This window comes from Candidatus Woesebacteria bacterium, from assembly GCA_016700095.1.
Lineage (GTDB): Bacteria > Patescibacteriota > Microgenomatia > UBA8517 > UBA8517.
Genome location: CP065002.1, coordinates 1,094,851 through 1,210,193, shown reverse-complemented (window position 1 = coordinate 1,210,193; position 115,343 = coordinate 1,094,851). Strand labels below are relative to the sequence as shown.

Sequence of the window (115,343 nt, the reverse complement as noted above, 5' to 3'; positions counted from 1 at the left end):
CGGTTAACAATTTCACAATTTCGTTGCTAATTACATAACTTGCAGGTTGCCCTGAAGGTTTGACAATACCCTTTTCCAACTCATTGTCGTTTCTCGTGTATCGCACCCTTTCTACGACATTGTCAAAATCAATATCAGAATAGAAGATGATCTCGTTGTCGTCGGCTGTTGCGATCGGATACGATCCGGTTGCGCTTACCCTGGCTGTTCTAATTTCCCTTGTCATGGTGTTGAGATTTATGTTTGCCGTGTCGACGTTATAGTAGCTATCGATAGCCAACTGTTGGTTCTGAGCCAGAATATATTGAAGGCCAAGCACACCACCTCCTAAAATTAAGCTAATTCCCATAACCACCAATAGTTCAATCAATGTAATCCCGGCACTGTTTTTCGTTTTTATCATAATGGATTCAATATTGTTTTACTTGTTGTCTGACCAGTGACGTTAACGGTTGATATGGAGTCTAAAAATCCGGATGCGGTTGCGGCGAGATTATATGTCATCGCCGAAAGATTGGAGAAGAAAACCTGACCGAAATCGGGATCGTTTACTCCTCCGGTGAACTTGCTTTCGTTAAATCCAAGGCTGTTGGATAAAACTGCAGACACCGAAGCCGTCATATTGTTTCCGTCGCTAAATACAGCAAGCAAGCTGTTGGGAGTAGGGTTCGACAAAGCAATTTTTAGATCCACGGTTTCGTTTGCATGTAGTTGTATGGGGAGAAGAGGATTGCTACCTGAAACTACGGAGCTTGAAACAATAAACGAATAATTATCCCATTCCAAGTTGTCAATTGAAATGTTACCGTTTTCGTCTGTTGAGAAATTTTCAATAAACTTAAAGACGGGATAATCGTCTATATCTGTTCCGATTCTTCTTTCCCCTTGGAGGGTAAACGAAGTATTTGCTAGAGGAGAAAATCCGGATTCCCTGGAGTTGAAAGTTGCGATATTTAGTGAACTTAAAACATCGATGGCAAAACTTATTTCAGTTATTTCACCTTCTATAATGCTTTGGAGTGGCTTGTCCGGATTTGCAACTTCAGCGTTGGAATATGTTTTATCGGTGCTGTAATTTTCTTTGGTTGCAGTGATGGTGTAACACTCCAGACATTGCGGAGCACCCGGGAGAACAATTCTACCATTATCGTTTGTCTGTAGAGATAAATCGATTGCCGGTGTTAGTCCTCCTGCTTGTATTCGGACCTGAGCTTGTGGTACGGGATTTGCATTTGAATCAAACACGAGGATGGACAGCGTGCCTCCACCGTCGGTATTTTCAATTCCGCGAGGTGCGATGTCGGTTACCAAAACAACAGGCGCTTTTCTTGAAGGAGATAAACCTTCCCAGGACACATCAATTCGAGCTCGTTTGTAATCAATGGGCAAGATGTCTTCAGGAGCTTGGTCGTCGAATGGATCATCCACGTAAACAATACTGGTTTTTATCGTATATGCCAGACCATTCAAAACAACTGTTTCGTTTTGCGCAAGGCTTCCGGATGGAATTCCACCGAGCGTACCTATTTCTTCGTAAGGTAGATTTCGGATAATTTCTAAACGCTCTTGTCCCAAATGGCGAGCGGCGATGCGTGCTTTGTTGAATCCGACCAACCGATATGAAGTACTGGTCAGGGTAAAAATAGCCTGCCCCAAAATTATCATTACTGCAAGAGCAATCAATACGCCAATGAGTGATTGCCCACTATGTAGTTTTTTTGCATTCATGGGCAGGTGCTTATAAAAGTATGCCCTCTTTAGATATTAAAGTCTAGTATTTGTTCATACATGCTTCACCTTTTGGTTATCGCTGAGTGGGTGCGGTGGTGTGCGCTATACCGATTGATTTCGGATATGCCGTACCTTGCGGTTATTTAGCCTATTTGTCATAATCAATAATAGTTAATCCGATTTAAACGGAAACTCTGCCATGATAAATAAAAAATTTGTTTCGATCTATTTTTCTTCTAATGAAGTAAGGATAATTCAAACAACACCCAACAAAAAGAAAGTTAAACTTTCGGGAAGTTTTAATATGCCTGAAGGTATAATTTCCGATAGAAGTGTAAAAAACCCCGATGAATTAGCGGAGTTCCTCAGAGCGGTATGGGCAAAAAACAAAATCAAAGAAAAATCGGTTGGGATAGTAATACCCGAGTTTTCAACATTTACCAAAATGATTGATATACCAGACATTGAAAAGGAGGATATTGATGAGGCGGTAAGATGGCAATCGCAAGAATTTTTACCGTGGGAGGAAAATGAAACGATTTTAGATTGGAAAATTATTGATAAAAACAAAACTGGTTACGTTATATTGTTTGTAGCAGTCAGGAAAGATGTTTTGATGGGATATGTCGGTGCAGTTTCGGCTGCCGGTTTGTTCCCAATCGTAATTGAAACACCGTCACTTTCTCTTTTAAGGCTTTCTTCTTCGGGTGATGTGGGGAAGTTGGTATTTTATGGCGGTAAAAACTCGAGTATTTTTATTGTCGCAAGAGGAGAAAAAATTCTTGGCAGCTCAGTTGTTTACTCGAGCAGTGAGGCCGACTTGTATTCTACAGTTACGAGAATGGCAAGTCATTACGGAGATGTTCAAATACAATCGGTTGAAATTAACGGCCCAGGAGCGACCGCTTCGTTTGGCAAAAAACTAATGGAAACGTTTAATACAAAAGTTGCAATGCTTGGAACAAAAATAGATGGTTTAACAAACGAGGCACTTGGACAATATTTGATACCAATTTCTTTGCAATTCAAAGAACCTTCTCAACCTGCTGATCAGTACAGCATAAACCTGCTTCCAGAAAAGTGGGTTAAAAAATACGAAATGGAAAAACTAAAACTGCAAACATGGAGTTTGTCTTTGGTAGTTTCGTATGTCGTGTGGATCACTTTTTTTGCTGCCTTGTCAACTTATTTATTGTTTGGGCAAATGATTACCGACCTGAAAAATGCCGACACAACACTTCGAAAAACCGATCCTGCGAAAGTGCAATTAATTACCGATATCCAAGATATAAACTTACTCACAAGAAAAACGTTTACGATTAACGAAAGTACCGTATTGCCGCAAACACTGCTAAATGATATTTATGCAGTTCGACCTGAAGCTGTGACAATAAGGCATTACACAATTGACCTGGAAGCCGGTGAAATTAAGTTATATGGTATATCAAAGGAAAGACAATCGCTCATACTTTTCAAACAAGCCTTAGAGAGCAACAAAAATTTTTCAATTGTTGATATTCCAATAGCTTCTCTCGAGACTGACAGGGATTTGGATTACAGTATGGGCTTTAATTACTTACCGATTTCTACGAAAAAAGAATCCGCGGTAAAAACCAAAAAATAAAATGGACAACAAGAAAGAAATAAAAAACGACAGCAAAGAAAGTGATTTAATTGATAAAAGCAGTGATGGAAAATTAATAAAAGCTGTAGCGAATCCGGTGGTACCTGCCGGCAAGAATAAATTCCCACTTTTAAAAAATAAGACACAAGAAGGTGATACTGTCAGTAAGGTAAAGAAGAAAAATATTTGGGTTAAAGATATATTTTTGGGAATAATAAATCTGGCTTTTTTGTTCGGGCTGGTTTACCTTCTGGGACAGATTCCACAAAGAGCGGGTCAGATTAAATCTCTTAGAAGTCAGTCGGTACTTAATACCGAAGCGGATGACATGACAGTACTTAAATTCGATTATGAAAACAACATAGAATCAATCGAGAAAATCAAAAAAGCATACCCGACTGATGATGGACTAATTGCTTTTATGGGTGAAATAGAAAAATTAAAAACCGAAGGAAGTGTAGTGGGTTTTACTTTTGCAAGTGACATACCTGTTCCCGATAAAACAAAAAATTTCGGTTTTCCGATTATTATTATGTTGTCGGGATCCTGGGAAAGAATCAGCGCTGATATTATAAAAATACAAAACTTACCTTATGTTTTTCGACCAGTAACTTTTGACGCCGAAGAGATCCCTGAAGAAGGCAGAGTTGAGGTTAAGTATGGAGGGTTTTTATATGTTGACAAAAGCTTGGAGAAAAATTGATCGGTTTTATTTAATTTTGGCAATAGTACTTATGGTGCTTGCTGTACCCGTGATATACACGTCACTTGGAATACTGTCCGCCTTCACTACCGTATACGAAATTGACAATGAAGCTGACCGTGAAGCACGGTTAGATAAAACAAAGCTTGATCAAGCCGTTACTTCGATCTACCATAGAGATATACCCACTTTGCAAGTTAGGGAAACAGCGATTGCCGAGATAGTGGACGAAAATTAATTAATGTTAAATAAATCAACAAAGTATCCGCAAGCCAAAATAGAAGGAGTTTTATCATCACATGTTAATTCAAAGCACGTTTTGCTTCGCAATAGTAATCTCAACTTTCATTCTTCGGATAAATATAAAAAAGTGAACGGAGGTTTTAGTCTGATGGAAATCCTAATTGTAATTGCTCTTATTAGTGTCCTGTCGACGGTGATGATTATTGTTATAAATCCCCAACGCCAATTTGCGAAATCCCGTGACTTTGAAAGAGAATCTGATTTGATTGGTATTTTGTCATCCGTACAGCAGTATGCGGCAGAGCATAGTGGTGAACTTCCTGATACCGATAATGATCCGGAGACCAGTAGTTTTCCAACTGAAGCAACCTGTATCGGGACAGGTGTGGGCTGTTTTGATTTGGCTGGTGCTGGGGAGGCGGGAGAAGAAATTGTACCGGTTTACATGGTGTCTATGCCTTTTGATCCAAGAACCGGTGATGCCGAAGATACTGCCTATATGATTCATGTAGATGCCAATGGTCATTTGGTTGGATTGGCTGTCGGTGAAACAAAAGAGGAAATTTCGGTCTCGAAATAGATATACAAATAAATAGTCTTGCCTTCATTGTTAAATATTTTACAAACTAAATATTTTATTAAGTGTTGCGATTTAACTTTTTTTAAATAAACAAGTTTTGATAGCGCACGGAAAGACAAGACGCTCTCAATAAGAAATTTGTTGGTAATTCGTCGAACTTACTATTAATCAAAGAAATTACGCTATTGGGCACGATACGTTTTGTTGGGAATAAACTCTTCGGATTAGTGCGAGACAACTGTGGATTTTTTAGATCGCGGTTTTTATATTAATGGGTGGAAATTGGTTGCACTATGGTGTTAGAATGAACTACCTTTCTTGTAAAGGATTAACATAATTAATTTTTTAAGCTGAAATATTAAATGTATTTTGGCGCTTACTGAATTGTCTCTTTGGTTTGTGTACTTAGTTTAAGTTGCATCCTGTTTACAGGGTAATAACTAGCAAGCTATTTTTACTTATACTGTGTACACTATTTTCAGTAAGCGCCATGATCTAATCAGAAAGTGGGTGTTACTTATTTTCGTGACACCCACCTCTGTTTGGAAAATCCGTTTATCTTCCTTATTTATAATTATCACCACGTATAGCTTCTGTCAAAAAAATACATAAGTTTTATGTACTTCAGACATATTAATATTCTTGATTTAGATATAATCTGTACGTAAATACTTAATTGCAGCTCTTGTTTGGTTGGTCGAGTCTAAGGAATACTTGTATAACAATTATCATTACTATCCGGAAATAGTTGTCAAACAGCAAAAGGTTGAAGTGATTTGTATTTTAATGTATTTCTTGCGGCAGTTTTTATTTGCGGGTATTTTCCCAATTTCATAAGTTTTCTTAATCCTATTTCGCCAGCTTCTTTCTCCTTATGACCATCGGCGTGCAGAAACTGGGCGGCATGGTAAATGTAGATTTTAGGAGTATAGTGTGAGGATCTACTGGTTGTTAACACATGTCTAAATTTTTCCATTGATTCCGGATAATTAGTTCTAGACATGGAAAACAATAAACCGGAATAAGTTAGACCGTCCGATGTTGCATTTCGGAAAGCCACCTCGTTTTTTAAGGATTTTTCAATTAATTTCACTGCATCTTGATGGTTGCCTTGGTTAAATTTATTGAATGCATTGAGGGCAAGGCTTTCAACCATCCCGCGGTTATAGGAATTACATCTATGAATATCGAATGCATCGCTTAAAATCTTGCTACCGGCGGTTGTATTGGTAGATCTAAGGCTATTAAGTCTACCGATAGCGGACATTGCCCACCCTGATAGATATTGATTGTTGTTTTTCAACAAACAGCTACTTAGATTAGTTAAGATTTGATCAGTTTCTTTGTAATTCTCATATCTTAATTGAAGATAGCTGGAAAATACATACATTTTAGTTATTTCATATGGGTTTTTTGAGTAAGTTAAATTGTTCTGGGCTATTTGGTAATGATCAACTAGTACTTTACGTGGCGATTCAGTTATAGCTGCAATGCTACCGTAATAATAGTGAGCTAAACCGATTATTTCATTGGTTAGACTATTTCCCGACAATACAAGTTTCAGGATATTATTCGCTAACGGGAAATTTCGACGAACATATTCAATTTCAACTTCAAGTAGTAGAATCTTCTTGTAGTAATATTCATTAAAATCCTTATCGATGTACTTTGTTTTGATTAAATTAATTCCACACATTGCCTTTTCGTAATTATTTAGCTCAACGTTCGCTTTCGTATACCAGAATAAGTCGGAAAAATCGGTTTTCTCAATATCTTCGTCGACTCTGTGAATAATCTCTAGTAATTTTCCACCTCTCCATAAATCTCCAATACTTTCGCACGGTGAGGTGTTACTTATTCTATTAACATTAAATCTGATATTTTTCTGAACTCCCTTCTGAAGTAGGAGTCTGAGAAAAGCACTTTTACTGACGCAGAACTCTCGAGCTAAATCAATTATCATATTCTCGGTTTTCTTGTCTACCAGAAAATCAAAGGATACCCAGCTGTTATTTTTCTCACTTAACTTTGTAAGTTGAAGCTCAGTACAATCCAATATCCACTCTCTGATCAATTCGGATTTTGTAATTCCTCTATTTTTGGCAACTCGAGAAAATTTATCAGCAAGAGACTTGGGTAGTTTGAAGTTTACTCTGATCAATTCTTTTCCAGCCATGTCCTTGAGTTTAATATGAGTATTTTATTATTAAGTCGTTGGCTATGCAAAAATATACACAAAAGTAATGTAGTCCTATATTGTAAAAACGTAGGTACATCTGCTAGAATACATGTTAAGTGCTTTATCTGGGTTGGACTATTATGGGTATTATTTATAATTATCGTAAGCGCTATGTAAACATTTTTGGTGTACATAATATAAGTCGCATTAAAAACAGTCTTCATGAATCTAATCTTCTTAATAAATAAACAATGGGCAAATCCGTCACATTATTAGAAATTGTTGATTTTACGAAATTAAGCGAGTTTGACAATCACCAGTCGATAACTTGTTTTATGGATAACAAGACGGGATTGAAAGGGTTTGTTTCAATACATCGAAGCAATAAACATCATCCCGCTTTTGGAGCAACACGTATCTGGAATTATGCAACGGAATTGGATGCACTGAAAGATTCATTAAGATTAGCGAGAACGATGTCTTATAAATGTGCCTTGGCTGGTTTGAAGTATGGGGGAGCAAAGGGAGTATTAATCATGCCTAAAAGTATTAATAATAGACATGAATTTTTTAAAGTTTATGCAAAGAGAATAAATACTTTTTCAGGCAGTTTCATTACTGGGGCAGATGTTGGCTTGTCGAGAGAAGATGTTATAAACATGAAAAAGCATAGTAAATATTTTGTAGGAACTCAAACTGATCCTGTGAGATTTACGGCGTTAGGAATATTTTATGCAATTCAGGTTAGTCTTAGTGAGACGTTTGGAGATGAATCTTGTGAAGGAAGGAGTTTTGCAATACAAGGTGTGGGAAAAGTAGGATCAACTGCTTTGGAGTACATATATAACCAAGCGAGTGAAATATATATAGCCGATATTAATATTGGGGTGGTGAATGATGTGAAGAAAAAATATCCAAAGGTAAAAGTCGTATCTCCAAAAGTGATCCACTCTCAAGAAGTTGATGTATTTGTCCCATGCGCATTGAGTTCGTGTGTAAATAAGAGAAACATAGATGAGCTTAAGTGTAAAATTATAGCTGGCGGAGCCAACAATCAACTGGACGATGAGAAAACGGGGGAAAAATTATTTAAACGTGGTATATTGTATGCACCTGATTTTGTTGTCAATTCGGGTGGGCTAATAAGCGTTGCCGATGAATATGAACATGGAAATTATAGGATTAAGCGAGTCGAAAAAAGAGTGGAAAATATTAAAGACGTATTAAAAAAAGGTATTGAGGAATGTAAGAAAAAAAATATTTCTCCCTTGGCTCAATTGTTAATTAAAGCAAAGAGTATCACCGATGAGTATATGTAACAAATAGATACAAGTATTTTTTTTATCCATCGGAAATTACAAAAGATATAAAAGACTATAAAACTAAAGACGCGAGTCGTTGGGAAGAATTGTGTAAGGAAGAAGTAAGATGAAAAGAAGACATTTTCTTATTTTGTTTATTACTGTGTTTATTGATTATCTTTCGTTTGGAATTATATTCCCATTATTACCTTTTTATATAAAGAGTTACGATGTCTCCGCATTTACCGTTGGTGCTGTCATCGCATCTTTTTCTTTAATGCAGTTCTTATTCTCCCCACTTTGGGGTAAACTCTCTGACGTTGTTGGCAGGAAACCAATTATTTTAGCAAGCTTGTTGGGTACAAGTTTATCGTTTATCATGCTCTCTTTTGCATCTAGTATCTACGCAATATTGGTTTCTAGAATACTAGCAGGTTTATTTACTTCTGCCTCACTACCAACAACATACGCTTATGTGGCAGATAGTACAAAACAGAGGGAAAGAGTAGAAAAATTTGGCATGCTTGGTGCTGCATGGGGTTTGGGTTTTGTACTTGGACCAGCCCTTGGTGGACTATTGAGTACTATATCGCCGACTACCCCATTTTTAGTTGCTGGTTTTATAGCTTTAGTAAATTTTATATTTACAATTGTTTTTTTGCCTGAGTCGAAAACCAAAAGTAGAAAGTTAGAAATAAAGGAAGACGGAAGTTTGTTTAATGTGATTCAAATAGTGAAACATCTTAATTCCAAATTTGGGTTGCTGTTTATACAAATTTTTATAGTATCATTTGCTTTATCAAGCCTTGAAACAACCTTTCCCTTTTTTGTCAATTATAGACTAAACGTAAAGGAAGCTAATGTTGGTTACATATTTACATTTATTGGACTAAGTGTAGCTGTTACGCAGGGTTTTCTTGTAGGTAGAATAGTTAAAAAATATGGAGAAAGATCTACGATAATAATTGCTCAAACGCTTATGGTTATAGCATACTTGTTAATTGGTTTTTCTCCAAACATTCTTATACTCTTATTGATTTCGGCAATTCTCTCGGTGGGACTAGCGTTAAACGAACCCACCCTTGCATCACTTATTAGTAGAAGCAGTCGTGAGGGATATGGTGCTACTATGGGTGTGACTTGGAGTTTTGATTCTATTGCACGAGTCGGAGGTCCACTTTTGGGTGGTTTATTATATGCCAAATTTGACTATGCAATTCCATTTATTGTAAATTCGTTTCTAATTGGTTTATCCTTATTTTTATTTGGTTGTTATTTGAGATCCTATGAAAAATAAAGAGGAATTTTATAAAACATTTACTAAACGTAATATAGGAATATTGACATGGAGAGAGCAGTTAAAGATTAAAAACAAAAGAGTAGCAATTTTGGGTTGTGGTGGAGGAAGTGAAGTCGCTAGGCAACTTGTGGGATCAGGTTTCACAAATTATATTCTGGCAGATTATGACAATGTAGAATTACACAATCTCAATAGGCAATTTTTTTTTCAAGAGGATATCAGATCAAACAAAGCGGTTGCACTCGCTAAAAACATGAAAATGATAAATCCTAATTTGAACATTAGGGTAATCCCGCGTAAGGTTGAAATTAAAGATGTGGCGAGTATTGTAAATAAATCGGATATTATTATTGATGCAATGCCTCCCGAGGAATCATTGAAACAGGAACTGCAAATTAATAGAGTAATTAGATTATATGATGATAAATATCATATTTACTTTCTGGACATAGTTTGGGGAGCAAAAGCAATGGTCTTCTCAAACAAAAGCCAGACACTCGAATGTTTGATGGGGCTTGACGATGGCTGTTCACTGAATTGTGTTGATTCACTATCGTTAGAAGTTTTGACTAAACCTTATATGTATCGTGCGTCAAAAGAGATGAAACGCGTTGGTACTATGATGTATAAACGAGAGCTTAACTATTTTCCGCAAATGTCTATTACGATAAGCCTCGCAAGTTCCATGGTTTCTACTTTGTGTATTTATTTAAGTATAGGTAAAAATGTAAAAGTTGCCCCAGAAGTATATTCAGTTGATTTTTATAAACAGTTTACAGGAAACCAATGAAAAAGAATTTCATCACTTACGAATATTTTGAAAATTATAAAGCAGCTTTGTCTTTTATTCAAAAACAGGATGAGAAATACTGGAGTTTGGGGGCCATGAATAATGCTTTTAAAATATATAATTTTATGTTGAAGAAAGTTCGTGCTTACCCTAAATTCTTAAAAGATCAAAAAGTCAATCCAAATTCGATTAAACGCGCTAAAAACATATGTTTTGCACCGATTATGAATAAACAAAATTATTTCAACAAGTATCCTTTTGAAGACATGTTAGTCGGAAATATTGGAGAAATGAACAGTTTTTATATGAGCTCTGGATCAACTGGAGAACCACTAATTTGGCCAAGAGTCGAAACATCAGACCTGGCTTATGATTATTTTGTTGATTTTTATTACAACTTATATTGGCAAATTGCAGAAAAAAGTACTTTGTATATTTCTGCAATGGATTTGGGAATATGGGCATCTGGCAATTTACAGTTTCATGCTGCAAGTCATTGTGCCAAAAAATATAATTTTACGTTTGCCAACCCAGGGGCTGATTTCACATATATATATTATATTTTAAAGAAAATTGCCCATAAGTACGATCAGGTAATTATTGCTACTTATCCATCATTGGCGCGTAAATTGATTGATTATTTGACACTGAAAGGTGATATAAATTTGCGAAAACTAAATATACGTTTAATGCTAGGGGGAGAACCTCATACAGTAGAGTGGCGATACTATATTCAGGAGAAACTAGGATACGACAAGGAAAATCTAACGGTAGTACTTGACTACTATGGTACGAGTGATTCGGGGGGGCCAGGTGCAAGTACACCATTAACCACATTGATACAAAATTTGTGTAAAAAGGATCGAAATTTGTGTATCGATCTTTTTGGCCAGGTAGTTGTACCCTCACTCTTTCAAAAAAACCCTTTCTTATTTGTTGAATCATCTGATAAAAGAATTTTAGTCACATATCCAGGTAGAATGCCAATTTGCAGATATGACACTGGTGATACAGGTGGGGTATTAAACTATTCTGACGTAATGACAAAAATTGAATCAAGAGGCTACGTGCTCAATAATCTGCTAAAATCAGGTGCCAATTACCTTCCCACTTGGAAGTGGCCGTTTATATTTTTATCCGGCAGGAGTGACTTTTCTGTTAACATAGGGGGCTCATTGGTGTTTCCAAGCGATATAGAAGGTTTGTTTTTTGGATCGTTGGCAAAAGATATCAACAGTTTTAAACTGGCGGTAGAGCATAACATCAATCAACATCAAGAGTTGCGAATTTATCTAGAGCTCAAAGAGAATATATCCTACAACATTCTGAAAAAACAAGAAGAACAAATTAGATATACTAACTTGATCTTAGATCAACTACTAAAGAATAATCCAGATTATGAAGGGGCATACAATATGGATCGTAAACTGTGTAAGCCCAAAGTTGTGATATGTGAATTTCAGAAAAGTGTATTTAAAGGTGATTTGTTGCTCCATAAATCAAAATTCATCAAAAAAACATAGTCACCTTTTAATTCTCTGCCAAATATGTGATAGTTATATGTAATGGAGCTTGTAAATAATCTAGCTTTTAATACGGTTATTGCAGTTGTAATTTTTGGTGCATCGTCATACTTAGGCATCTTGGCTTATTCACAAGATAAGAAATCAAGTGCGAATAGAATATTTGCAAGGTTTTCAATTGCAACGGCATTCTGGATTTTATTAGCCTTCATACCTGATATTCCCAATTTTCGGAATTTCGCATTGTTGAGTGCAAAGCTTAACTATTTAACCTTACTTATTGTGAGCGTAACGCTTTTTGAGTTCCCCTTTTATTTCCCCAAGGAGAGAAAGCCAAAAAAAGCTTTAATTTATTTTATTTATTTAATAGCAGTTACGATTGGACTACTTGTGATTTTTACGAATAAAGTAATATTTGGGCTTGATTATTTCGGTTGGGGTGCTAGTTATATAGATGGTGATATGGCGGGGATCTTCTATATTTTCATGTTACTTGGACCAATATTTTCAATTACTAATTATGTATTTATGTGGCGTACACTTGATAAATTCGAGAAACGCAAACTTAGGTATTTTTTGTTTGGTCTTTTTTCCTTCCTTGCGGTCAACATAATATTGCAATCAATTGTAAAACCATTGTTTGTTCATACTGATGCATTATATAAGTTTGGTAACTATTCGGCAGTGTTCATGATAGGATTGACAAGTTATTCAATAATCAGATATAGACTATTTGATATTAGAATTGTTGCGGCGGAAGTATTTACATTTGTTATTTGGATTATTCTTTTTTCAAGGTTATTCTCTTCTCAAACAAGTGTTGATCTGTCGGTTAACGTTTTTGTTTTTGTATTAATTTCGATATTTGGGATGTTATTAATCAAAAGTTTGAAAACAGAATTAAGTCAGAAAGAAAAACTACTATTTCTCAATGAGAAATTAAAAAACCTCGATAAACAAAAAAATGAATTCATAAACATGGCGGCACATGAACTTCGTGCCCCAATTACCGCCATCAAGGGATACATTTCCATGATAATGGAGGGTGATGCCGGTGTGATTCCTGAAAAAGCAATTGGTTATTTGACTGATGTAAATTCGGTAAACGAAAGGCTTATTCGCTTGGTTAACAATATGCTGAATGTTTCACGGATTGAAGAGGGTAGACTTATTTATAACACCGAAGTGGTCAAGCTTTCCGATGTAGCACATAGTATTTATGTTTCCTTTAAGTTCGAAGCAGAAAGAAAGGGTCTCAAATTCTCGATAAATATTCCCGAACATATTGACGACAAAATAGAAGTTGACCCCGACCGTTTGAATGAAGTGATTGGGAATTTTGTTAGTAACTCCGTTAAATATACCGAAACAGGAGAAATATCCATTAATATTTCTCAGCCTACAAAAGACAGGATACACTTAGGCGTCAAGGATACGGGTCCTGGAATATCCAAAGAAGAACAAGACAAACTATTCCAGAAATTTTATCGCGTGGAAAGCACAGCGGGAAAAACAATCGGCACAGGCCTTGGGTTATATATTTCAAAATTACTGGTAGAAAAGTTTAACGGAAAAATTGGTCTTAAATCTGAACTTGGAAAAGGGAGTGAATTTTGGTTTGAGCTACCTGTTTCGGATAAACCGTTAACTACTGAGGTTGAACACGACAACAATGAAGCCCAAAATGAAGTTGAGCTAAAAACTTTGAGAGAAAAAGAAAAAGCCACAAAGCATAAATAACAATAAAATTTTCAAAGACAAAAAATTTAAGTATCCAATTGTTGCATAATCACAAGAAAACAAAGATAATGAAATTATGAGTGATTCAGATGAAAAAACAGTTGAGCCGATAAAGACCGATGAAGTTGAGGGTGTGCAAGATGGGTCGACTGCAAAGATGTCAAATTCTCCGAAAGTGTTAATTGTCGAAGACGATCCCCTGATCGTAAAAATGTATCAGGCGAAATTTACTCATGAAGGATTTCAAGTAATGGTAGCCGAGGATGGACTAACCGGTTTAAATATGGCTTTAAAAAACGACCCCTCCTTTATTGTTTTAGATATTATGATGCCACAACTTTCGGGAATAGATTTGTTGGAGAAACTAAGAACCGACACTAAGGGAAAAACTATACCGGTTATAATTCTTACCAATTTATCTGAAAAAGACGAAGAACAAAAAGCCATCCAGTTGGGAGCAAAAGAATACTTACTTAAGGCAAATCTAACACCGGGAGAAGTGGTATTGAAAGTCAAAAAACATCTGGGAATTGCTTAATGCTTCATTGCCTAACTTTTTTTACGTAAATTAGAAGAATTTTCTTTATCTCTTTTTGGAACGAAGAATTACAACTAATGCGACAACTGCGCCGATAAGAAGAATTATTACTCCTATTAAACTTGCCCTTCTCAAAGCCGTGCTTAATCGATTTCTCGTAGAGGGAACCTTTTCGTCTTCCGCTTGATTTTTATCTGGCGTTTTTGTGACGACCTCTTCCGTAATTTCTTGACCTTCGGGTGTAGGGGTTGGACTTGTGGGTTTATCCAAAAATGCCCGTGGTAGGGTTGTTCCCTGCATAACAACCGGACCTTGTGGCGCTTCACCTTTTAGAGCCGTCTCCGTTGTAATGAAAATACTGGTAAATGCTCTTTTTGAAGTAAATAATTTTTTACCGAAGTCAAGAGCTCCCAATTTAATAATCTTACCCCCATCGGTTGGGTTGGCCCATAATATGTACGAAAAAACCGTGGAATCAGATGGATATATTAGATCACGGCACGTCACAAGTAGTTTATAAGTCCGATCTTGCGCCAACTGTGACTCAACTACGCATCTATAGTCTTCACCATTTGTACTGCGTAATTCCGCTACACCTTCCGAGGCACTTATTTTTTTGACGACAACAAAACTTGAAACGACAATCAGGGCGACGAAAATAAGTATTTTGTAATAACTTCTCACAGATATATGTTCCCACAACAAAATTAACTTGTCAAAGTGTGTTTTGTCTAGCTATGCAAACACATGAAGTGACGTATTGATCGATAATTGTCTTGCATATATTAAGTAATTTTCTTTAACTAGGTATGTTTAGGGGAATATATTCAAACTGCCGAAAACATGTGTTATAAATAACAAACCTGAATTAAGATTGATTACTAACATTAAATTGGTAAACGTTTGGAGAATTAAAATTTACTAAATTTTCTAAATATAAAAGCGTAAGGATATGGTGTGTAGCGGGAGAAATTATAGTAAGTGGTATCAAGACAAGTATTACTTTATAGCTAATTGAACAAATTCTTAAGGTGGGGTAATATGACATTACATTTAGATTTTAATGACAGATACTGACGGCAGAGTTTATCTTGCAACGGTTTTATTAATCGAGGACGATTTGACCCTCTCCAGATTATATGAAGAAAAATTCACAATTGAGGCATTCAAAATCCTTGTTGCCCATGACGGTGAAACCGGTTTGAAACTTGCCCAGAACGAAGATATTAATTTGATTCTTCTTGATGTGGGTTTGCCCAGAGAATCTGGTCTAGATGTTTTGGAAAAACTTAGGGCGACAAAAAAAGGAAGAGATATTCCGGTTATTATTTTAACGAATATGGTAAGCCAAAATGACAGAAGGAAAGCCGAGCGTCTTGGAGCTATTGAATATCTGGTAAAAGCAATGCAAACCCCCGAAACAGTTGTAAACAAGGTGAGAGAGCATTTGTCTTCTAAATAAATGGATGTAAATTTTAACGCAAACGTTGTCACATTAATTAGACTGGCAGCTTATGTTGGGTTAATATTTTTTACGACTGTTTTTGTTAGTTTGAACTTCAAGACTTTTAAAATGTTATTCAAAGAAAGTACCAAGTCGTACTGGTGGTTGTTTCTGATAATTTCTGTGATTCCTTTGATGATTTTACTTAGTATTTTTTCATTGGTATTTGAACGTAAAAGTCCCATCAAAAGGATTGTGGCTTTCAAAGACGGAAAGGTGGTTTCTCGCATTGAAAAAATAAATTTTGAAAACATTGAAAAAATCTCTCCGTCAGAAGCCTTTGTTTTATATTTCAAAAACAAAAATAACAAGACTAGTGTTCAGGTGCACAGCACGACTCCTTCCGACACTGAAATTAATAAAAATATAATTGTTACCCCCCTTCCCACGACGCCAATTAATTTCGAGAGAAGTAAGTGACAAAGCAGTTCCCAAGACTTCTCCCTAAGTCGTCGCAAAAATTGTTGGTTCGTTGTATATTTAATTATGCTTGCTAAAGTTACCTCTGGTGCCGTTCTCGGTTTGGATGCTAAAAGAATTGAAGTAGAAGTCGATATTCCCCAAGAAGGTTTGCCCAGCTTCACTATTGTTGGTTTACCCGATAAGGCGGTGGAAGAAAGTAAAGAGCGTGTAAGATCAGCCATAAAAAACACCGGTGCTGATTTTCCCATGTCGCGGATAACGGTAAATTTAGCGCCTGCCGATTTACCCAAAAACGGACCGGCATACGATTTGCCGATTGCTCTAGGGATTCTGCTTGCTTCGGGACAAATAGCGCCAACTGTTAACGATTGTATGTTTATGGGGGAATTGTCTCTTGACGGAGGTTTAAGACACACAAACGGATTGTTGCCAATTGCCAATCTTGCAAGTCAAAGTAGGGATATTAAGAAAATATTTGTACCGAGCGTGAACGCAAAAGAGGCAAGTGTTGTAACCGGCATTGATGTTTATCCGGTTGAGAATCTCCTTGAATTAGTTCGATATTTTTCCGGAACAATTTCAATTATTCCAGTCGTAAAAACATCGTTTAGTAAATTACTCAAAACCGCTAGTGCGGAATTTGACTTTAGTGAAATTATTGGACAAGAACAAGCCAAAAGGGCAATGGAAATCGCTGCGGCGGGTGGACACAATATTTTTATGCGCGGATCTCCCGGATCGGGGAAAACCATGCTAGCGCGTGCATTGCCGGGGATACTACCTTTGTTAAACGAAGATGAAGCACTTTCGGTTACCAAGATATATTCCATAACCGGCAATTTACCATCCGGTCAATCGCTTATGATTTCAAGGCCGTTTCGTAGTCCACATCACACCACGAGTCGAATTGGTTTAATTGGCGGAGGGAGCAATCCAACTCCAGGCGAGGTTTCGCTGGCACATCGAGGTGTACTTTTTCTAGATGAATTTCCCGAATTTCCCAGAAACGTTCTCGAAAGTTTGCGCCAACCAATGGAGGATGGTGTAGTTACAATATCCAGAGCCAAAGCAACCGTCTCATACCCCGCGAAATTTTTGTTGGTTGCTGCCAGCAATCCTTGTCCTTAGGGATGTACATTGTTCAAGAATTTTAGAAGGTTATCGTTAATCTGTTACCGCTTAGTTTAAAAGTTATATCTTTATTTCCTATATCTTGAATTACATCTTTACCAGCAACTATTCTACCTGAATTGTCTATATTTTCCCCAGAGAAATTTTTATTACCAATAATGATTTTTATATCTTTATTACCTTTAATTAACCTATCGTTTGAGATAAACATATAGCCTCTTGCCTTTTCGCTATTAGTTAACTTTCGAATGTACCCACTCGTATATCGAGTTACACCTTGTCTTATTCCCATAAATTTATTATAGCGCATTTAGCAGAAAAACTGATATACTATAAAGCAATAATCATTAAAATTTATGAGCAAAACAAGCAAAACTATTAACGGAAAAAGCAATAAATTTACTTTTATAGACCTATTTGCTGGTATTGGTGGGTTCAGAATGGCATTGGAGGAACTTGGAGGAATGTGCATTTTCAGTTCTGAATGGGATAAAAATTCACAGTCAACATATTCTGCAAATTTTGGTGATACACCTCAGGGAGATATAACAAAGATTAAGGAAAAAAATATTCCAAGACATGATGTGTTATGTGCTGGTTTTCCTTGTCAAGCATTTAGCATTTCAGGAAAAAGACTTGGTTTTGATGATACAAGAGGTACTCTGTTCAGAGATATTGCTCGAATTGCTAAATACCACCAACCTAAAATATTATTCTTAGAAAATGTAAAGAATTTATTAAGACATGATAATGGTAATACGATTAAAGTAATTGAGAATACTCTTAATGAGGTTGGATATAATACTTTCATTAAAGTGCTTCGTTCAAGTGATTATGGAGTTCCACAAGCAAGAGAAAGAGTGTATATGGTTGCATTTAGGAAGGATTTGAATGTAACCGAGTTTACCTTTCCCAATAATTCAAATTCACTAAAGGTTGTAAAAGACATTATAGAGCCTGAAATCAATGTTGATAAAGACTGTTACATTAACCGAAGCGATATGGAAATATATGGTGACGAAAAATCTGTGAATGACCCAAGAAGACCTTTGCAAATAGGTAAAATAAACAAAGGAGGTCAAGGGGAAAGAATATATTCAATATATGCTTCAGGAATAACCCTATCGGCTTATGGTGGCGGTGCAGCCAGCAAGACAGGGGCTTATTTTATAAATAACAAAGTGCGGAAACTAACTCCCAGAGAGTGCGCAAGGCTACAAGGTTATCCTGAGAGTTTCGTTATTCCAGTAAAACGAAACATCGCTTATAAACAATTTGGCGATAGTGTCTCTGTCCCAGTATTGATTGCAATATTTAAAAAAGTTTTAGAGACATATCCCTTAACGGAGAACGAGAAGTCCCTTACTAAAAAAAGGGGTAAGATAGAGCAACTAAATCTGGAAACTTATAATGTCTAATTACAGCAATACAACAAACAATATAGACGAATTGGTAAAACGAGGTTCTGCTACTGCAAAAGGCGGATTTAAAAATGAAAATGATGTGGTAGAAAAATTTAATAATTGGAAGTCAGACCTTGATGCTCAAGACTGGCTAACTGTTATGAACTACAATCTCGAGGAGATTGAAAAAGTAGAAGCAGTGAAAATTACAGGTTCGTATAAAACAGATGTGCAGGTAAAAATAAAAATTTATCTTAAAAACGCCATCTCTGCAGAGAATTTATCCATAAAATTGGTGAGCAACCCCACTGGTTTTAATCAAGTTGATAAAAGATGGGTTGATAAATATATCGAACTATGGGCAATTCCAGACAATATCGCTCATTCACTAAAACTTTTTACTGGAGAGTTTTCACCCAGCAGGACAAACACAAGGGATGGTAGAAGAATGTTTTTAGATGAATTAGATTCTAATTCTCAAAATGAATTAGTTAAGTTCTTTGAAGAAAACAAAATAATGATTGTAAGCGACATCTTAAAAGGAAGAGACAAGCTTGCTGCAGCGTGGATGCTAATATACCAGAAAGATGTAAGTGTGTGGACATTACTTCCTATATCTGTAGTTATGAATTTTTATGGGGGCGGCAAAGTGTATATTACGAATCAGGGAAGTTTAAAAATTGGAAAAATTACAATGCAAAGAAAAGGCGGAGATGGCGGTAGAGAATCAGCTAAAATGCTTCAGTTCAAGATAAACCCCTGTGCCATAGTCCGTTAATCTAATATGGATAAAGTGTCCAAAGCAAAACGCAGTGAAATAATGCGCAAGGTAAAAAGCAAGGAGACTAAGCTTGAGATTGAGTTTAGGAAAAAACTTTGGACAGAAGGTATAAGATACAGAAAAAATAACCCTCGTTATTTTGGAAAGCCTGACCTTGTCTTTAAAAGTAAAAAAGTGGTTTTATTTATAGATTCATGTTTCTGGCATGGTTGCGATTCACATCTAAGAATGCCGAACAGCAACCAGGATTATTGGAGAGAGAAAATAAGCAGAAATAAAAAACGAGACAACTTAGTAAATAGTCACTATAATGAAATAGGTTGGACTGTGATTAGGCTTTGGGAACACGAATTGAGCGACAAAATCCAGCTTCAGAAAAAATTAAGTGAAATTAAAAGCTTACTAACTCCGACAAACTAATTTTAAGGGCTTTTGCCATTCTTGCCAAAACATAAAGAGATGGATTCTTTTCTCCCCTTTCGATGTAGCTGATATAGGTTCTGTCAACTCCCACCTCGAATGCGAATTTTTCTTGAGTAAATTTACCACTCCGTAGTTCAGCAAGCCTCTTGCCAAACTTCTGCTGCACCTCCTCTTTCTCTTTTTCGTTGATTGGAAAACTTTTATTAACCTTTCCCATAAACCATAATTTACTAAGTATGTGACCAGGAGTCTTGCGTCTCACAGTCACATCATGGTAATATCACGCTATATTTGCTGACAGCACACTGAGGCAGCCAAGGGACTACACGAGGTCTTAAGCTGCCATTTTATTTATGAAGGTAAAAAAAGAAGTTGAAGTTTACATAGACCCTTTCAATGACGACCCATACAATCTGGAGTGGGCAACTGAGAATGATTTCAAGCCAAAGGCAACTGATGAACCTTTTCTTTTCCTCATTAAGTTGTTCTGGAGTGGCGTTTACATTGTCTCTGGCGTTATTGCGTTTTTAGTATTCTATGGATTAATTGACCTTGCGATTTACACTGTTACTGGGTTTTCTGTTATAGATTTTGTGATGGGCAAGTTGAATCTATTGTAATTCTGTTATACTTAGATTGTCCCCCTTTGTCACCCCTCCGTATGTGAATTGAGCGTGTTTTGGTGAAAATAGTTGTCTTTTGCTCACGACTATGAGGACAAAATCAGACACTCTTACAATAAAACAGCAAGTCTTTGTGCAGAAAGTAATCGAACTACTCTCTCCAACAAAGGCAGCAAGAATAGCTTACCCAGATTGCAAAGACCCAAAGGATATAGCTAAAAAGAACATGAGGAAGCCAAAGATAAGGGAAGCGTTAGATGGGCTGATGCAGGATAGCGGCATTACTCAACAAGTAGCAATCAAAAGGGCAAGGGAAATTATCATGCAGCCCAAGGAAAGCGATGCTGTGTCAGTTGCAGGGCTTAACCTTGTAGGAAAATGGTCAGGCTGGGAAGCACCAAGAGGCAAAGTTGAAATGCCGAGTGTACCAAAGACCCCAGGGGAAATTGATGAGATGCTCAATAAAATGAGAGGAGACACCTGGAGAGCCAGTTGACTTTGAGTTGCAGAAGTAATACATTATTATTAATCTAATCGGAGGTCATAGTTCGACCACCTTATTTAGCAGAACCTATCCAGGTTCAGCAAAAGAGGTGGCTTTTTATTTAACGGACTATGAATCACGAAAAGATTAAACTCACAGACAATCTCACAACGGATAACTTCCCTTCTTTTATAACTCGGTTTGTTCCATCCCTTCAGTTCTTGTACGAGGAATCTTCACTCTCTACTCCTGTTACACAACCAAAGCCAGTTAAAGCGGTAGTCTTACCCAAGCGAAAGGATGAGGTCAGGATTACACCTTATGACTGGAGAAAGGAGGTAGCATGGGCAGCCCAGGCAGCACCAGCGGTGATATTCAGGTAAGCGAGGTTCGGATAATTCCCATTCGGTCAAGTGATGGACTTGTGGCATTTGCCAGTTGCATTATCAATAGGATGTTGAGGTTGGACAACATTGGAATCGTTAGTAAAGCTGATGGTTCGTATAGGCTTTCCTACCCCACGAAAAAGTTATCGAATGGACAGAATTATTACTACTTCTACCCTATAAGCAGGGAAGTTGGTGACGCTATCCAGAAATCTATAACGGAAAAGTTTGAGGAGCTGATTAAGGAAAGGATTAACTATGGAGACTACGAAGAATAAAGGCTATACACAGTTTGACCATCTCTACCTCGACTTTGTTAAAAAAGTCCTTAGTCCCTTGGCTTGGAAATTATTTTGCTCGGTAATGCGTGATTCCGTAGGATGGCAACGAGAATGGACAGAGTTACATAATCGTGACCATTGGGCAGAGGAAAACAACATGAGTACACGGACTTTATCAAGGATATTTAACGAGACAATTCCTAATTTTCTACTGATGGATGATGAGAGGGGAAATTCTTTACTAACCCCTATACAAAGAAAATTGGCTGGTAATGCAGGGATACTGGTGAGGATTAAGGTAAATCGCTCTAAGATACTTGAGTTGTACTTGGGACAAAATGTCTCGACTCCGTTAGGACAAATTGGCTCAACTACCACTGAGTCAGGACATAATGACTCTACCAGTCGAGACAAAATGGCACACACTAATATAAAGGATTATAAAAAGGATGATACTCCTAAAGGAGTACCAAAAGTTCCTTTTGGTGGCTTCTCTACTAAGGAGGAAAAGATAAATTACTTAAAGGCTCTACTCTCCATAGACGATAAGCAATTCTTAAAAGAGATGATTGATGAGTATCCAGAGATAGACACTGTCAAAGAGGCACGCAGGGCAGCTAAATGGATTAAGGAAAAAGGTGCAGCAAACATTTTGAGTAGAAAAAGGGTATTTGAGAAGTTTCTAAGTAGGAGAACCGCATTGCTTAGAACCCAAAAGGAAAGATATCGGATGCACCAAGAGGCAAAGCTGCTTGACCAATACTACGAGATTTTCCCAAGCAGAAAGCCCAAAGATATTGGAATCCTTATCAAGGAGGTTAGGTTATTCAAGGAACTATTGGCAAATAATTATACCGAGTATGAGGTGATTGAGGCTGCCAGGATATGGAGCGAACTGCCTCATATCAAGAAACAGGGTGGCAAACGGTTTGCCAGTTTCATAGATGCCTTACCTGGAATGGTTTTTTATGTGAGAAAAAACAAAACACTTGACTCTTAAACCTTAAAGTGATACTTTAAGGATGAGACTGTGAGTCACGAACTTTAATGACCATGAACAACGATTTAGATTTGACGATAAATAACCCACATTTGAGCGCACAGAAGATATTTGACCTTCTTGATGTAGCCGAAAGTACACGCATAGACTACAAGTATCGCATTGGACTATTTTTAGATTTTCTCCAGGGTAATGGATTTACTCATAACACATTCTTAGAATTTAAGAGATATTTGATAGGAAGGACTGATTTAAGCACCTCAACAAAGAATAAATATCTTGCTGCTGCCAGGATATTCCTCAAGGAGTTGAATCGACAAGGAGTATTACCAGTTGATATAACCCAAAACATAAAGACATTCACCCAAGAGAAAAAGCATAAAAGGACAGGGGTTAGCGAGATTGAAATGGCAAGGCTTGTAAGTTACCTCAGGTCTCTTGACCCTACTCCACAGAACACACGAGTCAAAGCGATAATGAGCCTACTGGCATTGCAGGGCTTGAGGCAAGTTGAAATTGTGAGGCTTGATGTAGAGGACTTGGATTTATCAAATATGACAGCACTAATCCAGGGAAAAGGCAGGGATGACAAAGAACCGATTGACCTACACCCTGAATCAGTAAGAGTGCTTTTGGATTACATAAAATCAAACAGAAAAGCCTCTGGTGCATTGTTTACTTCTATAAGCAACAACCGCAATAACCAGAGACTTACCACAAGAGCAATCAGGGAAATTGTGACTACTGTTCTCAAGGGTTTAGATATCGAGAAGTCCACACATGGGTTTAGGCACTACTTCACCACCAAGCTCATTAAGACATATAAAGGAGACTTGCTTGAGGTTGCACAATATACCAGACACCGCAGCTTAGAAATGTTGCAAGTGTACAACGATAGCATCAAGAAGCAAGCGGATTTGCCAAGGTATTACAACGCTTTTGATGGGGTTGCTTTTAGCGAAAGCCCACCTGAAGTTCCGATAATCATAAATACAGGAAGTTGAAATTATGGGAAGAAAAGTAGTTCCACCTAACATAGTATTTAAGCAAGTAGGCACTCCAGAGGAGATTGATAGGGCTTTGACGACTGCCTATAACCGCATCTTTACGATAGCAGCTCAGAACATTAGGGCTATGCGAGAAAAGGAACGCCTGGATAAAGATTTAGCAGTTGAGAACAAAGATGGGGGTAGGACAAATCCATAATAGCCAAGGGGGGTATGGGTTTCCAACCAACCATTAAATTTATGAGACTCTTTTATGGGTGGTAGTCCAGAACCAAAATGACATTTGGGACTGGTAAGGAAAAAATTTTGCGGAAAAAAATTATGAAAAAGGTTAAAGTTGGACAATTAGCATTAAAGGCAGGGGTGCTCCCTTCTACTATCCGTTACTACGCAAAAGAAGGCTTGCTTGAGGTGGTGGAAAAAACTCCTGGAGGTTACCAGTTATTTGATGAGGACAAGAGCCTAAAGATAATATCTGAAGTTAAAAGGTATCAGTCTAAAAGGCTTAGTATCACTGAAATTAAGGAAAGGATAGGTGGTAAGTAATGGCAATAGACCCAAAACCAGTAACAGATGTATTGACAAAAGGTGTAGAGGAAATCGCTAAAAGTGGGGCTTCTGAGGCAGGTTCAATGGTGGTCAAGGCTGCACTAAGTCCAGCGATTAAGTGGTTAAAGGATAAATGGAGACCTCACCAAAAGGAAGTCCAAAAGAAAGCTGAGGAAAACACACTACATTATCTGGAAGATATTGCAGAGAAAATTAAGAAAATTGAGGAATCAAGCAAAGACAACCCAGTTACTGCCGCATTAGTTAAGTCAGCGTTTAGAGACCCAGCTTTTTCTGCAACCTTCCAGGATGCATTATATGCAGCATCAAAGACATCGAATGAAGAAAGGCATAAATTATTAGCGAGGGTTATATCTGAGAGGCTAATTGCGAATGAGGATAGTCTAATATCTCTTGTGTCACCTCAAGCAATAGACTCAATTTCTAACTTGAGTCCAAAGCACATAAGGTACTTGGCGTTGGCTGTCACAATCTTCTCAATCAGACCACTGAATGTAAAGAAAGAACTATTAACCCCAGAGCAAATAAACACTGTGTCAAGGGACTGGTGGCTTAGACACCTGTCACCAATAATATCGAAGGCATCTCCACTAACACAGGTTGACATAATGCACTTAGTTGGCCTGTCATGCCTTAGCTTTGAATCTTTTATAGGAAGGGGTTTGGATGGGGTTTTGAAAGAACCCTTTGGCGAATGGGAAGCCCAGAAATTCATTAATGAGACCCAAGAAGGGAAAAAGTTAAAAGAGATATGGGAAAACTCTTTGCAGAAAATTGACCTAACATCAGTTGGTTCGATGATTGGCACTATTGCCCATGATGAGATTACAGGTCAAAGGACAGTAATAACTTGGTAACTTATGGAAAACACAAAACTGCTTAACAAATTAGGTCTAAATTCAGTTACACCGAAGGTTGAAATTGAGGAAGTAGAAGTAAGGGCAGCCTACTATATCCGAGTATCAACAGATGACCAGGCAGACCCTACAAAGGGAAGCCTCGATGAACAGAAAAAAAGGTGTTTGCAAGCGATAGACAACCACCACTGGAAGTTTGTTGATTTGGTTTTTAAGGATGTACAGAAAGGTCACCGCATCGAAAGCCGAGAGGGGTTGATGGCAATGATGGACGCTGCCAACAAAGGGGAATTTGATGTTTTAGTTGTGTATGACGCAGATAGGTTTAGCAGGGATAGGGATACAGCTTTACTTGTTAGGCAAACATTAAAAAAGAACTTTATCCAATTTTATTCCTATAACCAACCCAGGGAAATTGTTGACCCAAGACTCTATGACCCCCAGCAGGATGATTCAGAGGTTATCCATGAGGCGATAGTCGATATAAAAGCTGACATAGATGTTAAAGGTATAAGGAGAAAAGTAAGGCAAGGTGCGAGGAAGAGAGCTTTAAGGGGTGACCCTCACAATGTTCCTTATGGTTTAAACAAAGATTATAAGCGGATACATCCAACAGTAGAATTTGACATCTTGGTGAATGAGGCGCAGTCTGAGGTGGTAAAGAGAATATTCAAACACTTTGTCAGGGAGGATTATTCTTACCGCAAAATTTGCACTGTCTTGAACAAGGAAAAAATTCCAGCTCCTATGGGAGGGTTGTGGAGACCTCCCAGCGTTAGGAAAATCTTGGCAAACCCTTTTTATATAGGCATAGTAAGGCATAACCATAGACCTGTTTTCAGAGGTAAGCGAAAGCAAACCTCACCAGAAGAATGGATATTAGTGCCTAACGAGAAAATCCCAAAACTGATTGATGAAGATACATTCAAGGTAGCCCAGGAACGGATGAGACAGCGGTATATTTTCAGAGGCAGGGCTATTGCGAGTGAGGGATTATTAATACCTCTGGCATATTGCCACTGTGGGCACAGACTACACTACAAGCGACAAAACCCTACTCCCTCAACTCTCAAGAGGTCACCTAATGCCAAACCACGAATACACTATGGTTGTCCATGCAATCATATTAGCGGTGTCAAAGTCTGTCCATGCAACACTTACAAAATGTCAGCTGCTAAACTGGAAGGAGTGATAATACAGAGGATTCATGAATTGGCACAAAATGCTGAAGTTAAAGAAGCATTTGAGAGGTTATCGATTGATAAGTTTATTGAGAGCCTGAAGCATCAGGTTGCAGCCAAGAAAAAGGAAATCTTTAAGCTCAATTTTGCAAAAGATAGGTGGGACAGTGCATTTCAGGAGGGCTTTGTTACTCCTCAAACTTACTATGAACGCTCAAAAGAAGTTGAGATGGCACTAAAGACAGCCAAAGAAGAACTGACAAAATTAGAGCGTAGCCTTGCCTCTATAGAGGAAAACAATGCTTTACTTGATAAAAAGAGGAAGTTCCTTATGAAGTTTGACGAACACTTCAATAATGGGGATTTGGCTAAGAAAAAGAAGGTTTTGCAGCAATTCATAAAGAGGGTTGTTGTAGGAGACAAGGGTGAGGTTCATATAGAGTTTATTGTTGATGATGTATTAGATGGTGTCCTTGTTGAAAACAATGTACACCCCCACCCGTGTGGATATTACAAAGACCCCAAACGGCCATGTAAGTGTTTACCGGGACAGATCTCACGCTATGCTAAACGAATTTCCGGACCTCTTCTTGACAGAATCGATATTCATGTGTGGGTTCCATCGGTTGACACATACAAACTAATTGGAAAACAAACCAATGAAAACGAAAACTCGAAATCTATACAACGGCGAATACAAAAAGCACGGGATGCTCAACTAAAGAGGTTTAAGGGATTAAAAATTGTATCAAATGGCGAAATGAGTTCCAATACCGTGAAAGAATTTTGTCTGCTAAATGCTGACTGTCGAACAATACTAAGAAGTGCAATATCTTCCATGAATTTGTCAGCTCGAAGTTATTTTAAGGTAATAAAAATTTCCCGAACAATAGCGGATTTAGAAGAAACAAAGGAAGTATCTACCAATCATATAGCAGAGGCGCTGCAGTATAGACCAAAGGAGGATGTGTAGACAAAAGTCAATTGATTATAAATAAATAATTGGTTGGAATTTGCGGTAATGTCAAAACGGTATTGAAACAGGAAATAATAATTTCATAAAACCATAATTGTACATTTCTAATGATGTACGTTGGTCAAATACTTAGCACGTTTGATAATAATAATTAGATGGTAAAATTCCATAAAAGCTATGGACGGTAAGATTTTATTTCAAGGAGTGTTTCCAAAAGACAGTGTTTCTTGTACGTATAGCAGTGTATCGTCGCGAAAGATAGATAAAAATATTGAAAATAAAGCACAGCAGATCTGGCAATTGAAACTTGAAGAGGCGCTGAAAAACGGTAAAAAAATGTGGGATCAGCCAGTTTGTAGATTGGATGGGTATGTCATTCACGACAATAAATGTAAACTAGAATTTTCGACAGTTCCGTTTAGTATCAGATCTTCGATTGGAGATTTTACCGATGAATTAATAAGAAAGGGAGATGAATACTTGCCCATGGCGACTTATTCTTCAATTTTTATCGAGACAAGTAATGCCATGTTTGTATTTGGTGAAAAATCAGATTTTTTTGCAGCAAGTAGAAAGTATAGTTATATCGGTGGAGTATTTAACAAACCGCAACATAGAAAAGATGTTGATTTGTTCAAATCAGCTCAAAATGAAGTGCTCGAAGAAACGGGTGTGGTGGAAAGCGATATTGAGAAGATAGAATTAATCGGAGCGTTTAGAACAAAATCGTATAACGTCGCATTCATTTTTTACTGCAAATTGAAGTTGACAAAAGATGAAGTTGTTTCCCGATTTAAAAAGAGAAATGATTCAGAGTTGAAAAATTTATTTTTTGGTAATAAAGATGAAGTAAAAAATATTGGTATTAATATAATCGGCAAAGAATCGGAATTAATAGATATCTTCGATCAAAAGTATGCACGAGATTGCGTATTTTGATGATGATCAAAAAAACGTCGACGTTGCCAAAGCGTTAGGCATAGGTGCACGGCTTTATATATCACCTTCACAAATTGAGAAACTGATTATCAAATACTAAGATCCTTTGCGATGAGGTATTAATAACACGTCTTCACCTAAGGTACATATTTTGATACAAATAGGGTTATGACGTTAAACACACTGGTGTCATTGTTTTCGAACTTAGTCAGAGTCACACTTTTGTCGGGTTATCTGGCTTCGACTGCTGCTGCGATGAGTATCGTCTATCGAGAATATAAGATACGCATTCAAGGCAAGAAACGCTTTGATTGGTTGATACTTATCGGATTGTGGGCATTGACCGCGCTTTCTTGGGGATATATATATGCATTACTGTTTAAGCAAATAGGTTTTAGCGTTTTTAGTTTGTAATTTCTATAATAATTATCAATGAAAATTGTCGTACAAAGAGTACTTGAAGCATCGGTTAGTGTCGACGATGAAGTTGTTGGTGAAATTAATAAAGGGTTTTTTATACTTGTGGGTATTACTCAAAACGACACAGTGATTGATGCTAATATCCTTGCGGAAAAGATTGTGAAGTTAAGAATAATTTCAGATAGTGAGGGTAAAATGAATCTGTCTTTAATAGATGCGAACGAGTCGGTTTTGGTAGTTTCTCAATTTACGCTTTTTGCCAATACTAAAAAGGGTAATCGACCGTCGTTTGTTGATGCAGCCGATTCATCACATGCCGAAAAAATATATCGGTATTTTGTTGACAAACTAGTTGGATATGGTATAAACGTCAAGACTGGCAAGTTTGGTGAATATATGCAAATTAACACAACACTTGACGGTCCAGTTACGATAATAATTGATACCAAACAATGAATAAAATTGTATTTCAAAATGTGCTGAAAGTATTTTCCGGAGTTTTTACTCTGGTTCTTGCTATTGCTTTAATCGGTGCCACCTATACCTTGGGGTTTTACCAGGGAATAAATTATGGACAAGAGAAGTCTGATAACTTTTATGCTCAACAGGTTTCTTCTATTCTTAACGCCTTTACGAATATTGAAGTTACTCCAACACCGGTTGAAATTACGAATAATTTCAAAGAAGAAACAAAAGAAATCACTTATATTAGAAATTCAAACTGGGGGGGTCCTGATCTTTGGGATGCTGTCAATAAGAGGCGTCAAGAAATGGGCGTAAATCCGTTAAACCAGAAGGATGAATTGTGTACGATTGCATCGATTCGTTTGAATGAACTACTGGAACTTGGGAAATTAGATGGACACGAGGGTTTCAGTAATATGACCGAGAAACGCCCCGACCTGCAAAGTATTTTTAGTAATTATTCAACCGTAGCAGAATTTTTAGCAGCAGGAGGCGAAAGTCCTCAAGAAACTGTTTCGATGTGGGAGAATAGTTTGGGTCACAAAAAACTACTAACGGGTGGAGAATATGTGTGGGGGTGTATATATGCACAGAATTCCTTTGCTGTAGCTATCACCGCCTTCTAATTATGAAAATAGTGATCGAACACGAAGTATTGGGACATATTGATAAGAAACTCTACACTAAATTAAGTAAGCAATTAAAAGAACAATATGGACCACCCTCTATAAAAAAAAGAATTGCCATTTCTTTCTGGAATCCTGATATAAAAAACGTTGAAACAAGAATAAGGATTACAAATGGTGAAGCGGAGTTGATGCAGAAAGTGGGAGAATGGGAAAATAAGAAGTCGTTCAAGTTACAAGAAATATCTTGCCCGATTCGAGGCGGGGTGAACGAGATCTATTCATTATTTCTTATACTTTCCAATTTGTGTGAAACCGGTATAGCGCCCAGAATAATTCAACATAAAAATAAAATTTATTACTCTAAGGATTTTGAAATTAAATTATCAAAACAATTTGGTAGGTCCGAAAAATACCTTTTCGAAATAGAAAAAGTAGGAGAAAGAAGTTTGCAAGAATTTGTTAACAAGAACGGATTGGCAAAGTATATAAAGAAAACCGATGTTGATTTTTGGCTGAAGTGGAACGAAGACGTAAATTTGTCAATCGATTTGATATCCGAAAATGCATTAAAAAAGTTAATTACAAAATACTTAAGGTATACATGACTTTTTTACTGTCGTCAGTGTCACGGGCTTTTCAATGTTTCGATAGCGATAGTCGATATTTGCTCTTACGGGGTGCGTAGTTTGTTTTCTACCAGGAATTGTGTTAATTTTTTTCTCGTTGTGAATTGTCTCCCGATTGAAACAAACAATTTGTTGGTTTGGCTCCAGAATTGTTGGGGAAGGATTTTAAGTAATTCTATTTCCGTCTTTTCGGGGGTAGTTGTTTTTACCCAGCCTAGTAAATTGGCAATTTTATGTACATGCGTGTCAACCGCTATTGCGGGAATGCTAAATGCTCGATTTAAAACCAAGTTTGCCGTTTTTCTTCCAACGCCAGGTAAAGTCATTAGGTGGTTTCTGGTTTTCGGGATGCTACCGTTATACTTGTCGATAAGAATTTGAGATAGCATTTTAAGATGTCGTGCTTTTGTTTTGTAAAAGCCCACCGGATAAATCAACCTGGCTATTTCATGTTCTGTTAGTAGATTAAGCTTAGTTACAGTGTTTGCTTTAAGAAATAATCTATTTGCAGCTTTGAGCGTCGTTTCATCTTTGGTGCGAGAGGACAATAATGTAGAAACCAGAATCTTATACGGATCGCCAACAAATACTTCAAGCGGAACATGTTGATACTTGCTTCTAAATATTTTAAATACTTGTTCGTAATTCATGCGTTTAAATAACAAAAGGGAACCCGTATAAACGGAAATTCCCTTTCGCTTTTTGGGTAAAAACCCAAGAAAAAAGACCGACAGTTAGCCGCCGATCTTAAACATTTTTGTGCCACAAACTTCACAAGTTGCTTTTGTAGCTTTTTTACCGTTTTTCATGGTGTAAGGTTCTAAATCCTTACCTTCACGTTTCTCGCGGCATTTCACACAATACATTTTTTTATTTCCGTCCACAATTAATCACCTCCCCTCAGAGTTTAAAATAATTAAACTCGGTCTGCTTTATCGCAAAACCAAGTATATCACTAGCTCCAAACTCAAAATGAGGCTAGCTACAAATAATGTCTTAATTATATCTTTCTTGATTAAACCAAGTTTCTTGGCTTTTGCCAAAGAGACGGCATTTTTATTAGTTTTAATTAGGCTTGAGGTGTGCGTGGTATTTATTTTCTTTTCCCCCTTGACAGCTCCACTGCTCTTGTCGGAACTATCGTTTCCGGTCCAACTTACAGTAAATTGATGTTTGGCCAAACTCTTTTGTTTTCTTGTCCTGCGATGAGTCATTTGCAATTCGATTTATATCTCCTTGACACTAATTCTTCAAGATGTAAAAATGTTTGAGGTAATTATTTGCTCACCCTTGATGGATTTAACTGATTGCAGGGGATTTATTTTCGACAGAATAAATTACTAATCATATAAATATAAGTTGGATCAAAATATTGTTCTCTTTACATTAGTATATTTCTCGTTGTTGACGATATGGCTATTCGTAGCCAGTTATTTTTTGTATAAGACTTATGCGTCTATTAGTTTTTTGTCAAAAGGAGTAAATGTTTCCGACATTACAAAGGTATTGCATAAAATTTTCGAGAAAGAAAAAAATAACGACGAAAAAATAGCTAGAGTTGCACACGATTTAAATAACTTAACTCAGCAATCACTATTTGCTGTACAAAAGGTGGGAGTTGTCAGGTTCAATCCGTTCAAAGAACTTGGCGGAGATCACAGTTTTTCTTTGGCATTGCTTGATAAAGAAAATACGGGCATAATACTAACTGGATTGCATACGAGAGAGAGGACAAGAGTATACTTGAAAGACATAGAAAAAGGAAAAACCCAATACAGTCTTTCAAATGAAGAGAAAAAAGCGTTAAAATTAGCAATTAATAAATAACATGGAACATACATCAAAATTTTCTAAATTAACTTCATCAAAGGCCTTCATGATTTTTATAAGTTTTTTTGGCTTGTATCTTTTGTCCACCGGGAGTTCGTGGGCGGTTTTTTCATACTTAAACGGTGATCCTGAAGTTATTTACAATTCCGGGGATCTCGGAGACACCAGGTCGAAGATTGATTTAAGTAAACCCAAAACAGCCGAATGCCCCGTGAACGGGAAAATGTATACAGAGGCTGAAAAGAGTATTTGGGAAACAAGACGGCCAATCGCCGCAGTTATAGAAAATCATGAAGACTCGCGTCCTGTCGAAGGTCTCCATAGAGCAGATATTGTTTATGAAGCTGTGGCGGAAGGTGGAGTCACCAGACATCTGGCGATTTATTACTGTGGTGCCAGTGCCGAAGATGTCCGAGTAGCTCCGATCAGGTCGGCTAGAGTACATTTCGTCAATTGGGCAGCAGAATATGGAGATTACCCGATATTTGTTCATGTAGGAGGAGCGAATAACATATGTGGGAATTGTCCCGGTGGAGTGAAATACAAAGGACAAGTTGATCCACGCGTAAGAGCAATTGAGATGCTTGTCGATCTTGATTGGCGTAAGGCGCGTGGAAATGATTTTGATACCACCTATGACACAGGATTCCCTGTTCTTTTCAGAGATCCAGAGAGATTGGGTAAACCAATAGCCACAGAACATACAATGGTTTCCACAACAGATGCAATATTTGACCAAGCCAAAGATAGAGGTTTTTCCTTTAAGGACGATGAAGGAAATGAATGGTCTGACAACTACGAAGCTTGGTCTTTCGTTGACGAATCACCGCTTGCTTCTCCCAAAGCCTCAGATATCTCTTTTGAATTTTGGGCTGATTATAAGCAATATGGAGTTAGTTGGACGTATGACAAGGCATCCAATTCATATAAGCGTATTAATGGTGGTATTGAAGTGAAAGATCTCTCGAGCGGAGAGCAGGTTACGGCAAAAAACGTAGTTATTCAGTACGTGGAAGAGTTAGGTCCAGTTGATACAGAGAAACATATGTTTTACAAAACCGTCGGGACTGGTGAGGCAATTGTATTCCAAAATGGAGATGCAATAAAGGCTACATGGGAGAAAGAATCAACACGAGGAAGAACTAAATTTTACAACGAGGATGGCAAAGAAATTTCATTTGTACGAGGCGAAATTTGGATCGAAGGAATTCCGAGCACAAACGACGTTGAGTATTAAATGTTTATCGGAATTTCTTGTACGCCTGCCCCAATTAAATGGCTGATTTAAACGACATTATAACTTCACGGGTTAGGGTCAAACTCATAGAGCTTTTTTTGTCTGATGTAACGGAAATATATCATGTACGTGGGATAACACGAGAGACGGGTGAAGAGATAAATGCTGTCCGACGTGAACTTGACAGATTGGAAGATATTGGCCTTATTAAAAATGAAAATCGTGGCAACAGATTGTATTATTGGGTTAGAAAAGACTATCCTTACTTCGGTGATCTTTTATCAATTGTCGCCAAATCAAAGGGAATCGGCAAAGACATTATTGAAAATAAAAACAAAGTGGGAAATTTATCCTTTGTAATGTTCTCCGGAAAATTTGTTCGACGTAAGAAAAGAAAAAGGGAAGATGAAGTTGATATTCTTGTGGTTGGAAATGTAGTTTTACCTGAAATTGCTGCCTTGATACGCAAAGAAGAATCGACGAGAGGATTTGAAATTAACTATACTGTTATGAGCAGAGACGAATTTACTTTTAGAAAAAAGCGCCGTGATCCATTTCTTCTTGGGATATTAGCGGAAAGTCGTGTAATGATAATAGGAGATGAAGAAGATCTTATTGGTTAACCATGTTTACTCCACTAAAAAAAGTCATAATTATTTTTGTAATATCACTTATTGCGTGCTATATCAGTCTCCCAAGAGAGATGCGTGTAAATATCGGTCCGATTGACCGTACTGTCACAAGACATGATATAAATATCTCCTTAAATAACATAAACTTACAAAAAAACTTCGACTTAGCTTTAGGGCTTGATTTGGCAGGTGGAAGTCATCTCGTGTTTGAGGCGGATACGAGTAATCTCTCTGAGGATAAAAAATCTACTGCTTTAACTTCTTTGAAATCTGTTATTGAAAGTAGAGTAAATTTCTTTGGGATATCCGAACCCAACGTACAGAGTTCAACATTTGAAGGAAAAGATAGAATAATTGTCGAATTACCAGGTGTCAGTAACACAACCGAAGCTATTGATTTAATTGGGCAAACTGCACAACTTTCATTCGTTGAAGTGGTTGAAGGTGATGAGCCGAGTTTGGTGCCAACGGATTTGACAGGAGCAGATCTAAAAAGTTCTTATGTTACAAATGATAATGTTGACGCCAAACCGGTTGTAGCGCTGGAGTTCACGGAAGATGGCGCCAAAAAGTTTTCAGACATAACAGCAAGAAATGTCGGTAAAAGACTTGCAATGATTCTTGATAATGAAGTGGTTTCTGCACCGGTTGTGTCCGCACATATAACCAATGGAAGTGCCGTAATTGATGGAGAGTTTACACTTGAAAGTGCCAAGAATTTAACCATACAACTGAATGCAGGAGCACTTCCGGTACCAATTAAATTAGTAGAAGAGCGCACAGTAGGTGCAACTTTAGGCGCAGAGTCGGTAGAAAAAAGTGTAATGGCAGGCTTGGTCGGTTTGGGTGCGGTTTTAGTATTTATGGTTTTAGTGTATAAAAAATTTGGGTTAATTGCCGATGTTGGTTTGATTGTCTTTGGTGTAATCACGCTAGCGCTTTACAAACTTATTCCTGTTGTACTTACTTTGCCCGGAATTGCCGGATTTTTATTGTCGGTTGGGATGGCTGTCGATAGTAATATTTTAATCTTTGAACGTTTCAAGGAAGAAAAAGATAATCATTCTTATCTTGATGCAATGGAAATATCCTTTGGAAGAGCATGGGATTCAATCCGTGACGCGAATGTAGCCACACTGGTTACCGCATTTATTTTGGCAAATCCTTTAGATTGGTCGTTTTTGCATACCTCAGGACCAGTAAGAGGTTTTGCAATTACTCTGGCACTTGGTATTGCTATCAGTTTATTCACGGGAATAGTTGTTACTCGCAATTTATTAAGAGTATTTATTAAAGAAAAATAATATGAATTGGCTAAAATACAAATACGTTTATTTATCACTTTCTTTGGGTGTAATCGTGTTTTGTATATTTGCTCTTGTTTCGTGGAAACTAAAACTGGGTTTAGATTTTACGGGTGGAACATTAATTGAGTATAAATATGAAGGTGAAATATCAAGCGAAGATGCTATTAACGAATTTGCCATAAACGATGTCGAGGTTAATTCAATTCAACAAACAGGTGATAACACTTATTTGTTTCGACTCAAAGCAATATCTCAAGACCAAAAAATTAAAGTTGATAAAATATTTAAAGAAAATATTTTTAAAGGTGAATCAAGTGAGCAAAGATTTGAAACCGTTGGGCCGTCGATCGGACCTGAACTCATTAAAAAGACGGCTTATGCAGCTTTGTTTGCCGCAATTGTTATTTTGCTTTGGGTTGCGTATCAATTCAAAAGTATCAAGTTTGGATTGAGCGCGATACTTGCCATGTTTCATGATAGCTTTATATTGATTGGCGCCTTTTCTGTTCTAGGAAAATATTTTGGAGCCGAGGTTGATTTTCTTTTTGTAACTGCGCTTTTAACGACTCTCTCTTTTTCGGTTCATGACACTATAGTCGTCTTTGACAGAATAAGGGAAGTGAAAAGAAACAACGGCGGAGAGTTGGAAGAAATTGCCAACATAGCATTGACGGAAACAATGGTGCGTTCATTGAACAATTCACTGACAATTATTTTTATGCTTTCATCGTTATTGCTTCTCGGAGGAATTACGATTAAGTGGTTTGCTGTTGCACTTTTGATCGGTACAGTATTGGGAACATATTCTTCGCCATTTATTGCCGTTCCACTACTTATAGTATTTAACAACATAATCGAAAAATACAAAAAAACTAAGAAATAATTTTTCTAATATCTTTTATACAAATCCACGCTGACATAGCACCAAAGCCTGTTTTGTCGATGTTGAACGCTTCAACTTTTTTTACGTTTGAAAAGCTTATAAATATTGCATATCTTTTATTTGTTATATATATTTTCACCTCGTCTGGTATTGTGCTAATTCCCAAGTCCTTTTTGGCATATTGTTTCATTATCCGCATCGCATGTGCGTTTGTTTTTACGACAAACTGCACAACATCGGTTACTTCGGCCAAAACCTCGATTGGACTTGAAGAATTCTTGAAATATAACGTATCACCGATATTTACTTTGTCCCAGGGGTTTCGTCGTGTTGTGTACCACCTGCTTTCGACGGTTTTCTCTCCACCCAATATTTTGGGAATTAAGTGCCATTGTGGTTTCATTATTGCTATGTGATCCATGTTGCAATAATCATAACATCTTGTTATGTTTAATTGGTGAAAAGAAGATTATTATTTGTTGTCGTTTTGTTTATTCTTGCAAGTGTATTTGGAATAAATACATCTGAATTATTTGAAGACGACATGCTTCTTACTACTGATATTGACCAAATTAATGTATCTCAAGATGTATTGAATGCTCAAACACAAGAAGCTCTAGTAACCCGCGTAATTGATGGAGACACAATAGAATTGGAAACCGGAGAGAAGGTAAGATATATAGGTATAGATACACCGGAAACGAATGATCCGCAAAGTAAAACCGAGTGCTTCGGGAAAGAAGCAAAGGAATTCAACAGAAAGTTGGTTGAAGGACGAAAGGTGAGATTAGAAAAAGACATATCAGATACAGATAGGTATGGAAGGTTGTTGAGATATGTTTATGTAGAAAATATTTTTGTAAACTTGCACATCGTTGATCAAGGTTATGCGTATGCAACGAGTTATCCACCCGATGTTTATCACCAAACCGAGTTCCTGCATGCGCAAAAAACGGCTCGGGAAAATCTTCTTGGATTATGGGAGATGTGTGAGAAATACTAAGTAAAAAGCAGGACGAAAAACCCAAAAAAGATAAGTACGATGGAGAAGAATAATACGAAAAATAAAACATAGAAGAGTAAAGAATAAGCCTCACTTTCACTGTGAGTTATTTTTAATAATCCAGATAAGATAAACAGAAAAACACCATAAAACGCAATTTTGAAGTACGCCGGTAAATAATAAGCAAGAAATGGGAGTTGGGGAACGGTTAGATAATAAATTAGAAATTTATCAATTCTCGCTGTAAGGTACGCATCGAATAAACATATCGGTTTAATTAAACGACTTAGGGAGTCAAATATTAATTCTAAAGTCATTTCAAATATTTACTAATTTCTTTGATTAAAGCATCCCTTTCGTTTTCTAGTTCTTTGTTTACAACTTTTTCAAAAAGTTCTTGTAAAATTAATCCAACTTTTGGTCCGGGTTGAATTTTTAGTATTTCCATAATATCGTTTCCTGATATTTTAATATCGCGTATAGCGAAAGGTTGTTTTTGAACTTCAACAATACGTTTTTTGAATTCTTCGGTTCTCCAAGAAGTCTCCGTAGCACCTCCGCCCAGTCTGTCGGCTGTTCTGAGATCGAGCATATTGTTAACGTTTGATAAACCAACATTTACAATAAATCTCCGAATCGCTTTGTCGGTTTGATTTTCGTTTACACTAAACTGATGGAAACGGACTAACTTCCACAAAATATCTTTATCTTTGTTGGAAAGCCTCAAGCGGTCGGAAATATTTTTTGCCATCTTCGCCCCAAGTACTTCATGGTTATAGAAAGTGATTACACCACTATCTAATTTTTTATAAGTTTGTGCTTTTCCGATATCATGAATGAGTGTTGCAAACCTGACTATCGGATTGTTGGACGGACAATATTTTAAAGACATCAATAAGTGCGTCCCCACGTCATATATATGGTGTCTTCCCGGAGATTTTTGTTCTACACCAAAACATTTTTCGAGTTCGGGAAGTATTTCTTCCAACAAACCAACCTCTTTAAACAGTAACATGCCATTATAAGCATGGGGTGAAGATATTAGTTTGAGAAATTCGTCACGTACTCGCTCTTTGGCGATATTGTGTATCCTTGATTTGTTGGCATATATCGCATTTTTCGTTGCACTCTCAATTTTGAAATTAAGTTCACTGGCAATTCTAATCGCACGCATCATCCTTAGGGCATCTTCGGCGAAACGTTCATTAGCGTCTCCCACGGCTTTAATAATTTTATTTTCCAAATCATCGTGACCGGAAAAATAGTCGATCACTTCAAAGTTATTCCCTTTCACATGTTTTAATGCGAGTGCATTAATTGTGAAATCGCGTCTTTTTACATCTTCCAGTAATGTTTTGCCCCACGTGACGGTGTCGGGACGCCTTGAATCTGTATAGCCATGTTCAGTACGAAATGTCGTAATTTCCAATGGTTTTTCATTGTCTTTGTAAGAAATACCGACCGTACCAAATACGTTATCGTAAAACGAATCCGGAAAGAGATTTTGTATGTCTTGCGGTGTGGCGTTTGTGGTGAAGTCCCAATCATTGGTATCTTTTTTCATTATTGCATCTCTGACACTTCCACCAACGATATAGATTTCGTAACCGGCATTTTTGGTAACTTCCAAAACATTTTTAACCTCATCAGGAATATTAATTTCCATTGCTTTATTATACATACTAATCAAAACTGTTATTGAGATATTTTTTTAATTAATAGGATATGTGCGAAAAATACAACTTAATAATTCAATCTTTAATTATTAATGTGTGACTTTCTATCATTATGTAAACATGCAGTATGTTTTTAAAAATTAATTTTGGAAAATTTCTAAACACTAAGATGTATACCACTTTAACAAACTTTGTAGAAAAATACGTACCTTTAGTGCTTAATTCGCATGCAGCAAATAAACTAACTTTCTAGAAATCTATAGACTTTTTAGTCACCATTAGACATTCAAGAAATTATTTACTGGTGTGTGTGAAATCAACTTCTCGTTTCCGATTGGGAATGTTTAGGTGCATTAATTAATAACATGTCTTAATTACCTAATCTGTTATAGTAGAGATCATGACAAAGATGCGAAAAAAATGGATTGTTGTTGGGAAAAGTAAAAAACTTCCAGCGAAACTAAATAAAGAAGACGTTATTAATATTTTGCTAGCGAATCGAGATTTGAATACGGATAAAAAAAGACGTGAATTTTTCAATAGCGTTGACCCAACTTTAGTACCTCTTAAAGATGTTGGTTTAAATCCAAAAGAAGTTGGGCAAGCAATAGGCAGATTGATACAAGCAAAAGACAAAAGGGAAAAAATTGTTATCTTTGGAGATTATGATGCCGATGGTGTGTGTGCGACGGCAATCCTCTGGGAAACGCTATATCGGATGGGTTTTGATGTTAGTCCGTATATACCTGATCGCTTTTCGGAAGGATACGGTCTAAAAAGCAAAAGTATACAGGAAATGAAAAAAGATGACGAAAACTTCAAGGTTTTACTGACAGTCGACAACGGAATCGTTGCTAACGATGCTGTCGCAAAGTGCAATGAATTGGGGATCGATGTAATAATTACGGATCATCATGAACCAGGTGAAAAATATCCCGAGGCACATTCGATCATTCATACACAACAAGTAAGTGGGGCAGCTGTTGCGTGGTTTTTTGCACGCGAGATATCCAATTCGATCGGTGACAAAAAAGTAACCGGTTTGGATTTGGCTGCTATTGGAACAATTAGTGATCAAATGCCTCTTTTTCGGGTAAATCGATCGATTGTCAAATATGGTCTTGAAATACTCAATGAAAATACGCGTTTGGGCTTGTCAAAAATTTATGAAGAAGCGGGCATTAAAGTAGGTGAGATAGATTCCTTTACAATCGGTTTTGTAATTGGCCCGCGCATTAATGCTATGGGACGTCTGGAACACGCGATCGAATCGCTCAGGTTATTGTGTACCACCAGTAGCGCCAGAGCAAAAGAATTAGCATCTCGTTTATCGGTTACAAATACCCGCCGTCAAAATATAGTCAGTAAGGTACTTGATCATGCCAAGATGACACTTGACGAAAACAAAATTGAAAACATTATTGTTATTGCCGACGAGAAATATCACGAAGGAGTTGTGGGACTTGCGGCATCGAAGTTAGTCGAAGAATTTTACAGGCCTTCGATAGTATTTTCCATGGGCAAGAAATACTCAAAAGCAAGTGCTCGTTCGGTTGAAGGTTTTAATATTATTAAAGCAATAAGAAGTGTCAAGAAAATAAAGATTGAAGCCGGAGGACATCCAATGGCGGCAGGTGTGACAATTTTAACGAAAGATCTTGTCAAATTTAAAAATGGCTTGGCTAAATACGCAATGAAGCATTTAACGGAAGAAATGTTAATTCCAACCGCAATTATTGATATTGAGATAGACTTTACATTGCTGGATTGGGATTTCTTGCGTGAAATAAAATGTTTTAAACCAACTGGAGCCGGAAATAGCGATCCAATATTTATTACCAAAAATGTTGAGGTGTGGAACGCTCGTACTATCGGGAAGGAGGACAAACATTTGAAACTTAAATTGACAAAAAATACTATTACTCTTGATGGAATTGGTTTTGGGTTAGGCAATATGATTAGTCAATTCAAAGACAACACTAAGGTTGATATTGTGTATTGTTTTGAAGATAATAACTTCAATGGAATGAAGAGTTTGCAGATTAGACTACTTGACATAATAAAGATATATGAATGAACAAATAGAAAAAAGATTTACTGATTTGACAGCTTTAGTTAAAACTTATAATAAGTTTGATGTATTGAAGTTGACAAAAACGTGGGAGTTCGCGAAAATTGCGCACGAGGAACAAAAAAGAAAAAGCGGTGAATTGTTTGTTTTACATCCATTGGAAGTTGCTATTATTCTCGCTCAGTGGAAGTTAGACGAATCGACAGTATTAGCAGGATTGTTGCACGACACGATCGATGATGGTGCCGCCAAACGAGATGATTTAGTCAATGAATTCGGTCAAGACATTGCAAATTTGGTTGACGGTGTTACCAAAGTATCGGATTATAAGTTGCGAGGCAACAAAGAAGTGGAAAGCATTGAGAACTTACGAAAGCTAATATTGGTAATGGCAAGAGACCTCAGAGTGGTTTTTGTAAAGATTGCCGACAGACTTCATAACATGCGAACCCTTGAATATTTACCTATAGATAAACAAAAACGTGTAGCGCGCGAAACCTTGAATATTTATGCGCCCCTTGCTGAAAGGCTTGGTATGGGAGAGATAAACGGTGAATTGAATGACTTGGCGTTTAGGTATCTGTATCCGACTGATTATGACAAGGTGGAAGCCAAATCGAAGTTGGTATACAAAGAAGCGGAAAGACAGATAAGAAAAATGCGTTCCGTGATATTAACACATCTTTCAAAAGAAAATATCAAACCTACTGTTATCGGACGAGAAAAAAGGTTATATTCATTATGGAAAAAACTTCAACGGGAAGAGATAAATTGGGATTATTCAAAAATACACGATATCGTGGCTCTTCGCATAATTGTGGACAAACCGGAGGAATGTTATTTGGCTTTAGGTCTGGTTCACAAACATTATAAACCGGTTCCGTACTTGGGAATTTCTGATTACATAGCTCAACCGAAACCCAACGGATATCAGTCAATTCACACAAAGGTCTTTGGACCCGGTGGGCGTATTACCGAAGTGCAAATAAGAACACATACTATGCACAAACAAGCGGAATTTGGAGCCGCATCACATATATCCTATAACGAGATGAAAAGTAAGGGTGTAAGCGATGAGTTTTTGGAAACACAAGGTACGAGTACAAAACAAATAAACAAATTATCCTGGGTGAAAGAACTTGTAAAATGGCAAAAGGAATTAACCGACTCCGAAACATACATAGAAGCCTTGAAATTTGATGCTTTAATGCATCGAATTTTTGTATTTTCTCCCCAAGGTGATGTTTATGACTTACCTGCAAATTCAACTCCTGTTGATTTTGCATATGCGGTACATTCGGATCTTGGTAAATATATAAAGTCAATTAAGGTAAACGGTAAAATAGCATCGCTGTCTCATAAGCTATCAAACGGAGATGTTGTTGAAATAACTAAAACAAAAAACCCTCAAAAACCCAATAAAGACTGGGAAAGATTTGTTAAAACTATAAAAGCTAGAAATAAAATCCGCAAGGAATTAGCGAAAAAGTAATACTTATGTATTCAAATAAGCAAACTGCACTTGTTGATAGTATACGATATCACCACGGTATTTTTGCTTTTTGTATATGTTTATAATCTAGCGCTAAATTCTAAACGACCTGGTTTTGCTTCCGGTTGAAGTAATTGTGATTTCTACTGTCTCATTTTTACTGTGCACGTCTGGTGGAACCCATAAATTATACTTTAGAGTTAGTCCATTAAGTCCAATTACTTTCGCCGCGGTGTAACTAGGTTTAAGTCCTATGGTGGGCGGTAACACAATGCGCGCACCCTCAATGGTATGTGCTATCTGAGTACCCGCAAGATAAAGTTCTTTACATGCTTCCAATACACCACCATCTAAATTATGAAATGGGGTGTAGGGATTAGTAATATGACTGACACTATTTATTATTAACCCCCAAGCATTCTCGACAATTACTTGTTGTCTGGGTGATAGTACAAGTGCACTTTTGTTACCGTCCTCACCAATAAATTTCCATGGATATTCTGAAAAAAACCGCGAACCCGAGTGTTGGATGCAAGGTGTAGTAGGTACAATAATTCCGTTAACTATGGTGAAACCATCTTCGGGTAATCCAAAGGTAGCTTTAGCCCTTTCCAGTAAAAGAATTGATTCAAGTATTTCCTTCATAAAAATAAAAAACCCCTCGTAATTCGAGAGGTTTGACAACAATCATGTTAAATCTCTCGTTTACGTTTGAAAGCAACAAGTGAGAGAATTAATCTTTGTGACTTTGTGCATAGATTGATATTATAGTATATTTTAATATCAATTTAAAAATTCAATGGATCGTTTACGCATTTAAACAACTTAAAAATATATTGCACCAGGTAGCGTTATAACTTTGCGGTTGGGAAAATGTTACTTATGACTTATGCAATTTGTTAAAGCTCTTTATTTAATACCCCAAGCTCAATTTTGGCTATATTAATAAATATTAAACAACACAAACAATTGAAATAAAACTACATCTTTCGTATTATGAAAAAGCAGATAAGATAAGTAATGCCTTTAGTAAACAAGTGATGTTTTCCAAAATGAAAGAAGTTACCATATCCACCCCGAAATTACGAAAGAAACCCCTGGCCGTAAAACACAAGACCAAACCAAAGGCTAAAAATTTCCCCAGTGTTTTGAAGTATACACTTAAGCAAAACGTATTATTTCTGGCAATATACACTTTTGTGTTTTTGGTTGCTGTTAATATTCTTTTAAATGAGAGTGCTACAGAAAATAAAAGACATACTACTTCTCCAACGACTCAAGTACTTGCCGCATATAATATCCAAACCGAAATACGTCCGCTCCTAATTAACGATCACGATTTGGCGTTTCCGATAATTTCCGCGCAAGGTGTTTTGGTTATTGACTTTGATTCGGGAGAACAGCTGTATGCCAAAAATTCCGATAAACTTCTTTTGCCTGCATCAACAGTTAAGATAATGACTGCTTTGATAACACTTGAAAATATGCAGGGAGAAAAATCCATAACAGTCGGGGAAGTTGATGTCGACGGTCAGAAAATGAATCTTTATGAGGGTCAGGAGATAAACGTAGATAATTTAGTAAAGGCATTGCTTGTTTACAGTGCAAATGATGCGGCTGAAGTTTTAGCCAGTAATTATGCAGGCGGTAGAGAAGCATTTGTAAATGACATGAATAGTAAAATCAAAGATCTCGGTCTAAGTGATACTATTTATACTAACCCAACGGGTATTGATGGAACTAGTCAAGTAACTTCTGCACACGATTTAATCGCGCTTTCTAAATATGCGCTTACAAATCCAAAGTTTGCCGAAATTGTTAACAAAGAAAATGTTCAAATATACAATGCAAACGGTGAACTTTTTCGGACGCTTCACACGACGAATGATTTGTTGGGAAAAGTAGAAGGTGTACAGGGTGTAAAGACCGGTTGGACCAAAAACGCTAGAGAAAATTTAGTAACTTATGTTGATAGAAAAGGAAGAAAAATATTAATTGCAGTTCTTGGAAGTCAAGATAGGTTTGGTGAAACAAAAGAATTGATTACATGGGTATATGATAATTATGAATGGGTCGAAGTGCCGGTTGTAGATGACGAACATTCACTTCAGTGATTGCCGCCATAATTGTTTAGAAAATATTATCTTGGTTAGGTGTGTGAAATAACATATAGCTCTGTCACTTAGTCTGGTCTACCTGATTAGCTCCATAGAACTCGTCAGTCACCGCGGGAACATATGCCACAAAATCATTTTCGCCCTCAAAAACCACGACTGGCTGATAATATTCGATATATTGACCATAATCGTAATACGCAAGATAAACATTTCTAATTTTTATTTCACCATCGTAATTGTCACCTATTTTGGCAATACCTCCCTTGCAGTTTTTCAGATCTTCAAACGCTTGCTCGGCGGTTTTTACGGGGTATGTCGAAAACTTATTTTTATCAAGGGGGAAGTAGTGATATTCTCCTGCAATTATTTGGACGTTTCCAGAGGAATTACTCATTAGAAACCAGACGTTGGATTCATCGGGATCGGGAGTAACTGCCGGGAGTTCAAATTGTGTGACGCCGTATTTTTCTCTATATAAATTTACTTTTACGATATTTGCCTCTGATTGAGATATTGCCTTGACCAGTTTTCCCGATTCGACGCGGAGTAACTGTGTCTTTGTCGGACCTAACTTGTAATCATTAATTAACCCGGCTCTACCCAGTAGACCCTTGACGGCACTAACGGCATTTTCCGCTTGGGGGGGTATTTGGTTAAACACCTGAGGATCGGAGTTGACATCGTAACTGATAGAAAACGCCCGTGTCACAATGTTGATGTTAAGCGACGAAGGAGAATTTGCTTTGGTAAACAAAAATACAGTCTCAACCAATTCTCTTCCTTCACTATTGAACCCCAAATCGCGGGCAATTGTATTTGCCTTCTCGAGTGCGCCAATGCTGGAAATTGGTTTAGGCATATAGTAAACATTTGTTTGTTGGTATAAAACCGGTAAACTTCCGCTTGCTGTTTCGAGATTGTAGACCAGTCTGCAGACATCTTCTTCGCTTTGAGCATTGTTGGGAAGACTAAGTGCTGGTAATTTTCCAAATTTTACCGTTGCCTCTGGTGGTGGATCGGGGAAAAAACGTTCATAAAGATTTATTCCACTTAAAATTGTGAAACGAATAATAACAATTGCAATAATGCTAATTACAGCATAACGAATAAATTTTCTGGAAACAATTGAAGCACTTGTTAAAGTTAACATTGTTTAAGTATATCTTGTACAAATATTCCATTCAATGCCACACTTGTTATGCCAAGCAGATTAAAAAATGTATAATTACTATATGGTAAGAACAAGATTTGCACCAAGTCCGACAGGTTTTTTACATATTGGAAGCTTAAGAACGGCATTATATGCATATGCTTTAGCAAAGCGTGAAAATGGTGTATTTGTGCTCAGAATTGAAGACACCGATCAGAAAAGAGAGGTTGAGGGGTCAGTAGATGCACTGAAAAAAACACTAGAAAAGTTTGGACTTTTCTGGGATGAATATTTTGTTCAATCAGATCGTCTTGGTCTGTATAAATCGGCAGCGCAAAAATTGTTATCCGAAGGTCATGCTTTTTATTGTCAATGTGATCCCAAAAATGCCAAAGAAAAAGGTTATTCAAGTGAATTAAGAGATCCGTGCAGAGATAAAAACTACACATCTGGGGCAGTAAAATTACTTGTGCCGGAAAACAAATTACTTTCTTATTACGATTTTGTTCATAAAAAGGAAATTTCCTGGAAAACAGATACGGTATACGATGCGACCTTGCTTAAATCTGATGGATTTCCTACATATCATCTGGCTGTTGCAGTTGATGATCTTGATATGAAAATTACTCACATCCTCCGAGGTCATGATTGGATGCCTTCGACTCCGATACATTTATTGGTGTTTGAGTATCTGGGTGGACAACGACCCGAAATTGGACATCTTACCGACATTTTGTCTTCCGATACGGGAAAAAAGTTATCCAAAAGAAGAGACAGTGTTTTTGTGGAACAATTCATTGATGAGGGATACTTGCCTGAAGCTTTACTTAATTTCGTTATGCTATTGGGTTGGGCGCCAAAGGACAATCGGGAAATCTATTCTTTGACGGAATTTACACAAGCATTTGATGTGCATGGTTTTCAGGAAGCTAACCCAAAATTTCTAAGAAATAAACTTGACTGGATGAATGGACAGTACATGCAAAAATTAACGGTAGAAGATATGGGGTCAAAAATTTCTGATTTTTTCAAAGGTAAATTTGACAAGAACACGGTTGCGACAATTGTTCCACTTATTCAGACAAGAATTAAAACCTTAAAAAACTTTGAAGAAATTGCAGGATTTTTCTTTGATAAACCCAGAGTTGATACCAATCTACTAAGCGAAAATTACGCTTCGCATTTAAGTGATGCTTTGGAGACATTTAAAAATATTGATAAGTGGGAATTAGAAAATATCAATGAAAAACTTAATCAACTAATTGAAAGTAAGGCGTATAAAACAGGAGAGTTTTTCATGAACTTGCGTATCGCCATAACCGGTAAAAAATTTACACCTCCCATAAATGAGTCGATTGAAGTGATCGGCAAAAAAGAGACAATTGAAAGACTCAGCAATGTACTGTCCCAAAATGAAAAGTAACAATAAAGTAAGTACTTCCGGCTTTGATGCGGAAGTAATTAGAAACAAACTAAAACTACGTAACTTCAACACTAAAAACGCTCTGAAAAGTGCGCATCCAAAAGCGTTGACGTTTCTTGAAAATAAGGGACTGGCACCAGAAAATTTACGAAGACACTCGGCAAAATTACTTGGAACAGGTTTAATTGCAGGGTCAATTATGCTCAATCCACCTACCGACGTATCGGCTTTAATGTCACCATCGGATGCGATACGTAATGCCAAATTTATCGAGAAGGTTAAAAACAAAGAAAGAGAATCATTTGAAAAATCTTTTCAAGCATCATTATCTGAGGTGCTTGGGTCGGTATTGCCTTCGGTTACTCGGCCACTTTACCGAAACGAAGAAAAGTTCTTGGAAGCGGTGGTTGCAGATTTGACAGGGGTAAAGGTACGTGCAAGTTTAGAGGGTGAGCATTTGAATACGACTTATGGAATTATAGGAATAGAACAGCACTTGAGACGTTTTCCCGGTGATGACCTTAGCTTGCATGGAGATAGGGAAACTATAAAAGAGGGTATTGCACCGGGGCTTGGGTCATGGGGTTATTTTGCTCCTTCGAAAGAAAAACTAAGTGAAGATCTTGTGGAAATTGAAAGATGGTATGCAGTAGTTCAAACCCTGTATTTGCCGGATTGGAACACTAGACAACCTTACTTAAAAAATTGGTATAAGTACAGGAAAGTTCTAATTGTAAATACCAATAACGGAAACGCGGTTGTTGCATCAATAGCGGATTCGGGGCCTGCCGCGTGGACCGGTAAACACTTTGGTGGTAGTCCTGAGGTTATGGATTATTTGGGTGGAGAAAAATACAAAAAGGGTCCGGTTTTGGTATTTTTCGTAGATGATCCGGAAAATGAGGTACCACTTGGACCTGTGAATTATGATATGGTTGATGTTGATATGTTGGTAAGTCTTAATTAATATGTCAAAACTTTTTTACGATAAATTATTCTCTTTCAATAAAATTGAAAAAAAACTCAACAAGTTAGTTCGAGATACCCAAGAAAAACAGGAATACTGGATAGTAATCGATGAGATAGTACACCATAAAGTACTACATTGTATTCTCGATGAACTTGACGAGAAACATCATGAAGAATTCTTAGTTCGACTAGAGAGTGGTCCGCACGACGAGGGCTTACTGGAGTTTCTTTCTGACAAGATTAAAAAAGATGCTTCTGAATTTCTGAAAAAAGAAATTCAAAGTATTAGCCGTGAAATTCTGGCGGATCTCAAAACACACAACGGACGTAAGGTCAAATCCAAAAAGAAGGCACGTTCTAAGAAACAATAAGCACCCTACTTGCTTCGCATGCCGTTTTAAAAGTAAATAGTATTAAATCGCTTCCTGGGGAAAAATATTATCTAAAATGATAGTATACTGTTGTTATGAATAAGCACTATGGCGGAGTTATTTGGACAGATCATGCCATAGAGCGATTAAGGACGCGCAAGATAAAACAGGGAGATGCGTGGGCAACTTTTCGAAGACCCGATAGTTCCAAAAATGGAAAAAAACAAGGGGTGGTAGTGTATTACAAAACGTGGCCTTTGACTAACACCCCACAACACAAACTTGTTATTGAGGTAGTAGCCACAAAAAATGACAGGAACGAATGGGTTATACTATCGGTATGGAGTAGAAAGGTAAAAGTTAATCAGAGACCAAAAACGCAGAAGACACGATTATTAATTTCTAGAATTATGGATATATTTAGAAAAGGTTAACTCTCATGAGAAAGGTAACTAATACTGAACAAGCTGTAATTTTTGCAGCAATGAGCAAGCGAAATTTCTTTCTGCGCGAACACATTGTCAGGTTCATATTAGATAAAGGATTTACGCCAACTTGTGCTTTTATGATGTATTCATATTTTCTTTTAGATACTGTCGAACGTGCAAAATTAATACGGGCCAATAATGATTTAATCAGACGAAGCGATGAATTGTGGGTTTTTGGAGAAATATCTACAGGCGTTATGAAAGAAATCGAGCTGGCAACAGATCTCAAAATGCTTATAAAATATTTTGCGATCGGTGATGATTGCACAACCTTTAAAGAAGTGAGCTTCAAAGATTTGCCGATAATAGGCAATACTTCGTAAAGTTACTTGGATACAACTACATGCTTTAGTTAAGATTTGTAACGTGTTAGATTTATATATGCGGTTACCCGAGGTTAAGGATCCGGTTGTATATTTTAGTAATGAATTTGCTCTAGATAGTGAATTGCCAACCTACGTAGGTGGTCTTGGAATTCTTGCCGGTGACTTTATTAACGAAGCTGCTTTTGAACATTTTCCGGCGATAGGTGTCGGAATATTATACAAAGGTAAGAATTATATCCAACACATTACAGGTGACGGAAAGGAGGAAAAAAGAGATAGTGAATTTGATCATGATACATCTTTTCTAAGACTTACAACCATAAACGGAAAAGAGTTAATTATTAAACTTCCAACTCCGACAGGCGAAATTTCAGTCAAGGTGTATCACTTGCGATTATCGGATACCACAATAGTTTTTTTTCTGTCAACCGACATTGATACTAATCCAGATGAATGGAGACATGATATGGATACTATTTATGGAGGTGATAACGATAGTCAAATACGACAGCAGATTCTTCTTGGCGTTGGGGGAACCAAGTTAATTAAGGAATTGGGTATTAACCCGAAGGTGTATCACTTAAATGAGGGGCGTGCGGCGTTTTGTATTTGGGAATTGGTTATATTATATATGAAAGACGGTGCAATGAAGTTTGATGAAGCATGGCAGAAAGCGAAAGAAAATATTGTCTATACAAATCACACTTTAGTTGATGCCGGTAATCCAAATTATACAATCGACACCGTAAAGTACTGGGCAAAACCGTATGCAGATCAAATCGGTATCGATTGCGGAATGCTTCTTCGCGATGGAGACTTTTTTAATGATTTTTCGATAACGAAATATGCGCTTAACATTTCTCGTAAACAATCCGCGGTATCACGGGTACACGGTGATTATGCACGAAAAAAGTATCCCGATTATAACTGGGTTGCGATTACCAACGGTGTCTTTTTGCGCCGTTGGCAAGATAGTGATTTCAGGAACGATACTATTACGGATGAAGAATTATGGAATATCCATCGCCTTAAAAAACATGAATTAATGGAGACTGTAATTAAAAGGACAGGATTTGGTTACGACGACAATAAATTGGTAATTACGTGGGCGCGACGCTTGGCGGATTATAAGCAGCCCAAAGCAATATTAAAAGACATAGATCGTTTAATTGAAATAGTAAGTAATTCAAGTCATCCGGTTCAAATATTATATGCAGGAAATTCACATGCTGCAGACATGGGATCAAAAGCATTAATCGAAGAAGTAATACATATTTTTTCCACCAAACTAAGTTCACATGCAATATTTATTCCAAACTACAATATTGCTCTTGCCAATCATTTGACGTCCGGCTCCGACGTTTGGTTAAACACTCCTAAGGGTAATTTGGAAGCTTGCGGCACCTCGGGAATGAAAGCAATATCAAACGGTGTTTTAAATTGTACCGTTTTGGACGGATGGACTTATGAAGTTGATTGGGAGGGTGTGGGATGGACACTTAATCCTGAAAGTGTCGCCGATGATTTTTATTCTTTGCTCGAAAACGAGATGGCGCCGTGTTATTACGACCGCACAAATGGTCTGCCGCTGAAATGGATAAAAAGAATGCGGAAGTCAATTGAAATTGCTGAGGGTTTTAGTGCAAAAAGAATGCTCGAAGAATACAAGAAATATTTATACAGCCAAAATTAACCTCTATTGAGATTGGTTTTACGAACCAATTTGGCGACATAGACAATTTGCCTTAACTCGCCGTCCTCACCCTCAAACTCGTTTAGCCCAGTTGATTTTTGGTATTCGGAAAGATAGTAAGAAAGTGCTTCTTGTGCGTCAGCTAATTCTTCCTTAAAAGCGGTAATTTTACCCAACAGCTCTTTCCCGTTTTGGGTACTTAATAAATCTTTTTTCCTGGCGGACTTTTCTCGAGCCGCCTTTTTGGCGATATCAGAAAGTTTCACATATGACTCATCGTTTTCGAGTAAGTTTTTTAACATTTCATTGACCGGCTGGAGATCTTTTTTTACTCGTTCAATTTTTGCCATGTTCATTTTAATTTGCGATTCGACGGCAATTAGTGTTTTGGTGTCATCGTTTGGATCTGAAGTAGAGAGGGAATCGGGCAGTGTATTGTCCCGAGCCTTGTCTTCGGGGTTCGTATTGGTATCATCCATAGTGTTATCAATATATGAGAATAAAATAATTTGTTCAAGGGGTAAATTAGGAATTTGCGGATATTGGATATCTTGTGAAGTTATTAATCACCTTGAGCTTGCTGTCTGGCTGCATTTTGTTGTTTAACTCGCCGTTGCCTTTCCTCATCTCGTTCACGTATTTGTTTACCAGTTAGTGGTGATTTGGGTGGAAATCGTTTGGGCACATAATCATCATCGCCTAAATCTTCTAAAGACCCCTCATCTGGTTTGGTTGGTTGAGCATATATACGCAACATTTTCTTCAAGAAAGGATTTTCAGGTGTCATATGCTGATTTTGGTTATATATGAAGATAAAAGCAATTCTTTTTTATAGGATTACTTTGTAGTAAAATTTAATTTCTTTCAAATTTGATATAGGTCACTACTTAAATAGTACCTCAATTTTGCTTCCCAGCTTAATTCTTTGCTTTACAATACTACTACCGGGCAGTTCGATTACGTTATTGTACCTTGGATTCCATAAAAATACTCTCCAGGGTTTTAGATTAACTATCATTTTTCTGACAATAAATTCATTATCAAGTATCAGGACATCAATCGGATTTCGGACAAAAAAAGTATGAATGCCAAACCTTGTTTTGAAATATATAGGGTGAACGGTGGGTGTAAACATTAAGCCAACACACCGTGCGGAAAACGAAGCTTTATTTTCAACTTTAATGCCTGCCATCACTTTTCAGATCTTTCATTCATGTCAAAAAGTGCAATGATGAAAAGCGATTCGCTCCAACCAAGCGGAATGTTTTCATTAAACTCGGGAGAATTTGAAAAATATAATTCCGGCATGCCTTCCGGAGTATCAATTGCGATAAGATCTTTGAGTAATTCCTGGGCTTTTTCTTTGTTTCCTCCTTTTTCGTATATTATTGCAAGCCATGAAAGTCCGAAAGTCCACTCTGCTTCCTCGCTTACACCGTCTTTGTTTTTATTGTAGTACTTGTCACCTTTGTATCTGACAATTCCTCGCTCACGTTTAAGGTGATATTCAATGTTTTCGAGAATCTTGAGTTTTTGCTTTTCGTCGATGATTTCATAAGGCCATATAAGTGAAAGAAGTGATAAATCAACAAATTTACGGTCTGATTCTCGGGGTAACAAATTGTTGAGTGCATCTTCACCTTTCTTTATTAATAAGACGGGAACCGCGATGGTGGAAACTTGCGAAATGGATTTAAGACCTGCAACACATGCTCCGACACTTGAAGCGTGAAGCTCTTCTTCTTCCTCCCACATTCCCGAATCTCTGTCTTTCCAATATTCAATTGCTTCCAGATATTTAACCAACTTATTGACAATTCTAATGTGATCCGGTGTTTTAATGATTGATCTTTTGAGTCTAGTCTCCAAAACACCAATGCGAAAAAGAATACAGCCAACAGCGTCGTTTTGTTTGTTGCCCCAGGATTCCCAGAATTCACCAAAGTTATCGGGGTGAAATCTGGCGTGAATGTATTGAAAGCTTTCGGTTGGTTTATTGGCAATAGCCCAATCAATTTTCTTTTCGTGAGTAAGAAAGACATTGAGTATTGCACGATAGGTTTTCTCTACCGTATGCCAATCGCCAATTACTTCAAATGCTAAGGTTTCATAGAAATTATCTCTTAACCATGATTTGTCGTACCCTGTTTCGACGTTCTTTTTTGAGGCGAGAAACAAACCCGATTTCTGCTGGAGACCTTTTAATATTCTTGTATGCTTTTTTATTAATTCATCGTAGGTAAGTCTTGCCATATAAAATATTATAGCAATCTTTTGGAAGCTTTCCTGTAGATCTTACATAGTACTTAAGTTACACATAAATATAGTAGTTCTGGGTCAGATGGTGAGAATACCAAAACGTAAGTTGAAATTCTGGAACACATAAGAGCAGGAAGTGGACGTCCATGTCTAGGTATAACGGGTACTAGGGAAACGCAACAATTAGGAAGAGTAGCCAAGCTGACAATAACTTGTAATACTTGTGGAAAAGGAGGAATGATAGAAAGAACTTAAATATTTTCGGTTTTTCAACTAAGTGACATTAACTCAAATTAAATATTAAGTTAATCTTAAGAAAAAGTTTATAATATGGCTTCATGCGGATACTACTTGTTGAGGATGAAGAGAAACTTGCCAACGCGATAAAACGCGCATTAATTACACAAAAATATACAGTTGATGTTGTATATGACGGCGAGCAAGGTTTAGATTTAGCGATTGGAGAAAAGTATGATGTGATCATTCTTGATGTGATGCTTCCAAAGATCAGCGGAATTGAGATAAGTAAAAAAGTAAGGAATGAAAGAATTGCGACTCCAATTATTATGTTAACTGCGTTAGGGCAAACAAAAGATAAAATAAACGGTTTAGACGCAGGAGCGGATGATTATTTGGTAAAACCGTTTTCGTTTGAAGAGCTATTCGCAAGAGTAAGAGCATTACTTAGAAGATCGTCCAAGAATCAGGAAAATGTGCTAACAATTAAAGATCTCACGCTAGATCCGGTAAACTTCATTGTCACAAGAGCCGGTAGAACAATTCAGTTGTCACTAAAAGAATTCTCGATATTAGAATATCTGATGCGCTACAAAAATATGACTGTCACAAGAGATCAGATTGTACAGTCTGTTTGGAATTATGATGCAGATATACTGCCAACCACGACTGAGGTACACATCAAACATCTTCGAGATAAAATAGACAAACCATTTGACACACAATTAATTAAAACGATACGTGGATTTGGTTATGTAATACTGGATAATTAATATGTTTAACTTAGCACGCCTAAAACTAACTGCTTGGTATGTAGTTATTCTAATGTTCGTAAGTTTACTTTTCAGCATTTCAATATACGGCAATGTCTCACGACAGATTGAAAGATTTACACGAGCTCAAAACGACAGACTTAGAGACTTTCAATTTGAACGATTCGAGAATGCTCCGCCAAGACCGATGGGATTACCGCCTACAATTAGTTCCGAAGAACTAAAATATCAAAAAAAACAACTTGTTGTTTCTCTTGCATTAATTAACATGGCAATTTTAGCCGTTGCCGGAGGCGCATCATATTTCCTTTCCGGGAAAACGTTAAAGCCTATAGGGAAGATGATTGGTGAACAAAATCAATTTATCTCGGATGCATCCCATGAACTGCGAACTCCAATTGCGACTCTAAAAGCAGAAATGGAAGCGGCACTACTCGAAAATAATTTGACGAAAGAAAGCGCGAAAAGCTTAATAAAAAGTAATTTGGAAGAAATTAACGATATTAATATATTGGTAAATAGCTTACTTCATTTGACTAAAGTACATCATGAAAAAACAAGCGAAGGACATGTCAAGCATTTCATTGGAGATGATATTTCTTCGGCAATCCGGAAATTGACAACTCAAGCAACCGTAAAATCGATCAAACTTATCGATAATGTTCCCAGAGTTAAAGTACTCGGAAATCCAGATGAACTGAAAGAATTATTTGTGATAATTATTGACAACGCAATTAAATATAGTAAGTCTAATACTAAAGTTAGCATTAAGGGTGAACGTAATAAGGATAACATAAATGTAAAAATTACAGATCAAGGTATCGGGATTTCAAAAAGCGACCTTCCCAAAATATTTGATCGTTTTTATAGAGCCGAGAAATCAAGATCAGAAACCGAAGGATTTGGACTTGGATTGGCGATAGCAAAAAGTATCGTTGTAAACCACCGAGGTACAATTAAAGCCGAAAGTAAACCGGGAAAGGGAACTTCAATTTGTGTCGAATTACCGCTGATATCCTCAAACTAAAATTCTTATATTAAGTGTTTATTAAGAAAAGTGGCGTAACTTGAGAGAAGAAAATGAAAGGAGGTGATAATTATGAGAAAGACATTATTATTTAGCGCGTTTGCCATGCTTGCTTTGGGGTTGTCATTAATTTCAACGAAAACAGTTTTTGCTGAAAACACAAACGAAAATCATATGGCAAACCTTGTTGATAAAATTGCAACGAAATTTGGCTTAGAAAAAGACGATGTTCAGGCTGTTGTTGATGAAGACAGAAATGAATATGAAGCCAAGATGAAAGAAAGTAGAGAGGAAAGACAAGCCGAAATGGAAGCTCTGTTTGAAGAGTCATTAAATAAAGAAGTCGCTGACGGAAAAATTACACAAGAGCAAAAGACGTTAATACTAGAGAAACGCAAGGAATTGCATACTAACCGTCAAGATGCAGTAAAATCCACCCATCAAGAGAGAATTAATGCGAGGGAAAGTGAACACAATGAACTTGTAGGGTGGGCAACGTCAAACGGAATAGACGTTAAATATCTGATGGATGAAATCGGAATGCCAAGACATGGTTTTCAAAATGGTGGAAAACCTGAGATATAACGTTGACAATCACGGATTGTAAAACGATTAGATATGGTAACAAATGGCTCCCAAAAAAGGGAGCTATTTGTGTTAATAAACAATTGTAAAACCGTGGGTTATCTGTGTAATGGTCTAGCGAAGTAGGAATTGAGCATTTATTAGACACATAGCCTTTTAGTCCTTGGAGTATCATTGACTCGATAAATTAAGGATCAACTATCTGATGCCAAGACGAAATGTGATTAGAATATATATTACGAATATTGTTGGGTTTAAACACACCAACTTTAAACACCAGAAGTACAAAGGTAACTATTTCTAAGTCTTGGTAAGTAGGACTTAAGTTAATCTTAAGAAACAAAATCTAGAATAAATCATGTCCAAAAGTAAAGTTTATATAAACAAGGAAAAAGAAAAGCAAAGTAACAAAAAAAGACGTCGAGATATTGCAAAAAAATCACGAAGAAAATTCACCCTCTTAAACATCAAAGATAAAGTAATAAAGTGTTTTTATTGGGGAAAACAATCTTCATGGAAAATAAAGCTCATTGCAATAATGCTGATTGTTTTATGTGTTCTATTGATTAAACATTTTGTTGGTGCAGCAAATAAGGAAAGCGTTACTTACGAGACACAGATCGCAAGCACTGGTAACTTGATTAGCACAATTTCAGCTACCGGAACGATTACTTCGGGAAATTACACAAATGTCACAACTAAAACTTCCGGTGTAGTAAGTAAGGTTTATGTTGTTAATGGAGATACTGTAGCAAAAGGTCAAAAAATTGCCGAGGTTAATCTGGATGATTACGCAAAAGAACGTCAGTCTACCGCATGGGTAGCTTATTTAGAAGCACAGGAAAACTACTTGGAAGTATTAAACGGTAAGTCGTTGGCAGATATTGCAATGTGGAACGCCCGACAGGAAGTGTTGGATGCCCAAGAAGCATTGGACGATATGACCAGCGATAACACAAATCCCTTGACCCGCGAAGTATACACAGACAATGAACGTATGATTATTACTAAAACGCTTGATCAAAAAAGACTTGCCTTTAGTGTTGCGGAGAGTCGGTATAAAAACTCGGATGCCGACATTGTCAGCGCTAATGCGAAAATTGTAACCGCACTCAAAGATTATCAGGAAAATTCTGCAACCATAATTGCGCCTTCAGATGGGGTTATTACCGATTTGGCATTAGCCGAAGGTATTATTGTATCAGCCAGTACATCAACGAGTACGACTAATGGTGCGACTATAGTGGAAGGTCAAACAGCTGCAAAAATTAGTAACCCAAAGGGACAGCTTATCGCGACAGTTAATCTGACCGAGATAGACATTGTCAATGTTAAAGCTAACCAAAAAGTAAATTTAACCCTGGATGCTTATGAGGACAAGTCGTTTACAGGGAAAGTTTTGGCCGTAATAACTAGCGGAAGTGTTTCATCAGGTGTAACTTCGTATCCTGTTTCAGTACTTATTGATCCCGTTTCTTTGGAAATATATCCAAATATGGCGGTTAATGCCGAGATTATCACGGGGATTTCAACTGGAAAAATTGTTGTGCCGCTTACCGCGGTTCAAACGACTAATGGGCAAGGTATTGTACAAGTGCTTGAAGAAAGTGGTGTGAAAGATGTAGTTGTTGAAACGGGATTAGAGAACGATACTCACATAGAAATTCTTACCGGATTAGCTGAGGGAGTCAAAGTAATTGTCGCAACAACTTCGATTAATGAAACAAGTGATACAAACACTACTTCTCCATTTAGCGGTATTGGAAGATCAGGATCAAGTAACACAGGGCGAAGTGGTGGAGTATCAATGCCTGCCGGTAGCCCTCCCGGCTTTTGACAATAGTTGCGATTTCGTATTCACCACGTTGCTAAATTTTCAAAATATATGTGACATCTATTTTATATAAAACGCATGCGACGACAGTTTACTGAAATAAACAAACCATGAGTAAATATACCTAACAAATAGCATCAGTACGTATTTAATATGACGAAACCAATCATATCAATAAAGCATGTATCAAAATCATATCAGACAGGTGATATTAAGACAGAAGTATTGGCAAATATTACGATGGAGATAGCAAGGGGAGAGTTTGTTGCCATCATGGGACCATCCGGTAGTGGAAAATCGACTCTTATGCACATACTTGGCGTTTTAGATTTACCTTCAAAAGGTGAATATATTCTAGATGGACAAAATGTATCGAAATTGGTTGACGATGAACTTGCAGAAACCAGGAATAAAAAAATTGGGTTTATATTTCAAGCATATAACCTCTTACCTCGCACGTCAGCAATTGACAATGTAATGCTTCCGATGGATTATGCCGATATTCAATACAATGAACAGGTGAGAAGGGCCAGTAAGATGCTTGAATTGGTTGGTTTGTCAGATCGTGTTAGTTATCCCCCCAATAAACTATCAGGTGGACAACAACAAAGAGTCGCTATAGCTCGAGCACTTGTTATGCAACCGGCAATAATTCTGGCTGATGAACCCACGGGAAACATTGCATCACAACAAGCCGAAGAGATTATGGAAATATTTCAAAAATTAAATAATAGCGGACATACGATCGTCATGATTACTCACGAAAAGGAAATCGCCGAACACGCTAAACGGATAATACATATATTAGACGGAAAAATTATAAAAGATAGTACAGACCATCGGCAACGTATTGTGAGATAAATAATACAATGAAATTATTCAAACTCTTAAGAAATGGATTTAAAAACTTGATCATTAACAAGATGAGGTCTGGATTGGCTATTCTTGGAATTGTTATTGGAATAGGAAGTGTAATTACTTTAATTTCTATGGGTGAAGCAAGTAAGGCTTCGGTTCAGTCTCAAATTCAATCAATAGGGTCAAATTTATTAACAATTACTCCCGGTTTTTCGACATCCGGAAATGTTCGAGGAGCCGTAGGGGGAGCTACTACTTTGACCAATGAAGATGCTTCGGCGATTCGTAATTCTTCGCAAATAACGACGATAAAGAGTGTTTCGCCGGAGTATTCAGCGAGAGCTCAAGTTGTTGCTGGCAGGAATAATGCTAATACCCAAGTTATTGGAGTAGAGCCAATTTACGCTGATACAAGAAAATTGACACTTTCATTGGGGAATTTTATTACCGAACAAAATTTATCTAGCATATCTAAAGTTGCTGTTATAGGGCCAAGTTTGGAAGAAGATTTATTTGGCGAGGGAGTTAGTTCAATCGGACAAACAATTAGAATTAATGGTAAGAACTTTAAAATTATCGGTGTAACTAAATCAAAAGGTGTAAGCGGTATGGATAATCAAGACGACCGCATATATATTCCTTTAACCACTGCTCAGAAACAAGTATTTGGTGTAAAAAATTTAACATCAATAGCACTTGAGGCAAAAAGCGAGGATGTAATGACCAAAGCGCAAAATGAAGTTGGGTATCTACTGTTGGATAGACATAATATTTCAGATGTTAATAATGCGGACTTTAGGATTATGTCCCAGGCGGATATTCTGGAAACGGCGACAGCGGTAACTGGAACTTTCACAAGTATGCTGACAGGAATTGCAGCAATCTCATTATTGGTGGGTGGAATCGGAATAATGAATATTATGTTAATGTCTGTTACAGAACGAACAAGAGAAATAGGATTACGTAAAGCAATAGGTGCAAAAAATAAAACAATAATCCAGCAATTTTTGGTTGAAGCAATAATTTTGACTTTTATCGGTGGCGTGATTGGAATAATATCCGGGATATTTGGTTTTTTTGTTTATTCTACAACTAACAATTCTGTATTTGTGATTTCATGGCAGTCGGTAATTCTGGCATTTATTGTATCTGTTGGAATTGGGATAGTATTCGGATGGTATCCCGCAAAAAAAGCAGCAAATTTACAACCCATTGAAGCGTTGAGATATGAATAAGGGGGTGATAAAAGATGATGAAGAAAAATATTTTACTCATATTTACATCGGTAATAATAGTTGGGACTTTAGCTTTTGTCGGAGGAATGCAGTACCAAAAAAGTAAATTGACAAATGTATCCGGTCGTAATTTTCCAGATGGCGTAAATAGACCGAATGGAATGCAGGCAAGAAGCGACAATGGTCAATTCAATAGACCGATAGCAGGTGAAATTATTAACGGGGATGATAATACACTTACAGTAAAGTCTGAAGATGGCAACAATATTGTAGTATTCTCCGATTCAACTGTGATAAATAAAACATCGCAAGGGTCAAAAGACGATCTTGCCGTCGGTGAAAGCGTAATGGTTATTGGAACGAAAGCGGATAGTGGTACCATAAACGCAACATCGATTTCTGTTGGGGCAAGCAGTTTTCGCGATTTCTAACCCACTTAACTACTAGGAGATTATTAATTTTGTTGGCGAGTTGCAAATTAATTATCATAATAAGCATGTTAGAAATTACTAAATTGCAATAGTTTTGCCGGTATTTGTCGGGTAGATGTTTTATTTATATTGCAGTAAAATCTCATTCATGGAATATAAAACGGCATCACTATCTCTGCACAAAAAATACAAGGGTAAATTGGCAACACGTGTTGTAACCCCGGTTAAAACCAAAAGAGACATGAGTCTGGTTTATACACCGGGTGTTGGTGAGGTTTCAAAAGAAATTGCTAAAAATAGTAATAGAGTATTTGATTACACAATTAAAGCGCATACAGTAGCAATTGTTAGCGACGGATCTGCGGTACTGGGACTTGGAAATATTGGTCCTAAGGCAGCTATTCCCGTTATGGAGGGAAAGGCGGTTCTTTTTAAAACATTCGCGAATCTTGATGCTTTTCCTATATGTCTAGATACACAAGACCCCGATGAAATCATTAAAACAGTTAAATATATTTCTCCTGTGTTTGGAGCTATAAACCTGGAAGATATCTCAGCCCCTAGGTGTTTTGATATAGAGAAGTCCCTTCAAAATATTGGAGTACCTGTAATGCACGATGATCAGCATGGAACTGCGGTCGTTGTATTAGCCGGAATTATCAATGCCGTAAAAGTTGCAAAAAAAGATATTAAAAAAACCAAGGTGGTTATTTTGGGAGCGGGTGCAGCGGGAAACGCGATCGCTAAAATATTTGTTAATAAAGTACAAGACATTTTAGTTTTGGATAGACAAGGAATACTATCGATAAAAAGAAATGATTTAGATATTCACAAGAAGGAACTTGCAAAACTAACGAATAAAAATAATATAACAGGAAAACTTAGTGATGCAATAAAGGGGGCTGATATTTTTGTTGGAGTATCGGGTCCAAATTTAATTAGTCACAATGATATACAACTAATGGCAGATAGAGCAATTGTATTTGCATTGGCAAATCCCATCCCTGAGATACTGCCTGAGAATGCAAAAAAAGCAGGTGCCTTTATTGTCGCGACCGGTAGATCCGATTTTCCCAACCAAGTAAACAATTCATTGGCTTTCCCGGGAATATTTAAAGGCGCACTGGATGCCAAAGTTAAAAGAATTACGATGGATATGAAAATAGCGGCAGCCCATGCTCTTTCTTCAATGGTAAAAAATCCCACACCGAACAAAATTATTCCAGGCCCGTTTGACGTGGGTGTGGTTGAGAAAGTGTCGTCCGCAGTTTACAAAGTAGCTATAAAAAGAAGTACTGTTTAATTGACAAAAGTAACTGCAACACCTTTTTGATCTGCTCTTCCGGTTCTTCCAATCCTGTGAATATATGCTTCTTTTGATTCAGGGAGATCGTAATTGATTACGTGACTGACGTTTGGAATATCAAGTCCGCGGGACGCTACGTCTGTAGCTATAAGAACTTTTATTTCATTGCGTTTGAACAAGTCTAGTACTTTGTTGCGTTGATTTTGTTTTTTGTTTCCATGTATTGCTCCTGATTTAAACCCTCTTTTAACCAAATCATCTGAAAGTCTCTGGACTCCATGTTTCGTCCGGCCAAATACCAAAACTTTTTCATAGTCTTTGCTGACAAGTAATTTGTGTAATATGTCTATCTTATTGTTGTTTTGAATGCTTATTACTTGTTGCAATACATTCTCTGCTGTTTCGGCTTTTTTTACCGATACGGTAATTGGATTACGTACAAAGTCCCTTAATACTTTTTGTACATCGTCTGTCATGGTTGCTGAGAAAAATAATGATTGACGTTTATACGGTAACAAAGAAATAATATATTTAATATCTTTAATAAAGCCTATATCCACCATTCTGTCTGCCTCATCAAGAACAACTGTAGAAAAGTTTCTCGGTTTAATTTTTCTTGAATTCAGTAAATCTATAATTCTTCCAGGTGTTGCAATAACGAAATTCGGATTATAGTCTAAATCGCGAATTTGTCTTTTGATATTTTCTCCACCGATTGCCAAACATGAATGCAGTCCAAGATATTCCGAGAAATCCAAAAATTCATTTCTTATCTGAATTGCAAGTTCACGTGTCGGGGTTAGAATTAATATTTGCTGATGACGGTCGACAAGGACTTTGTTTATTAAAGGAATAAGGAAAGCAGCTGTTTTCCCCGTTCCGGTGTTGGCAATACCAACAAAGTCACGACCCAAAAGAATTGGTTCGATTGCTTGGTCTTGGATGGGGGTTGGTATTTTGTAACCTTTTGAATATACATTGCGTTTCAATTCCTTGGATATATCAAAATCAGAAAACGAATGTTTAGCAACGTACTCACTTTGTTTTTCACTGGGTATTTGCGGCGAATTTACCATGCCGGAAGGATTAAATGACTTAACCGTTCGGCGTGGTCCGTTTTGATTACCACGAAAATTACCGGAATTTCTTCCTCTATTTCTTTGTCGATAGTTATGCATATAAATAGTATTTAAGATTGAAAGATAATTATTACCTTAAAATAAGATATTGGTTTAGGAAGTAAAGATACAAATATAATAGTTTAAAAACTTGGGGTATCTTTTATCTAACAAAACTTAAAATATTATAATTTTTTAAGAAGTAATTCTTTCAATCTAGAAATACATCTTTATTATACACCTGAATTTACTAATTATCAAATTAGTCTAAAAATACGGACTATTTTAACAATGCTTTTTGCAGTGCCTCACGGATGTTTTTGCCTGCAATCCACCCGTTTAAGTAAACAATAGCATGCTTGTTTTTGTTTTGGTTACGAAGATAAAAAGCGTCAACCCTACCCCCTCTTTTGACAAGCCTGTCTACGAGATTTTTCAGTTTCGGATCAGTATTTATATATTCAGTATATCACATAAATTAAGACGAGGTATGGCAATAAAGTAATATATATTATTTATATTATTGTGAAAAGAAATTTTTAATAGTTTGATTGAATATGTAATTTCAACAACATGACTCTTTTATATATTAGTTGTTTGCATATAAACTTCCTTAGTATAAAATGTAACCCCAACTTCTTTTAAAAGTGCGAGAAGTATGCGAAGCTGTTACGCGTTTAAGCGACAAAAATTATTAATATAGTATGAAAAAATACAAATACTGTGATGTGGAGAAGATTATGTCTAAAAAATTGATTTATTGGCAGGCAATAATCGATAAGCGGGTGGAACAGACCTTTAGTGTACCAGAGAAAATTAATTCGATAACAGGTGATTTGTTTTTAATAGACGGTAGTCCCATTATCGATAAAAAGTCATTCGCGGAGTTGCCAGATTGGCTAAGGAAATATTTCTTAAGTGAAAGAATTATGCCTGTGGTAGACCGCGAAATATGGCTGAACAATTCGTCAGAGAGTAGTGACTTACACACAAGAGAAGGCGCTGAACGTTTTGTTGCACTGAGAGGACCGAAATTTTACAATTTTGATGGAAAATTTGAATGGGGTCCAAATGGTATTCACGCGCTTTCGATGTTGAGGAATAACCTCACTGAAGATGGTGATATTCTTGTATTTCTCGATGATTTTAAACCCTCTAATGTAAGCGAGTGGCTAGCCAAATTGGCATCACTATTTTACATAATCAATGACGTTGTGGTGGCATATTACTTAATTGCATGCAAAAGTGCCTTGACTAATTCAGTGCAAAATGATGACTATAATAAACTACTCAATATGCTATACAAAGAGTATTTTGATTTGTTTCTCCTCTTGGATATTACAAAAACCAATCTTGATCAAAAAAATATTCAATACCGATTGGAATCATTGATTAAAGATCTACTAACAACTGTAGAGACTGTCGAAAATTATCCAGAACTTGATTTAATACGAAGTCACAGAGAAGCGGCATCGCCCATAAGCTTACTATTTGCATTACATGTCTTTTTTAAAACAAGAAGATTGGAAGATGTAGATTTGGTTTTAGCACCTTTGTATGGTGGTATCGATGTCGCCATGGCATTACGTTATGTGTTTCAAAACAGAGAGTACCTTGCAAAGTATTTGGGACAATCTCGAGTTCATGTACATTGTGATAACATCGAAATAATAAACGTATTGACAAGAATTGTAAAAATGAGACCTCTTAGAAGGTCCGAAATTGCCGATTTAAAGAGTGAGAATAATGCAATTGACATCGAGCCCAATGAACAACTTGTTAATAAAATAAATAATGCTAACAAAATTATGTTGATGGACGATTCGGTTGGAAAATTTGAGACATATGATAAGTTCAGAAAATGGTTGAAAAAACATCTAACGAAAAACGTTGATCTGGATTTTGTTGCAGTCTATGCAAATATTAAATGGGCGAAAGATAATAATATTAGGTATGAAAAGTTTTTGACTTTAGAAGCACTTGCAGTTAGTCCGGTGTCCGATTCGTTTTTGGGAAAAGACTCCAAGTATAAGCTAAACGGTCCGTATATACCAGAGAAGATAATCAACTTAAGCTTGATGCAATGCGAAAGGACATTTATAAATTTCAATGAACTTCAAGAATACTTGGTAAACTTACATGATCATAAAATAATTGAAGGTGTCGGGTTTGATCTCTATGAGACTTTAGTGGAAAGACCAGGTTTGAATAAGAATTTACGGTCTAATAGTATTCACAACACACATAAAAAAGTATTTGAATATTTTCAACTTGGAAATAAATATAATTTGTTTAGTAGCGGTTTAAAGGAATTGTGGGGAAAAGAAAAAAAGGCAAAAGAAATTGCGTACCAAGAGATAGATTATATAATGATTATTGAAGAAGTTGTTAGGAAGGCTGGTGTTGAAAAAAATGTTGCTCCAAAATTAGCCAGAATGCTACTTGATAAAGAAATGCAAATGGAAATAAATTTTACAAAACCCAGGAAAGGATTAATAAAAATGTTGAAAAATCTCAAGAAGAAACGAATACAAATTGCAATATTTACTAATACGCACTATTCAAAAGAATTCGTGATGAGAATCATTGATAAGTGTAATATTGGTAATATAATTAACTCTAATAACGTTTTGGTATCAAGCGAGGAAAATGTTAAAAAACCCAGTGAACAAGCGGTATTGAGGTTGGTTAATAAATTGGGTATTATTCCACAGCAGTTTGCGTTTGTGGGAAATAATGAGGTCGATTGGGTGGCTGCGTACAAAGCAAAAGCTGTACCGGTAAGGTTGTTGTATCCTGGAGAGTATATTGAAGAAGAAAAAAACTTGAAGATATGGAAGAAATTTTATGAGGAAGAAAAATATCGGGTTGGTGATTAGTACTGATATTGGTTATGATCCCGATGATATGGCAATGCTACACTTTCTTCGACTTACAAAAGTAATTCCGGATGTGATAATTACCTCAAACGAAATAGGTCAAAATAGAAAATTGTTATTAGATAAGTATTTACAATTAACAAATCAGAATATTTCAACATTTGCAGGTTTTGAACGAGGGTGTGGAAATAATTTTGTCTTTAAAATATGTAATGATTGTAAGAATGTAGATTCGGATTTTATGTTAAGTGAGCTTCATAAACTGATTATTAATAAGGATTTAACGATTATTGTGAGCTCGGGATGTTTGACAAATGTATCCGAATTAATAAAAAAATACCCTAGAGACGTAGAAAGGATACTCGTACTAGCTATGGTTTCATCCTGGAAGAAAAATTTTGGTGCTTCGGAAGCAAACGCAAAAAATGACGTATCTGCAGTTAAAAGGGTTTTACGAAAGTGTAAACGGCTAAAAATAGTTGTATCGGATATAACCATTAATCCGTCCTTGGCGGTTGATGATAATCATTGGTTAATAAAATATTTAACTGATTCGAAAGATAAAGGAGATAGATTGATTTTAGATAATTATAAAAAATGGTTTAAATACAAATATCCAGTATCTTATTTACACGATGTATTAGCTCTAAGTGTTTTATTTGGTAAATGGGTATCCTTTGAGGATAAAAAAGTAATAGTAGATAAGTATGGCGTATTACATGAAAATCCACGAGGACATATTATTTCTATAAGTAAATCTGTCAACTATGACGATTTTAATAAGTATTTGTATGATTTAGTCTTTCAAAATACCTTCAATAACGCTTAGGCGAACCATAAAGTAAATATATATTACGTGAACTTGACAGTAGAGTTTAACCTCGGATGATTTTAGTTAAGATAATTTCTTATCTCCCTCAGACAGCTCCAAATAACTAACCTTCGGCAATGCATTGCCAATTAACCCCTGCAAATCACCATATATCCCGGCGGTATTTTGTATTACACGAACAATGTCTTTATCTTCCTTTTCCCATTTTTTAGTATAATAAGCTCTTTCTTTGTCGATCTCGTCACGACGGTTTTTGAAGTATTCGACCCATACCTCTATTCTTTGTTTGAAATCATTACTTATTAAGTAATTATATACAATTTCAGCTTTCTCCGATTTTCCTTCGTTTGCAGTGTTTGCAGCGTGTACTTGAATAATTTGTTGCCGCAGTAAATGGCTTAAACCTAATGCGATTTCTGGTTGTGTAACAAGAATTCCATCAATTAATTCAAACGACAAAGATCCTTCGGGAAGAGCCGTAGTGACAAGGACAGCAAGATCTGCTTTCAACATTCTTTTGTCTTGTTTGAGTTTTGCGATCCATTTGTTCGACCAGTTTTTGGTATTTTTTATTTCCCATACAATTGTCCCTGAAAATGTTCCTGAACTATGAAACACTTCCTGGATTATATCTGCGCCATTGACACCCTTAGGGACTTCGCGGATTTTATCGAACGGAAATTCACTTGTGAGCGATTTCTCAAATGCTAATTCTTGCAATTCACCTTGTAGCTGTTGGGAACCGACTTGCGCTTTGCGTTGTGCTTCTTGAAGTTGTTTTTGAAGATCTTGCATTTTTTTGTCTTTCTTGGCAATCTCTAGATTAAATTCATTTTCGACTTCACGTCTTGCAACGTTTCTGATTTTTGTTTGCTCTTCAAATAGTTTCTTTTGGAATTCTATTTCTAAACGATCTTTAGTATCTTTTGTTTCCCGAAGTTCTTTAAATAATTTTTTAATTTCTTCCTGGAGCTCTTTATTTTTATATTCCTGCTCTTTACTTTCCTCTTTTGTGGAGGCAATTTTTGCATCGTATTCCAACCTAACCTTATTGATCGCATCTTTTCTTGCCTTTAGTGTAATTTCATTTTTTACTTCTTCCAATTTTTCTTCGCTTTTGACAAGAATGTCCTGTTTTTCTTTCTTTAGTTTAATAAGCTCCTCGTTATATTTCGCTTTGATATCACTAATTAATTTTTCTTCAAGTTCGTGTTTGTATGCATCACTTGGTTCAAAATGTTTGTTGCAAAAGGGACATGTAATATTGGTTGCCATATTTTAAAAATAAGTATACCAGCTTGCCTGGGTTACATGAAGTCTAAATATGTTTATAATACAGATATGAAAAATGTAAACTCTTATGAGATGTTAAAATTGTTTGTAAAATATTTTATCTATTATCTGGGTTATATGATACTAACCCCTGCGATTGTAATATTTGCAGCGTTTGTTGTGATAATAATTATTAACACAACCGATGAAGAAGTGTTGGAATTGTCACACGGTTTTCCGGTTCAAATAGTCAAGTTTTTCCTTCAAAACATCTTACGCGACACTGTCTATGACGAGAAGGATATTCTGTCGGTTTTTGCAAAAATGTCATTCGCGATCATGATAATTAGCAGGTTTATGTCGTATGTTTACGCCACACTACGAAAAAAATATAAACTCAGGTATTATTTACCCCAATGGACCTATAAACACAGACTTATGTGTATTGTTGCTTTGGTTATTTTTACTGAGACAAGTTTGTTTTTACCACAGGCGGCTGCTGGTGCAAAAACGATTTGGTGGGTTATTTTATTTCTTGGATTAATTGGGATATTGTCGTATCTTTTTTCCGCAGCCATAAACAAAATGGCTGACTTAATTTAGAAATATTAATTGTAATCCGTACTGGAGCAGGGAAAGTTATGAAGTGAATATTTCTAACTTGTAGTGAGGAGTATTTATCGTATCTAGACATACATGCTATTTACAAATGGATTGGAATTTGCTATTTTTATTTAGGTATCAAGAGAGGTAGCTAAAGATCCGGCTTGTTAAGCTACCCAGCAACCGATTTAAAACACGGTGCTAATTCCGGCCAAAAGGAAAGATATGGTCAGTCGACAAAAAACAATCATCTCCAAAAATTTATTTACCTCCGAGTCTGTTTGTGCTGGTCACCCCGATAAAATATGCGATCAGATAAGTGACGCTATTCTTGATGAGGTATACAAAAAAGATGAGTTTGGAAGAGTAGCAGTTGAAACAATGGTGACGACTAATAAAGTGTTTGTTGCGGGTGAAATTACCTCCGACTATAAGGTTGACTACGAAAAAATAATTAAAAAACAAATTAAAAGATTAGGTTATATTGAGCCGGAATTGGGCTTTTCGCCTGCTAGTGATATTTCTATAAATATTCATGAACAATCAAGCGAAATTGCCCAGGGCGTAAATAAAAAAGGTGCCGGGGATCAGGGGATGATGTTTGGATATGCATGTAATGAAACAAAAGTATTTATGCCGCTTCCAATTATGATTGCACACAATCTTTGTGAATTATTAGATAAAGTAAGAGAGAAAAATATACTGAAGTATCTTCGTCCTGACGGAAAAAGCCAAGTGACTGTTGAATATAAAAATGGTAAACCATATCGAATAACAAATGTCGTGGTTGCTGTACCACATTCTCCTAAAGTTGCACTTAATAAAGTAAAAGATGACATTTACAAAAAAGTCGTTTCCCCTGTGTTATTGAAATATGGATTTGAAATATCTCCAAAAGATTTGATTGTTAACGGAACAGGTGTGTGGCATATCGGAGGACCGGCATCGGACACGGGGGTTACGGGTCGAAAAATCGCAGTGGATAGTTATGGAAGTTATGCCCGTCTTGGGGGTGGCGCTTTTAGCGGTAAAGACCCAACAAAAGTTGATCGATCCGGAGCATATGCAGCCAGATTTCTTGCTAAAAATATTGTGGCTAAAGGTCTTGCTCAAAGGGCAGAAGTTAGACTGGCGTATTTCATCGGTGCGAGAAAACCTGTCATGCAGGACGTGGAAACTTTCGGAACAGAAAAAGCTTCACAAAAAGAAATTAAAATGTATATGCATAAGTTATTAGACACATCAGTTGAGGGAATCATAAGTGGTCTTAACTTAAGAAATCCGATCTATCTAAAAACGGCTTCATATGGGCATTTTGGTAGAAATATATTTCCTTGGGAGAAAGTAATTGGATAAGTAAATAATTTAAATAGTATTTTTTTGCCTTCTTCAGATTTTCTTATTCGTTCCGATTTGGTGATACTTAAAGAAATTAATTAAGTTAACATTTCTTTGTCGATGGTACCAATTACTGATATTGGGTTATTCGATTTCACTGAGTGAAGCAAACAAGCGTTGAGGATTATTAATATTGGCAAAAATTAACTTATCTAGTTTTCTGTTGGCAAAGTCATTATTAAATTAGATATATACCTCAGACAGTGTCCTTTGTAAGGAAAAAGTACTGAAAAGGAAAGAGTTGAATGGTGAGAGTATAATGAAAAAATATTAATATGCAAAAAATTGTTAACAAGACCCCAACGGAAAATATAATAAATTCAAGTGATCCGATGGGCCAAAGAAGGTCTGTTTTAGAAAAAAAACTTCATATAAAATTAGACAGTATCGAAAATCCAAGTTTTAATGTTGACGATGTATCGACTAAAAACTGCGAGAATCTAATTGGAAAAGTCGATATACCCCTGGGTGTTGCCGGACCCTTAACCGTTAGAGGTAAATATGCGCAAGGAAATTATTATATACCGCTTGCGACAACCGAAGGTGCATTGGTTGCAAGTGTAAACAGGGGGTGTAAAGCGGCAACTTCAGCGGGAGGAGTGTCGGTTGCTATTGTTAAAAGTGAAATGACGCGAGCGCCAGTTTTTTGTGTTAATAGTTATAACGAAGCACAAGCTTTTATTAAATTTGTACAAAAAAATATTACACGGATTGAAAAGTTGGTTACCGAGACTTCACCATTCATCAAACTTATCGCCATCGATCCTTATATATCCGGAAGGAATGTATATTTAAGATTTAGATTTGATACCAATGATGCCATGGGGATGAATATGGCAACCTTTGCTTGTGATCATGTTATAAGAAAATTTCTTTTACCAAAAACACAAGTAAATTGCATTTCGTTGAGTGGAAACGTGTGCACCGACAAAAAACCAGCATGGATAAATAAATTACATGGCAGGGGTCATACTGTCCATGCAGAAGTAGTTATACCGAAAAATATTCTCGTAAAAACGCTGAAAACTACATCGCAAAAAATATACGAAGTTTATGTTCGAAAATTATTGATCGGATCTCAGGTAGCCGGTGCGATGGGGGTAAATGCACATCATGTAAATGTAGTAGCAGCTATTTTTGCGGCAACGGGGCAAGACTTGGCACATGTCGTCGAAGGATCTTTGGGAACGACTTCCATAGAAGCCGATAACAGCAACCTTTATATAAGTGTTGATTTACCAAGTCTGATATTGGGAACGATTGGAGGAGGAACTAATCTTTCATCGCAGAGTCAAGCTCTGTCAATAATGGGTATAGCAGGATCTGGTAAACCTTCAGGAACTAATGCCAAGAAATTCGCTGAAATAGTTGCATCTGCAGTTCTTTGTGGTGAATTATCTTTGCTTGCGGCGTTGTCATCTAATGATTTGGCTAAAGCACATATGAAATACGCAAGAGGAGGACAAGTGTGATGAAAAATGTTGGCATAGTTGGATACGGAGTTAGTATTCCTCACTTGCGTATTAAAACCAAAAATATAGCCAGGGCTTGGAACAGTTCAATGAATCCCGGAAGAGCTTTGGGTGTACATGAGAAATCGGTACCGAATTACGATGAGGATACGATTACACTTTCGGTGGAAGCAGCATTAAGAGCACTTGAAAGATCTACAATTCAATCAAATGAAGTGGGTGCAATATATATTGGATCTGAATCACATCCATATGCGGTCAAGCCATCATCAACGATTGTTGCCGAAGCAATTGGAATGACAAATGACTATATGGCAATTGATACCCAATTTGCCTGCAAAGCAGGAACGGCAAATATGCAAATTGTGATCGGGTTGGTATCGTCACTAATGATTAAAAATGGTTTAGCCATCGGGACTGATTGTGCGCAAAGTACTGCCGGCGATGCACTTGAATATACCGCTGCAGCCGGATCAGCGGCGATAATCATCGGCCGTAAAAATATTGCAGTAAAAATAATTGATACCTTATCTTACTCCTCGGACGCACCCGACTTCTGGAGACGTGAAGGTGAGACTTGTCCAAAACATGCCGGGCGGTTTACCGGTGAACCTGCATATTTTAAGCATATTATGATGGCTACAAAAAACATTCTTGAAAAGACAAAAACTCAACCAAGTGATTATGATCATGTCGTATTTCATATGCCCAATGGTAAGTTTCCCGGTAACGTTGCCCTTAAAATGGGTTTTACCGAAAAACAATTGAAAGCCGGTTTGGTGGTTGGTAATTTAGGAAATACCTACTCGGCTTCGTCAATGATTGGTTTGTGTAGCGTTTTTGACATAGCTAAACCAGGGCAAAATATATTGTTAACATCATATGGATCAGGATCCGGATCGGATGCGTTTGTTTTCGAGACAACGCGTGAATTGACTAAAATTCAAAGAAAAGCATCCAAAACCTCGACACTTCTTGTCAACAAGAAATACATTTCCTATACATCATATTTAAGATTAAAAAACAAAATCGTACTATGAACAAGATATTGGTAGCAGGTACAGGTATTACAAAATTTGGAGAGCTGTGGTCGAAGTCGCTTCGACAATTGGCATTGGAAGCGTCACTTCTTGCATTAAAAGACGCAGGTTTATCGCCCGATGATATTGACGGAGTTTATGTAGCCAATATGATTGCTCCAACAACCTCAGGACAATCTCATCTTGGTCCATTGGTTACTGGAGAACTCGGAATTAATGTACAAGCAGTACACATTGAGGCGGCATGTGCATCCGGTGGGACGGCTATCCAATTGGCAGCTGAAAGTATAAAAAGCGGACAAAACAAAACGGTTTTGGTTGTGGGTGTCGAAAAAATGACGGATTTAAGTACTCCGGATATCACAGCGGCATTGATGCAAGCTTCCGACGATGAAGTGGAAAGTTTTTATGGCGCAAACTTTGCGGGTCTTTATGCTTTAATGGCAACTGTATATATGGATAAGTATGGCTTAACCCAGAAAGATTTGGCAACTATTGCCGTAAAAAATCATCACAATGCACGCCTTAATCCAAACGCGCATTTTCACAACAGCATTACAGTTGATGATGTGTTAAATAGTGCACCTGTTGCTTCGCCTTTGAAGCTTTTTGATTGTTCGCCAATTTCGGACGGGGCTGCTGCTGTAATACTAACTAGTGAAACAAATGTTGTTAAAAATAAAGTGAAGGTTTCGGTTCTGGCATCTTCGTCCGCAACAGACAGTTTGTCTTTATGTAATCGACAGGATCTAACATCTTTAAAATCGGCTCGATTAGCTGCCAAAAATGCATACCAACAAGCAAATATAAAACCGAAAGATATCAATGTTGCCGAAGTACATGATTGCTTTACTATAGCCGAAGTGTTTGCGATGGAAGATTTAGGTTTTTATGAAAAAGGTATGGCGTTCAAGGGAATTAGAAATGCCGAAACGACACTTAGTGGAAAGTTGCCAATTAATACTTCAGGCGGATTAAAAGGGTGTGGTCATCCAGTTGGCGCAACTGGTATTAAACAAGTCATAGAAATTGTACACCAACTAGAGGGAACGGCGGGAGATCGACAAATACCTAATGTCAGATACGGATTGACACACAATGTAGGAGGTTCCGGTTCAACTTGTGTAGTAAGTATATTCGGAATTTAAATAACATGCACAATTTACCACCAAAAAATTGGAGAATGCAGAAGTCGAAATATAGACTTCTTGGGGGATGTTGTTTGAAGTGTAAATTAATTACCTATCCGGCAAAAACCGTTTGTCCAAAGTGTAGAGCTATAGGAAAAACAAAGGATTATTTACTACAACCCTACGGAAAAATAATTTCGCTAAGTGAGGTATATGTTGCTCCGACAGGTTTTGAAAAGTTTGTTCCATATACGATTGTTATAATTAAACTTACCAAAGGACCGCTGATGTTGTCGCAATTAACGGATTATAAAAGGAAAGATGTGAGAATAGGTACAAAAGTCGAGGCGGTATTTAGAAAAATATCAGACTTTGACACTTCGGGAATTATTCAATACGGTATAAAATTCAAACCGGTAAAATAAGACTGTTTATAAAAATACCAATACAAATACGCAATCGCATCAATTCTTTTCTTCCTACATCCAAGGGTGTTGTGTATTTTTACTTTTTAAAGCTTCTTTTTATTTTCTTTTTTCGGTAATACCACGCGTTCTATCGCGTCGATAGAGATTTGCCTTACCGCTGAAGACGAAAAAAGTCACCACGGACTTTAGTTCGTGAAGTCTCACTAAAAATCCGCTTCCGGGTAAGTGTCTCAACAGGGTTGAGTATTTTGTAAACATACCACTGCCAAAAAGATCTTAAGTCGAAGTAAATTATACTATCTAGATTATTTCTTGGTATTAATGCCTAGTAATTTGTACAAAAGACAAAAACCCGTAAAGCCGGTTACTAATAGTACCAAAGAAATTATCAGAGCAATAAGTTGTAATGTTCCCTCCAGATAGGTAAAGCTAACTAAAGCTATAGCCATACCGAGAACCATGCGTATACCCCTATCTACTTTACTTTCATTTTGAAGTATTTTCATCGTAATTGTCACCTCCTAACCTAATACTTAAATAATACACCATCAACATTATCAGGATAAGTCTTTTTCATTATTTGACAATACTTCATGGATGCGGTTTTTACACAGTTCCTCTTTTTTTGCTTTTGGCCATTTTTTCAGTTCAGCCTCGCGTTTTAAAGCCTGACTTTTAGTATTGTATTTTTCTTGATGAATAAGTTCCACTGACTTAAAGTATCGCAAGTACTTAGCAGACTTTTTGCCTTTCTTTTTGTGTTCTGAAATTCTTCTTCTTACATCATTTGTTTGACCAATATATAAAGTATTAGATGAAGTTCTGAGAATGTATACGAAATAAGTCATATATCGGCGATTTCCTCTCTATATCAGTTAGTTAAGTATATAATTTACAAATCATGATGCGTTGTCACGATTAAACCATTCCCTTTGGTTAATAAAAAAAGAACCACAGCCCGGAAGTCCATAGTATTCTATTCTAGGGAAAAGTATGATCTCCGATTTTCTTTGGCCGCGCTTTCAGCTCGTACTTTTCGCGAAGTATAAATTGAAATATCTGATCAAGCGATACATCCTTAATAAATCTACCTTAATTTATACTTTCTAAATATCTTGAGTTTCTTAAATTAAATTTCTTGAGTAGATCGTGGATTACAAGTCCAAGTAACATCAAAGATATTGCAATTGCCCAACCGGCAAAAGTGACGGGGACGGTTTCAAAATACTTATTTAACGGTGTGTAGATAATTGCAAAAGTTAGAATTAGTGAAACTGCGGATGCGTATACTAAATATTTGTTTACAAATGGTGATCTAGTCAATGTCGCTTTTCTAAATGATCTAAAACCAAAAGCAAATACTATTTCAAGTAATATCAATGTAACCAATGCGATAGTTCGACTTGTCTGAGTTGTGTAATCAATCAAATTATATGAAACATAGAAGGCAATAAGTGTTAAGGCTGCCATTGTACTTCCGGTAACGATTAATAACTTTATTAGAATCCCGTTTAGAATTTTCGAACCTTTTCTAGGAGGAGTCAACATAATGTCTTTCGAGGTGGGATTAAGACCAAGGGTAATTGCAGGAAGATTGTCGGTAACAAGATTCATAAAAAGAATCTGTATCGAAACAAGTACCGGTATTTCCCAGCCGAAAAATGGGGCAAAGAGTACACCTACAAAAATTGTAATGAGTTCAGCAAAGTTACAACTTAACTGATATGTAACAAATTTACGTAAGTTATTGAATATATTTCTACCCTCTGCGATAGCATCGATTATTGTAGAAAAACTATCATTTCTAAGTATTAAATCGGACGCGGACCTTGAAACATCGGTGCCGTTAATACCCATTGCTACTCCAACATGTGCTGCTTTTAGTGCCGGTGCATCATTAACTCCGTCACCTGTCATTGTGACAATTTCTCCATTTGATTTGAGAGCGGATATTATTTTTATTTTATGATCAGGTCGTACTCGGGCAAATATACTGGTGTGTTTTACCGAAAGAGACACTTCACGTTCTGACATTTCGTCAAGTTCTATTCCTGTTATGACATTTCCGACTAAACCGATTTGATGGGCAATTGATACTGCAGTATCTTTGTTATCACCTGTTATCATGATAACTCTAATTCCTGCTCTTTTCGCGATGTCTATCGACTCCTTGACATTTTCCCGTGGAGGATCCTCCATGGCAACTAATCCCAAAAATATTAAATTATCTTCATTGTAACTATTGGCGTTTGAAATATCTTTATATGCTACGACTAATGTTCGATAAGCGTTTCCCGACAAGCCTTTTTGTATTTGGAGTATTTCAGTTAACTTGTCTTTCTTTAGTTTGGTCTTTTTACCATTAGCCAAATAGTATTCACATTTTTCCAATACAATTTCGGGAGCTCCCTTAACATATACTGTATACGTACCGTTTTCCTTGTGGAGAACCGACATCATTTTCCTTTCCGAGCTAAATGGTGTTTCGTTTGTCCTTTGTGATTTAAATGATTCCTTGAAAATATTAGTTTTGGCTCCCAGTACTAACAAAGCCGCCTCGGTTGGGGAACCAATGGTTGTATACTCATTATCGGTTCCAGATCGTTCAATCTCTGCATCGGTACATAACACGCCTGCTTTTATTAATTGTCTAAGTTCGGGAGAATCTTTCAAATCAACAGAAACCGAATCTTTCAAAATTCTTCCGTGTGCGACAAATCCACTTCCTTCAACTTCATATATATTGTCTCCGGTAAATATTTTTTTGACTGTCATTTCGCCTCTGGTTATAGTTCCGGTTTTATCCGAGCATACAACAGTTGTTTCGCCCAATGCTTCTATTATTGACATTCTGTTTACAATTGCATCTTTTTCCGACATCCTTTTGGCTCCCACCGCAAGAGTTGATATCAGTACGACAGGTAATCCTTCCGGAAAAGCCGATACGGCAATCGCGATTGCAAGAACCAGAATTTCCAATATTGTTGCCGTATCCAGAGTATCTGCCCTTAGTATCATTAGTGTACTTGTGGCACCAGCCATGGTGATAGCGATTATCACCATATACTTTGTGATATAGTTTATTTTTTCTTGCAGTGGGAACGATTTCTCTGCTGAAGAAATCAGATGTGCAATCCTGCCAAATTTAGTATTCATACCCGTGTGTTGGACTTTTGCCACACATCTTCCATTCACAATATACGTACCCATAAAAATCTTATTTTCATCGGTAGGTGATGATGCATCTGATTTAAGTGTACTTTTTGTGACTTCAGTCGACTCGCCGGTTAATGCTGCTTCATTAATCTTTAATTCATACGAATCAACTAGTATGCAATCGGCGGGAATTTTCTCACCATTTCCCAAAAGCAGGATGTCATCGGGTACAATTTCTCTTGATGGTAGTTCAGTTTTTTTACCATCTCGCATAACAATGGTAATGGGCATTAACATTTTCTTTAATGCTGAGATCGAACCTTCCGCTTTGAATTCTTGAATAAATCCTGTAAATATTACCGTTGCAACAACTGCAAGGATCGTATATGCAGTGAAATCTTTTCCGACGATGAATGAAACAATAGAAGCACATGTTAGGAGGTAAATAATGTAATTACTTTTAATTTGTCTTACAAGTATTTGGAAAGGAGTAATCTTTAAATAGTCTTGTATTTCATTAAAACCGTAATCTTTTTGTTTTTGTAAAGCTTCTTGATTGGTAAGTCCATGGTATGCCATAAAAAATTTTATCATGAATGGCTTTTTGATGCTTAAGTTAGAAGCAATAATTAATGAAAATAAATATTCTTTTCATTTGTAATTTACGCGACACCCGTTATCTGCATCACTGGGTACGTGTGAAATGGTATTTTTTAGAAATTTTAATTTAGCAGCGAACTAGAATGTATAGTTCAAATCTTATATCTTCGTTCAGCTTCGATTGCATATTTAATTACAAGGTAGATTGAGAGAAACATAACAAATGAAAAAAATGCTGTCATTTCGTTTTGAAGAAATAGAAAGAATTGCAGAAACAAGATGGCGACTAGTGAGGCGTGTTGGAGGTAGTAATACATATGAAGACGTTTGCCCTTAAGATAAAAACGGATAGCCAGAACAACAAACACACCAACGATTATCGAAGAGAAAAAAGTCCCAAGGTCACTAAAAGAATGATCCGACCAATAATACAATCTATAAATTGCCAAAAATGAATTGGAGAGGGTTGTAATTATAAAGAATAGTATTAGACTTTGTGAAATAAACTTTGCATGGAGAGTATTTTTGTACCACCCGAAAAGTAGTAACGTAATTGTAATATAGAAAGATTTACTTGGGGGTGCGGCTGTAGTTTTTTCGATAATGTCTTTAAGCATATTGACAATATAATTTCCAGAATCGCACTTTTTTAAATACTTTAAAGCTCGCTTTCTTTCGCTGATATCAAGATCCAAGATAACCAATTCTCTCAGAACCTCGATAGAATTTGCCAGATATGTTTTTGATGAGTATTCACTGATTGAGGAAATCCAACGAATAAAAAGAAAGATAAAAATAAATATGATATAGATTAATGCAATTGTCGGTTTGTAAAAGTAATCGTTGTCGGCAGTTATGAATTTTCCCAATTCATCGATAAATGTACCAAATCCAATTCCTCCGAGTATCGCCCCAACTGTTTTGCTGTGGGTATTTATAAATGTCGAATACACAATGATGGCAAGAAGCATAAAGATCCCGCCCCAGAGCATGTGTGCAAAATGGAGTTCATCACCACCAATAATGGGAAAACCTGTAAGTCCGAGAAACAGCCGGATAACAAGAAACGCGCTGATAGCTGATATCAAAAAATACTCTAAGAGATTAACTGCGTTTAAGTCAGGTACGAATTTGTCAGTCAGATATCCTGGGACTTTTATTTTCATACGTTAATGATACAGTACCGGCAATTGACAATGAAAGAGAGGCTTAAATTAATTTCAAATATCCCAAAGTATGACTGTTTGTTCGTCCTAATAATTTGCCAATAGTAAACCGGAGGTAACCAGTGCAATTGTAGCAAAAAGCAATCCACCCAGTATGTCGACAACGTAGTGTTGTTTTATAAATACGGTTGAGAGAATAATAATTAAACCGAGAATAATGTACGCTAGATTGTTGTAATTACTATATAAATAGTATGTGCAGATAGTACTTAAGAAAACGTGTGCCGACGGAAAGCCATTTGTATCACCATCGTGGATATATATGTAATTAATTATTTTTGACAGGGTATCGTATTTGTCGACCTTGTAACGTCTGACTCCGTTGGGAATGTAAAACCAGAAGAGTGAGGACGTAACATTTACCACGATTAATGCCAATAAGAACTTTAGTAAAGAAATATGATCTAAAGACAAATACGTAACGACAAGAAGCGGGAACAGTGATAGATATGGAATAACAAATACCGGAATTAGTTTAAGTCGATCGTCAATTTTAGTTTTAAATTCATACTTATACGGACGTTTGTTGGTATAAAAATAACCCAGAAATGACAATAACGCCAACAAGGTTAAGAAAGGAATTTGTCCCATTTTCTTATTATACCCAAGATAAAGTAAGTGCAAAGTTGCAATGCAACAATTAAGGGCTAATAGTAGAAAAATTCCTCGACGGGTCGAATATTCAAATATAAAGTAACAACGCAAGCTAGTATTGATATATTCTAATTTATATATGGAAAATTTAGTTTAATTTGGGGTTCTGGGGTATAATCAAGGAGTACTTTGATAACACAACCCACAGTTGTTTTCATGGGAACATATCCTCCCCGTGAATGCGGTATAGCAACATTTAATCAGGATTTATTAAACTCAAGTCAAAAGCTTTTAGGGAAGGATGTCCAATGCAAAGTTGCGGCGATGAATTTTTCACCTCTTGATAAATTTATATATCCTTCGGAAGTAAAATGGGAAATTAATCAGAACGCCATAGCCGAATATAAAAATCTAGCCCAAATTTTTAATAATGATGCAGGGATTAGCGGTGTCATGATTCAACATGAATATGGGATTTACGGTGGCAATGACGGCGAATATATTCTTTCATTTATTGAAGCGTGCGAAAAACCCATACTAATAACGCTGCACACTGTTTTACCCAACCCTTCCGACAATATGAAAAGTGTTACTGGTAGATTAATTAATCGTGCAAACATTATCGTCGTTTTGACTCAAAGCTCAAAAAGTTTATTGGAGACACTGTATCCAAAATCGAAAGGAAAGGTATATGTAATTTCACATGGTGTTCATTATGCTGCTTTTTCTACAACTAAGGCTGCCAAACAGAAACTGAAATTAAAAAGTAACTTGAGTATCATGTCGACATTTGGGTTATTAAGTAGAGGAAAGGGTATCGAATATGTAATACAAGCACTTCCCGAGCTTGTAAAAAGACACCCGAATATATTATATCTGGTTTTAGGACAAACTCATCCAGTGGTTCAACAAAATGAAGGGGAAAGTTACCGGAAAGAATTAGTAAGTCTTGTTGCAGAATTACAATTAGAAAATCATGTTAGATTTTATAATCAGTACCTAACATTAAAAGATCTAATTCAATTTTTGAAAGCAACAGATATTTACATTTCCACTTCCATAAATGTCAATCAAGCCGTAAGTGGAACATTGTCGTATGCCCTAGGAACGGGAAGAGCGGTTGTTAGTACCGAATTCGCTCAGGCGAAAGAAATTGTAAATGAAGATACGGGAATTCTTGTTCCCATTATGGATTCCGATGCCTACACCAAAGCTTTAAATAATTTACTCAGTGACAAGTTGGAACTTGAAAACAAACATAAAAACGCTTATATGCAAACACGTTCTATGCTATGGAGTAATGTCGCACTTCAATATTCGAATCTATTAAAACAAAATATATTACCGGAGATAAACTTTACACATCTTAATAATATGACTGACGGTTTTGGTCTGTTTCAATTTGCGAAGCTAGACAAACCAAGCAAGGAATATGGTTATACGTTGGATGACAACGCGCGCGCATTGGTTATATGTAGTTGGATGAATACTAGCTTGTTGAATAATTTAGAAATACAAATGAAAAAATATCTTACATTTATTAAAAAATGCCAATCGCAAGACGGTAGCTTTATCAATTATTTAGATTATTTACACAAAAAAGCGACCCCCCAAAATAAAAGTGAAGATTTAGACGATTCATCGTCACGAGCAATATGGGCTGTCGGTGAAGTTATGAGTAACAAAAACAACTCTTTGGTCATACGAAATATGGCAAAGGAAATATTTATCAAAGCGCTTCCTTTGACACCAGAGCTAAGACATGTTCGTTCGTCGGCTTTCATCATTAAATCGTTTGCACTAGTATCGACTGCATATCCCAAGTTTCGCAAAGAACTACTAATTAAAATAATTGATCACGCGGATTCTCTGGTTACCCAATATTCGAAAAATTCGATTAAATCTTGGAATTGGTTTGCGGATTATTTGGGCTACAACAATGCTGTGATACCTGAGGCGTTACTAATTGCAAGTAAAATAACGGGAAGAAAAATATACCTTGAAAAAGGAATAGCTGCATTAACATTTCTTATTAATAAAACATTTTCGTCTAACCGATACATTCCAATTGGCCATTCTTATTGGTACAAAAACAATCAAAAAAGAAGCAACTTTGACCAACAACCCGAAGATCCTGCAGCTATGATATTGGCATTATCAACAGCGTATAAAATAACACATGACGATAATTATCTAAATTTGATGGCAATTTCCTTTAGTTGGTTTTTGGGCAATAATAGTTTGAATCTTCCGCTATACAATTATCAAAACGGTGGCTGTTATGATGGTATTCATCCGGATAGGATCAATTTAAATCAAGGAGCGGAGTCGTTAGTTTCATATTTGTTATCACGGATTGTAGTATCGGAACTTAATTTATATAACAATTCTGGTCTTATTGGAAATGAAAACAATTAAACTTATTGAAAGTGAGAAAACAAGTTGAAAAAAATAATATATGAAAATTAAGAAAATAAAGAATATTTTTCCAGAGAGCAAAGTGTCTCGTTATAATATGGCAGCATGGCAGAGTCTACATGGTGAATCAATATATTTTATAGGAAGAGAAGTAAGAAAAGCAGGGGGTGAGGGAGAACCGGATACGGGAGTGTTAAAATTGTTTGAATTAGACAGTTTAGGGAAAATTGTTAACACGCGTCTCATCTGGAAACCTGTGTATGAAGGTGTAAATTTAGAGGATCCCAGAGTAATCGAATTGCAAAATGAAAATCTTCTTATTGGTGTTACAGCGGTTTTACGGGACAAAAAAGGCCATCCTATTCCATTTCCCGCAATAATTAAAATCGATTCACACAGTACGTGGAAAGAAGAACTTCCTCCTTATTTAATTATCAACACATTCGGACCGGGAAAAAATATGACACCAGTAGATAATGTGACTTATTTTTTCCGACCCGAGAATCGCAAGTATAATCATAAAATATTGGCGTTTGCACTTCATCATCAACTACCTCGTAAGCTTGGTGATATCGAATTTCCGAAAGATTTATATTGGGCAAAATGGCGGATAGGAACCACCATGCCACCTATTTGGATAAATGAAACGGAGGCGCTATTCATTATTCACGGTATTTCAATACATAAAATACATGGTATTAAAAAATATATTTACAGTATTGGACGGGCAAAACTCACGCGTAATAATGATAAATTTGAAGTAAAAGTGGCCGAAGATCCAATCATTACTCCTGATAATTTTATCAAAGCTGATGGCAAGCCTCTGGTTAACGAATTACATTCACATCGACGTGTCGTGTATTCGTGCGGAGGAATAATTAAAAAAGGTGATAAAGACTCGCTTTCACTTTTTGTAAATGTAGGTGATATGGCTACGTTTGAAGTTGTCTTATCGATTGCGGAATTAAAGGAAGGATTGTTCTAAAACAAACTATAAATTAATTAAAGATATGGTTCCCGTAAGGCGGCACCAAGTCATTCACTAGGTAAGTGATTTTCACCTCAAACTTTAAAAAAGAAGGTGAGTATATATTTGACAATCTGAGGGAGTATTAACTTCATGGTAAACAGTTAACGAAAAATAAAACACACGTGCTTTTATACGTAAACATGTTGCTGCTGCATCGAATTTAGAAAAGAAAGTACAAGTTATACCAAGTGTTAATCATATTACATAACAAAATAAATATTTCAAAATGTATAGTATAATCACCTTATAATGTTAACTTCAATATTCGTAGTAGTGTTTGGTGTAGTTTTTGCTTATTTTGCAACAATTAATACAAATCAAATTAGTGTAAATTTTGGTTTTTATCAACTTACCAATAGTCCCATCTATTTGGTGGTACTTATATCTGCTGCAATAGGCATGCTGTTGACAGCAGTTCTATATTTTCTTCGCTTCATGTCGACTTACTTTACCATTGGTAGTAAAGAGAAAGATATTAAAGAAGCCAACAAAAGAATTGCAGAGTTAACTAAAGATTTGCATAAAATTGAATTGGAAAATGAAAGATTAAGGACAAAAGCGGGTAATAATGACTATGACGAAGATTCTTTATGATAACTCATGCTTAAATATATTTGGAAAATATTCCCTTTTAAAAAATTACAACTATTCATAATGAGAATATTTCATGATGAATTTTTGGTAGCTACCGCTGGAATATTTTTCGATAATAAAAATAGAGTACTTTTGTTTAAGCATGAATTTAGAAATGGTGATAAATGGGGAATTCCTTCGGGTTATATTAATTCCAAAGAACATCCCAAAGATGCTCTCGAATGCGAGGTAACAGAAGAGTCGGGACTGGTTGTAAGTGTTGATAGAAAATTCAAAATAAGAACTGACAGAGATTCAGCACGTTTGGAAATATTATACACAGGTGAATTTATAGGAGGAGAATTCAAAGAGTCGAACGAAGTTGCTAAAGCTAAGCTTTTTAAAACGGATCAACTTCCGAAAATATCCGATGATATTAAACATTTTATATATCAAGCATACGAACAACGGATCTCTGGTAAAGTGCGTAGGTAGATCGATCTAATAACTATTACTTAAAGTAGTTTTTAAAGAATGTTAGATTGCTCCTTGGTTAGATACTTAAACTAAATATCAAAACCATCTAGTTTGGTATATATAACTTTCGTTAGCGGAATTTCATCAGCTATATTTTATTGCAGTTTACAATCGTTAGTGATTTTCAAATTCAATTTAAACTTACATGAAAGCATGACCATTTTCTTTTAGTTGACAAAAGCAACATGGTTGCGTATAAATAGAAAGCGAGATTCTCGCAATTTCTCACAATACATTGTGCACCACTACCCAAGGTGGTGGTGCACCAATAAAAGGAGGTGATAAAGCATGATTAAATTTTACAGTGTACAAATTAGAGAAAGTGTTGAAGTTCCGGAAAGCGCAGTTGAAGTCGTTACAATGAAAAACGGAAAACTAGCCGCAAAAGCAGTTACTACAAAAGATGGAAAGGAACTTAAATTATTTAAAATTCTTTCAAAAGAAGACGCAGAGCGTCTGAAGAAATAATTCATAGAAAGTTAACGCTTACCATACGTTAGTTTGCGATGCCTGTTTTGTTGTCGAAGTAATTTGTCAATGACAATTGGGGGTATGCAATGTAATTATAAAACCGACTTGTGTCGAGATTTTTTTGTGTCGTCAATCTAACGACTGTAATCGAGTCAATAATTTGTCACTTGATTTATTGTATGGTGGATGTGCTACAATACCGAAAGATAAAAAGAATAAAGATATTTACTGCATGTGAACATGCGGAAGGAAATTATCTTCAAACCCTTTTAATCACAAAAAGGAGGTGATAAAAATTGATAAATAAAAATGAATTGTTATGTGTTGTTGATGAATACGACACACCACAAAAACCACTACCAAGACATGAGGTATTTTCCAATGACTATTGGAGAAGAACTGCTCACGTCTGGGTATTAAATGACAAGAACCAGGTGCTATGTCAGCAAAGATCGTTCAAAAAAGATAATGGTGCCGGTAAATGGGAAGTTATCGTTGGCGGTCATATTGGACCGGACGATAATTACTTTACGGGTGCAGTGAGAGAAGTTCAAGAAGAAACCGGATTACCTGTGAATGTATCTGATTTGCAACTTGTCAAAATCTATAAAGCCAACGAATACAAAGAGTATCGCGCGGTATTCTATTGGAAAACCGATTTTCAGCTTCATGAAATTGTACGCGAAGAAGATGAAGTAGAAGCGGTAAAGTTTCTTGATTTAAAAACTGTAAGAAACTATCTTCTTTACAAAAAGCATGAGGACTGGATTAGTCCAGGTTACGAAAAAGAGATGTTTTCTATATTAAATATATAAACATCTCTTTTACTATTTCTCCCCGACACTTTTTAATTTATAACTCTTTTAAATATTATTCCCAATTTCCAATGTGTAAATTGCCATTGTGTTTAAAAGTGTGTCATATAATCCTTTTCAACATTTTTATAAAATCACTAAAGGCGGAAATGCTAGTTATAATAAAACTCAAAAAATAACAATAGCTTGATATGAGTGTGTCAATTATAAACTTCAAGCTCATAATTAGCATGCTAGCAATTAGTACAATAATTATAAAAATAAAATATAAAACACCCAACAAGAGGCCTAACTCAAAGTACAAAAAACTCCATACTAAAATAATTATAACAACCGGAATTAACAGCGAATACAAAACAAAGGGGTGAATTGCTTGATTGTAATTAAAATTAAATTCGGAAAAAACACTCATTGATCTTATTTCTTTGTAGTTTTCAGAAAGATTCTGAGAGTAGCGTCGTACGAAGTAGTATAGCTCTAAAATCAATACTATCAGAAATTTATCACCTTTAGTTTTGCCGATTTGAGACTCAATTATTATTTCCATTGTGGTGTGATAAATCTTTCAAAGTGTATCACGATTGAAGTAGTAAATAATTAAATGCTAATTTCAAAAAGGAATATCTTGTGTATTTTTGTCAGAAATAAGTGTTTCGTTAATGTGTCTATACTGACACCATTTGCAATTAATACTCTCTTTCGGCAGTGGACCTATTAGTAAATTATCTACTTCTTTGATGAATGTAAAAAATGTGCTTTCATCAATTGGAACTTCTAACCATTTTGGCGGGAAGCCAACATCAGCAATATTATTTCTGAAAGTAACTTGATCCGGATAAAAAATAAGCAAAGCAATCTTTGTGATACTTATCGGATTTCCCGACTTAGGATTTTCTAAAGCAAATTTATATGCGGTTAATTGAGTTTTGTACTTATCTATTTTGTCATCACTTTGTTGGCTGATTTTTAGATCAACCAAAGTATGTGTGCCGTCCGGATTTTTAACTAATAAATCATATTTTCCTTTAATAAAAACCGAGGTATCGGGAACCAGAATTGACTCGACCCAACCTTCCTGCGCAATTACTTCACCATCCGGTAAGTCAGAGGATAGTTCTTTAAGATTTATTCCTACCAGTTTTCCCTGAAGTCTTGTATTTATTGCCGAGAAAACTCCGGGCATCGGCATGCTTGGTTGATAAATACCTTGTTTAATTTTAAGGCAATAACATAATTTACATTCTTCGTAAAGATATGCAAAATCTGATGGTGATAATTTGTAATCCATATTAATTTACAATAGATATTATCTCTATTTTAACTCTTTTGATTGTTGTTTGCCAAAGTTTGGGAAAATATTGCCTATTTAAGTTAGTTTGAATACAAAACATTTTTAAAAACTTGTGTACCACTTCTTATTCTAAGATCCTTAAGCGTAAGCTTGTAGAAGTTTCAACAATTTTCTAAATCGGGTTAATTGGGTAAAATTATTTGTTGAATTTATATAGTTTTGGTCTATACTATAGGTATGAGTTGTGAATTGCCAGGCCATAATGAATGTCCGGTTGTCGGACTAGCGAACGAAATTAACGGATTAAATCTATTATTAGATGGAATAGGCACAAGGATACAAAATTCAAATGATCTTGATCAAGTTATTGCACTTGGTAAAAGAGCAGGTGATATGCAAAGACAAATAAAAACTTTAGAAAGACGAAAAAATGGGATAAGCAGATGTAAAGGGTGTCCTGTGGTTTAATCAACCTAATTTCTACTGATATAATTCTCCTAATTTATTATTTACACAAATTTCCACAAAAGATGCTGTTTATTGTCTCTGCTGGAAAAACGATAATCATTGATTAGTACCAATCAATTTGAGTTTTTATTTTTGGTTCGGGAAGTCTAAAATGCTTTCAGTTATCCCAACCAGAAATTACCCCTTCGACCTTTCTGTGGTCACTTACCTTTGAAAGTTCGTTAACTAACCCGCCCAAACCAGGTACGAAACCGGACTTACGTCGTTTATATAGTTCTTCGGCGGCTGCGACTTGTGCGGCGTCATAGTCATCAAGTAATACTTCTCTTCTCATAATGTGGGAATTGTAGATTGTTTAAGTTATTATTACAAGATTGATTTTGACCTGATACGAAAGTCGTAGTTCACCCGAGGGGTATGTAATTATTTGTACTATCTTACACTATGTGTATAATTGCGGTATGACAGCAGAAAATAAAGATAAGCCTGGAAAAGTAGGTGGTGTAGTGGCAACTCCAGGATCTTTATTAGCCCAAAGTTTTCTCCTTGAGATACATGCTTCACCCGAAATTAGTGATCGAACGAAAGAAAGGGTTTTCAAACAAGTCATGGACTGGAGAAAAGAACTTGGTAAATCTGAAAAAACGCCTTCTGGTTCCGAAACGTGATAATAATTTAGCTAGTTTATAACGTATTGAAGAGGTATTTTAACTTTGTCAGCCAATAGCTCACCCGACGGGTGTGTAGCTCCCCAATATAACGAAAGGGCATTGTGGGATTTAATTACCTACACAAATATTCACAAGGGATTCCATCATCATCTCCATCTGGGGCTGGTTAAACGATTATTGTTTACCTGTAAGCTTTGCGATAAATATATGATTTGTCAAAAATACATCCCATCCGTTTTGATGCATATTATCTAGAAACTCTCTACGATAATTTGTATTTTTATGGCCAAACGATATTTGCAAATTATCTTGATTTGTTCCTCTCCAAACGGCCCCAGGTTGAGCAATTCTTGTTATTTGCTGAAAAGTCGCCGCATGCTTTTCTATCGGAACAGCATGTTTGGGAAATGATTCTGCTGACAAAAAACCGGTAAAAGTATTTGGTGCAAACGGTAAGTTGTTCCAATCAGCACAAACAAACTTACCATAATCAGGATAGGCTGGAACTAACTCTGATGTGTAACCATTATCCACCCCGATGAAGTCTGTTTTAGGAAAAGCCATAGAAAACTCACTTACTGCTAAACCTGCTCCGCTACCGATATCAAGTACTCTCGCACCGTCTGCAAAAAATGATCTAAATCCACCCGTTGATCTATTCACATTTTTTAGTGTGACAATTCGAGGTTCACTGACATCAGCTGAGTCGTGCGCATAAAACTCAATCGGTCCATGTATTGACTCTACTTGTTGTTGCAATACTTGTCTTATCGCGTTATCAAGGGGTTTATTTTTTGTTCGTGACTCAAGGAATAATGAATCAATGTATTTTTGACCCCTTCTGGCTTGATAAGTGTTATATTCTTTACCGTTTATCTCAATTGTCATAATATGCAAATTATACTATAGATGAGCACAAAATACGCACTATAGGGTCAAATTGACGATATTGTTCCTACGCCTCTTGTGCTTTGGTAAGTAATTAATTAGAGTTGTTGAGTAATATGTAGATTATTACCCTCGGTTCAGTTTAGTGAATTATAACAAGGATTCCCAAGAGTAAGCGCGAATGACGAAAATGTGGTGACTAAGGGGTAAAGTATGGTCTTTTCTTGAGGCTGCGGTCATTAACGTTCACATTTTAGTAAATATACTTTATTCAGACAAAGATTCTGTAAGTCTAAAATAGAAATATATAGGCAATTCAGTAATTTGTTTTTCTTTTTCAGTAACGCTATTATAAAATTCCTTACAATTATATATAGTTAAGAGTGTTGATATAATATCTTTGGTAGATGGATCTATTGCTGTTGGGATAGCAATAGCACTCAAAAAAACTCCTGTAATGAATCCTTTTCTTATAAATTTCTTTTTTGCTTCATTCTGAATTTGTATAAGATCTTTCAATTCAGAGTATAATTTATTGTTTACAAAAGCGTTATATTCAACTTGTGTTTTAAAGAAACTAGCTTTTTCTAAAATATCATAAAGATGTTCTCTAAATGAGATGAATTCATCTTTATGTTTTTCTCTAATTTTTATTATATCTTCAAGTGATTTACTCTGTAATACAGGTAATCCATGTGCTAAAAGATTCAGAGTGTTGTTTTCCGATGTACTTCCTAGATTTTCTAATAATCTTGATTCAAACAAATTTGTTGTCAGATAAGTTTGACTGACTGCATTAATGTTCCCAAATTTTTGAAACAACAAACTATTTATCGCATTTCCGATTAAATTTTGTATTAAATAATTATCATATTTTAATTGTCTAGTGTTGTTAACTTTTATTCCATCTTTTATGAGATATTTAGGAAAAACTTCGAAATGATTAAATATTTCCTCTCCAAGAATATCTTTGATCCCCTCTAAATTATAGAAATTATCTCCGTATTTAATGTCAAAATTATTAATAATTGGATAGAGTTTGTTCTTTGCAATATCTTTTAATTTATTTTCTATTGACAATAAATATTGATCTTTTTTGGTGACACATTCACTACACATTAAATTTGTTGTTTTAGAAAACAACATTAGCTTTCTTTCAATTAGGTATTTGAAGTTTAATGCTATTGAAAAAGCAACTATAGACTCGTTTCTAAATTTTCTTTCAGCAATGCGAAAGTTGTTTACAGGATTTATATAGAAATACACAAAGTCAAAAGGATTATGAAGAGTCAGAGTATCGGCATAAAGTGAAGAAAAAGCTGCTATTTCCTGTACTTTATTTATTCTACATTCCCATGCACCACAGGATTTATCTCCACCGCTTAAGGAAATGGATGCTGAGAAGTTAAATAATGATGGATTTATATAATTGTTAGTTGTGGTTGTTATGATATATGCTTCAGTTGTGATTTCTAAAACTTTTTCAAAACTTGTATTAACAAAATAGTCGTAGATTTTCTTATCTGAAGTTAATTTATTTTTATCCATAAGGAGATAAAGCTCCTTTATTGAAGAATTACTAATACTTTTTATTGTTTTATTAAATTCCTGTGCTTCCATGACGCTATTATACAAAATTTTATTACTTCTCATGTCGTCAGATATTTATAGGAATATTTTCATCAATTAAAGATAGCCACTACGACGAAGCCGTAGTGCTGTGCTTCAATGTGTTGTGAATGATGTTGTAACATAGTTGTTGCCCAAGAAAAGAGAAGATTTTGTTTTATTAGACATTCTGGAGGTTCGAGCGAATTACTGGATGGTTATGTAGATTAGCTCCTATTGAATGAAGCCTTTCTCTTTCAAGCTGACAAATTCATTTTTAGTAATAATTAGATGATCGACAACTGTAATGCCAAGAATCTTGCCGGATTCAACAAGTCTTCTCGTAGTTATAATATCATCACTGGACGGAGTTGGATCACCAGACGGGTGATTGTGTGCAAGTACAACATAAGATGAATTATTGAGAATTGCTTTTTTGAAAACCTCACGAGGATGGACAAGGCTGGCATTGAGAATTCCAACTGATACGTCTTCGATGATTAAATTACTGCGAGTGTCGAGACACATAATTGAAAAGTGTTCTTTTTTTTCTTTCCCTATTCGCTCTCTTAAATATTCAAATATTGATTGCGGTGAATTAAGAAGTGTTGTGGGTGTAAGTTTTTCTTTAGTGTATCGTTTAGACACTGCTTGAAATAGCTTGATTCCAAATGCGTTTGAAGGTCCAATACCTTTTATTTGTTGCAATTCCTCCAGTGATGAATCCAATACACCCAGTAGTCCTTTGAATTTTTTTACTGCTTCTTTTGCGGGTTGTTTACAATCTTTTCTAGGGGTGCCAAGAGTTAGTAGTAATTCAACAACTTCATAATCCAAAAATCCGTCAAGACCAGCGTTTAAAAATTTATCCCTCAGTCTTTTTCGGTGGCCTTCTCCAATATGCTTTTGAATAGTTTTTTTGGTCATTAACTACTTATCAGTGTTAACGGAAACACCTGATGGAATACTTCCGTAATCAGTACCAGCTGTTTTTTTTGATCTAAGTTTATTGCGAAAATACTCTTGTGTTTCTGTGTCTGTGCAATAAACATAGCAACCCTTCATGCCTCTTGTCATCAGAGTTCGATAAGTGTTTTTAATTATCATGTCAGTGATTTCTCGGGCTTTTACAGGATTTTGATTCAACATCTTTTTATATCCAAAGATGGATTTATCAGTTCTTGCCCGTTTACTTGCATCAGTTATAACTTCGTTATCGCGAATTACTAGATCTGGGCCAATGATAACCCCAACATAGTCAAGTTCAAGGCCTTGAGATGTGTGAATACACCCTACCTCATTGACGGAATCAGGATGAATAATCCAGGCTTGACCGTGTTTATTAAGGTTCCAAGTGGCTTTGTAATCACCAATGATTATGTCCTTCAACTCTGGGGAATTTTTACTTACCCAATTCCAGCAGTATCCTGCAAGCACTCGGGATTTATTATCATTATTATTTTCAATAATTAATTGATGAACAGCATTCGGATTGTCTAATACTCTAAAATCATAATCAATATCTTCTAGTGTTTCGTTTGCCGTTTCTCGAATTTGTAGCGTATTATCGACCCATGCAAGATATCCATCTGATCCGTTACAGCGAAATTGAGAAGCTAACTTAAGATTATGTACTTTTGCCCCGAGTAGTTCAGCGGTAGTTTCGATATCTGAAATATTACCGACGTCTTTTAAAGTTACTCTTTGGTCCTCGTCTATGAAAAAGACACTAAATTTTGCAGCACTAATTAGTTCTTTGATTTGATTTTCACCAAGATGGTTAAATAATCCAGACTTTTCATTAAGTCTGTGAGCTTCATCTATGATCAGAGAATCAAATGTATTTTGTTCAATGTTGTAAAAAGATCCAGATGAACTAAATAAATTCGATATCCTAGATTTTGTAAATTTCCCAGTTAGTTTAATCTGATAGACTTCACGAGGTGCAGAATTTCTGGTTACGTACTGTGTTACTTGTCCACGATTGGTTAATTCAGTGAGTAAGTTAATCGCAACTACTGACTTGCCAGTTCCCGGTCCACCTTCCACTATCAAAACATTCTTGTTGCTTTCATTTGATTCTCTGGCAAGCTTCAATGCGGTTTCGTATACTAGTTTTTGATCGTCAATTAAAATAAACTCCTTGTTACCCTCAAGCATTGAAGATAAACTGTCGGCAAGCGCTTTTGATGGACGTATCTTCCCGTTTTCGATTGCATATATAACATCTCCATTATCTCCATATTTCACATATTTTTTGATAAATGTTTGAAGTTTCAGCATGTCTTCCCTTAAGAAAACAGGTGCTTTAGTAAGATATTCGTTATAAAATTCATTTTCAATGACAGTGTCACCGTCATTATTGTCACGATCATAGTTGTGTAGATAAGCACATGGTTTTAGTGCAATGTCTTGTTCCTGTACATTGGAATTGTAATCCTTCAAAAGCATTGCATAAGACCATATTTGATAAGAGGGATGATTAACTTCTCCGAAAAACTTCGTACTTACAATTCCATCTTTGTCGGATATCGCAACACCATCGCTCCACTGTTTTAGTTCGATGAGTATGGCGGTTTTTTTATGTTCGGAATTTGCACCAGTTAATATGAAGTCAATTCTTTTTGTCGTCCGTGGAATTTTATACTCAATTGCTACTCCTGTATCATCAGGAATTTCAGGATCCGAAACAATATTGTTCATATATAGCATGGAGTTTCTCCATGATGCGACTTCTGATTTACCCGTTGAATGCCCTAATTCTCTTACAAAAGATGACAATATAGACTTTTCGATTTGATTTGTCGTAACATCTAGATTGAAGTTTCTTTTTGTGGAAGAGTAAACGATCATAATTTTTCTAACTCAGTATATTTTTTTGCATTTCCCTTAGCTTTTTTTACGGGATACTTTAGCTCATTTTTTCTAATTTTCTTTTTTAAGGCACTAAATATGTTTATGTTTTGATCATGGCTCAACAAAAGTATCCAGTACATTACATCGGCCAATTCCTCTGAAATTTCTTCTTTGTGAGTTTTGACATACTCAACTATTTCTTCGTTGCTCTTCCATTGGAAATGTTCCATAACTTCTGTGGCCTCTAGCACCAAAGAGAGCGAAACGTCTTTGGGGTTATGAAATTGTTTCCAATCTCTAGCATCTCGAAATTTAATAATTTTCGCAGTCAGTTTCTGGATGTCTGATAATTGCTTATTCATTGATGCTATTTTACCACTTTTTCACCAATCTGGCAGGGGAGGGGGAATTGTTATTTCTTGACAAAGTAAAGTATAATTTATTTAACAAGTAAATCCTTATGCGTGGGCTTCCGGATGGTTGCTCGTAAATAGCGCATAGGGTTTTGTTTTTTAAGGAAACAACGGGCTTTCTTCTATTATTCTGCTATTAATTATATTGATGTAGCTAGAATCACCCCTTTCAATTTTTCGGTAAATTGCCCAACATGCAAAATCGACAGCTTGCAAACCCTTTTCTGAGTGGGATGGTCTTATTTCAATAGTAATATTTAGCTTGTGATTATTTTTAGCCTGATTTTCTAAGTACTGTTTAAAATTTGCATTAAGAAACTTATTTGTTTCTCTCTGAGAAGCGATTAATTGTATTTGGCCTTTGGTTGGAATCAGCTTCTTTGAATAGACTCTATCTAGTAAAATATTTGTTACGTAATTATAGAGAACGTGTTTCTCATCTTGTAATCTGGTATAGACCTTTTTCTTATTAAGATATATCGTGACTATTGAGATGTCTTGTTTGTTGAGAAGACTCAGCAGTTTAATGCGAGTTTTTGGTTTTTCGTTCACAGCATGTAGACAGCCTGTATGTTTTTGCTGTACCTTAGCGGGTAAACTTCTGAATGTTTTTTTGACTACTTTTTCAACAGAACGTTTGGTAGAGCTAAATAAAAGAGTTATCACAAAATAGCTTGAAGTTCCCTTTTTCTGGAAATTAAATCCCAAATCTCCACTTTCGTCGATAAAAACGTATGCCATTATTCTTATGATACCAGTTGTGTATAATAAAGTTACAAAGACCTCGTTACCGAATTGTCGCCGGATGGCGCGCGTCTTGAACTTACGTTCAAGTAGGGAACGAGGTCGATTCATTTCTTCAGACTAAATATTCAATGCGTAAGTGCATTAAGTGATGTTATAACTATAAATCCAATAGGGGGAGGGGGAGAAAATATTAATTACCTTTTCGTCAGTTCTTTGTCTGGGAGAGTACCGTCAAAGTTTATTTGGCCGTTATCAATATATGCTTCATTTACCGAAAAGCCATCAATTTTCCCCATGACCATTTCACCAAAAGAATTATATTCTTCTTTGTATTCTGCAATATAATTTGCAGGGACCGAGAATCTGCCGATTTCAAATTTAGAAACGTCAATGTTTAGATTTCCATCCTTAGCAGTTCCTGACCCCATTGCATAAAAAGGAAGCGTTTTCATCGGAATGTTTGCTTTTTCAAGTGCTTTTTTGTAATCACCTTGACTAATCCCAAATGCATTTAGAAACGCGTCAACTTTTGTAAGGTCAATTAGACCTGATACTTCGCACGTGTCATCATCGTTTATCCTTACCTGCACTTGTGAAATTGGATAGTGAACCCATGTTTTATTGTAAGCGTGTGCAGTAAGTTCTTCGCTGGCGAAAGACTCTTTTACAGAATGGCTGCCCTCGTATTGAATTGATGCAACTGAGTTTGCGGGAAGTTCTTTTACCTCAGTTTGAGCTTTGGCAAGGGCGTTGTCATAGCTTTCTTGGGAGTATGTCATACCAAGATCGCGTGGTTTATCACTGCCCATGACACTTGATACTCCAGGAATAAAGCCCAAGTATCCAATAACTAAAACGATGCTAACGACAAAGAGGAAAAAGACGACAAGAAGTACCTTCAACACTTTCATAATGATTAGATTGTAGCAGAATTAGGTTTAATAATCACGAGTTTTGATAGTTATATCCACTTACGTCGTTGTCATTTCTACAGCCTTTTTGTCATTCCCTTGCTGTGTCCTTCCGAAGCTATCAGCGAAGGAGGAAAAAAGGGAATCCAGAAAGAAAGGGGACTGGATCCCGCATCGAGTGCGGGATGACAATACGCTTTCGCGGGGGATGACAGGAGAACACTGGATCCCGCATCGAGTGCGGGATGACAATATGCCTTCGTGAGGATGATAAAACATAAGCCAGGAATGACAAAACGCTTTTTGAGGATGACAGAAAACAACATTGTCATTCCTTTTCACCTTTGTCATTCCTGTATCCTTTGGTTGTTTGCGTAGTCTCTTTGTCATTCCCTTGAAAAAGGGAATCTAGACATTAATACTATTTGTATGGCCAAAACTTATTATGTCTACATTCTTGCAAGTAAAAGAAACGGGACACTCTACATAGGAGTCACGAATAATTTAGAACGAAGGATGTATGAACATAAACATCATTTAATTAAAGGTTTTACCCAAAAACACAATGTTAGTATGCTGGTATATTTTGAAGTTACTAATGATATAGAGGCTGCTCTTGTACGAGAAAAACAATTGAAGAAATGGAATAGGACATGGAAACTGGAATTGATTGAGAGTGTTAATCCAGAGTGGAAAGATTTATCTGGGGACTGGATCCCCGATCGGAGTCGGGGATGACAGAGACGTTGTCATTCCCTTGAAAAAGGGAATCCAGAAAGAAAGGGGACTGGATCCCGCATCGAGTGCGGGATGACAATATGCCTTCGCGAGGATGACAAAACATAAGCCAGGAATGACAAAACGCTTTTTGAGGATGACAGAAAACAACAGAGGATGACAGAAAACAGAAGAGGATGACAGAAAACAACAGAGAGTGACAGAGACGTTGTCATTCCCTTGAAAAAGGGAATCCAGAAAGAAAGGGGAAAGTTGTACGGGAAATATTATTTGGCAGGTAGTTTAATAGAGTTAATTAGTTTGCTCTATATATATTTACCCGCAAGGGCTGCCGGTAAGAATTTTTCGATGTTTGCACGGGCACCTGGAGACAGATCTTTTTTTGTTTCCTCCAAAAGCAAATGTCTGTGAGCTTGGTTTATCGCTTCCTCGTCTCCCGCATCAATTTTTGCAATAGCTGCTTTGGTTAATTCATCGTTTAATTCCTGCAATTCCTCATCGGAAATAATAAGTATAAGTGGTTGGCTCCATGCTTTTACGATATTGTCTATCATGTCTTCAAGAGTTTCTCGTTTTGCATCTTTTAGAAATGTCCCGAACAATCGATTGCCAAATAACTCAAGATCATCCAATTGATGTTTGGGAAACTCTTTCGTTAATGTATGATAATAATTTAACGCATCTGTAATAAGATTAGTGTTATTGGCAAGTTTTGCAGATTTTACAATTGAGCGAATTTCTTTATCAATATCAAGCTGATCTTGTCTTGCTTCCAAAAGTTCCCCGCGTTCCTGTATGACAAAATTCTCTTTCTTAATTTCAACATAGGCGTCGATTAAATCTTTTAGGTGCTGAAAGGAAGTTGTGTCGGTATCTGCTGATGATTTAACTTTGGAGGGATCGGGTGAGTCATGTATCCCGCGGGCTTTTTTCAGAGCCGTGTCAAATTCAAGGAACAAATCTTCTCGATTAATATCAAAAAATATGCTATTTGTAAAAAAGCTCAAGGGTGGTGATCCGCCACCTTCTAACATATTTGCAAAAGGCAGAGCAGAATTATTGAGAACATAGGCACTGAATCGTCCCGATGGATATACCTTTAACTGAACATCGGCGATTTCATTGATATGAAAGATCCGTACCTTTTGATTTGTAAACGGATCGGGAAAATTTGTCAATTTGACAATGCGTTTATTCGAGATGATATACACTGTCTGCGAGAAAGCATCCTCACCAAAGTTATCACTAGTAATAAGAAGTATTTCTTCATCGGGTAATTTATCTTTGGATAGTTTGGACATCCACGACGCAAGATTTGTAAGGCTTGTGGCATATACATCATCACCAATTATTTCAGGGTTAAAATGGCGGCTAATAGCACTTTTGTGCTTGTCGTCTAGTTCGAATGTTTTAAATGCATTGAAAAATCCCATATATTACTTATTACCTGAATTTTTAACTGCTAAATTACCTAATGCCCGAGCAATACTTGGATTGGGTTGGGATTGTTTCTGTGGCGGCCATTCGGGACGCTTTTCTGGTCTCGTTTCAGAATTGGGACGTTGATTTGGATTACTCATATTTATTCACCTCCCTTGATTAATTATTGATCTTAATATGTTTTAAAAGTCATTAATAATTGCCAATCAGGTTCACTTTGAATAATGATACAACTTCTAACTATCAAAACAAGTACATACACATACAATCTTTGTTTTAAATATAATTGTGTAAAATTTATTATTTTGTTACTATTCACGTATGACGCCGAAGTGTCGAAAATGTCAATTAAATCTTATTAAATGTAAAGTTTGTAAGGGAGAAGGTTATACGGCTGGTATTGCAGGCAAGTTGAATTGTAACACGTGCGATAAAACAGGTTGGGAATGTCCTGCACATGGAAAATTCTGGCGATAGAGGAATACACTACTTTTATCATGCGACCTATGACTGACACTGAAGAAATCAAATCTTTAATAGCCTCGTTACCTGCATATTTCAATGCCTCGGTAGATATTGACGCGGATGGATTGTTGAAAGTGTTGGCAACTGAAGGTGTAAAATTCGCTGACGTTTTGGCTGCCAGTTGGTGTACGTATAATAAATGGAATATTGAATCAAGTGCTGATGCGCCGACTTTGGTTTTTATCCACACCAAAGGATTTATAGTTTCGGTGGGGAAGAATAAATTCATGAGTAAAGCAATAAAATATGAATCCATTCCTTTTACGGCATTTCGAAATTATGCACCCATAGACTATAACGATCAAGGAAAAGATGGAAAATTTTGCATTGAGTTTATGGGTTCTGGAGGAGTACTTATTGGGAGACTCCAATGGAGATGGTGGTCGAAAAGATTCCACAATGCAAGCAAAGAAATAATGGCCGTTTGTGATGAACGCGATAGGATTCTTGCGATTATCTCCAAAGCTATAGGAGGCCAAAATGATGATGTGGATGCAAATAATTCTACACATAATAATAAACCTGAAACACCTCCTTCGTCATCCATCGCGGAAGAGATAAAAAAACTTGCCGATATGAGAAAACAAAACATTATTACGAATGAGGAGTTTAAGTTGGCTAAAAAACAATTACTCGAGAATAATTAACGATTCTTCACTAATACTTTATACACATGATGCCGATCTCCGGAAAGACGACACCCTGTGGAGATTCAAGTAGAAACTTAATAACCCGTGCTACTTCTTTGGTATCAAGGGCGTCGGTCATATCTTTGTCGATTCCGATTTTTTCAAACATCTTGGTATCCAATTTACCCGGATAAATTCCCGTGACGGCAATTCCATATTTTGCCAATTCCGGTTGAAGCGATTTTGTAAAACCAGTGATGCCCCATTTTGCGGCACTATAAACCGACCTTTCCGCTTTTGCATACAACCCTCCTTGAGAATTTATGTTGATGATTAATCCCGATTTGCGTTTTTTCATTAGAGGAATAATAGCTTTAGTAATATAAATAACACCCAAGGCATTCACTTTCATAACGTTTTCAATGTGTGTTATGTCGTTGTCATCCAGTTCGCCCTGAATCCAAAGACCTGCATTGTTTACCAAACAGTCGATTTGTTTGTATTTCTTGATAATTAGCTTAATGGCGTTCTCAACACTTGCATAATTGGAAACGTCAGCTAAGACATAATCTACCCCAATTTCTTTTGCCACCTTTTTCAATTTCTGTTCAGTTGGCGAGAGTATGACAACTTGGTAATCCGATGATACGCATTTGGCAATTGTTCGTCCTAAACCATCAGAGCCACCTGTAATTAATACTACTTTTTTCATACTTTTCTATTTCCTACAAAAATAAATCTTGGAATCGTTTTGCCCCCAATTTTGACTTTCCCGGTAAACATCTCAAGCGGCCTTACCCATAATTTTGCTGTGGGATTGTCATATAAAGTCTCATAAACAACTAATTCTTCCAAGGATTCAGAGTGCTTTGCAACCCCAATTACGTTGTAGAGGTGACCCTTGTAATGTTTGTATTTACCCGGTTTCAAATTATTACTCACGATTTGGATTTTATAACATCTTGTATAGTTAGAAAAGTATTTATTCTAATAAAGAATTACACCCTACGGGTGAAATAAGGCTACACAACTTACTTTTTAATTATTAAATGATTGATCTTGCCCAACTTCCTTTGATAATCTACTTGATTTGAAACAAATTGCAGATATTTTGTTTTGGAACCAGCAAGCTTTATAATTAAATCGCTATTCACTAAGTTATTTACAGGTTTCAAATAATGGGGAAAGGATGTTAGGTTGCTTGTTTTCAATTCCTCGAGATCCAACATGAAAGAGGTTACGGGATTAAGATGTATATATCTAGACAGATGTAGTAATTCCTTGTCACCCGCGACATGTTTCGCTTTAAACGGTCGCTGAAACAAGGCTCCATATCTTTTGTTTCTAATATTATAATATTTTGCAAAGCTGTTTTGAAAATTTGATAAGAATTTTTCTATCCCATTTTCGGAAAGTTGTCTTACCAGTAAATGAAAATGATTGGGCATTATGGAAAAGGCATAAACTTCCACAAGAGGAATGATTTTTTTAGACTTGAGGTGTTCATTTTTCTTGTCTTGACTCAATTTTACAAAATACGAGAATCTCAAATTAGAAAGATTTTTGTAATAATTGATAAGGTCTAAGGCCCGGTTTATATTTCTGGAATTATTAAATATTTCTTCGTTGGCAACCGACCGGTTATACGTGTGATAGATTTCGTTAGTTGCAAATACAACTGATCTTTTATTGGGCATTACTAAAATATAATATTAATAGGGAGATGTGTAAAGCTATATCACCTGTAGGGTGAGAAGATAATAGCTTTAGAAGTATATTTCCTTTAGGGTGATAGGTTATCCCAGCTAATATGTTTTTCTTACAATTTTGCCATTACTTTTTGGCTTGTGTGTTTGTTCAAATGATATTTGGTATTTAATCAATGATTTGATGGATAAATATAATTTTATTAAATTATATTCACTACAGCTTGTTTAAGTAGAATTTATCAATTACCTCTGCCAGTCCATCTTCCTCGACCGAAAGAGCTATGTAATCCGCAATACCCTTCAAATCATTCACGGAATTACCCATTGCAACTTTCATGCCACATGCCATCAAGAGAGGAAAATCGTTATATCCGTCACCCACTCCAATTATTTCACTTTCCTGTATACCTAATATTTTTGATAGTTTGAAAACTGCGTATTGCTTTGTCGCCTTGATATTCGAAAAATAAACGTCAACTAAATGCTGACCCTTGTACGATGCTGCCTTCGTTCCGATGACGTCACTATACAATGAACTTACTTTCGAAATAATTTTATCTGCAATGTCTTCAGAAATATCGTGGATTGACAGTTTTCTTACTTTGGAGTTGTTGGGCAGTTTCGTTGGATTTTCAAGTACGCCACTATCCAACGAGGCTCTGCGTAATTTATACTTTTTTACCGAAGATATTACTTGGTTTGCTTCCTCGTTTGGTAAATTAGCTTCCCATATTGTAGATCCGTCATGACTATCAACAATTACTGCACCGTTATCAACTATGGAGGGACCAATTAATCCCAAATGGTCGACAAGATATTTAGCCAAGAAAAACGGTCTTCCAGTGGCAAGTGAAAATATTAGACCTTTATTCACAGCCTCTTTAATTTTGCAGGTCACTTTTTCTGAAGGAAGGGAATTGGGGATAATCGGTGTAAGTGTACCATCGATGTCAGAAATGAGTGCCTTGTATAGACTTGATTTATTAATATCCACCATCTTGTTTTTTTTGGATTTCTTCATACATTTCCTTTTCATTTTCCCAAACATTCCAGTCGGGTTCTGTCTTGAATCTTTCCAGGTTTTTAATATGTGATGTTAACCCTTTGACGTTTTTTAACCAAATATAACTTGTACCTTCGACACTTCGTTCCCATTCGTTGTCACTTAAAAAAGTTTTTACAACGTGAAGTGGTTCGTTATTCTGACATTCAAGTTCAATAATTATCCCGACATTGTCAGCTTCGTCGATGGTTATCTCATCTTCACCTTTTGAATACACCGTTCGTAATTTCGTCATTTTCTGTTCGTCGAAATAGTTGTACTTCGCTAAATATTTAGTTAACTCACTTCCGCTTTTTAATATACTTTTGTCAAAGGGAATTGTTACTTTCTCAAAAATTTTCTTAGCCTCATCAAAATTATTTATCGGAAATTTTACTTCAATTTCTTCGACATAGTAATCTTTTTGTTTAGGAAGATAAAATACTTTTTTAAACGAAAAAGAGCTATCGTTATTATCAATTCGCCTTAGTCTTAAGGCAGCAATGCTTTCATACAGAAACCAATCTTTTGTATCAAAGTAGATATCGGTTTGGTTAAGTTTGTGAACCAATTTATATCCTTTTCTCTGGATTCTTTTAACAAAATCGTCAAGTTGTATTTTTAGTTGAATCTTTATTTCTTTTTCCTGAGCCATTTATACGAAATACTAACACACGTGCGGTCGTTATTCCAGGAATTTAGATAAGGAGTGTTTGTTCAAAACGCTGTGTTAATGATTGCGAGCTTGTTTAATTCGGATCCAACTCTCGTTAAATCTATTAATTCGAAACAATTGCACTCATGAGTCTAATTTAAAGTTTTGACAAGGCGCTTGTTACATTATGTTGCTGGCGAACTGTGGATGTTATTCGGATCTATTTTCTTTACTCTTCCATGATCAGAAGCGGCAGTCTAAAAATAGCATCTTGAGTAAGGAAGTAAATTACGGAAACAACCATGACAGATAACATCAAAAGATAAAGAATTCTAATCCTCCCCTTTTTGTTCTTTGGTAACTTCAGGAAGCCATCTTTATCAATCAACGGAGAGAAAATAACACTTAAGATTTTTATTAAAACATTTTCAAGAAATTTCATTGCTGAGAATTTTGGTCTGAACTCATTTTATCGTTAAAGCTAAATATGTGGTTCTTTGTTTAAGTTATCAAAATATTTTTTTACATATATCCCAAATTTACGATCTTTCAGTCTTTTTTCTCGCTTATTCATTTCAAAATATTCTGACTCTTTCTTAAGTTTAAGATAATTATCAAATTTATTTATATCAAGCAAATTATTCGCTATTGCAGCCAATATTGCACATTCTGGTTCGTTTGTATGTGTACAATTAGAAAATTTACAATTTCTAGATAAGTCGGTTATTTCATTGTAAACATTTTCTATTCCGCTATATGAATCTGATATTCCAACTTCTCTGGTTCCAGGATTATCTATTACTATTCCGCCATTTTTTAAAAGATATAACTCTCTAACAGAGGTTGTATGTCTCCCACGCTCGTTTGTTGTATTAATTTCCTGTGTTTTAATTATGTTTTTCCCAAGCAATGCATTTACCAGTGAAGATTTACCAACTCCAGATGAACCCAAGAAACAATAAGTTTGCCCTTTCTTTATATATTTTATTAAATTATTAATTCCCGCTTCTGTTTTTGTGCTTGTTAAAATAACTTCTACTTTATTAAATCTACTTTTTACTTGAGAAAATAGGTTATTAATCTCTGTTTTAGAAATTAAATCAATCTTATTAAGTATAAAGACCGGAATAATATTTGCTTTCCGCGAAATAATCAAATATCTTTCAAATCGATTAAGATTAAAGTCTCTGTCAACAGATTCAATAATAAAGGCAGTATCGATATTTGTAGCGATTAATTGATTTTCTTGTTTATTGCTATATTTTTTCTCTAATAAAGTTTTTCTAGGTAGTATTTGATGGATTATTGCCTTGTTATCATTAAGCTCAGTTATTAAAATCCAATCTCCAACTGCGGGATAATCTTCTCTTTTTGTAGCATTAAATATTTGTTTACCTGTAATTTTTGCTAAAAATTCACCATTATTGCTTATTACCCTATATGCTTCTTTATATTCCGCAATAACGCGTGCGATTGTGTATTTTTCAACTTCCAATTCTTTAAGATTAGATTCAAAAAATTTATCAAATCCAAGTTCGTTAATCGATATTTTTGCATAATCCATATCTAATTATATCAAACGGTTTAAAAAACTAGACATGAGGCAGGCTTTTTACTACAATTTTTGGATTTTGCTGAACATACGGGTCTAAACCATTACTGTCGCTATAAGTGTACCATCTTGAAGCTAAATGGAACAAATGGGACAGTATAAAAAGAGTTAATAATGACGTAATTTGATATAGTTATATGTCATATTGGTTTTCTTTTGTCCCATTAGGTGGTTCTTTAATCTTCACCTTGATACATACCATGTCATATGAACGAATCTGGGCATGCACTGAGCCTGCCGAAGTGCTGGCGAGCATAGACGCTATTCGAACATATTTTGCTATAGTTAGTAAACCAGTTTTCATCCCTACTGTTACTCCAGCGTACTAAATTAGCTTCAACACAAAGTCATAAACTGAGTAATAGAAGGTGGTGAATATCAGTGCCCAATACCAGTGAAATAAACCTTCAGGAGTTACCCAACTTCTCTTTTTAGATTTAATCCAATAAATTCCGTGAATTAGCAAGTGTAATATTGCATAAAAAAGTAAATACACATATACTTGATTTCTCATAACTTTGTAAATCTCTTCGGCACTATCTTTTGGTACAATAAAAAGCCACAGAAAAAATAAAAGTAACATTAACCAGCCAGTTGCCGTCAGCATTTTCCTTTTGTTTTTTATTAAAGCCCAAACGGGAAGTATAAGTACTGTTGGTAAAACGATAACTACCAACCACATTGGGATTAAATTACTGTAATTATCCAATCCAAGATAAGTAAAGTGAACATTCAACCTAATCAGTGAGTATGTGAACAAGCAAAGGGTTGACACCAAAGTTAATACATATTCTTTAGCCATCATCGGAATACAGGGTATTTTTTCAGTGGCAATCTTTGGTTTTAATACAAAAAGCACAAGGAACCATAGATAAGTAAATGGCATAAACAATACGACCAAAAACGAGAAGATATTTCTTCCCTTAATATGTGCGTATTTGATAGTTCCCCAAACAAACATAACACTACCAACAGCTCCAAGAAGTATTCCTAAGTTGGTTAACAACTCATTATTAGTAAATGTTGCCCTTATTAGCGTACCAATAAGTGTGAAAAAGAATCCTAAACCTAGATATATTCTTAAATGTTTTTGAGATTTTATTAATTGGAGCTCTGCGGATAATTTATTTTGCAACCTTTCTTTCATAGGTTTAATCAATCTTTGTTTCGGTAATACAATTAGTGTAGCATAGTAATAGTATGAGTATTCAAGAAGGTCAGATTTAAACAAATGGATAATCTTGAAAAAACAGAATACCTATTGAGGAAAATTATCTTGGTGTCAGCTTTATTGATTACTGTATATTTTGTATATCTTTCTATAAATGATGGGCTATTTGCTCCTGAAAATGTTCCTACAAAAGAAGGAGGTTTCTCTGGTTACCAATTTGGTTCTGAGCACTACATTAATCTATATCGCGGGATAAGAAATATTGTTTACATCCCTCTTTTAGGATATCTATTATTAGTTTCTTATCTTGCCCATAAAAGACGAGATAAAAAGAAAATTAAAAGATATATTTGGCGTGTATTTGGATTATGGTTACTTCTCACAGTTTCTTATGCACTGGCTGGTTTAGTCGTCGATTTAACCGTGGTATGGCTTGCATTGGTACACATTAATCCTTAAATCTACACTCAAAGCTCCTGTTTTTCCTAGAGAAAGAAAATGTAATGATTAAGGTACAACCTGGGTGTGAAACAATTAAAAATTGACTGGATTAGCCTTAAAAATAAGTATATTTACGGTGAAATAGAATCTGTACGCAAGTTCTTATCTAAGAATGGTATTGCTCCTAATGGAAATTCTGGTAGGCATACAAAACGGTGGCGAGCAGAGAGAAACTCATATCAGGCGGATCTTGAAAAAATCTATAATTTTACCACCCACGCTCGTTATTGGTTTGCAAAAGGAGATACAGATACAAAAAGGACAATTTTAAGTGCTTTAGGTTCGAACTTAAAATTATAAGGCAGAAAACTCCGAATTGAAGGCCTAAATCCATTCTTGGTACTTCAGGATATGAAAAAAACAAAGGATTATAAATAAAGTGTTTTATTCGAACTCTCAGAAAAGCCCGAAGTAGCGGCCCAAAATACTACTTCTATCTTTGTTTTTCCGAGTTTGCTGAGAGGCTCGGTCTAGAACCTTCTTATCCTTATAACGATTGTCTCACATCAAGGCTAAATGAGACAAACGAGACACTATAAAAAAGGGTGTCTTATTTTCTATAATATCCCATAACAACACAACAGATAAATGATATATTTTGATATAGTTGTGTTTCTGCCCTTTAATTATGGCAAGGGCAAGAAAATATACAACATTTAATAGGGCAAGGCTTATGTTATTTACTCATTCATATGCCTGTTATGCTATTACTTGCCATGTAAAAACGAAATATAAAATTAATGATAACCTAACGCCACGAGAATTACGAAAGAGATATATCAATAAGAGAATTATTCCAGAAATTTCTAGGCTTTCTTATTCGCTACATTTTGACTACGAAGTTCTATGGAGAGCAATACTATTGAATAAAAAGCCGCTACTGAGTAAGCAGGTAAGAAGCAGTGATGGAATTAGGTTATATCTTGCCATCGAGGACGAACTGATTGCTCTTGCCGAATCAAAAAGGCACAGATCACGAGACTTTTTCGACCCTGATTATGAAAATGAATATGCGCTACTCAGTATTGCAATAGAACGAGCAGCAGGAAGTCTTCTTAATGACGTAGAGGATGACTTTGTCTTTGATCAGCAATGTGAAGAAATGAAGAAGATATGTTTCAAGTGGTATTACAAAATTGCGTATCGATATAAACTGCCGACAACAAGAATTGTCCCGTTTGTTTTGAGACTTATCAGCTGAAGTTTATTGACTGGCTATCACTTCTAAGTTTATTGCGTGTGTTTCTTTAAGATAATTTTCTGTAACGGCGAGTAGTTCTAGTTGACTATTACTTGCTTGGTTTTTAGATAAACCTGGCTGAACAACTGTGATTGTAAATTCAGGAATAAGATAAGGTACTTTATTTCTTATTTCTTCGAGTTTTTCTAAATCACCTTTTTCAAATCTTGAAACCAATCCTTTCTTTTGTCGACTCACCTCACGTAAAGTTAAGTGATCGATAAGTTTTTGTATATCATCTCTCCAATGAACACTTTTTTGTGCTTGACCGCAAACTGCATATAGATCTTCGACTCTTGCTCCGGGAGTGGCAGATTGGGAGAACTTACAATGGTATAAATCAACTATTAATTTCTCCTCTGTCATTTTAATTCCTATTACATCCGCAGCTTCATAGGAATCGTCATCGTCAAAAACGACATCATATTGTGAATCGTGGGTATCCTTTAGTGCCTCTTGTATGACTCGATATTGTATTGAGTCAGTATCTTTATTTACTGTCTGCGATTCTTTACTCAAATCAATACCATTCCAGTCCCATATTTGAATCTTATCCTTATCAAAAGGTGCAGGCGGATCAGCAGGATTTTCAAAAAGAACGTTGTATTGTAGGTATGAATCGTTTTCAAAACGAACAATAGGAGAATTCTCTTTTAACCAATCAGGAAGGGATTGTGGTTTTCTCGCAATTATAATTTGTGCAGTGTCTTGCCCAGTCGGTAAATACTCAACATTGTTATTATTAAATGCAATTTTATATTCAACACTTTTGTTTTCACTAAAAACCTGGAACTTTATTGGGCCTGTTTTATTAAAGTCCGTTAACTCAATACCTGCTTCATACAATGGAATCGTCTCTCCCGCGATATTTAGTTCAACAGTTTCCTCGCTTTTCAAGAGTAAGTCTTCTGGCCACTCTATTGTTAGCGGTACGAGGTTTGGCCGTTGTGTTATTAAAGTTGGGCGCAATACATATTTAAGAATATCTGTTGCAGAAAAAGTATCATCAAGTAATTTTGTGCCTGTTTTTCGGCACCATTCAATCCATTCCGAGATATCATCTGCTATTTTATAAGACCAAATCCTCCCTTTGTAAGATGACCCGATGCTTGTTTTACTACCATTCTCAAAACCTCTTCCAAAAAGATTGGATTTAATCCTATTTTGTTGCTGAGCGTCCGAGATTGCTGATAGTATGTCTGATCCAACATACATTGTGAATCGCATTGCTCGATTTAAGGAATGTGTTAAGCCAAGATTCATAAGGCTTAATCTATTGATCCCAGAGAGAGTACGAAACACTTGTTCTCCACGAACTATTTCAACATCATCGCCACAAATAGCTTTTGCTAATTCCCCATGGAAGGACCTGTTGTTTGAGCTATTGATAAATAATAATTTTTGAGCTTCATCCCAATGAATCAAATACAGATCCCAAATCGTATTATGGATATCCTTAAAATTGCCCCAAGAAATTGGTTCTTTCTCGCAGGTAACAAAGAACACGACTTTTTCTCCTTGATTTACAGTAGGGTCAATAAAAAGCCTAGATTCTTTTACTACTTTTGGTATGTTTTCGGGAGTCCACCGCGTATTATTTGTTTTATAAACAACAGTGCTCATTTTAGGCAAAATATTTTGAGGTAAGAATTCTGGAGGCAAATCCACAAATCCTTCAAAAAACTGAGATAGCTTTTCCTGTTTGGTAGTCGCTCCTTCACTTAAGTTCCGTAGTAATTTATCCCAATCAGCATCTTCTGCATATAAGTCTTTTAACGCTTCTTCAACACCAGGGTTGGCGATATTTGCAACAATCGTTGCGGAACCAATATTTGGTTTTGTTCTTGTAAATCTTCCTGTAAACTGCAATGTAATGGCAAGACCTTTATGCACATCATGGAGTGCTGCAATTTTTAATTCAGGTAAGTCAAAACCTTCTCCAAACATGTCAACACATACAATAATTCTTGATTTTCTTTCATTTATTTCATTAAGAGATTGGCGTTTTTCAGCCACTTTTTTCTTACTATGAAAAAGTTGAGGATTATGATTTGCGCCGTGTTGTTGGTAAATAGCAAATATATCTCGCGCACGAGTTATACTATCTGCTCGCGCCAAGATAATATGGTCTAGATTTTGTGCAAGGTCTTCTTCCAGCTTTTTGATTGCTCTTTTGGCAATAGTCTCATCGGCACGTTGTTTATTATAATCTCTTACACCAATAAAACTGATTTGCTTGAAATACCCTTCGCTTTGCGCTTTTCGTAATGGATAATTAAAAATTACCTTTCCATCAATATGTCTTCCATCTCCTCTAAAAGGTGTGGCGGTAAATTGTAATATGGTTTTTTCTTTGAAGAATTTTCTGAATTTTTGCCAAGTTGGTGCTGAAATATGATGTGCCTCATCTATAAAAAGGTACGTAGCTGTTCCAGCCATTGCCTTTTGAATTTCTTCTGAGCATCCACCTACTATTGCCATTGTCGTTATCACCACATTGCATGACCCAAAAAATTTATTTACCTCATCTACTGTTTTGAGTCGATGCTCGAGGGTCCCCACGATAGGATTTTCTGCTTTCCTTCCAACAGCTCCAATTTTTCTTAATAATCCGAGACCTAGGAACTTATTCGTGATCTGATCTCTTAGCGCATCTGTTGGTACAACTACTAGGATTTTATCTATTCGCTCGCAAACCATAAGTGCAAGCATTGTTTCCGTTTTTCCTGTACCAGTAGGCATAACAATGGTGGCTGATGCGTTTGTTACTTTCCAATGAGCGAGTGCGGCATGGAGTGCACCGATTTGGGGCGGACGCAATCCTTCTTCAAGAATTTGATCATTTTCTCGTTTTTCTTCGACGAAAGAGAATTGCTTATCCCAGGATTTAATTACTTTTTCGCAAGATCTGGGGAATGTAGCAATTCTTCTATTACTAAGTGTTAACGCTCTAGGTTTATCGCCGGAAAATGTAGCAGATTTATTAACCTGCCTAATAGGATTACCTAATACTTTTGTGTTGATTATAAATTGATCATTATTCACGGTGATTTGAAGCTGTTCCTTTTATTAGCTGAATTATATACAATACGAATGTATAAAGCTAGAATTATGGGCTATGAAAAAAGACTATTTTGCTGAAAAAACGAAGCGACTGAAACAGGAAATAAAAGTGCTTGTCAGCAGACCTGCATTTCAGAAAGAAATTGCTGACCTCAGGAAAAAATGGAATATTCCTTCCGAAGGAATAAAGAATGAGGATGACAATTTAGAATGGAATCATAAGCTTGATATTGCAACTGACGAGTATTACAAAACAGAATGGCCGAAGTGTCGAGCAGAGATTGATAGCTTAAATAAAGAGAAAAAGTTCCTAGAAGCTGAGGATAAAAGAAAAGAGTGTAACGCTAAAGCTCCAATGCATGCATTTCGTGAGGATGTATGGGGTGTCGTCAGAAAATATCGCCTTTCTCCACGTTGGCACACTGGTATTCGTCGCTACCTTTTATTTAATGATCCCGATAATCTGAACTTGACCGCAGGAGTAACTATGGTTACGACATGGGAAAACGGTATGAAAAGACTTTCGCTTGAAATTGATGGCGATACGACCCTCAATGACATCAGGCATATTTGGCCGTGGGTGAAGCGAATGCAGAAAGATTTAATGTATAGGAAGGCTGATAAGTTCCAGCCTATTAAGAACTTTGACCGAGATCAAAGAATTTATGAGCTTGAACAAGAAGGAAAGTCGGAAAAGGATATTGGGGATATCATACAGCAAGAATTTGGTGACTCACTTGATTACAACGAAATAAATATAGCTATCAACCGCTACAAGAAACGCCTCAACATCAATTAGTCACAATTGTTGTTTATACACAAGCCCTTTTTCATCCTATTATTGATAGTATGTTGAACGCACATACTAAACAAGAGAACCCATATTCTATCGTTTATGTTTCAGCTCAAGAACTTCGCCCCGCTGAATACAATCCAAGAAAATGGGATGAGGAAGCTGCCAAGCAATTAACGGAGAGTATTAAGCGCTTCGGATTGATAGATCCCATTATTGCGAATGGTGCATCTAATCGAAAAAATATTGTAATTGGTGGACATTTCAGACTCGAAGTAGGAAAAAGACTAGGTATAGAAAAAGTACCTGTAGTTTATGTTAATATCCCCAATCTTCAGAAGGAAAAGGAGTTGAATCTACGTCTTAACCGCAATACTGGAGAATGGGATTTTGAACTTCTGAAATCATTTAATGTCGAGCTGTTACTTGATGTTGGATTTGATGATAGCGATCTTTCACACATTTGGGATGATAACTTGGGAGTCGAAAATGACGACTTTGATGTTAAAAAAGAAATTGAAAAGATCAAAGAACCAAAAAGCAAATGGGGAGATATATACCAGCTTGGATCGCACCGACTTATTTGTGGAGACGCGACAGATCCCGAAGTACTCAAAAAGCTAGTACAGGATGACAAGATATCCATGCTCTACTGCGATCCCCCATATAATATCTCGCTCGATTACAGCAACGGGATTGGAACAAATGGAAAATATGGCGGGAAAACGAATGACAAGAAATCTGAAGAAGAATATAAAGCGTTTCTCAAGAAAACGCTTGAAAATGGGCTATCAACTGCTTTTCCTGATGCACACGTGTTTTATTGGTGTGATGAAAATTACATTGGACTAATCCAGGGAATATACAAGGAACTTGGGATTATAAACAAACGAGTTTGTCTTTGGATTAAGAATAACCAGAACGTCACTCCACAAACTGCATTTAATAAAGTGTATGAACCATGCGTTTATGGTATTCAAGGTAATCCGTATCTTTCCGAATCAGTCAAAAACCTGAATGAGGTTCTCAATAAAGAGGTAGGAACAGGAAATCGACTGACAGATGATATCCTTGACCTTTTTAATATATGGCTAGCAAAACGTCTTCCTGCACAAGAATACGAACATCCGACAGAAAAACCACCAACACTCCATGAAAAAGCATTACGTCGTTGCACGAAAGCTGGAGACATCGTGCTTGATGTATTCGGTGGCTCCGGATCTACTCTCATTGCGTGTGAACAACTCAAACGCAGAGCATATCTTTGCGAAATTGAGCCTATTTTTTGTGACCTTATTATCAAGCGCTTCGAGAAGTTGACTGGACAGGAGGCAAAGCTATGCAAATAAAAATAGGTGATGTTCTACAACTCGGTGATCATCGCTTGGCGTGTGGAGATGCAAAAGACTCAGCGTTGTTAAAGAGGCTTATTTTAGATGATCGAATCTCTCTCCTTCTGACGGATCCGCCCTACGGCGTGGCTTATGTTGAAGGAAAAGCTGAACTTACGGAAATTAAGAGTAATAAAAAGATAGCCAACGATCACAACCAAACAGAAGGAACGTATCGCCATTTTACGAAGGAATGGCTAGAAGCAATAAAGCCATATCTTGCCAAGAAAAATTCTTTTTACATTTTTAACTCAGACAAAATGGTGTTCTCCTTGCGAGATGGCATTGTTGATGCGGGTTTTCGACTTACACAACTACTTGTTTGGATCAAAAACAATGTTGTCGTCGGACGGCTTCACTATTTACCACAACATGAGCTGATCGCATACGGATGGTTTGGAAGCCATGAATTCTATAAGGCAAAAGACAAAAGTATTCTCATTTATCCAAAACCAAATAAAAGTCCTCTTCATCCAACCATGAAACCTGTTGGGTTATTGCGAAACTTAATCCTTAACAGTTCAAAAGTTAATGACTATGTCTATGATCCGTTCGGCGGATCAGGATCAACACTTATTTCTTGCGAACAAACGAAACGGAAATGCCTCATGGTTGAGATAGATCCGGAGTACTGCCAAGTAATTATTGATCGCTTTGAAAAAGTTTCTGGAATTAAAGCAGAAAGGATAAAAGATGGAAAATAATCAAACTACGATTCAGAAGCGGATTGATAAGACTCAGGAATTACTTCTTGAACAACTTAAGAAAACGCCTATTGTCCAAGTTGCGTGTGAGAAAGTTGGTATTGGTCGAGCAACATATTATAGATGGCGAAAGGAAAATGAAGTCTTCGCAGAACAAGCAGACATTTCCATAGCTGAAGGTTCATTACTTGTGAATGATATGGCTGAGTCCCAGCTCATGGCTGCGATCCGAGACAAAAACCTCACAGCTATCATTTTCTGGCTGAAACACCACCATCCTCATTACGCAACTAAAGTTGAAGTAACGGCTAGGCTTAAAGCAGATAATGAAGCTCTTACTCCAGAACAAGAAGCATTGGTAACGAGAGCATTAAAACTTGCGGCATTACTGCCGAATACACACGAGGAGGAAAATAAATGACAGCACAAGTGATTTCTGATAAAGAGCTTGAGGCAATAAAGAAGAAAAGATCGGTAAGACGAATGCTTGCTAAAAACAGCCATAAATGGTTCTTCTCCATTTATCTATCTCACTACATTGGCTATCCATTTGCTTCCTTCCACACCGAAATGTTTCAAATAACAGAAGACGTGGATAATAAATTTGTAGTTCTTGTAGCATTTAGAGGATCAGGAAAATCAACCCTTATCACCCTCTCATATGTCATCTGGTCAATAATTGGCGAACAACAGAAAAAGTTTGTTTTAATACTAAGTCAAACTCAAAGTCAGGCAAAACAGCTAATGACAAATATTAGAAACGAGCTTGAAGGAAATGAACTGCTTAAAAATGACATTGGACCATTTCAAGAAACTGGAGATGAGAAAGGACTTGCTACTTTTGAACTATCAAACTTTGGAGCAAGAATTACTGTTGCATCATCTGAACAAAGCATAAGAGGATTAAGACATAAACAATATAGACCAGACTTAGTCATTTGCGATGATGTGGAGGATCTAAATAGCGTTAAGACCCGTGAAGGAAGAGACAAAACACATCAATGGTTAACAGGAGAGGTTTTACCAATCGGAGATCGTGATACGAAATACATGATTATTGGAAATCTTTTACACGAGGATAGTCTTCTAATGAGACTGAGGCAGAATATTGAAAACCTTGTGATAAAAGGCAAGTTTTATTCTTATCCACTTATTAGTTCTGAAGGTCGGGTGGCTTGGCCTGAGAAATTTCAAACCGAAGAATCAATAAATGATCTAAAATCAAAGATAGGAAGCGAATCCGCTTGGTATAGAGAATTTTTACTTAAGATAATTTCAGACGCTGACCGCCTTGTTCACCCCGAATGGATCCAATATTACGATGTGCTTCCACCCGAAGACAACAGAGAGTTTTTGTATACAGCAACTGGAATTGACCTTGCTATTTCCCAAAAGGAATCGGCTGATTATACTGCTATGGTTTCGGCAAAAGTATTTGGATATAACGATAAACTTGCTGTGTATATACTGCCTTTCCCGGTCAATAAAAGATTAAGTTTTCCTGAGACATATGAGCTTGCAAAAGACTTATCAAGAGAGCTGGGAAGCGGGCAATATACAAAACTTTTTATTGAAGAGGTTGGATATCAAGCGGCTCTTATCCATCATTTGGAAAATAATAACGTTCCCGCAGAAGGAGTGAAAGTATCAGGACAAGATAAAAGATCAAGACTTGCGCTTGTTACTCATCTTATAAAACTGGGCAAAGTACGCTTCCCAAGAAAAGGAGCCGAAGAACTACTTATGCAACTAACTGGTTTTGGAATAGAAAAACATGACGATCTTGCTGATGCTTTTTCGCTTTTAATCCTAAAAGTTTTAGAAGAAGACCAGGGAGAACCTAGTGTTATTATTATTGATATGGGAAGTAGTATGTATGATAGGTATTCACCTCTCGGGAATTTAAACGAGGACCGTTTAACATTTGATACAAAATTTTAAATAAACATTTGAAGGATAATGTTTTAATTAGACGGTGGAAGGATATAGATTATCGACAGGGACTTTCAGTGCCTTCGCAACTCTAAAAAGAGTGTACGATGAAGGAGTCCGCTTAGCCGTTTCTACTAGATTAATATAGGTTCTATAGAACCCACACTCAGCAGATAACTGATCCTGCGACCAGCCTTTCTTCTTTCTCTCCTCTCTTATATTCGCACCGACAATTTCGGTAAATCTAAGCTTACTTAACATAGTAATATATTTTCGTAATAACTCGCACATTAGTACAACGCACTATTAGTAGATTTAGTGCTTGATTTCCTCTATAATTAGCGGTAACTTAGGATTTAACCTATAAGGAGAGGAGGTGTAGATAAAATGAAGAAATTATTAAAATGGGGAGGAATTGCACTCTTAGTTATCATTGTAATTGGCGTCTTCAGCAGTATGGGTAGTGATAGTGAGAAAGTAGGATCAAATTCTGATAATACTCAAGCTTCAAATAATGACTCACAACAAAGTCAGGAGACATACAAGGTTGGCGACAAAGTACAGATGGGAGATGTTATTCTAACCGTTAACAACGTAGAAACATCAGATGGTGCTCAGTATACCAAGCCGTCTGAAGGAAATCATTGGGTAGATGTGAATATGACCATAGAAAATACTGGGTCAGACCAAGAGTTCATAACTACAATGGGTCAGATGTTTGTTATTGATGGTGAAAACAATCAATACCAAGTTGCTGTTACTGGAAAACGGCTAGAAAATTCTGGCTCTTTAGGAATGGATGGAGCATTAGTAGCGAAAGCAAAAAAAACTGATTGGGTAGGATTTGAGGTTCCAAAGACCGCAACAGGTCTTAAACTTCAATATAATGCTAGTTTTTATAGCAATAAAAACATCTTAGTTGATCTTGGAATGTAATTATTACTATCCGAAGACAAAAATGCCTGAATAACATCGGGCATTTTTTGTGTTATTAAAGATCCTTTTTGAAACTAGAATAATGATGTATCTTTAGTTTAAATAATTAGCTCCCCTACTTTCCAAATCTCATATGAAGGAATTCTGCTCTTGACATACTACTACATGATGTAGTAGATTATCTCCATGGGGGGTATATGGCATACAGACCTAAAGATACACAAGAGCGAATAATCCACCGAC

The 115,343-nt window shown here is 36.3% G+C and carries 128 protein-coding genes and 1 riboswitch (2 of these 129 only partly in view); of the genes, 81 read left to right on the top strand and 47 right to left on the bottom strand.

Going from position 1 to position 115,343, the window contains the following annotated elements:
• On the bottom strand, positions 1–403 hold the 5' portion of the coding sequence (locus IPM62_06085; protein QQS38918.1) for a prepilin-type N-terminal cleavage/methylation domain-containing protein. It extends 215 nt beyond the left edge of the window; 403 of the gene's 618 nt are visible here — the first part of the coding sequence; its start codon is at positions 401–403; its stop codon lies off the left edge, out of view.
• On the bottom strand, positions 400–1,728 hold the full coding sequence (locus IPM62_06080) for a hypothetical protein (GenBank protein ID QQS38917.1): 1,329 nt from the start codon (positions 1,726–1,728) through the stop codon (positions 400–402). Before IPM62_06080 ends, IPM62_06085 begins: the two co-directional genes overlap by 4 nt.
• Before the next feature lie 202 nt (positions 1,729–1,930).
• Between IPM62_06080 and pilM the strand changes: the two genes are divergently transcribed.
• Genes pilM through IPM62_06060 form a run of 4 tightly spaced genes read left to right on the top strand, consistent with a single transcriptional unit; the run spans position 1,931 to position 4,881 of the window.
• Positions 1,931–3,355 carry a pilus assembly protein PilM gene (gene pilM / locus IPM62_06075; protein ID QQS38916.1) on the top strand — a complete coding sequence of 475 codons (1,425 nt, stop codon included), beginning with the start codon at positions 1,931–1,933 and terminating at the stop codon, positions 3,353–3,355.
• Between the two features lies 1 nt (position 3,356).
• Positions 3,357–4,058, top strand: coding sequence for a hypothetical protein (locus IPM62_06070; protein QQS38915.1), 702 nt, complete (start codon positions 3,357–3,359; stop codon positions 4,056–4,058).
• Positions 4,030–4,296 (top strand): hypothetical protein, encoded by a 267-nt coding sequence (locus tag IPM62_06065; GenBank protein QQS38914.1) that lies wholly within the window; start codon positions 4,030–4,032, stop codon positions 4,294–4,296. Before IPM62_06070 ends, IPM62_06065 begins: the two co-directional genes overlap by 29 nt.
• 3 nt (positions 4,297–4,299) lie before the next feature.
• Complete coding sequence (locus IPM62_06060) at positions 4,300–4,881, top strand: type II secretion system protein (protein QQS38913.1); 582 nt, start codon at positions 4,300–4,302, stop codon at positions 4,879–4,881.
• Positions 4,882–5,632: 751 nt separating this feature from the next.
• On the opposite strand, the gene IPM62_06055 is transcribed toward IPM62_06060, so the two are convergent.
• Complete coding sequence (locus tag IPM62_06055) at positions 5,633–7,057, bottom strand: hypothetical protein (GenBank protein QQS38912.1); 1,425 nt, start codon at positions 7,055–7,057, stop codon at positions 5,633–5,635.
• 254 nt (positions 7,058–7,311) lie between these two features.
• Here IPM62_06055 and IPM62_06050 point away from each other — a divergent pair, with 254 nt between their 5' ends.
• The 6 genes from IPM62_06050 (at position 7,312) to IPM62_06025 (ending at position 14,252) form a co-directional block, all read left to right on the top strand.
• Positions 7,312–8,379: a leucine dehydrogenase gene (locus IPM62_06050; GenBank protein ID QQS38911.1), complete on the top strand. Its 1,068-nt coding sequence runs from the start codon at positions 7,312–7,314 to the stop codon at positions 8,377–8,379.
• Positions 8,380–8,488: 109 nt separating this feature from the next.
• A complete protein-coding gene (locus IPM62_06045) occupies positions 8,489–9,658 on the top strand; it encodes an MFS transporter (protein ID QQS38910.1) in 1,170 nt (389 codons plus the stop codon).
• On the top strand, positions 9,648–10,451 hold the full coding sequence (locus IPM62_06040) for a ThiF family adenylyltransferase (GenBank protein ID QQS38909.1): 804 nt from the start codon (positions 9,648–9,650) through the stop codon (positions 10,449–10,451). The genes IPM62_06045 and IPM62_06040 overlap by 11 nt, the downstream gene beginning before the upstream one ends.
• Positions 10,448–11,974, top strand: a complete 1,527-nt coding sequence (locus IPM62_06035) for a hypothetical protein (GenBank protein ID QQS38908.1) — start codon at positions 10,448–10,450, stop codon at positions 11,972–11,974. The genes IPM62_06040 and IPM62_06035 overlap by 4 nt, the downstream gene beginning before the upstream one ends.
• A 42-nt stretch (positions 11,975–12,016) precedes the next feature.
• On the top strand, positions 12,017–13,714 hold the full coding sequence (locus IPM62_06030) for a hypothetical protein (GenBank protein ID QQS38907.1): 1,698 nt from the start codon (positions 12,017–12,019) through the stop codon (positions 13,712–13,714).
• A gap of 76 nt (positions 13,715–13,790) precedes the next feature.
• Positions 13,791–14,252 (top strand): response regulator, encoded by a 462-nt coding sequence (locus IPM62_06025; protein QQS38906.1) that lies wholly within the window; start codon positions 13,791–13,793, stop codon positions 14,250–14,252.
• 45 nt (positions 14,253–14,297) lie between these two features.
• Here the strand turns inward: IPM62_06025 and IPM62_06020 are convergent, their stop codons facing one another.
• Positions 14,298–14,936: a hypothetical protein gene (locus IPM62_06020; protein QQS38905.1), complete on the bottom strand. Its 639-nt coding sequence runs from the start codon at positions 14,934–14,936 to the stop codon at positions 14,298–14,300.
• Positions 14,937–15,315: 379 nt separating this feature from the next.
• Here IPM62_06020 and IPM62_06015 point away from each other — a divergent pair, with 379 nt between their 5' ends.
• The 3 genes from IPM62_06015 to IPM62_06005 all read left to right on the top strand — a co-directional run bounded on the left by IPM62_06015 (position 15,316) and on the right by IPM62_06005 (position 17,307).
• A complete protein-coding gene (locus tag IPM62_06015; GenBank protein QQS38904.1) occupies positions 15,316–15,714 on the top strand; it encodes a response regulator in 399 nt (132 codons plus the stop codon).
• A complete protein-coding gene (locus IPM62_06010) occupies positions 15,715–16,176 on the top strand; it encodes a hypothetical protein (protein ID QQS38903.1) in 462 nt (153 codons plus the stop codon). It begins immediately after the preceding gene.
• A gap of 66 nt (positions 16,177–16,242) precedes the next feature.
• Positions 16,243–17,307, top strand: coding sequence for a YifB family Mg chelatase-like AAA ATPase (locus tag IPM62_06005; GenBank protein QQS38902.1), 1,065 nt, complete (start codon positions 16,243–16,245; stop codon positions 17,305–17,307).
• 22 nt (positions 17,308–17,329) lie between these two features.
• Here IPM62_06005 and IPM62_06000 read toward each other — a convergent pair whose 3' ends face one another.
• Positions 17,330–17,602 carry a hypothetical protein gene (locus IPM62_06000; protein ID QQS38901.1) on the bottom strand — a complete coding sequence of 91 codons (273 nt, stop codon included), beginning with the start codon at positions 17,600–17,602 and terminating at the stop codon, positions 17,330–17,332.
• Positions 17,603–17,666: 64 nt separating this feature from the next.
• Here IPM62_06000 and dcm point away from each other — a divergent pair, with 64 nt between their 5' ends.
• Genes dcm through IPM62_05985 form a run of 3 tightly spaced genes read left to right on the top strand, consistent with a single transcriptional unit; the run spans position 17,667 to position 19,914 of the window.
• A complete protein-coding gene (gene dcm, locus IPM62_05995) occupies positions 17,667–18,728 on the top strand; it encodes a DNA (cytosine-5-)-methyltransferase (GenBank protein QQS38900.1) in 1,062 nt (353 codons plus the stop codon).
• A complete protein-coding gene (locus tag IPM62_05990) occupies positions 18,721–19,491 on the top strand; it encodes a type II restriction endonuclease (GenBank protein ID QQS38899.1) in 771 nt (256 codons plus the stop codon). Before dcm ends, IPM62_05990 begins: the two co-directional genes overlap by 8 nt.
• 6 nt (positions 19,492–19,497) lie before the next feature.
• Entirely contained in the window at positions 19,498–19,914 is a 417-nt protein-coding gene (locus tag IPM62_05985) for a very short patch repair endonuclease (protein ID QQS38898.1), read from the top strand.
• Here IPM62_05985 and IPM62_05980 read toward each other — a convergent pair.
• Positions 19,886–20,134 carry a helix-turn-helix transcriptional regulator gene (locus IPM62_05980; GenBank protein QQS38897.1) on the bottom strand — a complete coding sequence of 83 codons (249 nt, stop codon included), beginning with the start codon at positions 20,132–20,134 and terminating at the stop codon, positions 19,886–19,888. The genes IPM62_05985 and IPM62_05980 overlap by 29 nt on opposite strands.
• A 136-nt stretch (positions 20,135–20,270) precedes the next feature.
• Here IPM62_05980 and IPM62_05975 point away from each other — a divergent pair, with 136 nt between their 5' ends.
• The 14 genes from IPM62_05975 to IPM62_05910 all read left to right on the top strand — a co-directional run bounded on the left by IPM62_05975 (position 20,271) and on the right by IPM62_05910 (position 30,340).
• A complete protein-coding gene (locus tag IPM62_05975) occupies positions 20,271–20,537 on the top strand; it encodes a hypothetical protein (GenBank protein ID QQS38896.1) in 267 nt (88 codons plus the stop codon).
• 91 nt (positions 20,538–20,628) lie between these two features.
• Positions 20,629–21,036, top strand: coding sequence for a terminase small subunit (locus IPM62_05970; GenBank protein QQS38895.1), 408 nt, complete (start codon positions 20,629–20,631; stop codon positions 21,034–21,036).
• Between the two features lie 331 nt (positions 21,037–21,367).
• Positions 21,368–21,688, top strand: a complete 321-nt coding sequence (locus IPM62_05965; GenBank protein ID QQS38894.1) for a SpoVG family protein — start codon at positions 21,368–21,370, stop codon at positions 21,686–21,688.
• Between the two features lie 85 nt (positions 21,689–21,773).
• Positions 21,774–22,691, top strand: coding sequence for a hypothetical protein (locus IPM62_05960; protein QQS38893.1), 918 nt, complete (start codon positions 21,774–21,776; stop codon positions 22,689–22,691).
• Between the two features lie 47 nt (positions 22,692–22,738).
• Positions 22,739–23,695 (top strand): tyrosine-type recombinase/integrase, encoded by a 957-nt coding sequence (locus IPM62_05955; GenBank protein ID QQS38892.1) that lies wholly within the window; start codon positions 22,739–22,741, stop codon positions 23,693–23,695.
• Between the two features lie 4 nt (positions 23,696–23,699).
• The gene (locus IPM62_05950; GenBank protein QQS38891.1) at positions 23,700–23,897 is read left to right on the top strand and encodes a hypothetical protein; all 198 of its coding nucleotides are present in this window, start codon (positions 23,700–23,702) and stop codon (positions 23,895–23,897) included.
• A 77-nt stretch (positions 23,898–23,974) separates the two neighbouring features.
• Positions 23,975–24,244 carry a MerR family DNA-binding transcriptional regulator gene (locus IPM62_05945; GenBank protein ID QQS38890.1) on the top strand — a complete coding sequence of 90 codons (270 nt, stop codon included), beginning with the start codon at positions 23,975–23,977 and terminating at the stop codon, positions 24,242–24,244.
• Positions 24,244–25,125: a hypothetical protein gene (locus IPM62_05940; GenBank protein QQS38889.1), complete on the top strand. Its 882-nt coding sequence runs from the start codon at positions 24,244–24,246 to the stop codon at positions 25,123–25,125. The genes IPM62_05945 and IPM62_05940 overlap by 1 nt, the downstream gene beginning before the upstream one ends.
• A gap of 3 nt (positions 25,126–25,128) precedes the next feature.
• Entirely contained in the window at positions 25,129–27,279 is a 2,151-nt protein-coding gene (locus IPM62_05935) for a recombinase family protein (protein QQS38888.1), read from the top strand.
• A gap of 180 nt (positions 27,280–27,459) precedes the next feature.
• The gene (locus IPM62_05930) at positions 27,460–28,221 is read left to right on the top strand and encodes a hypothetical protein (GenBank protein QQS38887.1); all 762 of its coding nucleotides are present in this window, start codon (positions 27,460–27,462) and stop codon (positions 28,219–28,221) included.
• A gap of 168 nt (positions 28,222–28,389) precedes the next feature.
• On the top strand, positions 28,390–28,635 hold the full coding sequence (locus IPM62_05925) for a hypothetical protein (GenBank protein ID QQS38886.1): 246 nt from the start codon (positions 28,390–28,392) through the stop codon (positions 28,633–28,635).
• Between the two features lie 18 nt (positions 28,636–28,653).
• Positions 28,654–29,097: a D-tyrosyl-tRNA(Tyr) deacylase gene (locus IPM62_05920; protein QQS38885.1), complete on the top strand. Its 444-nt coding sequence runs from the start codon at positions 28,654–28,656 to the stop codon at positions 29,095–29,097.
• Positions 29,094–29,732, top strand: a complete 639-nt coding sequence (locus IPM62_05915) for a hypothetical protein (protein ID QQS38884.1) — start codon at positions 29,094–29,096, stop codon at positions 29,730–29,732. Before IPM62_05920 ends, IPM62_05915 begins: the two co-directional genes overlap by 4 nt.
• A 2-nt stretch (positions 29,733–29,734) precedes the next feature.
• Entirely contained in the window at positions 29,735–30,340 is a 606-nt protein-coding gene (locus IPM62_05910; GenBank protein ID QQS38883.1) for a hypothetical protein, read from the top strand.
• Between the two features lie 65 nt (positions 30,341–30,405).
• Here the strand turns inward: IPM62_05910 and IPM62_05905 are convergent, their stop codons facing one another.
• From IPM62_05905 to IPM62_05895, 3 genes are all read right to left on the bottom strand, one after another.
• On the bottom strand, positions 30,406–31,011 hold the full coding sequence (locus tag IPM62_05905; protein ID QQS38882.1) for an endonuclease III: 606 nt from the start codon (positions 31,009–31,011) through the stop codon (positions 30,406–30,408).
• Between the two features lie 84 nt (positions 31,012–31,095).
• On the bottom strand, positions 31,096–31,245 hold the full coding sequence (locus IPM62_05900) for a hypothetical protein (GenBank protein QQS39598.1): 150 nt from the start codon (positions 31,243–31,245) through the stop codon (positions 31,096–31,098).
• A 48-nt stretch (positions 31,246–31,293) separates the two neighbouring features.
• Positions 31,294–31,575, bottom strand: coding sequence for a hypothetical protein (locus tag IPM62_05895; GenBank protein ID QQS38881.1), 282 nt, complete (start codon positions 31,573–31,575; stop codon positions 31,294–31,296).
• A gap of 145 nt (positions 31,576–31,720) precedes the next feature.
• Between IPM62_05895 and IPM62_05890 the strand changes: the two genes are divergently transcribed.
• From IPM62_05890 to secF, 5 genes are read left to right on the top strand one after another with little or no spacing between them, the layout of a single operon-like run.
• Positions 31,721–32,188, top strand: coding sequence for a DUF4446 family protein (locus tag IPM62_05890; GenBank protein ID QQS38880.1), 468 nt, complete (start codon positions 31,721–31,723; stop codon positions 32,186–32,188).
• Between the two features lies 1 nt (position 32,189).
• A complete protein-coding gene (locus tag IPM62_05885) occupies positions 32,190–33,428 on the top strand; it encodes a DUF3048 domain-containing protein (protein ID QQS38879.1) in 1,239 nt (412 codons plus the stop codon).
• A gap of 38 nt (positions 33,429–33,466) precedes the next feature.
• Positions 33,467–34,051 (top strand): hypothetical protein, encoded by a 585-nt coding sequence (locus tag IPM62_05880; GenBank protein QQS38878.1) that lies wholly within the window; start codon positions 33,467–33,469, stop codon positions 34,049–34,051.
• Between the two features lie 2 nt (positions 34,052–34,053).
• Positions 34,054–35,364 (top strand): protein translocase subunit SecD, encoded by a 1,311-nt coding sequence (secD, locus tag IPM62_05875; protein QQS38877.1) that lies wholly within the window; start codon positions 34,054–34,056, stop codon positions 35,362–35,364.
• A gap of 1 nt (position 35,365) precedes the next feature.
• Positions 35,366–36,250: a protein translocase subunit SecF gene (gene secF, locus IPM62_05870; protein ID QQS38876.1), complete on the top strand. Its 885-nt coding sequence runs from the start codon at positions 35,366–35,368 to the stop codon at positions 36,248–36,250.
• Here the strand turns inward: secF and IPM62_05865 are convergent.
• Entirely contained in the window at positions 36,240–36,671 is a 432-nt protein-coding gene (locus IPM62_05865; GenBank protein QQS38875.1) for a hypothetical protein, read from the bottom strand. The two genes, secF and IPM62_05865, sit on opposite strands and share 11 nt — an antisense overlap.
• A 36-nt stretch (positions 36,672–36,707) precedes the next feature.
• On the opposite strand from IPM62_05865, the gene IPM62_05860 reads away from it, so the two are divergent.
• On the top strand, positions 36,708–37,253 hold the full coding sequence (locus IPM62_05860) for a thermonuclease family protein (GenBank protein ID QQS38874.1): 546 nt from the start codon (positions 36,708–36,710) through the stop codon (positions 37,251–37,253).
• Here IPM62_05860 and IPM62_05855 read toward each other — a convergent pair.
• Both IPM62_05855 and IPM62_05850 read right to left on the bottom strand, forming a co-directional pair.
• Positions 37,250–37,570 carry a hypothetical protein gene (locus tag IPM62_05855; GenBank protein QQS38873.1) on the bottom strand — a complete coding sequence of 107 codons (321 nt, stop codon included), beginning with the start codon at positions 37,568–37,570 and terminating at the stop codon, positions 37,250–37,252. The two genes, IPM62_05860 and IPM62_05855, sit on opposite strands and share 4 nt — an antisense overlap.
• Positions 37,567–38,919, bottom strand: coding sequence for an HD domain-containing protein (locus IPM62_05850; GenBank protein ID QQS38872.1), 1,353 nt, complete (start codon positions 38,917–38,919; stop codon positions 37,567–37,569). Before IPM62_05850 ends, IPM62_05855 begins: the two co-directional genes overlap by 4 nt.
• Positions 38,920–39,329: 410 nt before the next feature.
• On the opposite strand from IPM62_05850, the gene recJ reads away from it, so the two are divergent.
• Complete coding sequence (gene recJ / locus IPM62_05845; GenBank protein QQS38871.1) at positions 39,330–41,006, top strand: single-stranded-DNA-specific exonuclease RecJ; 1,677 nt, start codon at positions 39,330–39,332, stop codon at positions 41,004–41,006.
• Complete coding sequence (locus tag IPM62_05840) at positions 40,999–42,492, top strand: bifunctional (p)ppGpp synthetase/guanosine-3',5'-bis(diphosphate) 3'-pyrophosphohydrolase (GenBank protein QQS38870.1); 1,494 nt, start codon at positions 40,999–41,001, stop codon at positions 42,490–42,492. The genes recJ and IPM62_05840 overlap by 8 nt, the downstream gene beginning before the upstream one ends.
• 93 nt (positions 42,493–42,585) lie before the next feature.
• Here IPM62_05840 and IPM62_05835 read toward each other — a convergent pair whose 3' ends face one another.
• Complete coding sequence (locus IPM62_05835; protein ID QQS38869.1) at positions 42,586–43,137, bottom strand: hypothetical protein; 552 nt, start codon at positions 43,135–43,137, stop codon at positions 42,586–42,588.
• 407 nt (positions 43,138–43,544) lie between these two features.
• Here IPM62_05835 and IPM62_05830 point away from each other — a divergent pair, with 407 nt between their 5' ends.
• On the top strand, positions 43,545–44,606 hold the full coding sequence (locus IPM62_05830; protein QQS38868.1) for a D-alanyl-D-alanine carboxypeptidase: 1,062 nt from the start codon (positions 43,545–43,547) through the stop codon (positions 44,604–44,606).
• Between the two features lie 64 nt (positions 44,607–44,670).
• Here the strand turns inward: IPM62_05830 and IPM62_05825 are convergent, their stop codons facing one another.
• The gene (locus IPM62_05825) at positions 44,671–45,759 is read right to left on the bottom strand and encodes a hypothetical protein (GenBank protein QQS38867.1); all 1,089 of its coding nucleotides are present in this window, start codon (positions 45,757–45,759) and stop codon (positions 44,671–44,673) included.
• A gap of 82 nt (positions 45,760–45,841) precedes the next feature.
• Between IPM62_05825 and IPM62_05820 the strand changes: the two genes are divergently transcribed.
• The 6 genes from IPM62_05820 (at position 45,842) to glgP (ending at position 51,029) form a co-directional block, all read left to right on the top strand.
• Positions 45,842–47,182 carry a glutamate--tRNA ligase gene (locus tag IPM62_05820; GenBank protein ID QQS38866.1) on the top strand — a complete coding sequence of 447 codons (1,341 nt, stop codon included), beginning with the start codon at positions 45,842–45,844 and terminating at the stop codon, positions 47,180–47,182.
• Positions 47,172–48,149 (top strand): hypothetical protein, encoded by a 978-nt coding sequence (locus IPM62_05815; GenBank protein QQS38865.1) that lies wholly within the window; start codon positions 47,172–47,174, stop codon positions 48,147–48,149. The genes IPM62_05820 and IPM62_05815 overlap by 11 nt, the downstream gene beginning before the upstream one ends.
• A gap of 1 nt (position 48,150) precedes the next feature.
• Positions 48,151–48,522: a hypothetical protein gene (locus IPM62_05810; GenBank protein ID QQS38864.1), complete on the top strand. Its 372-nt coding sequence runs from the start codon at positions 48,151–48,153 to the stop codon at positions 48,520–48,522.
• Positions 48,523–48,617: 95 nt separating this feature from the next.
• Positions 48,618–48,956 carry a hypothetical protein gene (locus IPM62_05805; GenBank protein ID QQS38863.1) on the top strand — a complete coding sequence of 113 codons (339 nt, stop codon included), beginning with the start codon at positions 48,618–48,620 and terminating at the stop codon, positions 48,954–48,956.
• 5 nt (positions 48,957–48,961) lie between these two features.
• A complete protein-coding gene (locus IPM62_05800; protein ID QQS38862.1) occupies positions 48,962–49,333 on the top strand; it encodes a hypothetical protein in 372 nt (123 codons plus the stop codon).
• A gap of 58 nt (positions 49,334–49,391) precedes the next feature.
• A complete protein-coding gene (glgP, locus tag IPM62_05795) occupies positions 49,392–51,029 on the top strand; it encodes an alpha-glucan family phosphorylase (GenBank protein QQS38861.1) in 1,638 nt (545 codons plus the stop codon).
• Here the strand turns inward: glgP and IPM62_05790 are convergent.
• The 4 genes from IPM62_05790 to IPM62_05775 all read right to left on the bottom strand — a co-directional run bounded on the left by IPM62_05790 (position 51,026) and on the right by IPM62_05775 (position 53,282).
• On the bottom strand, positions 51,026–51,508 hold the full coding sequence (locus IPM62_05790) for a hypothetical protein (GenBank protein ID QQS38860.1): 483 nt from the start codon (positions 51,506–51,508) through the stop codon (positions 51,026–51,028). The genes glgP and IPM62_05790 overlap by 4 nt on opposite strands.
• Positions 51,509–51,591: 83 nt before the next feature.
• On the bottom strand, positions 51,592–51,816 hold the full coding sequence (locus IPM62_05785) for a hypothetical protein (protein ID QQS38859.1): 225 nt from the start codon (positions 51,814–51,816) through the stop codon (positions 51,592–51,594).
• 96 nt (positions 51,817–51,912) lie between these two features.
• Positions 51,913–52,221, bottom strand: a complete 309-nt coding sequence (locus IPM62_05780) for a DUF192 domain-containing protein (GenBank protein QQS38858.1) — start codon at positions 52,219–52,221, stop codon at positions 51,913–51,915.
• On the bottom strand, positions 52,221–53,282 hold the full coding sequence (locus tag IPM62_05775; protein QQS38857.1) for a glycoside hydrolase family 15: 1,062 nt from the start codon (positions 53,280–53,282) through the stop codon (positions 52,221–52,223). Before IPM62_05775 ends, IPM62_05780 begins: the two co-directional genes overlap by 1 nt.
• A 344-nt stretch (positions 53,283–53,626) precedes the next feature.
• On the opposite strand from IPM62_05775, the gene IPM62_05770 reads away from it, so the two are divergent.
• From IPM62_05770 to IPM62_05735, 8 genes are all read left to right on the top strand, one after another.
• Positions 53,627–54,298, top strand: a complete 672-nt coding sequence (locus IPM62_05770) for a response regulator transcription factor (protein QQS38856.1) — start codon at positions 53,627–53,629, stop codon at positions 54,296–54,298.
• A 1-nt stretch (position 54,299) separates the two neighbouring features.
• Positions 54,300–55,325, top strand: coding sequence for a HAMP domain-containing histidine kinase (locus IPM62_05765; protein ID QQS38855.1), 1,026 nt, complete (start codon positions 54,300–54,302; stop codon positions 55,323–55,325).
• A 72-nt stretch (positions 55,326–55,397) separates the two neighbouring features.
• Complete coding sequence (locus IPM62_05760; protein QQS38854.1) at positions 55,398–55,910, top strand: hypothetical protein; 513 nt, start codon at positions 55,398–55,400, stop codon at positions 55,908–55,910.
• A 358-nt stretch (positions 55,911–56,268) separates the two neighbouring features.
• The gene (locus tag IPM62_05755) at positions 56,269–57,747 is read left to right on the top strand and encodes an efflux RND transporter periplasmic adaptor subunit (GenBank protein QQS38853.1); all 1,479 of its coding nucleotides are present in this window, start codon (positions 56,269–56,271) and stop codon (positions 57,745–57,747) included.
• A gap of 162 nt (positions 57,748–57,909) precedes the next feature.
• A complete protein-coding gene (locus IPM62_05750) occupies positions 57,910–58,605 on the top strand; it encodes an ABC transporter ATP-binding protein (GenBank protein ID QQS39595.1) in 696 nt (231 codons plus the stop codon).
• Positions 58,606–58,613: 8 nt separating this feature from the next.
• Positions 58,614–59,837: an ABC transporter permease gene (locus IPM62_05745; protein ID QQS38852.1), complete on the top strand. Its 1,224-nt coding sequence runs from the start codon at positions 58,614–58,616 to the stop codon at positions 59,835–59,837.
• A gap of 14 nt (positions 59,838–59,851) precedes the next feature.
• Entirely contained in the window at positions 59,852–60,268 is a 417-nt protein-coding gene (locus tag IPM62_05740) for a hypothetical protein (GenBank protein QQS38851.1), read from the top strand.
• A 148-nt stretch (positions 60,269–60,416) separates the two neighbouring features.
• On the top strand, positions 60,417–61,571 hold the full coding sequence (locus tag IPM62_05735) for an NADP-dependent malic enzyme (protein QQS38850.1): 1,155 nt from the start codon (positions 60,417–60,419) through the stop codon (positions 61,569–61,571).
• Here the strand turns inward: IPM62_05735 and IPM62_05730 are convergent.
• Positions 61,568–62,752 (bottom strand): DEAD/DEAH box helicase, encoded by a 1,185-nt coding sequence (locus tag IPM62_05730; GenBank protein QQS38849.1) that lies wholly within the window; start codon positions 62,750–62,752, stop codon positions 61,568–61,570. The two genes, IPM62_05735 and IPM62_05730, sit on opposite strands and share 4 nt — an antisense overlap.
• A gap of 644 nt (positions 62,753–63,396) precedes the next feature.
• On the opposite strand from IPM62_05730, the gene IPM62_05725 reads away from it, so the two are divergent.
• Positions 63,397–65,571, top strand: coding sequence for an HAD family hydrolase (locus IPM62_05725; protein ID QQS38848.1), 2,175 nt, complete (start codon positions 63,397–63,399; stop codon positions 65,569–65,571).
• Entirely contained in the window at positions 65,540–66,400 is an 861-nt protein-coding gene (locus IPM62_05720) for a nucleoside hydrolase (protein ID QQS38847.1), read from the top strand. Before IPM62_05725 ends, IPM62_05720 begins: the two co-directional genes overlap by 32 nt.
• Positions 66,401–66,466: 66 nt before the next feature.
• On the opposite strand, the gene IPM62_05715 is transcribed toward IPM62_05720, so the two are convergent.
• Positions 66,467–67,678 (bottom strand): DUF2130 domain-containing protein, encoded by a 1,212-nt coding sequence (locus IPM62_05715; GenBank protein ID QQS38846.1) that lies wholly within the window; start codon positions 67,676–67,678, stop codon positions 66,467–66,469.
• A gap of 66 nt (positions 67,679–67,744) precedes the next feature.
• On the opposite strand from IPM62_05715, the gene IPM62_05710 reads away from it, so the two are divergent.
• The 6 genes from IPM62_05710 to IPM62_05685 all read left to right on the top strand — a co-directional run bounded on the left by IPM62_05710 (position 67,745) and on the right by IPM62_05685 (position 73,743).
• On the top strand, positions 67,745–68,278 hold the full coding sequence (locus IPM62_05710; GenBank protein ID QQS38845.1) for a hypothetical protein: 534 nt from the start codon (positions 67,745–67,747) through the stop codon (positions 68,276–68,278).
• 130 nt (positions 68,279–68,408) lie between these two features.
• A riboswitch (SAM riboswitch) is annotated at positions 68,409–68,532 on the top strand.
• Positions 68,528–69,634: a methionine adenosyltransferase gene (locus IPM62_05705; protein ID QQS39594.1), complete on the top strand. Its 1,107-nt coding sequence runs from the start codon at positions 68,528–68,530 to the stop codon at positions 69,632–69,634. It overlaps the preceding riboswitch by 5 nt.
• A 317-nt stretch (positions 69,635–69,951) precedes the next feature.
• A complete protein-coding gene (locus IPM62_05700) occupies positions 69,952–71,148 on the top strand; it encodes a hydroxymethylglutaryl-CoA reductase (protein QQS38844.1) in 1,197 nt (398 codons plus the stop codon).
• A complete protein-coding gene (locus IPM62_05695; protein QQS38843.1) occupies positions 71,148–72,188 on the top strand; it encodes a hydroxymethylglutaryl-CoA synthase in 1,041 nt (346 codons plus the stop codon). The genes IPM62_05700 and IPM62_05695 overlap by 1 nt, the downstream gene beginning before the upstream one ends.
• Complete coding sequence (locus IPM62_05690; protein ID QQS38842.1) at positions 72,185–73,336, top strand: thiolase domain-containing protein; 1,152 nt, start codon at positions 72,185–72,187, stop codon at positions 73,334–73,336. Before IPM62_05695 ends, IPM62_05690 begins: the two co-directional genes overlap by 4 nt.
• Before the next feature lie 5 nt (positions 73,337–73,341).
• The gene (locus IPM62_05685; GenBank protein ID QQS38841.1) at positions 73,342–73,743 is read left to right on the top strand and encodes a Zn-ribbon domain-containing OB-fold protein; all 402 of its coding nucleotides are present in this window, start codon (positions 73,342–73,344) and stop codon (positions 73,741–73,743) included.
• 99 nt (positions 73,744–73,842) lie between these two features.
• On the opposite strand, the gene IPM62_05680 is transcribed toward IPM62_05685, so the two are convergent.
• The 6 genes from IPM62_05680 to IPM62_05655 all read right to left on the bottom strand — a co-directional run bounded on the left by IPM62_05680 (position 73,843) and on the right by IPM62_05655 (position 79,319).
• Positions 73,843–74,004 (bottom strand): hypothetical protein, encoded by a 162-nt coding sequence (locus IPM62_05680; GenBank protein QQS38840.1) that lies wholly within the window; start codon positions 74,002–74,004, stop codon positions 73,843–73,845.
• Between the two features lie 47 nt (positions 74,005–74,051).
• The gene (locus IPM62_05675) at positions 74,052–74,252 is read right to left on the bottom strand and encodes a DUF2892 domain-containing protein (GenBank protein QQS38839.1); all 201 of its coding nucleotides are present in this window, start codon (positions 74,250–74,252) and stop codon (positions 74,052–74,054) included.
• 51 nt (positions 74,253–74,303) lie between these two features.
• The gene (locus tag IPM62_05670; protein QQS38838.1) at positions 74,304–74,594 is read right to left on the bottom strand and encodes a GIY-YIG nuclease family protein; all 291 of its coding nucleotides are present in this window, start codon (positions 74,592–74,594) and stop codon (positions 74,304–74,306) included.
• Positions 74,595–74,838: 244 nt separating this feature from the next.
• Entirely contained in the window at positions 74,839–77,481 is a 2,643-nt protein-coding gene (locus tag IPM62_05665) for a cation-transporting P-type ATPase (protein QQS38837.1), read from the bottom strand.
• 173 nt (positions 77,482–77,654) lie between these two features.
• Positions 77,655–78,668 carry a hypothetical protein gene (locus IPM62_05660; GenBank protein QQS38836.1) on the bottom strand — a complete coding sequence of 338 codons (1,014 nt, stop codon included), beginning with the start codon at positions 78,666–78,668 and terminating at the stop codon, positions 77,655–77,657.
• Between the two features lie 87 nt (positions 78,669–78,755).
• Complete coding sequence (locus tag IPM62_05655) at positions 78,756–79,319, bottom strand: phosphatase PAP2 family protein (GenBank protein QQS38835.1); 564 nt, start codon at positions 79,317–79,319, stop codon at positions 78,756–78,758.
• A 219-nt stretch (positions 79,320–79,538) separates the two neighbouring features.
• Here IPM62_05655 and IPM62_05650 point away from each other — a divergent pair, with 219 nt between their 5' ends.
• The 6 genes from IPM62_05650 to IPM62_05625 all read left to right on the top strand — a co-directional run bounded on the left by IPM62_05650 (position 79,539) and on the right by IPM62_05625 (position 85,166).
• The gene (locus IPM62_05650) at positions 79,539–81,740 is read left to right on the top strand and encodes a glycosyltransferase (protein QQS38834.1); all 2,202 of its coding nucleotides are present in this window, start codon (positions 79,539–79,541) and stop codon (positions 81,738–81,740) included.
• A gap of 40 nt (positions 81,741–81,780) precedes the next feature.
• The gene (locus IPM62_05645) at positions 81,781–82,725 is read left to right on the top strand and encodes a hypothetical protein (protein QQS38833.1); all 945 of its coding nucleotides are present in this window, start codon (positions 81,781–81,783) and stop codon (positions 82,723–82,725) included.
• A gap of 294 nt (positions 82,726–83,019) precedes the next feature.
• Positions 83,020–83,364, top strand: coding sequence for a LapA family protein (locus IPM62_05640; GenBank protein QQS38832.1), 345 nt, complete (start codon positions 83,020–83,022; stop codon positions 83,362–83,364).
• A 60-nt stretch (positions 83,365–83,424) separates the two neighbouring features.
• Positions 83,425–83,838 (top strand): NUDIX hydrolase, encoded by a 414-nt coding sequence (locus IPM62_05635; GenBank protein QQS38831.1) that lies wholly within the window; start codon positions 83,425–83,427, stop codon positions 83,836–83,838.
• 330 nt (positions 83,839–84,168) lie between these two features.
• Positions 84,169–84,348 carry a hypothetical protein gene (locus tag IPM62_05630; protein QQS38830.1) on the top strand — a complete coding sequence of 60 codons (180 nt, stop codon included), beginning with the start codon at positions 84,169–84,171 and terminating at the stop codon, positions 84,346–84,348.
• A gap of 299 nt (positions 84,349–84,647) precedes the next feature.
• Positions 84,648–85,166: an NUDIX domain-containing protein gene (locus tag IPM62_05625; protein ID QQS38829.1), complete on the top strand. Its 519-nt coding sequence runs from the start codon at positions 84,648–84,650 to the stop codon at positions 85,164–85,166.
• 610 nt (positions 85,167–85,776) lie between these two features.
• On the opposite strand, the gene IPM62_05620 is transcribed toward IPM62_05625, so the two are convergent.
• Positions 85,777–86,454, bottom strand: coding sequence for a PD-(D/E)XK nuclease family protein (locus IPM62_05620; protein QQS38828.1), 678 nt, complete (start codon positions 86,452–86,454; stop codon positions 85,777–85,779).
• Positions 86,455–86,694: 240 nt separating this feature from the next.
• Here IPM62_05620 and IPM62_05615 point away from each other — a divergent pair, with 240 nt between their 5' ends.
• Complete coding sequence (locus tag IPM62_05615; protein ID QQS38827.1) at positions 86,695–86,925, top strand: hypothetical protein; 231 nt, start codon at positions 86,695–86,697, stop codon at positions 86,923–86,925.
• Between the two features lie 157 nt (positions 86,926–87,082).
• On the opposite strand, the gene IPM62_05610 is transcribed toward IPM62_05615, so the two are convergent.
• On the bottom strand, positions 87,083–87,259 hold the full coding sequence (locus IPM62_05610) for a hypothetical protein (GenBank protein QQS38826.1): 177 nt from the start codon (positions 87,257–87,259) through the stop codon (positions 87,083–87,085).
• A gap of 127 nt (positions 87,260–87,386) precedes the next feature.
• Here IPM62_05610 and IPM62_05605 point away from each other — a divergent pair, with 127 nt between their 5' ends.
• Complete coding sequence (locus IPM62_05605; GenBank protein QQS38825.1) at positions 87,387–87,593, top strand: hypothetical protein; 207 nt, start codon at positions 87,387–87,389, stop codon at positions 87,591–87,593.
• A 177-nt stretch (positions 87,594–87,770) separates the two neighbouring features.
• On the opposite strand, the gene IPM62_05600 is transcribed toward IPM62_05605, so the two are convergent.
• From IPM62_05600 to IPM62_05570, 7 genes are all read right to left on the bottom strand, one after another.
• Positions 87,771–88,484, bottom strand: coding sequence for a class I SAM-dependent methyltransferase (locus IPM62_05600; GenBank protein ID QQS38824.1), 714 nt, complete (start codon positions 88,482–88,484; stop codon positions 87,771–87,773).
• A gap of 267 nt (positions 88,485–88,751) precedes the next feature.
• On the bottom strand, positions 88,752–90,104 hold the full coding sequence (locus IPM62_05595) for a hypothetical protein (GenBank protein ID QQS38823.1): 1,353 nt from the start codon (positions 90,102–90,104) through the stop codon (positions 88,752–88,754).
• Positions 90,105–90,326: 222 nt separating this feature from the next.
• Positions 90,327–91,019: a DNA repair protein RadC gene (radC, locus tag IPM62_05590; protein ID QQS38822.1), complete on the bottom strand. Its 693-nt coding sequence runs from the start codon at positions 91,017–91,019 to the stop codon at positions 90,327–90,329.
• Positions 91,020–91,022: 3 nt separating this feature from the next.
• Entirely contained in the window at positions 91,023–92,945 is a 1,923-nt protein-coding gene (locus IPM62_05585; GenBank protein ID QQS38821.1) for a DUF2075 domain-containing protein, read from the bottom strand.
• Positions 92,942–93,289 carry a nucleotide pyrophosphohydrolase gene (locus IPM62_05580; GenBank protein ID QQS39593.1) on the bottom strand — a complete coding sequence of 116 codons (348 nt, stop codon included), beginning with the start codon at positions 93,287–93,289 and terminating at the stop codon, positions 92,942–92,944. Before IPM62_05580 ends, IPM62_05585 begins: the two co-directional genes overlap by 4 nt.
• A 171-nt stretch (positions 93,290–93,460) precedes the next feature.
• A complete protein-coding gene (locus IPM62_05575) occupies positions 93,461–94,102 on the bottom strand; it encodes a DUF3800 domain-containing protein (GenBank protein QQS38820.1) in 642 nt (213 codons plus the stop codon).
• Between the two features lie 200 nt (positions 94,103–94,302).
• Entirely contained in the window at positions 94,303–95,019 is a 717-nt protein-coding gene (locus IPM62_05570) for a hypothetical protein (protein QQS38819.1), read from the bottom strand.
• Positions 95,020–95,448: 429 nt separating this feature from the next.
• Between IPM62_05570 and IPM62_05565 the strand changes: the two genes are divergently transcribed.
• Positions 95,449–95,757, top strand: coding sequence for a GIY-YIG nuclease family protein (locus IPM62_05565; GenBank protein ID QQS38818.1), 309 nt, complete (start codon positions 95,449–95,451; stop codon positions 95,755–95,757).
• Positions 95,758–96,062: 305 nt separating this feature from the next.
• Here IPM62_05565 and IPM62_05560 read toward each other — a convergent pair whose 3' ends face one another.
• Positions 96,063–97,190 carry a hypothetical protein gene (locus tag IPM62_05560; protein QQS38817.1) on the bottom strand — a complete coding sequence of 376 codons (1,128 nt, stop codon included), beginning with the start codon at positions 97,188–97,190 and terminating at the stop codon, positions 96,063–96,065.
• A 3-nt stretch (positions 97,191–97,193) separates the two neighbouring features.
• Positions 97,194–97,337 (bottom strand): hypothetical protein, encoded by a 144-nt coding sequence (locus tag IPM62_05555; protein ID QQS38816.1) that lies wholly within the window; start codon positions 97,335–97,337, stop codon positions 97,194–97,196.
• Positions 97,338–97,703: 366 nt separating this feature from the next.
• Here IPM62_05555 and IPM62_05550 point away from each other — a divergent pair, with 366 nt between their 5' ends.
• Positions 97,704–98,369, top strand: coding sequence for an SHOCT domain-containing protein (locus tag IPM62_05550; GenBank protein QQS38815.1), 666 nt, complete (start codon positions 97,704–97,706; stop codon positions 98,367–98,369).
• Positions 98,370–98,379: 10 nt separating this feature from the next.
• Here IPM62_05550 and IPM62_05545 read toward each other — a convergent pair whose 3' ends face one another.
• From IPM62_05545 to IPM62_05510, 8 genes are all read right to left on the bottom strand, one after another.
• Positions 98,380–99,063, bottom strand: a complete 684-nt coding sequence (locus tag IPM62_05545; GenBank protein QQS38814.1) for an SDR family oxidoreductase — start codon at positions 99,061–99,063, stop codon at positions 98,380–98,382.
• Positions 99,060–99,281 carry a DUF1653 domain-containing protein gene (locus IPM62_05540; GenBank protein ID QQS39592.1) on the bottom strand — a complete coding sequence of 74 codons (222 nt, stop codon included), beginning with the start codon at positions 99,279–99,281 and terminating at the stop codon, positions 99,060–99,062. Before IPM62_05540 ends, IPM62_05545 begins: the two co-directional genes overlap by 4 nt.
• A 101-nt stretch (positions 99,282–99,382) precedes the next feature.
• Positions 99,383–100,048 carry a transposase gene (locus IPM62_05535; GenBank protein ID QQS38813.1) on the bottom strand — a complete coding sequence of 222 codons (666 nt, stop codon included), beginning with the start codon at positions 100,046–100,048 and terminating at the stop codon, positions 99,383–99,385.
• Positions 100,049–100,274: 226 nt separating this feature from the next.
• Positions 100,275–101,081 carry an HAD family phosphatase gene (locus IPM62_05530; protein ID QQS38812.1) on the bottom strand — a complete coding sequence of 269 codons (807 nt, stop codon included), beginning with the start codon at positions 101,079–101,081 and terminating at the stop codon, positions 100,275–100,277.
• Positions 101,044–101,757: a CYTH domain-containing protein gene (locus IPM62_05525; GenBank protein QQS38811.1), complete on the bottom strand. Its 714-nt coding sequence runs from the start codon at positions 101,755–101,757 to the stop codon at positions 101,044–101,046. The genes IPM62_05530 and IPM62_05525 overlap by 38 nt, the downstream gene beginning before the upstream one ends.
• Before the next feature lie 229 nt (positions 101,758–101,986).
• Positions 101,987–102,199 (bottom strand): hypothetical protein, encoded by a 213-nt coding sequence (locus IPM62_05520; protein QQS38810.1) that lies wholly within the window; start codon positions 102,197–102,199, stop codon positions 101,987–101,989.
• A gap of 39 nt (positions 102,200–102,238) precedes the next feature.
• Positions 102,239–103,321 carry a ribosome small subunit-dependent GTPase A gene (gene rsgA / locus IPM62_05515; GenBank protein ID QQS38809.1) on the bottom strand — a complete coding sequence of 361 codons (1,083 nt, stop codon included), beginning with the start codon at positions 103,319–103,321 and terminating at the stop codon, positions 102,239–102,241.
• Positions 103,322–103,694: 373 nt separating this feature from the next.
• Complete coding sequence (locus tag IPM62_05510; protein ID QQS38808.1) at positions 103,695–104,516, bottom strand: hypothetical protein; 822 nt, start codon at positions 104,514–104,516, stop codon at positions 103,695–103,697.
• 84 nt (positions 104,517–104,600) lie between these two features.
• On the opposite strand from IPM62_05510, the gene IPM62_05505 reads away from it, so the two are divergent.
• From IPM62_05505 to IPM62_05495, 3 genes are all read left to right on the top strand, one after another.
• Entirely contained in the window at positions 104,601–104,999 is a 399-nt protein-coding gene (locus IPM62_05505) for a hypothetical protein (GenBank protein QQS38807.1), read from the top strand.
• A 66-nt stretch (positions 105,000–105,065) separates the two neighbouring features.
• A complete protein-coding gene (locus IPM62_05500; protein QQS38806.1) occupies positions 105,066–105,341 on the top strand; it encodes a hypothetical protein in 276 nt (91 codons plus the stop codon).
• 328 nt (positions 105,342–105,669) lie between these two features.
• The gene (locus IPM62_05495) at positions 105,670–106,242 is read left to right on the top strand and encodes a hypothetical protein (protein QQS38805.1); all 573 of its coding nucleotides are present in this window, start codon (positions 105,670–105,672) and stop codon (positions 106,240–106,242) included.
• A 3-nt stretch (positions 106,243–106,245) separates the two neighbouring features.
• Here IPM62_05495 and IPM62_05490 read toward each other — a convergent pair whose 3' ends face one another.
• A complete protein-coding gene (locus tag IPM62_05490; GenBank protein QQS38804.1) occupies positions 106,246–109,326 on the bottom strand; it encodes a DEAD/DEAH box helicase family protein in 3,081 nt (1,026 codons plus the stop codon).
• 73 nt (positions 109,327–109,399) lie between these two features.
• Between IPM62_05490 and IPM62_05485 the strand changes: the two genes are divergently transcribed.
• From IPM62_05485 to IPM62_05465, 5 genes are read left to right on the top strand one after another with little or no spacing between them, the layout of a single operon-like run.
• Positions 109,400–110,143 (top strand): hypothetical protein, encoded by a 744-nt coding sequence (locus IPM62_05485; GenBank protein ID QQS38803.1) that lies wholly within the window; start codon positions 109,400–109,402, stop codon positions 110,141–110,143.
• Positions 110,144–110,193: 50 nt separating this feature from the next.
• The gene (locus tag IPM62_05480; GenBank protein QQS38802.1) at positions 110,194–111,486 is read left to right on the top strand and encodes a DNA modification methylase; all 1,293 of its coding nucleotides are present in this window, start codon (positions 110,194–110,196) and stop codon (positions 111,484–111,486) included.
• Positions 111,477–112,232: a site-specific DNA-methyltransferase gene (locus tag IPM62_05475; GenBank protein QQS38801.1), complete on the top strand. Its 756-nt coding sequence runs from the start codon at positions 111,477–111,479 to the stop codon at positions 112,230–112,232. The genes IPM62_05480 and IPM62_05475 overlap by 10 nt, the downstream gene beginning before the upstream one ends.
• Positions 112,222–112,653 carry a hypothetical protein gene (locus tag IPM62_05470; protein ID QQS38800.1) on the top strand — a complete coding sequence of 144 codons (432 nt, stop codon included), beginning with the start codon at positions 112,222–112,224 and terminating at the stop codon, positions 112,651–112,653. The genes IPM62_05475 and IPM62_05470 overlap by 11 nt, the downstream gene beginning before the upstream one ends.
• Complete coding sequence (locus IPM62_05465) at positions 112,650–114,173, top strand: hypothetical protein (protein ID QQS38799.1); 1,524 nt, start codon at positions 112,650–112,652, stop codon at positions 114,171–114,173. Before IPM62_05470 ends, IPM62_05465 begins: the two co-directional genes overlap by 4 nt.
• A gap of 27 nt (positions 114,174–114,200) precedes the next feature.
• On the opposite strand, the gene IPM62_05460 is transcribed toward IPM62_05465, so the two are convergent.
• Positions 114,201–114,425: a helix-turn-helix transcriptional regulator gene (locus tag IPM62_05460; protein ID QQS38798.1), complete on the bottom strand. Its 225-nt coding sequence runs from the start codon at positions 114,423–114,425 to the stop codon at positions 114,201–114,203.
• A gap of 126 nt (positions 114,426–114,551) precedes the next feature.
• Between IPM62_05460 and IPM62_05455 the strand changes: the two genes are divergently transcribed.
• Entirely contained in the window at positions 114,552–115,100 is a 549-nt protein-coding gene (locus tag IPM62_05455) for a DUF4352 domain-containing protein (GenBank protein QQS38797.1), read from the top strand.
• Positions 115,101–115,297: 197 nt separating this feature from the next.
• Positions 115,298–115,343: the 5' end (the start) of a metal-sensing transcriptional repressor gene (locus IPM62_05450; GenBank protein QQS38796.1), read on the top strand. It continues 227 nt past the right edge of the window; only the first 46 of its 273 coding nucleotides appear in the window; its start codon is at positions 115,298–115,300; its stop codon lies off the right edge, out of view.

What these genes read in the sequence shown, in the direction of transcription:
- IPM62_05880 (QQS38878.1), top strand. Translation starts at nt 33,467, where the DNA reads ATGGCTGATTTAAACGACATTATAACTTCACGGGTTAGGGTCAAACTC.
- IPM62_05550 (QQS38815.1), top strand. Translation starts at nt 97,704, where the DNA reads ATGACTGACACTGAAGAAATCAAATCTTTAATAGCCTCGTTACCTGCA.
- IPM62_06030 (QQS38907.1), top strand. Translation starts at nt 12,017, where the DNA reads ATGGAGCTTGTAAATAATCTAGCTTTTAATACGGTTATTGCAGTTGTA.
- IPM62_05530 (QQS38812.1), bottom strand. Translation starts at nt 101,081, where the DNA reads ATGAAGAAATCCAAAAAAAACAAGATGGTGGATATTAATAAATCAAGT.
- IPM62_05615 (QQS38827.1), top strand. Translation starts at nt 86,695, where the DNA reads ATGAGTTGTGAATTGCCAGGCCATAATGAATGTCCGGTTGTCGGACTA.
- IPM62_05545 (QQS38814.1), bottom strand. Translation starts at nt 99,063, where the DNA reads ATGAAAAAAGTAGTATTAATTACAGGTGGCTCTGATGGTTTAGGACGA.
- IPM62_05865 (QQS38875.1), bottom strand. Translation starts at nt 36,671, where the DNA reads ATGGATCACATAGCAATAATGAAACCACAATGGCACTTAATTCCCAAA.
- IPM62_05825 (QQS38867.1), bottom strand. Translation starts at nt 45,759, where the DNA reads ATGTTAACTTTAACAAGTGCTTCAATTGTTTCCAGAAAATTTATTCGT.
- IPM62_05925 (QQS38886.1), top strand. Translation starts at nt 28,390, where the DNA reads ATGACGTTAAACACACTGGTGTCATTGTTTTCGAACTTAGTCAGAGTC.
- radC (QQS38822.1), bottom strand. Translation starts at nt 91,019, where the DNA reads ATGACCAAAAAAACTATTCAAAAGCATATTGGAGAAGGCCACCGAAAA.
- IPM62_05905 (QQS38882.1), bottom strand. Translation starts at nt 31,011, where the DNA reads ATGAATTACGAACAAGTATTTAAAATATTTAGAAGCAAGTATCAACAT.
- IPM62_05755 (QQS38853.1), top strand. Translation starts at nt 56,269, where the DNA reads ATGTCCAAAAGTAAAGTTTATATAAACAAGGAAAAAGAAAAGCAAAGT.
- IPM62_05915 (QQS38884.1), top strand. Translation starts at nt 29,094, where the DNA reads ATGAATAAAATTGTATTTCAAAATGTGCTGAAAGTATTTTCCGGAGTT.
- IPM62_05470 (QQS38800.1), top strand. Translation starts at nt 112,222, where the DNA reads ATGGAAAATAATCAAACTACGATTCAGAAGCGGATTGATAAGACTCAG.
- IPM62_05935 (QQS38888.1), top strand. Translation starts at nt 25,129, where the DNA reads ATGGAAAACACAAAACTGCTTAACAAATTAGGTCTAAATTCAGTTACA.
- IPM62_05730 (QQS38849.1), bottom strand. Translation starts at nt 62,752, where the DNA reads ATGCATAACTATCGACAAAGAAATAGAGGAAGAAATTCCGGTAATTTT.
- IPM62_05650 (QQS38834.1), top strand. Translation starts at nt 79,539, where the DNA reads ATGGGAACATATCCTCCCCGTGAATGCGGTATAGCAACATTTAATCAG.
- IPM62_05475 (QQS38801.1), top strand. Translation starts at nt 111,477, where the DNA reads ATGCAAATAAAAATAGGTGATGTTCTACAACTCGGTGATCATCGCTTG.
- IPM62_06080 (QQS38917.1), bottom strand. Translation starts at nt 1,728, where the DNA reads ATGAATGCAAAAAAACTACATAGTGGGCAATCACTCATTGGCGTATTG.
- IPM62_05990 (QQS38899.1), top strand. Translation starts at nt 18,721, where the DNA reads ATGTCTAATTACAGCAATACAACAAACAATATAGACGAATTGGTAAAA.
- IPM62_05855 (QQS38873.1), bottom strand. Translation starts at nt 37,570, where the DNA reads ATGACTTTAGAATTAATATTTGACTCCCTAAGTCGTTTAATTAAACCG.
- IPM62_06060 (QQS38913.1), top strand. Translation starts at nt 4,300, where the DNA reads ATGTTAAATAAATCAACAAAGTATCCGCAAGCCAAAATAGAAGGAGTT.
- IPM62_05945 (QQS38890.1), top strand. Translation starts at nt 23,975, where the DNA reads ATGACATTTGGGACTGGTAAGGAAAAAATTTTGCGGAAAAAAATTATG.
- IPM62_06035 (QQS38908.1), top strand. Translation starts at nt 10,448, where the DNA reads ATGAAAAAGAATTTCATCACTTACGAATATTTTGAAAATTATAAAGCA.
- IPM62_05745 (QQS38852.1), top strand. Translation starts at nt 58,614, where the DNA reads ATGAAATTATTCAAACTCTTAAGAAATGGATTTAAAAACTTGATCATT.
- IPM62_05955 (QQS38892.1), top strand. Translation starts at nt 22,739, where the DNA reads ATGACCATGAACAACGATTTAGATTTGACGATAAATAACCCACATTTG.
- IPM62_05465 (QQS38799.1), top strand. Translation starts at nt 112,650, where the DNA reads ATGACAGCACAAGTGATTTCTGATAAAGAGCTTGAGGCAATAAAGAAG.
- IPM62_05980 (QQS38897.1), bottom strand. Translation starts at nt 20,134, where the DNA reads ATGGGAAAGGTTAATAAAAGTTTTCCAATCAACGAAAAAGAGAAAGAG.
- secF (QQS38876.1), top strand. Translation starts at nt 35,366, where the DNA reads ATGAATTGGCTAAAATACAAATACGTTTATTTATCACTTTCTTTGGGT.
- IPM62_05710 (QQS38845.1), top strand. Translation starts at nt 67,745, where the DNA reads ATGAAAAATGTAAACTCTTATGAGATGTTAAAATTGTTTGTAAAATAT.
- IPM62_05850 (QQS38872.1), bottom strand. Translation starts at nt 38,919, where the DNA reads ATGGAAATTAATATTCCTGATGAGGTTAAAAATGTTTTGGAAGTTACC.
- IPM62_05695 (QQS38843.1), top strand. Translation starts at nt 71,148, where the DNA reads ATGAAAAATGTTGGCATAGTTGGATACGGAGTTAGTATTCCTCACTTG.
- IPM62_05555 (QQS38816.1), bottom strand. Translation starts at nt 97,337, where the DNA reads ATGAGTAATCCAAATCAACGTCCCAATTCTGAAACGAGACCAGAAAAG.
- IPM62_05510 (QQS38808.1), bottom strand. Translation starts at nt 104,516, where the DNA reads ATGAAAGAAAGGTTGCAAAATAAATTATCCGCAGAGCTCCAATTAATA.
- IPM62_05585 (QQS38821.1), bottom strand. Translation starts at nt 92,945, where the DNA reads ATGATCGTTTACTCTTCCACAAAAAGAAACTTCAATCTAGATGTTACG.
- IPM62_05520 (QQS38810.1), bottom strand. Translation starts at nt 102,199, where the DNA reads ATGAAATTTCTTGAAAATGTTTTAATAAAAATCTTAAGTGTTATTTTC.
- IPM62_05630 (QQS38830.1), top strand. Translation starts at nt 84,169, where the DNA reads ATGATTAAATTTTACAGTGTACAAATTAGAGAAAGTGTTGAAGTTCCG.
- IPM62_05815 (QQS38865.1), top strand. Translation starts at nt 47,172, where the DNA reads ATGAAAAGTAACAATAAAGTAAGTACTTCCGGCTTTGATGCGGAAGTA.
- IPM62_05680 (QQS38840.1), bottom strand. Translation starts at nt 74,004, where the DNA reads ATGTTTACAAAATACTCAACCCTGTTGAGACACTTACCCGGAAGCGGA.
- secD (QQS38877.1), top strand. Translation starts at nt 34,054, where the DNA reads ATGTTTACTCCACTAAAAAAAGTCATAATTATTTTTGTAATATCACTT.
- IPM62_05895 (QQS38881.1), bottom strand. Translation starts at nt 31,575, where the DNA reads ATGACTCATCGCAGGACAAGAAAACAAAAGAGTTTGGCCAAACATCAA.
- IPM62_05655 (QQS38835.1), bottom strand. Translation starts at nt 79,319, where the DNA reads ATGGGACAAATTCCTTTCTTAACCTTGTTGGCGTTATTGTCATTTCTG.
- IPM62_05570 (QQS38819.1), bottom strand. Translation starts at nt 95,019, where the DNA reads ATGAAAGTGTTGAAGGTACTTCTTGTCGTCTTTTTCCTCTTTGTCGTT.
- IPM62_05685 (QQS38841.1), top strand. Translation starts at nt 73,342, where the DNA reads ATGCACAATTTACCACCAAAAAATTGGAGAATGCAGAAGTCGAAATAT.
- IPM62_05735 (QQS38850.1), top strand. Translation starts at nt 60,417, where the DNA reads ATGGAATATAAAACGGCATCACTATCTCTGCACAAAAAATACAAGGGT.
- IPM62_05910 (QQS38883.1), top strand. Translation starts at nt 29,735, where the DNA reads ATGAAAATAGTGATCGAACACGAAGTATTGGGACATATTGATAAGAAA.
- IPM62_05480 (QQS38802.1), top strand. Translation starts at nt 110,194, where the DNA reads ATGTTGAACGCACATACTAAACAAGAGAACCCATATTCTATCGTTTAT.
- IPM62_05595 (QQS38823.1), bottom strand. Translation starts at nt 90,104, where the DNA reads ATGGAAGCACAGGAATTTAATAAAACAATAAAAAGTATTAGTAATTCT.
- IPM62_05775 (QQS38857.1), bottom strand. Translation starts at nt 53,282, where the DNA reads ATGGCAAGACTTACCTACGATGAATTAATAAAAAAGCATACAAGAATA.
- IPM62_06050 (QQS38911.1), top strand. Translation starts at nt 7,312, where the DNA reads ATGGGCAAATCCGTCACATTATTAGAAATTGTTGATTTTACGAAATTA.
- IPM62_05640 (QQS38832.1), top strand. Translation starts at nt 83,020, where the DNA reads ATGTTAACTTCAATATTCGTAGTAGTGTTTGGTGTAGTTTTTGCTTAT.
- IPM62_05835 (QQS38869.1), bottom strand. Translation starts at nt 43,137, where the DNA reads ATGAAGGAAATACTTGAATCAATTCTTTTACTGGAAAGGGCTAAAGCT.
- IPM62_05715 (QQS38846.1), bottom strand. Translation starts at nt 67,678, where the DNA reads ATGGCAACCAATATTACATGTCCCTTTTGCAACAAACATTTTGAACCA.
- IPM62_05620 (QQS38828.1), bottom strand. Translation starts at nt 86,454, where the DNA reads ATGGATTACAAATTATCACCATCAGATTTTGCATATCTTTACGAAGAA.
- IPM62_05525 (QQS38811.1), bottom strand. Translation starts at nt 101,757, where the DNA reads ATGGCTCAGGAAAAAGAAATAAAGATTCAACTAAAAATACAACTTGAC.
- IPM62_05785 (QQS38859.1), bottom strand. Translation starts at nt 51,816, where the DNA reads ATGACACCTGAAAATCCTTTCTTGAAGAAAATGTTGCGTATATATGCT.
- IPM62_05790 (QQS38860.1), bottom strand. Translation starts at nt 51,508, where the DNA reads ATGGATGATACCAATACGAACCCCGAAGACAAGGCTCGGGACAATACA.
- IPM62_05505 (QQS38807.1), top strand. Translation starts at nt 104,601, where the DNA reads ATGGATAATCTTGAAAAAACAGAATACCTATTGAGGAAAATTATCTTG.
- IPM62_05820 (QQS38866.1), top strand. Translation starts at nt 45,842, where the DNA reads ATGGTAAGAACAAGATTTGCACCAAGTCCGACAGGTTTTTTACATATT.
- IPM62_05780 (QQS38858.1), bottom strand. Translation starts at nt 52,221, where the DNA reads ATGGCAGGCATTAAAGTTGAAAATAAAGCTTCGTTTTCCGCACGGTGT.
- IPM62_05930 (QQS38887.1), top strand. Translation starts at nt 27,460, where the DNA reads ATGGACGGTAAGATTTTATTTCAAGGAGTGTTTCCAAAAGACAGTGTT.
- IPM62_05975 (QQS38896.1), top strand. Translation starts at nt 20,271, where the DNA reads ATGAAGGTAAAAAAAGAAGTTGAAGTTTACATAGACCCTTTCAATGAC.
- IPM62_06070 (QQS38915.1), top strand. Translation starts at nt 3,357, where the DNA reads ATGGACAACAAGAAAGAAATAAAAAACGACAGCAAAGAAAGTGATTTA.
- IPM62_06025 (QQS38906.1), top strand. Translation starts at nt 13,791, where the DNA reads ATGAGTGATTCAGATGAAAAAACAGTTGAGCCGATAAAGACCGATGAA.
- IPM62_05600 (QQS38824.1), bottom strand. Translation starts at nt 88,484, where the DNA reads ATGACAATTGAGATAAACGGTAAAGAATATAACACTTATCAAGCCAGA.
- IPM62_05920 (QQS38885.1), top strand. Translation starts at nt 28,654, where the DNA reads ATGAAAATTGTCGTACAAAGAGTACTTGAAGCATCGGTTAGTGTCGAC.
- IPM62_05485 (QQS38803.1), top strand. Translation starts at nt 109,400, where the DNA reads ATGAAAAAAGACTATTTTGCTGAAAAAACGAAGCGACTGAAACAGGAA.
- IPM62_05690 (QQS38842.1), top strand. Translation starts at nt 72,185, where the DNA reads ATGAACAAGATATTGGTAGCAGGTACAGGTATTACAAAATTTGGAGAG.
- IPM62_05725 (QQS38848.1), top strand. Translation starts at nt 63,397, where the DNA reads ATGAAAAAATACAAATACTGTGATGTGGAGAAGATTATGTCTAAAAAA.
- IPM62_05560 (QQS38817.1), bottom strand. Translation starts at nt 97,190, where the DNA reads ATGGGATTTTTCAATGCATTTAAAACATTCGAACTAGACGACAAGCAC.
- IPM62_05700 (QQS38844.1), top strand. Translation starts at nt 69,952, where the DNA reads ATGCAAAAAATTGTTAACAAGACCCCAACGGAAAATATAATAAATTCA.
- IPM62_05770 (QQS38856.1), top strand. Translation starts at nt 53,627, where the DNA reads ATGCGGATACTACTTGTTGAGGATGAAGAGAAACTTGCCAACGCGATA.
- IPM62_05830 (QQS38868.1), top strand. Translation starts at nt 43,545, where the DNA reads ATGAAAGAAGTTACCATATCCACCCCGAAATTACGAAAGAAACCCCTG.
- IPM62_05965 (QQS38894.1), top strand. Translation starts at nt 21,368, where the DNA reads ATGGGCAGCCCAGGCAGCACCAGCGGTGATATTCAGGTAAGCGAGGTT.
- IPM62_05765 (QQS38855.1), top strand. Translation starts at nt 54,300, where the DNA reads ATGTTTAACTTAGCACGCCTAAAACTAACTGCTTGGTATGTAGTTATT.
- IPM62_05840 (QQS38870.1), top strand. Translation starts at nt 40,999, where the DNA reads ATGAATGAACAAATAGAAAAAAGATTTACTGATTTGACAGCTTTAGTT.
- IPM62_05565 (QQS38818.1), top strand. Translation starts at nt 95,449, where the DNA reads ATGGCCAAAACTTATTATGTCTACATTCTTGCAAGTAAAAGAAACGGG.
- IPM62_05950 (QQS38891.1), top strand. Translation starts at nt 23,700, where the DNA reads ATGGGAAGAAAAGTAGTTCCACCTAACATAGTATTTAAGCAAGTAGGC.
- IPM62_06005 (QQS38902.1), top strand. Translation starts at nt 16,243, where the DNA reads ATGCTTGCTAAAGTTACCTCTGGTGCCGTTCTCGGTTTGGATGCTAAA.
- IPM62_05605 (QQS38825.1), top strand. Translation starts at nt 87,387, where the DNA reads ATGACAGCAGAAAATAAAGATAAGCCTGGAAAAGTAGGTGGTGTAGTG.
- IPM62_06015 (QQS38904.1), top strand. Translation starts at nt 15,316, where the DNA reads ATGACAGATACTGACGGCAGAGTTTATCTTGCAACGGTTTTATTAATC.
- IPM62_05940 (QQS38889.1), top strand. Translation starts at nt 24,244, where the DNA reads ATGGCAATAGACCCAAAACCAGTAACAGATGTATTGACAAAAGGTGTA.
- IPM62_05760 (QQS38854.1), top strand. Translation starts at nt 55,398, where the DNA reads ATGAGAAAGACATTATTATTTAGCGCGTTTGCCATGCTTGCTTTGGGG.
- IPM62_05885 (QQS38879.1), top strand. Translation starts at nt 32,190, where the DNA reads ATGGAACATACATCAAAATTTTCTAAATTAACTTCATCAAAGGCCTTC.
- IPM62_05665 (QQS38837.1), bottom strand. Translation starts at nt 77,481, where the DNA reads ATGGCATACCATGGACTTACCAATCAAGAAGCTTTACAAAAACAAAAA.
- IPM62_06000 (QQS38901.1), bottom strand. Translation starts at nt 17,602, where the DNA reads ATGGGAATAAGACAAGGTGTAACTCGATATACGAGTGGGTACATTCGA.
- IPM62_05660 (QQS38836.1), bottom strand. Translation starts at nt 78,668, where the DNA reads ATGAAAATAAAAGTCCCAGGATATCTGACTGACAAATTCGTACCTGAC.
- IPM62_05960 (QQS38893.1), top strand. Translation starts at nt 21,774, where the DNA reads ATGCGTGATTCCGTAGGATGGCAACGAGAATGGACAGAGTTACATAAT.
- IPM62_06045 (QQS38910.1), top strand. Translation starts at nt 8,489, where the DNA reads ATGAAAAGAAGACATTTTCTTATTTTGTTTATTACTGTGTTTATTGAT.
- IPM62_05460 (QQS38798.1), bottom strand. Translation starts at nt 114,425, where the DNA reads ATGTTAAGTAAGCTTAGATTTACCGAAATTGTCGGTGCGAATATAAGA.
- IPM62_05720 (QQS38847.1), top strand. Translation starts at nt 65,540, where the DNA reads ATGAGGAAGAAAAATATCGGGTTGGTGATTAGTACTGATATTGGTTAT.
- IPM62_06055 (QQS38912.1), bottom strand. Translation starts at nt 7,057, where the DNA reads ATGGCTGGAAAAGAATTGATCAGAGTAAACTTCAAACTACCCAAGTCT.
- IPM62_05970 (QQS38895.1), top strand. Translation starts at nt 20,629, where the DNA reads ATGAGGACAAAATCAGACACTCTTACAATAAAACAGCAAGTCTTTGTG.
- IPM62_05985 (QQS38898.1), top strand. Translation starts at nt 19,498, where the DNA reads ATGGATAAAGTGTCCAAAGCAAAACGCAGTGAAATAATGCGCAAGGTA.
- IPM62_05610 (QQS38826.1), bottom strand. Translation starts at nt 87,259, where the DNA reads ATGAGAAGAGAAGTATTACTTGATGACTATGACGCCGCACAAGTCGCA.
- IPM62_05675 (QQS38839.1), bottom strand. Translation starts at nt 74,252, where the DNA reads ATGAAAATACTTCAAAATGAAAGTAAAGTAGATAGGGGTATACGCATG.
- IPM62_05800 (QQS38862.1), top strand. Translation starts at nt 48,962, where the DNA reads ATGAGAAAGGTAACTAATACTGAACAAGCTGTAATTTTTGCAGCAATG.
- IPM62_05495 (QQS38805.1), top strand. Translation starts at nt 105,670, where the DNA reads ATGGCAAGGGCAAGAAAATATACAACATTTAATAGGGCAAGGCTTATG.
- pilM (QQS38916.1), top strand. Translation starts at nt 1,931, where the DNA reads ATGATAAATAAAAAATTTGTTTCGATCTATTTTTCTTCTAATGAAGTA.
- IPM62_05740 (QQS38851.1), top strand. Translation starts at nt 59,852, where the DNA reads ATGATGAAGAAAAATATTTTACTCATATTTACATCGGTAATAATAGTT.
- IPM62_05455 (QQS38797.1), top strand. Translation starts at nt 114,552, where the DNA reads ATGAAGAAATTATTAAAATGGGGAGGAATTGCACTCTTAGTTATCATT.
- IPM62_06065 (QQS38914.1), top strand. Translation starts at nt 4,030, where the DNA reads ATGTTGACAAAAGCTTGGAGAAAAATTGATCGGTTTTATTTAATTTTG.
- IPM62_05810 (QQS38864.1), top strand. Translation starts at nt 48,151, where the DNA reads ATGTCAAAACTTTTTTACGATAAATTATTCTCTTTCAATAAAATTGAA.
- IPM62_06040 (QQS38909.1), top strand. Translation starts at nt 9,648, where the DNA reads ATGAAAAATAAAGAGGAATTTTATAAAACATTTACTAAACGTAATATA.
- rsgA (QQS38809.1), bottom strand. Translation starts at nt 103,321, where the DNA reads ATGGATTATGCAAAAATATCGATTAACGAACTTGGATTTGATAAATTT.
- IPM62_05575 (QQS38820.1), bottom strand. Translation starts at nt 94,102, where the DNA reads ATGGCATACGTTTTTATCGACGAAAGTGGAGATTTGGGATTTAATTTC.
- IPM62_05805 (QQS38863.1), top strand. Translation starts at nt 48,618, where the DNA reads ATGAATAAGCACTATGGCGGAGTTATTTGGACAGATCATGCCATAGAG.
- recJ (QQS38871.1), top strand. Translation starts at nt 39,330, where the DNA reads ATGACAAAGATGCGAAAAAAATGGATTGTTGTTGGGAAAAGTAAAAAA.
- glgP (QQS38861.1), top strand. Translation starts at nt 49,392, where the DNA reads ATGCGGTTACCCGAGGTTAAGGATCCGGTTGTATATTTTAGTAATGAA.
- IPM62_05645 (QQS38833.1), top strand. Translation starts at nt 81,781, where the DNA reads ATGAAAATTAAGAAAATAAAGAATATTTTTCCAGAGAGCAAAGTGTCT.
- IPM62_05535 (QQS38813.1), bottom strand. Translation starts at nt 100,048, where the DNA reads ATGCCCAATAAAAGATCAGTTGTATTTGCAACTAACGAAATCTATCAC.
- IPM62_05635 (QQS38831.1), top strand. Translation starts at nt 83,425, where the DNA reads ATGAGAATATTTCATGATGAATTTTTGGTAGCTACCGCTGGAATATTT.
- IPM62_06010 (QQS38903.1), top strand. Translation starts at nt 15,715, where the DNA reads ATGGATGTAAATTTTAACGCAAACGTTGTCACATTAATTAGACTGGCA.
- IPM62_05670 (QQS38838.1), bottom strand. Translation starts at nt 74,594, where the DNA reads ATGACTTATTTCGTATACATTCTCAGAACTTCATCTAATACTTTATAT.
- dcm (QQS38900.1), top strand. Translation starts at nt 17,667, where the DNA reads ATGAGCAAAACAAGCAAAACTATTAACGGAAAAAGCAATAAATTTACT.